Genomic DNA, 88,418 nt, shown 5'->3' on the forward strand with positions numbered 1-88,418 from the left:
TATGACTCTTGACGTTCAGTCTTACGGTATTGTTACACCAAAATATGAAACTGAAATGGTGGCACAAGTGAGTGGTCAAATCGTTGAGTTGTCTCCATTATTTGTTCCCGGTGGTTTTGTTAAAAAAGGTCAACTACTTGCGCGAATTGATCCTAGTGATTATGAGGCTAACTTGATCGATGCTGAAGCAAATATGGCATCAGCCCGAGCCTCTCTAGAACAAGAAGAAGCTCAAGGAAAGGTAGCGCAAAGTGAATGGGAAACAATTACTAATGCTTCGCCATCAGAGCTAAGTTTACGTAAACCACAATTGGCACAAGAACTTGCTAAGGTAAAGGCTGCACAAGCTTCAGTGCTTAGAGCAAAGCGCAACTTAGAAAGAACAGAGATCAGAGCGCCTTTTGACGCGATGGTTGAAAGCAGGAATATAGGCTTAGGTTCATTTGTCAGCGTCACCTTTAATGTGGGTAAGTTACTAGGTACATCTGTTGCTGAAATTCGTTTACCTGTTGCTGACAATCAGTTTCAATTCTTAGACAAAGGACTGGTTAACGCAGATGTTGTTCTTAAAGGAACCTATGCAGGAGAGAATACGCAGTGGAATGCAAAAATAGCACGTAGTGAAGGTGTTATAGATAGTAATAGCCGTATGAGTTATCTTGTGGCAGAAATCACTGATCCTTATGTTTTAGAGGCTAAAAATAATAAAACTCCAATCCGTTTTGGTTCATATGTAAATGCAAGTATTCTAGGAGTGAGTCTTGCTGAAGCTGCTACTGTTCCTCGCCATTTAGTACAAAATAATCAGGTACCTATTTTAGATGAAGAATCAAAACTTCATTATGCAACGGTAACTATTGTTCGACAAAATGGTAACGACGTTATTATTTCTCAAGGATTAAATAGTGGGGATCGTCTTATCGTATCAGCGTTAGATTATCCTATCGACGGAATGAAACTTGCTCTTGCTACCGATGAATCAGGATTAAATTCTGATGATACCAAAATTGCAGGAAAAGTTGTCTTAGATGATAGCGATGTAAGGGAAGATTAATGTCGACTACAAAACCTGAAGAAACTGTTGAGATTGACCATAGTATTGACACCAATACAGGGTTAATTGCATGGTTTGCTCGAAACAGTGTTGCAGCAAATTTATTAATGATATTTATATTAGTAGGTGGTTTATTTACTATTCAAACCATTAATAAACAAATGTTTCCGCAAGTAAAAATTAACTGGATTTCTTATTCTGCGCCATATCCTGGAGCTGCCCCTCAAGAAGTTGAAGAAGGCATAACCATTAAAATCGAAGAGGCTTTGGAAACTGTTCAAGGCTTAAAACGTGTCATTACGTATTCAAATAGAAATTTTTCGAATGGCTGGTTTGAAGTTGAATTAGATTATGATCCGCAAATTGTTCTTGAAGAAGTTAAATCAGCTATTGATTCTGTTTCTAGTTTCCCCGAAGGAATGGAACGTATAACTGTTGAACGGGAAAAGTTCAGGCAAGAAGTTATGTACATTAGCTTATACGGCGACCTTACAAATGGCGAACTTAAAGAGCTTGGTCGTAGTATTCATAATGAAGTTCAAGAGTTGCCTTATATTAATATTTCAGAATTATATTCGGGTCTTAATTATGAAATATCTATTGAGGTTAGTAAGGATAAGCTTAGAGAGTATGGATTAAGTTTTGCCAGTATAGCCAACGCTGTTCGTAATTATTCTCGTAATATGTCTGCTGGGCAAATTAGAGCTGAGAATGGTTATATTAATCTTCGCGTAGAAAACCAAGCTTACAGAGGATATGAGTTTGAGCAAATTCCTGTAATCACTTTAGAAGATGGTACAAAAGTTGTTTTAGGAGAGATAGCAACGATTATTGATGGTTTTGAAGAGGGCCTACAATATTCAAAATTTAATGGTGAAAATTCGGTAACCTTATTTATCGGAGCAGCAGACAACCAAAGCATTACAGATATTGCAGAAGTTGTTAAGCAATACGTAGAGGATAAATCCAAGGTATTACCAAAAGGTGTCAAACTTGAAACATGGGTTGATATGACCTATTACCTTGATGGCCGCTTGAATATGATGATAGACAATATGAAAAGTGGTGCGGTATTAGTGTTTCTTATGTTGGCATTATTCCTTCGTGTTCGTTTGGCTTTCTGGGTAATGATGGGGCTACCTGTATGTTTTTTAGGTACTTTATTAGTTATGCCAATGGAGTTTGTTGGGGTAACCATTAATGTTATTAGCTTATTCGCTTTTATTTTGGTGTTAGGTATTGTTGTTGATGATGCGATTGTGATGGGTGAAAGTGCTCATGACGAAATAGAAGCGCATGGTCATAGTACTGATAATGTCATTAGAGGTGTTAAACGGGTTGCTATGCCTGCAACTTTTGGGGTGTTAACAACAATGGCCGTGTTCTTGCCTTTTCTTTTTGGTGAAGGACCATCGTCAGCTTTTGGAAAGGCTATAGGTTCAGTTGTTATACTTTGTCTTATTTTCTCTTTAATTGAGTCAAAACTTATTTTACCTGCTCATTTAGTAAAGATGAAAATAAAGGCTTTTAACCCTAGAAATCCAATAGATAGGCTTCGTTTATCTATAGATACTGCATTACAACGTTTTATTAAAAATGTTTATAGCCCGTATTTAGCTATATTTATTGAGTATCGTTACACCGTATTTATGTTTTTTATCAGTCTAATGCTCATTAGTGCAGGCTTATTTTTAGGTGGTTTTGTTAAGTTTATTGGGCAACCTAAAATTCCACATGACTTCCCTCGAATAGATATTGAAATGAATGTTGATGCTTCTGAGAAAGCAACATTACAAACACTGTTAAATATACAAAGTGTTATTAATCAGGTTGATAGAGATATTGAGGACGAATACGGTTCTTCAATGATTTCAGATATGCAAGTTGATTTACAAACTAGAACTAATGGTCAACTTATGGTTAAGTTGGTAATACCTGAGTTACGTCCAATGAATACATTTGAGCTCGCTGATTTATGGCGTAAAGCTATTCCAAACTATCCAGGTGTTAAGTCGTTAACCATAGGTGATAATCTATTTGGTGGCGGTAGAGACGATGGTGATATAGCTTTCAGGTTAGAAAGTGATAATGACACCCAACTACTTGCTGCTGCAAAAGAGCTAAAAGCGAAACTTAATTCACTTAAAGGTCTTGGTGATGTTAACGATAGTCGTCAAACAAGTGCAAAAGAAGTTCAGTTTGAGTTAAAGCCTTTGGCTAATAGTTTAGGATTAACATTAGCGGATATTGCATCTCAAGTTAACTATAGTTTTTATGGTTTAGAAGCACAGCGTATTTTACGAGATAGTGAAGAAGTTAAGGTAATGGTTCGCTATCCTTTAGAGCAACGAAGTTCTGTTGGTCATGTTGATGATGTTTTAATTCAAGCGCCTAATGGAGCAGAGTTACCTTTATCTGAACTTGCTGTTATTACATTAAAAGAAGGTGTTACGAGTATTCGTCGTGAAAATGGTAATCGAACGATTAATGTATGGGCCAGTGTTGATGCTGAGCAGGTAGAGCCTTTTGAAGTGACTAAAGATATTCGTGATAACTTTATTCCACAACTATTACGTAAATATCCTGAACTTCAAAGTGAGGTTACAGGTAGTATTCAAGAAGAAATAGAGAGTGCGGATAACCAAAAACGTGATTTTATTATTTCAACATTGCTTATTTTCTCACTGCTTGCGATTCCTTTAAGATCTTATTCGCAAGCACTAATGATTATAGTGGTTATACCTTTTGGTATTATTGGGGCTGTAGCTGGGCATTTTATTTTAGGTATGAACTTAAGTGCTTTATCTGTAATGGGGATACTAGCCGCTGCCGGAGTTGTAGTGAATGACTCTTTAGTTATGGTGGACTATGTTAATAATGCTAGGAAACGAGGTGAGCATTTAAAGAGTGCTGTAATGCATGCTGGTGCAAAGCGTTTTAGAGCGATTATGTTAACCTCAATTACAACTTTTATTGGTTTGGTGCCCATCATCTTTTTTGAAGTAAGTGCTCAAGCACAGATTGTAATACCTATGGCTATTTCACTCGCTTTCGGAGTTCTGTTTGCTACGATTGTTACGTTGATTTTTATTCCTTGCCTTTATGTGATTATTGAAGATATAGGAATGCTATTTCGTCGATTAATTCAAAATATAAAAATATTTTTTAGTAGTGCTGAGGCAAAATAGAAAATCAATAAAATACACAACCATAAAGCCTCTATTTTATGGTTGTGTAAAAACCTAAAAGCTTCATATTTCCTCTGCCATTTTCCATAATAGCTATGCTTATTTTACTGCTTGTTATTTATGTCATTATTAAATAAATAGATTAATTTTTTGGTCATTATGACAACGAAAAAATTTAGAAAGCATGATGAGGCAGTTAAAATTAACTGATCTTAACTTTAGTTAGCAAGATAATAACAAGCGATTAACAACACGTCTTTTTATTATTATGGATATATTCACTGGTAAGCCAGTTAAACTATGGGTGTTCTATTTTTTACTTAATATTTAAGTATTTCGAGCGAACAAACTGGATATTTTGACGATTAAGCGTCAAAATAAACTTATGAAAATTATTACTTTATTAATTCTTTAATGGATCTATCACCTCAAAATTTTAATAACTTAACGGGTTCAGAAAAAGAACTTGCAAAAGAAGTTATTGATCTTCGTGATAAATACCTAAAACTGGAAAGTCGTCATACGATTTTATGCCAGCTCGATAAACTCGCCGATAATATAGATAATACTCACGACTTCTTAAAAGGGATTTATCAAATCCTTTGTGGTGTTATTAGGGCAGAGAAGTTTCATGTTGCTTTTTTTAACCCAACTTTTGATACTTTAACATTTCCTTATTTTGTTGATGACACGCAGCCCATTTCGAACATCCCTGTAGCTATTGATGATTATAAAGGTTCACTCTTAAAATATGTTATAGATACGAAGAAACCACTTTTAGCGAATAAAGCTTCAATTAACAAACTAGTGGCGACTTCTAAAATTAATCCTGTTGATGACAATATCTTCCAATGGCTGGGTGCTCCATTAATCAAAGATGGCTATATTATGGGCTGCATATCAGTTCAAAATAGCCACATTGAAAAAGCGTACAATGAGCATGATCTAGATTTGCTGACCTTTATTTCTAAACATTTAGTCATAGGGTTAAATCGTTTACAAGAATTAGAAATATTGCAAACAGCGATAGATAACCGCACATCTGAGTTAATGCAGCAAATTAGAGATCGAGAAAAGTCAGATTTACTTAAAGATTCATTATATAAAATATCAGAACTCGCGAATGACGCAGATCTTGAAATATCTGAGTTCTATTCTAATGTGCATAAAATTGTTGGACGTTTAATTAATGCGCCTAATTTTTATATTGCCAAATATTCTGAAAAGTCTGACTTATTAACATTTGTTTATTATGTCGATCACAACGGAAAAAATATTAATACCAGTCTTGCACCTAGAAAAGCAGGTAAACATCTTACTGAACTCGTTATAAGTAGAGGTAAGGCTTTATTATTAAATACCGATGATATAGAAAAACTTTATCAGGAAGGTGAAATTGGAACTTACGATAAAAATACAGCAGCTTGGTTAGGTGTACCTCTAATACATACTAATCACTTATTAGGTGTAATGGTTATTCAAAGTTATCAGAAGAAGGTTTCGTATACTTCCCAAGATAGAGAATTACTTAACTATGTGTCTGATCATATTTCTTCTGCGATAAGACGCAGAGAACTGGCTGCAATTGAGCGTCAAAGTCATGGGGTTTTAGAGCAAAAAGTGAAGATAAGAACACTTGCTTTAGAAGAAGAAATTTCGCAACGTAAATTAGTTGAAAAACAATTAACCCATACTGCATCTCATGATGGCTTAACAGGGCTTGCCAACAGAGATATTTTCATAGACTTACTTAACCATACTATTTTATCGACTAAACATTTTCCTGAGCACTTGTTCGCTATTCTATTTTTAGATTTAGATCGTTTTAAAATTGTTAATGATAGTTTAGGGCATCATGCAGGTGACTCTTTATTAAAAACTGTTGCTAAAGAACTGGTTTCCATGGTGCGAAGTAAAGACACGGTTGCACGTTTTGGTGGCGATGAATTTGTTATTTTGATTGAGAATTTAGATTCAAAACAAGAGGCTTATGATGTTGCTGAAAGAATAACTAAATTTTTGTCTGCCCCTTTTGTTATAGAAGATCACCCTGTATATATAGGTACTAGCATAGGTATCTTATTTAATAACGAACGTTACGATAACGCTGATTTTATGTTACGTGATGCTGATACGGCTATGTATCACGCAAAAGAGAATGGTCGTGGGCGTTACGAAGTTTTTGATTCGAGTATGCATAGTAATATTCAAAATGCTTTGAGTTTAGAGCTAGATATTCGTAATGCGATTAAAGCCAAAGAATTTACTCCTTATTTTCAACCTATTGTTGATTTAGAAACAGGCGCAATAAAAGGCTTTGAAGCCTTAGCTCGATGGGAAAGTAAAAAAAGAGGCTTTGTTTTTCCTAACGATTTTATCCCATTGGCAGAAGAGCGTAACTTAGTTATGCCGATAGATTTACAAATATTAGAAAAATCTTGTCGACAGTTAAAAAAATGGCAAACAAAATTTGGCTGTGACGATATTTACATAAGTTGTAACTTATATGGCGATCACTTTTTTAGTTTATCTTTAGCTGAAGATATCAGTAAGATTTTGGAAAAAGTAGGGGTTGAAGCTTCTCGATTACGCATTGAATTAACAGAGCGTGCACTACTTAATAATAGTGATGTTGTACTGGGTAATATGAAAGCATTGAAAAAGCTAGGTGTAAGGATTTTATTAGATGATTTTGGTACCGGTTATTCAAGTTTAAGTTATCTGCATTTATTCCCTATCGATGTATTAAAAATAGACCGTTCTTTCATTACCAATGTTCATGACCATGAAAGCCATCAAGCGATTATTAAAACCATTATTGATTTAGCCACTAATTTAAACATGGCAACAGTAGGCGAGGGGATAGAAAGCCTTGAGGATGCTGAAATATTAAATAAGATGGAATGTCGATATGGTCAAGGCTATTACTTTTCAAAACCGATGAAAGCTTCAGAAGCTGAAAAACTATTATTTAGTACTTTTGATGTGAAGCAATTTTAAATAAATATTTGTTACGAAAATACCCTTTGTTATAAATCTGTAAGCACTCATTTCTAGTCAAATAATTAACACTTTTTAATTGCAATATATTAGCCTTAACTAGAGAGATTTAGTGTAAAGCTCTTTTTATATTATCTATTCAAAGTCTAAAAATTAATTAGAATGGTCTCTTAATAACGGCGTAATTTACTTATTTAGGTGGAAAACCTCTACTTTATTGCTGTTTTAGGCACCGATTACAATTTTTATCTTTATCTTTAAAAACTTCGAGTTACACTGTGAATAAGATAAATACTACAGAAAAACTCTCTATGAATGCTAATGACTATGCCAAACAAGCAAACGGTTCTTTTGCTTTGCCTGATGCTTGCTTCAAAATAAAATCATTAATGGAAGATGAAAGTTCAACTATTGAAGATTTTGCTAATGTGATCAGTGTTGATCCTTCTTTAACATCACGTTTATTACAAATTGCTAATAGTGCCATTTATAGCTTTTCTGGAGAAATTAGTACTATTTCTCGTGCTATAACAATCATTGGTACTCAAGCTATTTACAACATGATGCTAGTTGATGTTGCTGCAAGTGCTTTTAAACACTTTGCAAATCAAGCTATCGACTTAAAACGATTTTGGCGTATGAGTGTGTTTTGTGGATTAGCTACTAAAAATTTAGCAATTAAAGCAGGCATAAGAGATATTGAACGCTTATTTGTAGCAGGCTTACTACAAAACTTTGGTGAGCTTATTGTTGCTAAGGTGTCTCCTGAAGTTGCACAGCAATGTGAAAAGTATTCACCAGAGAAGTTACCTTGGACTTTACAGAAAGAATTATTAGATTTTACTTATACTGATGTTTCTGCTGAATTACTGAAAATATGGCAAATACCTGAAAAAATCATACTTCCTATTAGACATTACAACGAAGCTAGTTCTAATCAAATCAACAAAGATGTTAAAATACTTTATTTAGCGTCAAGACTAGCACTTGTTGATAGCCATCCTGAAGAATTTACTTACGACGAGACAGTTGATGAGAGTCTTTGTAAGTCGTTAAATATTTCCGCTGAAGACTTAGTTGATGCAGCATCTTTTGCTAGTAAAGAAGCTGAAAATATTCTTAATATTATGAATGTAAGTTTATTCACGCGTAAATAAGAATAAAGATTAAAAAGGTATACGTTTTATTTATTAATAAGCATTATCTATACATGAACGCTTATTATGAATAATTCATGCCTTATAAAAATTATAATGAAGGACATCCATGACAACACAAAAAGAACACTTTAGTTCCCGCATTGGGTTTATATTAGCTGCAGCGGGTTCTGCCGTAGGTATTGGTAATTTAGTAGGTTTTCCTGTAAATGCTGCAAAAAATGGTGGTGGTGCATTCTTACTCGTTTACGCTTTGTTTATATTTATTATTTGTTTACCTGTCATGATTGCTGAAATGGCTGTAGGTCGTAAAACAGGAAAACAACCTGTAGGTGCCTATAAGTCGTTAACTGACAATAATAGAATATGGGGAGCTGCAGGTTTTATCGGTGTATTAACACCTTTTATGATTGCTGTTTTTTATATGGTGATAACCGTATGGTTATTTGGATACTTAGGTTTAACTTTAACAGGTAATTTAGATTATTTAGCAAGTGAGCAAGGCTTTGGAGAGTTTATAAATAGCCCTTATTTATTTGGTGTTATGGCTGCTGTAGCCGCTATTCTTTATTATATTTTAGTTGCTGGCGTTAAAGAAGGTATTGAAAAAGCAGCTAAAATATTAATGCCTGCCTTATTTGTGATGCTGTTATTAATGGTGATTTTCGTATTAACTTTAGATAATGCGTTAGCGGGTGTTAAGTTTTTTATTATTCCCGACTTTACTAAAATTACACCGAGTGTGATTAATGGCGCATTGTCGCAAGCTTTCTTCTCGCTTTCTTTAGGTATGGGTATTTTAATTACTTATGGCTCATATATTAATCGTGAGACCAATATTGCTAATTCAGCTAAGTTAGTGGCTATTACAGATACCGCTGTAGCTTTTACTGCAGGCTTAATGATATTACCAGCGATATTCTCATTCGACCCAGCGATTAACCCTGAGGATTTAAGCGAAAGCTCTGTTTCTCTTATTTTTACTTTTTTACCTAAGATATTTTTGGCGTTACAAGTTTCTATCGGTTATATAGGCGCAAGTGCTGTAGCTGCATTTTTCTTCTTGTTAGTATTTTTTGCGGCAATAACTTCATTAGTTTCTATTATTGAAGTGCCTGTTTCTTATCTTATAACAGAGAAAAAACAATCACGTAGAAAGGCTTTATTTACATTACTTTTTAGTGCAGGTGTACTAACTATTTTTGCAACTCTTTCCTTCGGTATGGTGAGTTTCTTTACTGATTTTGTTGATTACGCAGGTAAGAGTAAATCATTCTTTGACGTAATATATGACATTTTCTACGATACAATATTGCCGTTAAATGGCTTTTTATTATGTATTTTTGTTAGTTATCGTTGGAAAAAGCATAATTTGTCTGCTGAGCTAGCAATAGGTAATCCAAACTATGTTGGATCTTGGGTTGAAAAATACGTTAACTTTTCATTAGGAACTTTTATTCCGGCAATCGTTTTGTGTATTTTTATTAATACCGTAGCTCAAAAATTCTTTAACTATAATCTTTTTGGTTTCTAGTTAATCTGAGGTTAATTAGTTATCCTCAAACCGAACAAAAGGCCGTATCATACGGCTTTTTTATTACCAAATTTTTGATAACGCTTTTATAAATTAGCGGTAACCTTGAGAAATATATGATCGAATACATTACAGCAACCAACTTTAATGAATGCCAACGACTATTTCACGGTCGTGGCCACGCCTATCCTGAATTAGCGCATGTAAATGTTGATTGGTTGTCACCTGTTGTATTAATTACTTTATATCAAGCTGTTGAGTCTGATTGGCTTGATGTGCAGGTTGCAGCACTTAGTCAATTAATTCCTGAGTGTGAATCAGTACAAGTACAGCATAGATATCAGAAATTTGCGCCAACTGAAGTTTTATGGGGAAAAGAAGTATCTCATACCGTAGTGATGGAATCTGAGCTTAAATACAATATTGAGTTTGGTAAATCTCAAAACACTGGGCTCTTCCTAGATATGAAAAATGGTCGAGATTGGGTAACAAGTCGTTGTGAGAATAAGAATGTCCTGAATTTGTTTTCTTATACTTGTGCCTTTTCTGTTGCAGCTATTGCAGGTAATGCTAAACAAGTTGTTAATGTGGATGTAAGTAAGGCATCACTATCTAAAGGTAGAGATAATCACAGATTAAATAAACAAGATACGACTAAGGTAAAGTTTGAAGGCGTCGATATTTTTAAATCTTATGGGCGTTTAAAAAAATATGGACCTTATGAATTATTAATATGTGATCCACCATCTTTTCAAAAAGGCAGTGTTGATATTGAAAGGGATTACAGCAAAATTATAAGAAGGTTACCACAGTTAATGTCACCTGAAAGTGATGTGTTCTTATGTTTGAACTCTCCTGATTTAGATGAAGATTTCTTGCTGGCAGAAGTTGAACGAGAATGTCCTGACTGTCAATTTATAAGTAAAATAGAATCACCAGAAGTATTTAAAGAAGCTCACAAGGGCAAAGGTTTAAAAGTACTATTATTTAAATATTCACCTAGAGCCTGAACTTAATTTTATATTGATGTGAACTATAAATATTAAAACTTGTGTTGTTTAACTCACACCACAAGTTTTAATTCTATTTGTTATTTAGTTAACTACAACTTTAACGGCTAAAGCAATCAAGAAACAGCCGGTTACTTTGTCCACAATATAACTATTTTCTTTAAGCTTATTGATGATATTTCCTTTAGAAATAAGAAAAGTAACAAAGCAATACCATAAAGCATCCAAGGTTCCCACTGTCATTGTCATTATTACTTTTTGTTCGACACCAGAATCACTATTTAAAAATTGGCTAAACAAAGCAATAAAAAATATAGCTAATTTAGGGTTTAAAAAAGCAAGTAAAAAACCATCTCTCCACCCATTTATATTGTTTGTTTTTATTATGGTTTCTTCTTGGGGAATCAATTTAGATTTTTTACTAAGTAATGACTTCACTCCTAAATATAACAGAAATGCAGCACCAGCATATTGAATAAGTGAGAATAAAAAAGGCGTATTAACAATAATTACAGCAACACCTGTAGCGGTTATTGCGGCATATAAAGCTACGCCTAAACCATGACTTATTGCTGTTGCATAACCTTTAGCAACACCACCATTAACGGCATTTCTTATTACTAAGGCTAAACTTGGCCCCGGCGATAAAGCACCTAATATACAAATAACGACAAACGATAACCACAGGTGGAGTTCCATTATTATTCTTTTCCCCTAATACGTAAAAAGCTCGCGAATTTTGGCACACCCTTTTGGGTTTTACCAATATATTTGAATGTGATAATTGAACCTATTGGTGGTGGATTTTTTCTTTCTTTATCGCTAAACCCTGAGCCTATTTTAAATGTAATGCCATCCATTGTTCTTACTTGTATTGACCCTAACATATTTGAATATTTGCCTTTTCCTTCTATATGCTTAATAACAGTAGCCTCAGCATCTTGGTAAGGTTTTAACTTCATTATGTTTCGTGTTCTCCCTTTACTGTAAAAAGCATTCTCATAGTGGAGCATTAATCCTTCACCTTGCTGTTTTACAATCTCAGTCAGTTTTTGATTCAAAGCATCGATGGTAGGTAATCTGAATTGTTGTACAGCTTGAAAATAGGGAGATTTAATGTGCTTAACATGAGTATTTATTTGTTCGATTCTCTGACTAAAGTTAAGCTTACTTTTGGGCAAGTCAAAAACCATGAATGTAATATGTTTCCAACAAGGTGTTGCTTCATTTTGCCTAACGCAAGAAACCACTTGCTCAAATGTATGTCTTGCTATCCATAACTCTCCGTCAACAGGAGTATCAGGCCAATTAGCAGTAAACCACTCTGGTGGGTTTAATGGATTGCCATTTTTAGTGAGTAATGTTTTACCGTCCCAATAACCTCTAACTCCATCGAGTTTTTCGCTGATCCAATAATGGTTAATTGAGTGTTCTAGTTTATAGGTCATCGCTAGTTGAATTTCTGGTGGTTTATTAGCAACAGCACTTGAACTTACAATAAGCCAAAGAAAAGTAAGGAAAGCTTTTAAACGATTGGTCATAAAGAACATCCTGTTCGGTAAATTATTATTGTACTGTACATCAAGCTTTAATATGATTGAAGAAAAAATGTACGAAATTTAAACAGACTTCAGGGAGAGATTTTAATGTTTATGCGACTAATAATACTAGTAATGATGGTTATTTCGTTTGAGTCTTTTGCCGCAAAGAAAGAATGTGTTGAGTTATTAGAAAAATTCAAAAATATTCAATCACAACTTAAACAAGGTCAGTCGATTAAAACGAGTGCATCTTTGCGTAAGCGAGAAGATGAAGCACGAGAGAAATGGTGGAATTGTGAAAATAATAAAACCGAATCACCAAGTAAAAGTGTAAAAACAACTAAAAAGAAAACCATAGAAAAGTCTGCAACCTTCGATAATGCTTCCCTTCAAGATGCACCACAAGTTTTCTCTTCAAATAAAGATATTGTAATTAAAGGGCGTTATTCAGGAGAAAAGCAATTCCGTTGGCTTGAATATTATCAACGTCCTAAAAAATGCTCTAGACCTAAGACCACACAAGTATTTGCTTTTTGTATGGAAGATAAAACAGAACAACAAAGAAAATTTGAAGAAACATATCAGAAAGACAAATAATGTGTCAGATACACTAAATAATCATTATATTTATCATTTTATATATTCTTTAAGGCTGTAAGTGATTAACTATTAAGGAGTTATTTTATGGCCTTAAGTTTGCTAGCACCCCTTAGAATAAGTTAACTGAGATAAATAAATATGAGAAAACAATTTAGGTTTTTAATGATTAATATTATTGGCGGGATTTTAACGTTAATAGGTACTATTTTTATTGTATTGCCTGGTCCCGCTTTCTTATTTTTGCCCATTGGTTTAGCAATTCTAAGTTTAGAGCATGCTTGGGCGAAAGTATGGCTGAGACGTTGCCAACGGATGATGCGAAAAGGAGCCGTTAAAATCGATACTCTAATGACAAGGCTTGTTAAACGAAAAAACGCTAATAATACATGATCATTAGCGTTTTCTTGAATCAGTTTGTTTGAGGTTGTGTAACTAAGCCTCGAACATCAACTTACTTAATATAAGCCGCTTTAGTTTTGTTATAGTTTTCTACGATCACGTTTATTGTTTCTTGGCAGTATTCACGTAATCCACTGAGTAACATATGCTTTTCACCATGGCCAACTTTTACCTCGTTTGATATTAAATCAAAGGCTAAACAAGCGCTGCCACGTTTACCATCAATAGTAAGAGTTGAGTTCGACTCAATTAGTTTCACTTCAGTAAAGTCTATGTTATCAAGTTGGATAGACATACTCTCATACATCACCATTGGACGAGAAGGGTTGATCATGATGTTATTTTCTGCCATTAACTTAACCAGTATATGTGGGAAAGTGTGGCCTGAAAATTCAACATAAGCTCTGATTAACGATTCAATAGTAGCTTCATTTTTAGTTGAGCTACCAGAAGCGTTAACATGCATATAATCTTTGCCATTATCATCAGTGACACTTACTTTTCCATCGATATCACTTGGAAAGTTTAAATGAATATCGTTTGTTACCATTCCTGAGAAGGTAAAATCCATTTTTTGAAATAAACCCGACTTAGCGAGTATGAGTGAGAATAATAAATCACCTGGTACACAAAATCTTTTAGCATCAACATTATGTAACGGATTAAAGTCATCAGCAATTTGCTTAGCAAAATTACTTGCCTGTTGACGTGTGAAGTTTATTTTGTTGTTTGAGGTGGTATAGAAATCATCAAGAAACATAGTTTATTATTTTCACTTATGTGTATTTAATTGATCAGTCATGAGAGTGTGGTTTAAAGCGCGGCTATTCTACCACCATCAATTGGAAAAATCGAAAGTTATAATAGGGGGAGAATAACGAATAGGGCAGGTAAATGTTGTTACTGAATGTTTAGCTTGTAAATACAAAGCCTACTGAGGTTTATTGAGGCTAAGCTGTTTTGTTACAAGAGATTCTTTAGCTGTTTTTTTTAGTTGCTTAAGCTCATATTCTCGTTTACTAGCTGCTTGTCTGTTTATCTGCTTTTCAGAATAAACTAATTTTACAGGACGACGCACCCGAGTGTACTTTGCCCCTAATTTATTGGAATTATTATGTTCGAATACACGACGATCAAGATCTGTCGTTATACCGGCGTAAAGACTATTGTCAGAACATCTTAAAAAATATACGTACCAGGTAGAAGGCATATTAAGTTTATGATTAAGTAGCAGTTTGCATTAAGTTTTCATAGTATACTTGCCATTAACGAGAGATAAACGCATTTCTTTTATTAAAAGCATTAATTAGCTTTATACATTATTTACTACTTTAGGTTCTATTCATGTTCTTATCAGATACAGCTCCACTCAGAAAACTCACCGCTCAACTTGATCCACAAGGTAATATTGAATATCAATTACCTATTGGTGAGCAAAGTATTGGTTTAAATGAACTTATTGGTAAAGAGATAACACTTGAGCATATTGGCGTTATTAACTGTAGTCATTGCGGTAAAAAAACCAAAAAAAGTTATTCTCAAGGGCATTGTTATCCGTGTATGCAAAAGTTAGCTCAATGCGATATGTGTATTATGAAGCCTGAAACTTGTCATCATCATTTAGGTACTTGCCGTGAGCCAGAGTGGGGCACAAAGAACTGTTTCGTGCCTCATTATGTTTATCTAGCTAATAGTTCTGGTTTAAAAGTGGGGATTACCCGCCATACACAAATTCCTACACGTTGGATTGATCAAGGCGCAATACAAGCATTACCTATTTTTAAAGTAGCTTCTAGAATTCAATCTGGATTAGTTGAAATTGCACTTTCTGAATTTGTTGCTGATAAAACTAATTGGCGCGCTATGTTAAAAGGTTCGCCTGAAAAAATAGATTTAATTGCTAGAGCAAAAGAATTAAAACCTAAAATTTCTCAAAAACTTGCCGATATTGCACTACAATATGGTAATGATGCTGTTGAATCACTTGATAGTGAAGTGGTTGAGTTAAATTACCCAGTACAGCAATACTTAGAGAAGATCAGTTCTTTTAATTTTGACAAAACTCCAATAGTTTCAGGCGTTTTGTTAGGGATTAAAGGGCAATATCTTATTTTTGATAAAGGGGTTATTAATATGCGTAAATTTACTTCCTACCATATTAACCTTAAATGGGCCTAAGCCAATAACGTTTATAGATGCAATAAGTCGTTATAGGTCTACATTTTTATTACTTTTAGGAATTATGTTATGAATGCGTTTGAATGTGCAGAAAATGCTGAAGAAGTTTTTATTCTTTCTGATTCTTTTTCTCGTATAAAAGAATTAATTGATAATGATTCATCCACCATTGATGACATAGCTGAGATTATAATTTTAGATCCTACTTTATCAGTAACGATCCTTAAATTAGCAAACAGCTCGTTTTTTAATTATCCAGGCAAAATAGAAACCATTTCAAAAGCTGTTTTAGTATTAGGTATTACTGAAGTTTATAACTTAATTATTGCTTACTTTATTACTGATGCTTTTAAATCTATTGAAGGTAAACCTGAATATTTAGAAAGCTTTTGGGAGCAAGCTGTTGACTGTGCATTAATTATTAAGTTTTTAGGTACAGAGCTAAACATACCTAATGCAGAGCGTTTATTTATACTTGGTTTATTACATAACATTGGCGAGTTAGCTGTACATCAAAGTATGCCTGCGAAAATTGAAGCATGTAATACTTACACTCCAGATGAACTACCTTGGGATAAGCAAAAAAGTGAAATTGGGTTTACTTATGGTGAATGTAGTGGTGATTTACTAAAGCAATGGCAATTACCTTATACCTTAATTGAACCTATTCGAGAACAAGACCAATATGATTTTGAATTTGCGACAATTGAAACCAAGTTATTGTACTTGTCTAAGCGTGTAATGTTATTGAATTACGGCTGCAATAAACATAAGCCTTCTTCCTTAATTACTGCTGAATTGTTAATTGATTTGAAAGTGAACCCTAAAATGATACTCGCAGCAAACCACTTTTGTAATGTAGATCGATTAGGTATCTTATCTATCTTATCTCCTGGTTCTTCAGTTATTTTCTAACGATAAAGTACATAAATGTTATAGGTGTTAACTGTTATTTCAGTATGTACCTATAATATCTCTGCAATAATTCCTCATAAATTCAATTCATTAATTAAATATCAAATCTTCCTTTCTTTTTTGCACCAATTACTACCAACCCAAACTTTTACTGGTTTGTTTTGGTGCAATTAAAATAATTAAAACATATTTTAATGCTCTAACTTGTTGATTTTTATTTGTATAATTCTTTGGCATGCCATTTGTATATTAGATGTTAATACAAAACATAGGGGTCAACTAAATGAAAATAATAAATGCAATAATAAAGCCTTTTAAACTCGATGATGTTCGTGAAGCGATATCAGAAATTGGTGTTGAAGGTCTTACTGTGAGTGAAGTGAAAGGCTTCGGTCGTCAGAAAGGTCACACAGAACTATATCGTGGTGCTGAATATCAAGTAGATTTTTTACCTAAAGTAAAATTAGAAATTGCTGTAAACGACGATATTGTTGAGCGTTTAGTTGAAGTAATCGCTAAAGCAGCTTACACGGGTAAAATTGGCGATGGTAAAATCTTCGTATACAACTTAGAACAAGCTGTACGTATTCGTACTGGCGAAAACGATGCTGAAGCACTTTAAGGAGTAGTTATTATGGAACAAAATATTTTTCAACTTCAATATGCAATGGACACATTTTATTTCTTAATTTGTGGTGCATTAGTTATGTGGATGGCTGCTGGTTTCTCAATGTTAGAAGCTGGTTTAGTAAGAGCAAAAAATACAACTGAAATATTAACTAAGAACGTAGCTCTATATGCTATATCTTCGATTATGTATTTAGTGATTGGTTACGACATCATGTATGGTGGTGGCGTATTCTTAAATGGTATTGCACTTGATGGTGCTGCTGATGCTGATGCATTAGTTGCTACTGTTTTAGCTGAGTCTGCTGAAGCTGGTTTTGATGGTGGTTCAGTTTACTCAAACGCTTCTGACTTCTTCTTCCAAGTAGTATTCGTTGCTACAGCAATGTCTATTGTTTCTGGTGCAGTTGCTGAGCGTATGAAGCTTTGGGCTTTCTTAGCATTTACTGTTGTTTTAACTGGTTTCATCTATCCTATGGAAGGTAGCTGGACTTGGGGTGGAAACGCTGTATTTGGTTTATATACTTTAGGTGACCTTGGATTTTCTGATTTTGCTGGTTCAGGTATCGTTCATATGGCTGGTGCTGCTGCTGCTTTAGCTGGTGTTATTTTACTAGGTGCTCGTAAAGGTAAATACACTGCAGACGGTAAAGTAAACGCTATTCCTGGTGCTAACTTACCAATGGCTACATTAGGTACATTCATTTTATGGATGGGTTGGTTTGGTTTTAACGGTGGTTCTGTATTAAAGCTTGGCGATATCAGCAGTGCAAACTCTGTTGCTATGGTATTTTTAAATACTAACGCTGCTGCTGCTGCAGGTGCTATTGCTGCATTATTATTTGCTAAAATCTTATTTAAGAAAGCAGATTTAACTATGTGTTTAAATGGTGCATTAGCAGGTCTTGTTGCTATTACCGCTGAACCTTCAACTCCTACTCCATTACAAGCAACTATCTTTGGTGCAATCGCTGGTATAATTGTTGTAATGTCTATCATTGCTTTAGATAAAATTAAGATTGATGATCCAGTTGGTGCTATCTCTGTTCATGGTGTAGTTGGTTTATTTGGTTTATTATTAGTACCAGTAACTAACTCAGGCTCTTCATTTAGTGGTCAGTTAATTGGTGCTGCAACTATATTTACTTGGGTATTCGTAACAAGTTTCATCGTTTGGTTTGTGTTGAAACTAGTAATGGGTATTCGTGTATCAGAAGAAGAAGAATATGAAGGTGTTGATAAAGCTGATTGTGGTATGGAAGCATACCCAGAATTTACACGCGGCTAATCACGTGTAAACAACTTTGTTAATCATTTAAGCAGCCTACGGGCTGCTTTTTTAATATGTATTGGTTTATATTTCTTCACCGGATTAATTTTCTAGCTGCTTACCTATATAAAAACTTGTAGTAAACATTTATCAGGAATATGAATATATTTTCTATTGTTATTTGTTTGTGGTTAGTTAAGGAAAATTCCTGTTAGCCAAACAAATTTAGAAATATTTCATTAAGAGTTTAAATTGATAACTTAGAATAGATGATTGTTTCATCAATAGGTTAAAAGTAGTTTATAATATTGATGATTAAAAAAGATAAGGCTATCGCTTTTCTGAAATAGAATGATGATCACCTCCTTAAATAATAAAATTATTAAAACAAAGTCGTAATAGACAAATAGGATTTTTATGGCCAGAGAGCAATTTGGTGTTTGTGCGGAACCCAACTTACATGGCAGTTATTTACTGTTTAATGTTTTAGATGATAAAAAAGATTACTTACGCCAAGCATTATCAAGACTTCCTGCTTTACTCGACAAATATGCTGATAGATTTTCTGAAGCCAATCTCATTGGTGTTTTTGCTATTGGTGCAGGATATTGGGATGAATTCTATCCTGATGCTCGCCCTAAAGAGTTAACAAACTTTCCGTTGATGGCGTGTGAAGATCGTATTGCCCCAGCCAATAATTATGATCTCTATATTGAGATTAGAAGTGATAGAGCTGACGTAAACCATATTGTTACTACTAAAGTTTGTGCCTTATTAGGGGATAGTGTTGAACTAGCTGAACAAGTAAGGGCTTTCCGTTTTCTTGATGGTAGAGATTTAACTGGTTTTGTTGACGGTACTGAAAACCCTAAAGGGATGCATAGAAGGGAAGTAGCTTTAGTCAGTGAAGATGAAGATAGTGAATTTGCAAAAGGCAGTTACTTACATATTCAACGCTACCGTCATAATTTAAACCTATGGAATACGTTAGAAGTAAAAGCACAAGAAGATGTTTTTGCGCGTACAAAAATTGATAACGAAGAATATAGTACGGAAAATAAATTACCAACTTCTCATATTAAACGCACTGGTTTGAAAGACGAAGATGGGAATAGTTTGGAGATATTAAGGCAAAGTATGCCTTATGGTGATATGAAGCAGCAAGGCTTGTTCTTTGTATCTTATTGTCAATCGCCTAAACCTTTTGAAATTATGCTTAAAAGTATGATTTTTGGTGATGAGAACGGACACTTCGACCATATGCTTAAGTATACACAAGCAGAAACCGGTGCTGCTTTTTTTGCACCAAGCCTGACCTTTTTAGAAAAGTTAGCTGATGATACCGATAGCTAACTTCTGAAAAACAGTAAGAGCAGTATAAATAACCTCAACTCGAGATAAGCAAAGTTACTCAATAAGCTATTTTTAAGCCTAACATCGTTGCCTACATGGATGTAGGTACTTAGTTTTTATCGGGAATAAAAAACGGTGTATTCGTTACCAATAGCCAGCTATTGGGTACACAAATCCGCCTTGCTAGGCATAAAACTATCAATATTGAGTCATCATATTACATGTAAAGCACCTCTGATGGTTCTTTAACTTATTGATAAGTAATTCTTTTTATTGAATTTCATGACATTCATTATCCTGAGTTCAGGTTAAATACTCAGATTAACATCTAGTTTTACTGCTCTTTTTTTTGCCAAAAATATAAAGTCAGTTATTCATATTTATGAGCAGGAAGCGTTAACGTTTAATATATTTTGATGTTCATATATTAAAAATTTTTTTTAAAAACTAAGAAGAAATGTTTAATTAAGACTTAAGGTAAGCATCAAGCAAGGTAAGCAAAGAAGTATTAATAGCTACCAACTTCTTTGATTACCAAAAGAGATAAAGCTAAAAGTTTTTAGAGAAAAGCACTTCTAATCTTTCAATTGTTTTTTGTATTTTTGTAACATCAGTAGGTGCTATAAATATAGTATCGTCACCTGCAATTGTCCCCAATACACCATCACTCTTACTTAAACTATCTAACAAGCGTGCAATTAATTGAGCTGCACCAGGGCTAGTGCGTATAATAATCATTACATCATTATGTTCAATATCTAATACTAACTGTTTAAGTGGGCTTTTAGCTGTGGGCACACTGAGTTCTGCGGGTAAACAGTAGACCATTTCTTGGCGAGCATTGCGTGTTCGTACCGCACCAAACTTACTAAGCATTCTTGAAACTTTAGACTGACTTATGTTATCAAAATTTTGTGCTTTTAAAGCATCCACAATTTCCCCTTGAGAGGCAAATTGTTCTTGTTTTAAGAGTTCTTTAAAGGCTTGTACTAATGCTTCTTGTTTCAATGGAACCGCCAAATTGTAGTGTTTTTACTGTGAAAAAGTGTTCTGGAAAGTTTTCAGGCTATTAAGCCCTAGTCTACTAAAATCAACAGATGATTATATGGGTTTTTAATAAAAACGTCATTAAACTCTAAACTATATCGTATATTTATTAATAAAATTTGTTTTTTATTGGTCAATACTATATCTTTCGTGCATCATTATTTACGTATTTACTCAAATAACGGAGACATCACATGAAAGTTGCTGTTTTAGGCGCTGCTGGCGGAATTGGTCAAGCACTATCTTTATTATTAAAAACTCAATTACCTGCGGGTTCTGAATTATCATTATATGATGTTGCACCAGTTGTACCAGGTGTAGCGGTAGATTTAAGCCACATACCAACAGCAGTTAAAGTTGAAGGTTTTGGTGCTGATGCTTTAGGTGATGCATTAACTGGCGCAGACATCGTGTTAATTCCAGCAGGTATGCCACGTAAGCCAGGTATGGACCGTTCTGATTTATTTGCTGTGAATGCGGGCATTATTAAAACATTAGCTGAAGGCATTGTTGCTAATTGTCCTAAAGCATTAGTTGGTATTATTACTAACCCAGTAAACGGAACTGTTCCAATTGTTGCTGAAGTATTTAAAGCTGCTGGTACATACGATAAAAACCGTGTATTCGGTATCACAACTTTAGATGTTATTCGTAGTGAAGCTTTTGTAGCTGAACTTAAAGGCTTAAACGTTGCTGATGTTAAAGTTCCAGTAATTGGTGGTCATTCAGGTACAACTATTTTACCTCTACTTTCACAAGTTGAAGGTGCTACTTTTACTGATGAAGAAGTAGCTGCATTAACTCCACGTATCCAAAATGCTGGTACTGAAGTTGTAAATGCTAAAGCTGGTGGTGGTTCTGCTACATTATCAATGGGTGCTGCTGCTGCACGTTTTTGTATGTCTTTAGTTAAAGGTATTCAAGGCGAAGACGTTGTAGATTATGCATACGTTGAAGGTAATGGCGAAGATGCACAATACTTTGCTCAACCTGTTCGTTTAGGTCCTAACGGCGTTGTTGAATTATTACCATACGGCGAGTTAAGTGCATTTGAGCAAAAAGCTAAAGAAGATATGCTTGATACACTTAAAAGTGATATCAAAGAAGGTATTGATTTTATCAATGGCTAATTGATGGCTTAACCACTATCAAACTAAAAAAACCGCTCATTGAGCGGTTTTTTATTTTGTCAGCTAAGTGAAACTGTAATCACTTAATCTATAATATTATGCCGTTCTATTAGCTGCTATATGAGCGAGTTCAACTAATGCTTGTTTATATTCTGAATCAGGAAGTTTGTTTAATGACATTATTGCTTTATCAGCTTCTTCTTCAGCTTTTTGCTGAGTATATTTTAAAGCGCCAGTTTCTTTCATAGCCTCAAGAATAATGGTTAGGTTATCCATTCCATTACCATGTTCAATAGCATCTCTAATAAGCTGTTTCTGAGTCTGTGAACCATGCTGCATAGCATAAAGTAAAGGTAATGTTGGTTTTCCTTCCGCTAAATCATCACCAACATTCTTGCCCATTTCTTTTGCATCGGCAGTGTAATCCATAATATCGTCTACTAATTGAAACGCAGTACCTAAATGTTTACCGTAGTTAAGCATGGCAAGTTCGATATCTTTAGGTTGGTCTGATATTACCGCTGCTAGACGAGTTGCTGCTTCAAATAACTTAGCTGTTTTACAGTAAATAACTTCTAAATAGCTTTCTTCAGTTGTATCAGGATCGTTACAATTCATTAGTTGTAACACTTCACCTTCAGCAACTATGTTCGTAGCGTCTGACAAAATATCCATAATATTCATATTATTTAATTTCGTCATCATTTGAAAAGAGCGTGTGTATAGGAAATCACCAACAAGTACACTGGCGCTATTACCAAATAATGCGTTAGCAGTTTCTCTGCCTCTTCGCATATTTGACTCATCAACAACATCGTCATGTAGTAACGTTGCGGTATGAATAAACTCTATAATTGCGGCAATAGATATATGCTCTTTACCTTTATATCCCAGTGCTTTAGCAGCTAAAACAGTTAACATTGGACGCATGCGTTTACCGCCAGCGTTTACAATATAAATGCCTAATTGGTTAATTAAAGCAACGTCTGATTGAAGCTGAGAGTAGATAAGATCGTTTACTAATGACATATCGTCATGAGAAAGTTGTTGTATGTTTTTAAGATCCATAAAGCGTAGAGGATGACCTGTTTTCGTGATAAAATTTTTATATGTTAAAGCATGAGTTTACACGATCTCGCGGCTAAATGAAGCGTACAATAACGACTCTTTTTAGTGCAAGTAAAAATAATGATAAATGATCACTTTTATACTTGCCCTCGTTGATTTCTTAGCGTAGAATTCGCGCCCTATATTTTAAAAATCAAAGCGTCATACAAAAATGATGGCGCAGTACGGAGTAGCTATGTACGCGGTATTCCAGAGCGGTGGTAAGCAGCATCGTGTAACTGAAGGTCAAACCCTTCGTCTAGAGAAACTTGAACTTGAAGTTGGTTCTTCAGTTGAGTTTGATAATGTTTTAATGATCGCTGATGGCGAAGCTATCAATGTAGGCGCGCCTTACATTGCTGGTGGTAAAGTTGTGGCTGAGATTGTATCTCAAGGTCGCGCTGACAAAATCAAAATTGTTAAATTTAAACGTCGTAAGCATTCACGTAAGCAAGCGGGCCATCGTCAATGGTTCACTGAAGTGAAAATTACTGGTATTAACGGCTAATTAGGAGCGCTATAAAATGGCACATAAAAAGGCTGCAGGTAGTACACGTAACGGTCGCGATTCAGAAGCTAAACGCCTAGGTGTTAAACGCTTCGGTGGTGAATCAATTTTGGCTGGTAACATTATTGTTCGTCAACGTGGAACTAAATTTCACCCAGGTACTAACATGGGTATCGGTAAAGACCATACATTATTTGCTTTAACTGACGGTAAAGTTCAGTTTGAAGTTAAAGGTCCTAAGAACCGTAAATTTGTAAGTATTGTTGCTGAGTAGTTTTATTTAATAACAATCAAAATTGTTTTAAAACCCGCGACTAGCGGGTTTTTTTTTGTAAAAATATTGTTAGCTGTAAAAATAGCTTATAATACTTATATAGATCCAAACTAAGCATCACTTGGAGTGCTGAACTGAAATGAAATTCGTTGATGAAGTTGAAATTAGAGTTGAAGCTGGAGACGGCGGAAATGGCTGCGTTAGCTTTCGAAAAGAAAAATATATCGAATTCGGTGGCCCTAATGGAGGTGACGGCGGAGATGGTGGCGATGTCTACTTAATGGCAGATGAGAGTTTAAATACTCTTATTGATTACCGTTTTGAGCGCTTTCATAGAGCAAAACGTGGTGAAAATGGCCGTAGTCGTGACTGTACAGGTAAAGGTTCTGACGATCTTATATTAAAAGTTCCTGTTGGCACGCGTACTGTAGATGTTGATACTGGCGAACAGTTAGGTGATTTAACACAACATGAGCAAAAGCTTTTAGTGGCTAAAGGCGGTTGGCATGGTTTAGGTAATAGCCGATTCAAAAGTAGTACAAACAGAGCACCTCGTCAGAAAACAGATGGTACTCCAGGCGAAATCAGAAACTTAAAACTTGAATTACTTTTATTAGCAGACGTGGGACTCTTAGGGTTGCCTAATGCTGGTAAATCTACACTTATTCGAAGTGTTTCTGCAGCAAAACCAAAAGTTGCTGATTATCCATTTACTACTTTAGTACCAAACTTAGGTGTTGTTAGATTAGACAGCCAACGTAGTTTTGTTATTGCTGATATACCCGGTCTTATAGAAGGTGCTGCTGACGGTGCAGGCTTAGGTACTCAGTTTTTAAAACATCTTGAACGTTGTCGTATATTACTTCATATCATTGATGTATTACCTGCTGACGGTTCAGATCCACTTGAAAATGCCAAAACTATCATTAGTGAGTTAGAGCAACATTCTCCAGAATTAGCGGGCAAGCCGAGATGGATTGTTTTCAATAAACTTGATTTATTACTTGAAGATGAAGCTCAAGAAGTTATGGATAGAGTACTTGAAGGTTTAGCTTGGGAAGGCAATGTACAAAGTATTTCTGCCTTTACTAAAGCGGGTACTGAAAAGCTATGTTATAACGTAATGGACTTTATTGAAGCTTTACCTAAAGTTACTGAAGAAGAAATTATTGACGGGAAATCTGTTGAATTTAAATGGGACACGTATCATGAAGATGCAATGTCTGATTTAACAGACGACTTAGATGATGAAGAATGGGATGAAGATGATTACGATGTAGAAGTTGAATACCGTAAATAATCTCAAATTCAAGTAAGGTAAACTTATTGAATGTATAAAAGGTGTAGAGATAATGATCTCACACCTTTTTTAATATATACCTGTCTAAAATAGGTATACACACTAAACTATTTAATAGAATCATAATATGACTATACTCTCTATGGTGGTTGCAACAGCTAACAACCGTGTTATTGGTAAAGATAATGACATGCCTTGGCATTTACCTGCTGATCTCGCTTACTTTAAGAAAACCACTTTAGGTAAGCCTGTTATTATGGGGCGAAAAACATATGAGTCGATAGGTAGACCTTTACCCGGTAGGCAAAATATTGTTATCTCGCGTGATATAAATTATAAAGCTGAAGGTGTTGAAACTGTTACCTCTGTAGATGCTGCCTTAGCTTTGGTAAGTGAAGTAGAAGAAGTCATGGTGATAGGCGGGGGAGCTATTTATCAGCATTGCTTGCCTGCCGCCGACCGTTTATACATTACCCATATAGAGGCTGAGATTGAAGGTGATACGCAATTTCCATTTTATGATACAAATATATGGAAAAAAGTGAGTAGCTCTAAATATTTAGCTGATGATAAAAATGCGTTTAATTTAGACTTTTGTGTCTATGAGAAGTGAGCTTATTTTAATAGCTTTAGGTTAACTTAAATAATTCCCTAATAAAAAAACCGCTAATCAGCGGTTTTTTTATTAGGGAATAATAACTATGTGCTAATTACAGTTTAAATTCTTGTACTGATTGCTGTAACTCTTCTGCTAATCTGGCCACTTCATCTGTTGATTCAGAAGTTTGTTTAGATCCTTCAGTCGTTTGCTCAGCAATAGCAACTATAGACTCTAAATTACTACTGATTTCATGTGCAACCATACTTTGTTCTTCTGCTGCTGTAGCAATTTGAGATGAACGGTCGTAAGCTTCATGAACAGCATGAGTTATAGTATCTAATGCTTTTTCTGCTTCTTGACTTTGTTCTACACAGTTTGCTGCTTGTTCTTTACCTGTATCCATTACAGATACTGCTTTTTCTGCGCCCGTTTGTAGTGCGCTGATCATGGTTTGTATTTCTTGAGTGGATTCTTGTGTTCTGCTGGCAAGAGTACGAACTTCATCAGCAACAACGGCAAAGCCGCGCCCATGTTCACCGGCACGTGCAGCTTCAATAGCTGCATTTAGTGCTAATAAGTTAGTTTGGTCAGCAATACCTCTTATAACGTCAAGGATACCGCCAATAGAAGCACTGTCTTGTTGAAGGCGATTAATAACTTGAGATGCATCTTCCACTTCGTTAGCCAGTAGTTGAATCGTACTACGATTACGTTCAGATATAATACGTACACGCTCTGCTTCATTGTCAGCTTGTTTGATTTCATTTAATGCATCGTTAGCACTTGTTAGCACTGATTGAGCTGTACTACTCATTTCTGTAGTAGCAGATGCTGCTTGTTCTACTTGAGCTCTTTGCTCTTCGATTGCGGTACTACCTTGAGAAGTAATTGCTGAGGTTTGTTCCGCTGCTGTTGCTAGCTGGATAGAGCGACTAACAATACTTTGTATCAAGCTACGTAAACTATCGATGAGTAAATTACAGTTTTTAGATAATTGGGCAAATTCATCATGACCTGACTCATCGAGTTTTCTTGATAAGTCACCTGAAGCCACCACATTGAGCATTTCATTTACTCGGCCAAGTGGGCGAGTAATACTAATAAGTGTTGCCCAAGCAATACCAATAGCAAATATAAGTGAAATAATCATTATTACTACCGTTTGAGTTGTACCACTTGATACCGCATCATCAACTAATTGACCTGCTTTACTTGTTGTTTCATTGGCAAGATTAACCTGTGTGACTAAAAACTCTTTAACAACCTCTATATCATTTTCAGCGGTAGCTAATTTGGATGTAGACAGTGCTAATGCGTTTAGTTGTAAAGATTTATTGTTGAAGATACCGTCGTTTACAGCAAGTAACTCATGTAAGCTAGAGAGTGAATTTGATAATTCATCTGAGACATCTGTTAGTCCATTATTATTAAGGTCGTTAATAACATCTTTTATTGAAACATCTATTTGGTAAAGAAGGTTTGTCATTTCGCTGGCAACAAGGTCTACGGAAATATTATCTTTTAAACCTTTATATTCAAATGCAGAACTTACAATCGCATTAAATTGTGTCTCTATAGTTTCAGACAATCCAATGGCTCTTTGTAATTTTGTGTCAGCTAACTCATGATCTGCTAAATCTAATAATAAGGTTACCGCATCATCAGATTTTTCTTCTAATTCATCGACTTTATCTGATAGAAGCATCGTTTGTTCAATAGATACTTTCCGGTTTGTATAAACACCGTCTACATCTTCAAGTAGAGATTGGTATAGCTCTTCAACCTTTTGAAGATTATTTAATAGCTGCTGCTTAGAAGTAACAATTCTTTTTAAATCTGTTAACTCTGTCGAAAATGCTGCTTCTGTGCTTTTTAGTAGGGTTAATTGTTCGGCCAGTGGCTCTAAGTCTGAAAGGTAATAACCCTTTAAGGTTAGGTTGCCAATCAAAGAAAGCTTGTTTGCAAGTGTGTTACTGGCTTTTAAAGTAGGAATGGCTACTGTATTTTGCTCATTTATGGAAATTTGAATAGTATTTAAATTACTTAAAGAGAAGAGGCTGGTAGCTATTAAAAAAATAGAAATAATGGTGAAGCCACCAATTATTTTTATCGCGACTGTTAAATTCATATATTTCACCCAGTAAAGTTACATCTGACAATATTGTTATTGTTATCGACTTCATTTGTTAAAAGTTAAGTCATTTTATTAATTCTTCCCTGAACAGATATTTACTCTACCTGAACCAGTTTTGAATTCAACTCATAACTTGAGAAACTTTAATGAAATTAAGAGCTTTTGTGAACATGATGTAAATATTCTTGTGTAAATAGTTTTTTATCATGCCAGCGGAGTAAAGTTAAATGATTTCCCCACACACAACCTGTATCCAAAGCGTAAGCATTTGGATTTGAGCAGTTTCCTAAAAGTGCAGCCCAATGGCCAAATACCCAATGTGTGTTTTGTAAATGTTCAGGGAAATTAAACCAAGGTTTTAAGTTCTTTGGGGAGTTTTTAGGTGCGTTTTTATGATCAAAATCTAAGGAGCCATCTTTGTAGCAAAAGCGCATTCGGGTCAGAGAATTTATAGTAAAACGAAATTTTTCTATATCTGTTTTAGCGTTTTCCCAGTTATTCGGTGTTTCTCCATACATAGACTCTAACCATTTGACTCTATTTTTAGAGTTAAGGTGTTTTTGAGCTTTTTTGGCTTGTTTTAAAGCAATAGCGGGTGTCCATTGTGGAGATAAGCCTGCATGAGACATGTAAACTTCTTCGTTGGGTATTTTTTGTATCAGTGGTTGATTTGCTAACCATTCCATAATGCTCTCAACGTCCGGAGCATTAAGAATATCGGTAAGATAGTCTTTAGCTTTAACTTTTTTTAGTTTGTAGTATGTCGCTAGAAGGTGGAGATCATGATTACCTAAAACAACTTTCGCTGCAGAGCCTAACGAGATGATAAAGCGAAGAGTTTCAAGTGATTGTGTGCCACGAGCAACCATGTCACCAGCAACCCATAATTCATCTTTTTTTTTGTTAAATTTAACTTGTTCAAGTAAAAGAGATAATTCAGAAAAGCAACCTTGAATATCTCCAACAAAATAAATCGCCATGATTAATGAATGATATTAGGTAGTGCTAATTGAAATACAGGAATATCAATAATGCTTGTTTCTTGATTATCATCAATAACTTGATAGTAGCCTTGCATAGTGCCTAATGGCGTTTTTAATAAACAGCCACTGGTGTAGGTATAACTAGTGCCTGGAATAATATGAGGTTGTTCTCCAACAATTCCACTACCTTCAACTATTGTTGTTTCACCATCTGCATCGGTAATTAACCAATAACGACTCATTACCTGAAAAGCTTTATCGGTGTTGTTCGTTATAGTGATGGTATAACTAAATACAAACTGAGAATCACTCGAACTTGATTGCTCAGGAATAAATTGGGTTTGTACTGATACAGTTTCTAAGGCAGTATTTTCTTGGGTCATAGGTTATTTATTTTCTACAGGGTTATCGGAAAGGTAATTCGCTATTCTAATAAAATCATCTACCGCTAAATTTTCAGGACGTAAGGTTGGATCAACATTTAAGTCTTGTAAAATTTCATGAGATATCAATTTTTTAAAGCTATTTCTGATGGTTTTTCTGCGCTGATTAAATGCACTTAAACAAACAGTGTTAAGCATTTTAATATCTTTAACTGGATTTTTAATATTTGTATGAGGAATTAATCTGACGATAGCTGAATCAACTTTAGGTGCAGGTGTGAAATGCTCTGGACCTATTTCCATTACTGGAATAACTTGACATTGGTATTGTGTCATTATTGATAATCGGCCAAAAGATTTACTGTTCTCGCCAGATGCCATGCGCTCTACCACTTCTTTTTGAAGCATAAAGTGCATGTCTTTTACATTTTCTTTAAAGCTTAATAAATGAAAAATAAGCGGTGTAGAAATGTTATACGGTAAATTACCGAATATTCTCAAAGGTTGATCATCTTTAACCAAGCTAGCAAAGTCAAATTTAAGGGCGTCAGCTTCATAAATAGTTAATTTAGGAGCTAAGAAAGGGTGATGTCTTAAACGATGAGCTAAGTCTCTATCTAATTCAACTACTGATAAGTTACCAGCACGCTCAACTACAGGTTCTGTTAGTGCGCCTAAACCTGGTCCTATTTCTACTAAGTTTTCATTAGGTTCTGGGTTAATAGCATCAACAATTTTTTCAATAACCATTTCGTTATTAAGAAAGTTTTGACCGAACCTTTTTTTTGCTTGATGGCCTAAATGTGTACTTGAATTCATTATTGATTATTCACTAATTCGATGGCTGTTTTTAATGCTTCTATCATACTGCCGGCATCAGCAATATTCTTACCTGCTAAATCGGTAGCAGTTCCATGATCAACTGATGTTCTAATAAAAGGTAAGCCTAAAGTAATATTTACTGAAGAGCCAAAGCCTTTGTACTTTAGAACAGGCAAGCCTTGATCGTGATACATAGTTAATATTGCATCAGCTTCTTTGAGATACTTTTCTTGGAAAATAGTATCAGCAGGTAAAGGACCTATTAAATTCATACCTTCGGCTCTCAGAGCATCTAAGGTTGGGTTCATTACTTCAATTTCTTCACGACCTAAATGCCCACCTTCACCTGCATGAGGATTAATACCACACACATAAATCGTAGGGTTTTCAATGCCAAACTTATTCACTAAATCTTTGTGTAAAATAGAGGTAACATGATGAAGTCTGTCTGGTGTTATCGCTTTTGATACATAAGCTAACGGAATATGCGTAGTAACAAGAGCTACACGTAAACCTTCCGTCGCTAACATCATTACAACATCAGAACAGTTTGCTTGATGCGCAAAGTATTCTGTATGGCCACTGAAGGCAATACCAGATTGATTTATTAGACCTTTGTGAACGGGACCTGTAACAACAGCATCAAATTCACCTTGCATATTTTTTTCACAAGCGACTCTTAATGTTTCAACAACATAAGCGCCATTAGCAGGATTTAATTCACCAGGAACACATGACTCTGCAAGTTCTACAGGTAAAATTGATAACGTACCTGGTTGTGAAAGTTGTGCTGGTAACTCAGGGTTATAAGGTATCAGAGTTAGAGGTAGATTTAACAACTTAGCTCTTTCTTTTAGTAGCTCTGGCGAGGCAACAACAATGAGTTGTGCTGGCCAAGACTTTTGAGCCATAGCTATGACTAAATCTGGGCCAATACCTGCTGGTTCACCTGGAGTTATCGCAATCCGACTTATCATTAACGCGTTCCACCATCAATCACTTCGATGTAAGCTTCTTCACGTGTTTCTTTTATCCAACGAGCGCTTTCCATACCAAATTTTCTGTTATAAATAATGTTTTGTGCTTTAATCGCATTCATTTGGTCTGTTGTATCTTGCATTCTTCTACCTGTTAATTGCGTAATGTGCCAACCGAATGAAGAACGGAAAGGTTTGCTGTATTCATCTATTTTTAATCCAGCTAATGCTGCACTAAAAGCAGGGTCATAGTTTTTAGGATCTGACCAGCCTAGATCGCCGCCACGAACAGATGTTGGACCTTCTGAAAATTCTTTTGCTAGTTCTGCAAAGTCAGCTTCACCTGCAGCTATTTGATCTAAGAAGCCTTGTAATGTTGCTTCTGCTTTTGCTTCACTCATGATAACTGATGGCTTGATTAAAATGTGTCTTGATTTAACTTCTTCAATTTCAACGGTTTCTCTACCACGAATATCGAGTATTTTTACAATACTAAAACCTAAACCAGTACGAATTGGACCAACAACTGTACCTTTTTCTTTACCGTCAACTAATTCAGAAAACAGTGTTGGCATCTCGTTAATACTTTTCCAGCCCATGTCACCACCATCTAGCGCTGTTTCGTCACCTGATGATGCAATCGCAATCTTAGTAAAGTCGCTGCCGTCATTAAGTAATTCGATAACTTTTTGCGCTCGTTCTTTTTCTGCAACAATTTGCTCCTGATTTGGTTCGCCAGGGAAAGCAATGAGTATATGACCAAGGTGATATTCAATATTATCGTTAGTTTGCTCTTTCATTAGCTCAAGAAGGTTATTTACTTCTTGCGGAGAAACATAAATACGTCTACCTACACTAGCGCGTTTAACTTCGTTGGTGATGATTTCGTTTCTTACATTCTCACGATAAGTATCATAGTCTGTGCCGCTAGCGATAATTGTTTGGCGGAACTGCTCTAAACTTAGTTGGTTTTCTCTGGCGATGTTTGAGATGGTTTGATCAAGTTGAGCATCGCTGATTTGAACACCCATACGTTCGCCAATTTGAAGAAGCAGTTCAGTTGTTATTAGTTTGTCTATAACTTGGGTACGTAAAGCTTTATCTGAAGGTAAACTTTGATTATTTAATTCAGATTGTTGTTTGATATCCTTAATTAAAGCCGTTACTTCAGACTTTAAAACAACGCCTGTATTTACGATAGCTGCAACACGGTCAAGTTCAACTTCTTTAGCGTTAGCTTGGAATGTTGTTAATAGGCATGTTGTTATAAAGGTTAATGCTGATAAAGTATTTTTCATATTCAGTTAAATTCTTTTAATTATTGAGAAAGTAAGGGCGCTTATAGCCAAATATACTTGAGTTAAACATGTCTGATATAGAATCTGATGTTTGTGAACTATTCACACCATTATATACAAATTTAAGTTTAAATCCGCTATCAAATTCATCGCGACTATCAATGTCAGTTAAATTGCTTTGCGTTTCATCAATCGTTGAATTGATGGCTCGGTGAAAAGATAATCGAATCCCCCAACAACAACTACTGTACTGTACACCCAAATAACTTTCTAAACTTCTTTTGTTTTGAAGGTCTTGTGTTACTTGGCCAACAATCTGCCAATTTGGGTCTATATTTACATTACTTAATAGTGATAATTGCTCAAGTCTGTTACCTGAGACATTACGAGTATAACGATGGTTCAATTGAATTGTTTGATTTTTACTAAATTGATAATCAATTTTGCTTTGGCTCTTGTTGGTTTTATTACTTTTGGTGTTGTATTGAATGTCACCAGTAAACTCCCAGTTATCATTTATTTTTGCGTAAACCTCTGTAGCTAAGGCCGATTCACTCACTTCAATGTTAGCGTCTGGATCATTACTTAGTAATGTATCATCCGTATTTATGAAAACAATTCGTCCTAAACTCAACCTTAGTCGTTCTTGACTTTGAGGATCTAAAATACGAGTCGTTAACCCCCAAGAATATTGGTTTGCTTCAGCTATTCTGTCTAAACCACTAAATCGTCTGTCTCTAAATAAGCCGTCGAAGTCGTCTTGTAATGAGGTGGTATCATATAAACCTATCGCATTTTGATCTTTGTTTGGAATATATAAATATTGTAATTGCGGTTCTAAAGTTTGAGTATAATTTTTATCGTCAAAAGTAAGCGTTTTATCAAAGTTCATTCCACCGTGGATCCTTACCTTAGGTAATGTACGGCTTACTTTCTCTTCGAGTAAACTTGTGGCAGCAATATTATCTTGTCGATAGGTCGTTTGTAGTATTTTAACTTCAGAATTAAGGAACCAAGCAGGACGCGTTATAGGTAAAGTAATACCGGCTTCAACGTGATAGCGTTCGGCTGTAGGTAAATCAGTTTCTTCTGTAATAAAACGTGTCATTTCAGAATAAATGTTAAATACCGCATTAGCAAAAGGTAATGCCTGACTTTTACTCAGTTCTATATGAGGCTCTGTTTGATAACTTGGCGTATGATTACCTAAGATCTCAAAATCTTGTAGTTTAACTGTCGCACTCCATGAATCGCCGAAATAAGATAATTCTCCTATTTGGTAAAGGTATGCGTCGTTAGAATTATATTGCTCGCTGTCTAAATCGATTAAATAGTTATCATCACTAATGGTTGTATAGTCTATATAAGCGCGGAAACGATCCGAAAATGTCCCTACATGCTGTAAACGAGCTAAATAACGCGGATCTTCATTTTGAGTTAATTTAATATCTCTATTAAGATATTCAACATCGATAACCCCTGATTGGTGACCCATTAAGTATCTGAATTCAGTATTTAATTGAGTACCACGCTCAGACATATAACGTGGGGTGATAGTGGCATCAAAATTCTCGGCTATATTCCAGTAATAAGGAACACTCACTTCAAAACCAGAATTACTCGAGGTTTTTATATTTGGATATAAAATACCAGAATGACGTTCGTCACCAATCGGCATTGTAAAGTAAGGGATATAGAAAACAGGAATATCAAATACTTCAAACTTTGCGTTGTAAGCCTCAAGTTGTTTATCTGCTGTATTTATCGTTATTTCACTAGCATTAATTCGCCAATCGGGCGTTTCACCAAAACAGGTGGTAAAAGATGAGTCAACTAAGGTTAAAACACCTTCTTGATTAACTGAAATTGTTTTAGCCGAACCGTGTCCAGCATTTGTAGTTAATTGATATGATGTATCGCTTAATGTCGTTCCACCTGCAGCTTTACTCGCATTAAGTTGTGAAGCAAAAACATCTATACCTGTATTTTGAAAGTGAATATTACCTTCAGCATTAATTAGTAAATTTTGTCTGTTTAGCTCAATCTGATCCGCAATTATAGCTTCGGTCGGAGTAACTAAAGTTACACCACCAGTAAATTTGGCAAATTGATTTTTTTCGATTTGAGTGTATTTAGATGTAATAGTTATTGCTTGGCTATCAGTGTTGATATCTTGATACGATAACTTGTCAAAGCTAGGAATAGGACATTGGATAACTGGATTGTAATCATCACTAGCAAAAGCAGAGTAAGTGCTAAATAAACCTAAAAAAAGCAATGTAGTAGTTTGGGGGAAAGACATTTATATTCCGAAAATTAGCTTTTAATTATAATTTATAGAGGAGAAATTTAATTTTCGCGTATTTTAACGTTAAATTTCACAATAATATAGTTATTATGATTTTCATATTAAAAAGATATGAAAATCATGTGATTTTTAAGCCTAACTGTCAAACTCCTGAAGGTATATTTAAAAGAGAAAGTAGATAATTTAACCCTTAAATAATTAAAGCATAATATTAGAGAAATAATTTATAAGAAGTTAATGATATTAATATTATTTTACTCTTTATCGAGAATAAAAGGCTTTGTATTGCTTATGTTATGGCTGAAATTTACATATAATGATTAAAACATTATTTAAAGGGTTAACTATTGAATCAGTCTCGTTTATCAATACTTGAAGAATGGCTATGTAACTATTTTAAGCTCGATTCAATCTCCCTTAATCCTTTAACTGGTGATGCTGGCTTTAGAAAATATTATCGTTTCAGTATAACTGAACAATCTTATATTGCCGTTGATGCCATTCCTGACAAGTCTAACAATTTAGCTTTTGTTGAAATTCAACAAGTGTTACAGCTGCAAAATATTAATGTACCTAATATTATTACCTATGACTTATCACAAGGCTTTTTGTGTTTAAGTGACTTTGGAGACGCGCTGTTTAGCGATTTATTAACGTTAGATAACTTTCAAGCTTCATATAAAGAAGCAATAAAGTTATTACCATTAATTGCAGAAACTCCTTTACCTGAAAACTTCAAACTACCAAGCTATGATGCTGATTTTGTAAACTTAGAATGTAATATTTTTACGGAGTGGTTATTAGGTGCTCATTTAAATATTAAACTTAGTGAACAAGAAAAATCTCAGTTACAAGGTTGTTTTGCTGTGCTTGTCGATAATGCTTTAGACCAACCACAAGTCGTTATGCATCGAGATTATCATAGCCGAAATCTTATGATACTTAAGTCAGATGAAATCACTGAAAGGTCAGAGACTATTCAATTAGGTGTTATCGATTTTCAAGATGCTGTTATCGGGCCTATAACTTACGATATTGTCTCATTGTTAAGAGACTGCTATGTAAAATGGCCTAATGATAGGGTTATTGAACTATTTCAGTATTTTTGTGAGTTAGTTGATGCTCAAAATAAATATCCGGATATAAGCCAAGCTCAATGGCAACGTTGGTTTGATTTAATGGGGATGCAACGTCACGTCAAAGCCAGTGGTATTTTTGCTCGTTTATATCATCGTGATGATAAAACAGGTTACTTAAAAGATATCCCTTTAACCTTATCGTATCTTGTTGATATTGGTGCCAAGTACCCTGAGTTAAGATTTTTACACGATCTTGTATTACATCAAGTTATCCCTGCACTTGCTGCTAAAGAAGCAAACCAAGTTATTCTTGAAGGGAGTAAATAATGAAAGCTATGATATTAGCAGCTGGTCGTGGTGAAAGAATGCGTCCATTAACTGATAGTTTGCCAAAACCTATGTTAAAAGTGGCAGGCATTCCATTAATTGAACACCATATTATTAAGTTAGCTAAAGCTGGTATTACAGATATTGTTATTAATCATGCTTGGTTAGGCGATAAAATTGAGAGTTATTTAAAAGATGGCAGCCAATGGGGCGTTTCAATTCAATATAGCCGAGAAACTGAAGGTGGTTTAGAAACCGCTGGCGGTATTATTAAAGCTTTACCTTTGTTGATGGAAAATACTGATGATACAGCACCCTTTTTAGTTGTGAATGGCGATGTATACACGGACTTTGACTTTGCCGATATAACACCACTTGCTTCTGGTTACTTAGCTAATATTTGGCTTGTGAAAAACCCTGAGCATAATACTAAAGGTGACTTTTTATTAGCAGATGAAAAGCATATAAGTACAAATGATACCAAGGTTAGCAAAAGTCATTGCCAGCAAAATGTCCAAAATTTAACTTCGGTAAGTACCTGTGGGGCAGCTATTTCATCTTTTACCTTTAGCGGTATTGGCTTATATAAGCCTGAATTTTTTATTCCTCATAAAAATGAAAATATCTTGCCATTAGGTCCTTTACTTAGATCTGCAGCTGATAATGAACAACTTTCTGGTAAACTACTTACATGTAAATGGACTGATGTAGGCACACCAGAGCGTTTAAATGAGCTTAATCAAATGGTTTCATTGTAATTAGCTGATGATCAATCAAACAAGTTATTAAATATAAGAGTGTAAATATCAAATGAGAATTTGGGGAAAAGTTTTAGGTGGTTTATTTGGCTTTATGCTGAGTAAAAATATTTTTGGTGCGTTACTTGGCATTTGGTTAGGTCATCGTTTTGATAAAGGTTTAGGTCTTAACTTTAATAACTTATCAGGTGGTGGTTTTACAGAAGAAGACAGGCAACAAGCTTTTTTTGATACGACTTTTTCCGTAATGGGTTATGTCGCTAAAGCCAACGGTGTTGTTAGCTCACAAGAAATTGCTTTCGCCACTGCTTATATGGATAAACTTTCTTTAAAAGGAGCGTTAAGACAGCAAGCGCAAGATGCTTTTAGAGAAGGAAAAAGTGCAGGCTTCCCATTAGAGGATCGTTTAAAAGACTTCACTAATAAGTGTGGCAGACGCCATGACTTGTTATTGATGTTCTTAGAAATTCAGATCCAAGTCGCTTTTGCTGATGGTACTTTGGATAAAGAAGAAAGAGCAGCACTTCATCAAATTGCTAAATTGTTAGGTTTCTCAGTGAGAGATTTAGATCGTTTACTTGAAATGATTATTGCCGGAGATCGTTTTAATGGCCAAGGAGGTCAACGAACTCAGTCAACTAAATCGCAACTTAGCAACGCTTATAAAGTATTAGGTTGTTCGGCTGATATGACAGACCAAGAAATCAAAAAAGCTTACCGTAAACTGATGTCTCAACATCATCCTGATAAACTTGTTGCTAAAGGTTTGCCACCAGAGATGATGGAAACAGCTAAGGAAAAAGCTCAAGATATTCAATCGGCGTACGAAACAGTCACAAAAGCAAGAGCTTAATAAAAGGCTTTCGACATTTCCTTACTCGTTCGATAATAATCCACCTGTTATTAATTGAATTTTGTTAAAGCATTTAATAACAGGAAAAGGTTAATGGTTATTTGAATTAATGTGCTTTTTAGCAAGTTTGAGGCTTTGAAATGGGCTACCAACCTATGGTTTTCAACCAGCCATTAATCTCTGTAATTAGGGTTTGTTCTGGGTAATAACCAGGCATTATATTCGATAACGTTTTTTGTCGATAAAACACTTTCAATTCTTTAGTCGTATATTTTTTTCTTAAGCGCGCATTTTCCAAAACTAAACGACTGTCTCTTTTTAAAACTAAATCTAAAATCGGTAGTTGTGAAACCGCAATATTATAGGCAAACGTATCGTTTTCCATTGGGGAATACATACCTGCACTTAAAATAACAAAAGCTGTTGGTTGCAAGTCTTCGTTATCTTTATATAAATCAATTAGCATAGCTGCTTGACTACCTTGAGTTACTACAAGAAAGATCCCCGGATAACCCTTAGCTTTTTTCATTACCTCCATCATTAAACTTTTTAATTCGTTTTTATAAGACATTAATGCTGCTTTATTTTGTTCTGCAAGTTCAGATTGAGTTGATGCTGAGGATGGATAATTTTTAGGTTTATTAGGAGGCTGTATACTAAGGGTTGCCCAACCATGGTTAGGTAACTCTTCTCTTAAAAAATTAAGAGCTTTAGGGTTAGTTAACCCTTGTTGCCAATCGGGTATCAGAATGGCGACACCTTTATCGTTTTTAGTTGAGCTGGTGCCTTTAATTAATGTGTATTCACTATCACCCGCTTTGAGTAGTTCAATTTCATCACTGGGTAAATAATGCTTTAAATCTTGTTTTTGTTGCTCAAAAGTACTGAGAGGTTGAGCTATCTTGATATCACTACGTTGTAATGTTGCAGAAGCGTTTTGATTATCTTGTTCGTCATTCTCAGCTTCTTCTTGAAAGTAAAAAAAAGCATATGCTTGTGAAATACCTATAACATTTGGTATTAAAGCGAAAAGGGCAGTAATGAGGAAAATTCGAAACAATGTAAATCCTTAAAGAAATTTAACCAACTATAATTATAGTATCGACCTAGATTGTTGTTTACTTAATAAAATAAGCGAATAAGTAAGTGTAGATGTTTTGAAAGGAAGTGAGAAACCTAAACTTCAGATAAATCATTTTATTAAAAGTTTAGGTTAATAAGATTTTATTTGGGCATCTTTATTAACGGTATCATTCATTTATTCAATTTGGTCATTCATTATTTGAATGGACAATCAGCTAAAAAGGTCATCTCTTTGTTACTTACTGGGTGATGAATACTTAACATTTGCGCATGTAGGTTTAAGCGTGTTGCCATAGCTAAGGCTTCGTCATGAGCATAAAGCCTATCACCTAAAATAGGGTGGCCTATTGAAAGCATGTGAACTCTTAATTGATGAGAGCGTCCTGTAATAGGTGTAAGTTCAACTAAAGTTGAGTTATCCCCATAGCTGATAACTTTATAATGAGTTAAAGAGGGTTTACCCCTTTCATGGTCTATCATTTGCTTTGGTCTGTTTGGCCAATCACAAATTAAGGGCTGATCTACAGAGCCTTCTTGTTCATTAACATGTCCAAATACTCTGGCAATATATGTTTTCTTAGTTTTTCGCTTTTCAAATTGTTGGCTAATCGCTACATGTGTTGGCTTATTTAAAGCCATAATAATAATGCCTGATGTTGCCATATCTAATCTATGAACAATCGTAGCGCTAGGTAACACCCGCGCCACTCTATTCTCCAAACAGTCTTTGTGTTCAGGTAGCCGCCCAGGAACGGTTAATAGGCCACTGGGCTTATTTAAAACAACTAGGTCGTTATCCCTATAAACAATATGTAAATAGGGATCTAATGGCGGTTGATAAACAAAATCAGGATTTGCACTCATTAGTGAGTTACAACAATTAAGCGAATTGCTTCAAATTTTAACTGAGCTTTATTGATGTAGCTTTCAAGTTCAGTTTTTTGTAGCTGAATGAAGTCGACTTCTTCTTGTCGCACACTTGGATTTATTTTAGCTAATGCCGCTAAACGAGCATGCTCTTCATCTAATTTCTGATGCATTGAATCAAGTGCGCTTTGTTGAATACTTGCTACATTTACTTCAGCATGCGCTTCAGCTTTAGTCACTAACGGACTAATTTGTAGTTTTAATGCTTTAACTAACTGAAGTGCCACTTGCTTTTTAGTAGGGCTTAACTGTTGATCTAATACTTCTTCACCGACCTTATCTGCTAAATCGTTACCGTTTTTATCAACTAAAACGCGTATTGGTGTCGTAGGTAAGTAACGGCCTAGCTGTAAGTGACTAGGTGCAGTCGCTTCAACGGTAAAAATACACTCAACAAAGAAAGTACCAACAGGAAGAGCAGGGTTCTTTAATAAACCTATACACGAATTACCCAGTTCATCAGAAAGCACTAAATCCATAGCGCCACGCACCATAGGGTGATCCCAAGTTAGTAACTGGTAGTTTTCAGAAACTAATGCTGTATCACGATTAAAAGTAATCGTAGTCCCATCTTCTGGTAAACATGGGAAGTTACTATTTAACATGTGCTCAGACGGTTGCAGGGCAATAGAATTATCTGCTTTATCATCTTGTTGAATACCAAATACATCAAGTACTTGAAACATAAATTGTGGTAATTCAATTTGCTGATCAAGCTTCTCTATTTTCTTCACTAATTCAAGAGCTCTGCCTTGACCAGAAGAGTGTAGCTCAAGTAATTTATCTCTTCCGCTTTCTAATTCTTTTTTGATAATGAGATGTTTTTCATGACTTGCTTCTATTAGCTGAGTTGATTCATCTGATTGCCATTGTGCTGTTAAGGCTAAGTTTTGTAATGCCTCGCCAAATTCTTTGAAAACAGCATGTCCAGTAATACAAGTATGTTCAAAGGCGTTAAGACCTTGGTTATACCAATTAAATAATAAACTTTGCGGAGAATCTTCAAAGTAAGGCACATGAATACGTATAGTTTGATTTTGACCAATACGATCTAAACGACCAATACGTTGCTCTAATAAATCTGGATTTTTTGGTAAGTCGAAAAGTACCATGTGATGAGCAAATTGGAAGTTTCGACCTTCACTACCTATTTCAGAACAAAGTAATACTTGTGCGCTATCTTCATCTTGGGCAAAGTAGGCTGCAGCTTTATCACGTTCAAAAATACTTAAACCTTCATGGAATACTGCCGCGCGTATACCTTCTTTAACACGAAGTGCTGTTTCTAAGTCAATCGCTGTTTGCGCATGAGCACAAATCACTAGTAGCTTTTCTTTACCTAAGTTTTCTAACAAATCAATTAAGTAATCAATTCTTGGGTCAATGTCGTACCAATTGTCGTGTTGCTCTAAACTAAATAAAATTTCAGGGGTAAATAACAGTTTGCTTTGAGAAAGCTCAGCTATGTTTTCAGCACTGTCACTTAACAATAAATCGTTAATAATAGTTTGATATTGCTCAGGCATAGCTAAAGGCGTTGGTAATAATTTACGCTCAGGGAAGCCTTCAATAGTGTTACGGGAGTTTCTAAATAAAATACGACCTGTGCCATGGCGATCTAATAATTGTTCAAGCACTTGCTGGCGCGCTTCATTTTGCTCAGACACTTTAACGCTATCGTCATTAATGATGCTAAGTTGTGAACTAATATCTGCTTCTTTTAATAATTCAGTTAGAGTATTTAGCTGAGGCTGAGACAGTTCTTTACCTTCTACCAATGAATTTGCTGCATCAGCAACTTCAATATAATTTTCTTCTTCAGCAATAAATTTTTGATAATCAAAGAAACGATCAGGATCAAGTAATCTTAAACGAGCGAAATGACTTTCATGACCTAATTGATCAGGTGTTGCTGTAAGTAATAATACGCCAGGTATTACTTGTGCTAATTGCTCAATACATTGGTATTCAATACTTGGGTTGTCTTGCGACCAGTTTAAGTGATGGGCTTCATCAACAACCATTAGATCCCAATCTTCGGCAATAAGTGCTTCGTACCATTTAGGGTTATTGGTTATAAAGCCCAAGTTAACTAATACTAACTGTTCAGAGCTAAAAGGGTTTGCACCATCTTCTGCGTTTGAGCCTTCAACACAACGTTCATTATCAAAAATACTAAAAGGTAAATTGAATCTGCGAAGCATTTCTACAAGCCATTGATGAGTTAATGACTCAGGTACAATAATCAAAATACGTTGCGCACGACCACTTACAAGTTGCTGATGAATAATTAAGCCTGCTTCAATAGTTTTACCTAAACCAACTTCATCGGCTAATAAAACACGAGGAGCAAAACGACTACCTACTTCTTCCGCTATATACAACTGATGTGGAATTAAGCTAACACGACCACCACTTAACCCCATTAGCTCTGATTGTTGCTGAATATGTTGATGTTTAAGGCTGTCTTTACGTAGTTGAAACCAGTCTAAACGATCCGTTTGACCATTCAATAAACGGTCATGAGGTTTATTAAATTTTAAGAAATGATCGATCATTACTTCTTTAATCGAAGCTTGTTCGCCAGTATCTTGTCGAATGCCGTGATAGGTAATTAAATTGCTGATTTCTTCAGATGATTCAACAAGTAACGTCCAACCTTCATGGCTAGGAATAGTATCGCCTTCATTAAAAATAACACGAGTAAGTGGGGCATTCGCTATTGCGTACTGTCTTGACTCTCCGGTAGCAGTAAAAACAATACTTACAAATCTGTGTTCAACAGAAGTAACGGTACCAAGTCCTTGATTCGACTCTCCGTCACTTATCCAACGTTGACCAGGGTGAAACGACATAACAACTCCAACTTATAAAATTTAATGATAGGGCATGTAAAACGGGCGCTATGGTAACGTTTTTCACTAAAGGGTTCATTAAAAAAGTGTTAAAAATAGTAAAGAAATCAGTCTGGTTTTTATAAATACATAAAATACTTAAGAATAAAACTTAAACCTTTTATTTAGATCCTTTATAAAAGTGAGTAAGACTGAACAAAGAGTAGGATGAAAGCTTTATGTTATTGCTGTTTTTATCAATATAAATAGATAAAAACCTTTGTATTCATTTATTTTAGCTCATTTATTTTATCGTTCATTTAGTGTGACTAAGTTATGAAATGAGCTTGAATCTTCTTCTAGGAAATTGGTCTATTTAAGTTTAGAGGTATTGCCTTAGGTGATTAATTTTCAGTTATAAACTTATCAATAATAGTCTATATTTATTTATATGAGATGAAGGTATGTACAAAGTCTTCATTCTTAAGTCGCGTCATAATATGGTAATAAAGGCTAGATACTCTTTAGTCAACTGTCGTTGAATTAATACGCTATCTCAATGGTATAAAGGATATTTAAACACTGTAACCTATAAGCAAAAGGAGCATTCTTATTAAAAATAATCTATGTAATGTGTGGCAGGCCATTTGAGCGAAATCATTTTATGTTTTCCTCCTCATTTAAATACTGACAAAAACTGATGATTGTATTTATGATTATACGTAGGTCATGGTTTTTGCGTCTAAGCTAAGGATGCCTATATGAATGATAATAAAATTATTTATATTTTAGATACTAATATTTTACTTCACGAACCTTTCGCCTTTCTCTCCTTCAAAGAACATGATGTCGTTGTCCCCATGACAGTTTTAGAAGAACTTGACTCCATTAAAGATCGCAACAAAGATGTTAGCCGAGATGCGCGTGTTGCTATAAGAGCGCTAGAAGATTCTTTAGCTGATGCAACACCTGAAGAAGTGCTTTCGGGGGTGAAATTACCAGAAGCTGATCTTAATAACCCTAGTGGTTGCTTGTCTATATTTAACGATTACACCTTAGAGCAAATTGCAGGTACTTTGTCATTTAATGAAAATGATAACCGTATTATTAATGCGGCTTTGCATATTCAGAAACAGAAGCCAGATAATAAAGTTGTTTTAGTGACTAAAGACATCAATATGCGTCTTAAAGCTAAAGGTGCTGGTTTAGCACATGTTGAAGATTACAGAACCGATCAACTCATTGATGATATTCAATTCTTAGCAACGGGCTTTTACAAATTTGAAGGTGATTTTTGGCAGCAAGTTGAAGAATGTGAAAGTGAAACTGAAGGTCGCAATACAACTCATTATGTAAAACGTGATCTCGTTCCTAATAGCTACATGAATGAATACATACTTGATGAAACTGGACATTTTGCGGGTAAAGTAACGGGTTGGGATGATGAGAGGTTAGCTATTGCTGATTTGTCTTGCGAGCGTTTGATGGCTAAACAAGCTTGGGGAATTAATCCTAAAAATATTTATCAAGGTATGGCGATGGATGCCTTACTAGATCCTACCATTGATTTAGTCATATTAACGGGGGCGGCAGGTAGTGGTAAAACATTATTAGCCTTGGCTTCAGCCTTAGAGCAAGTCGTTGAACGTGGTTTATACGACAAAATTATTGTTACTCGCAGTACCCCTGAAATTGCCGAGTCTATTGGTTTTTTACCTGGGACGGAAGAGGAAAAAATGGCGCCGTGGTTATCTGCAATTACTGATTCATTAGAAGTACTTCATAAAAGTGATGAAAATATGAATGGCAGCCTAAACTACATTATGGAAAAAGCTAATATACAGTTTAAATCAGTTAACTTTATGCGAGGACGCAGTATTCAAAATGCATTTGTGATTTTAGATGAATGCCAGAACTTAACTGCGTCACAGCTTAAAACAATTATTACCCGTTGCGGTGAAGGTACTAAATTAGTGTGTTCTGGTAACTTAGCGCAAATAGACAGTAATTACTTAAGTGCAGTCACTTCAGGGCTTACTTATATTGTTGAAAGGTTTAAGAATTTCCCGGGAAGTACTACTGTTCACCTTAATGGTGTTGTACGTAGTAGGTTAGCGTCTTTCGCGGAAGAAAACTTATAATTTAAAAGTTAAGTTTACATAGTATCAAGAACTCAGTATTAATCATAAGTACTGAGTTTTTAGTTTTTAGTTTTTATATCGGGTTAAATATTTTTAATCGTAAACTGATTACGACCATTGTTTTTCGAGATATATAAGCTTTTATCACTGGCTTCTAACATCTCTTCACAACTTGACTTGCTTGTCTTTTTCTTTATAGCGCAGCCTATTGATAAAGTAACGGGTACTTCTTCACACTTTGCTTCTGTGTTGCTTGAATTAGGATGCTGAGTTTTTATATTTTCTAAAGCGCTTAATTTGTTGCATATACTTTCAACTTTATCTTGAGAAGTATCAAATAGAATTACAGCCATTTCATCTCCTCCAATTCTAAAGCAATAATCACAAGGACGATGAGTTTCTTGTTTAATAAAAGTTGCTATGTTTTGTAAAACCAAATCGCCAGCTGTATGTCCAAATTTATCATTAATTGATTTGAAATGATCAACATCTATAAGCAGCAAAGCTAAATTACAGTCGTTTCGTTCTGATAATTGTAGAAGTCTTTTAAATTGCTCTTTAAAGAAGCGTCGATTAAATAGAGTAGTGAGCGCGTCTGTAATTGAGTCTTCATGTAACTTTTTAATTAAGTAAAAGTTCTCAATTAATATTTTTTGAGAGGAGTTACTTATAAGTAAGAAAAGTAAGGTAATCGAAAAGAAGATAATGATCGAGAAATATAATACAGGGTTATTTAATCCCATAAAATAATGGGAGATACCGTACAAAACAATAATGATGGCGGAAGCCATACCGGCTTTAAATACAGGGATAACTAATAATAAACAACCAAGCATGATAATTAATAAAAGACCTATTTCGGTATAATTAATATCGTGTAATAGAGCGAAATAATGGATCACATTATGATTAATTCCCGCACCAATAAAAACCGTTAAGAGAAGAGGAACGTGAGTTAATATGGATTTTGGCGGAGAAAACCAAAATAAGTAGTTTAAAATGAGCAAAGGTATCATTACTAAACTGGTGCGCGATAACATAATTAAGTAACAAGCTTCAGGCGGAAATCTATAAAAATCTAAAGCGGTAACGGTTAAACATATAAACAGCGATATTAATAAAGACCATTGTCTTAATCTGAGGCAATGCTTCATTAAAAATGATTCTAATGAAGATGAATGTTCATATGTTTGTATAACTTGCTCTGCATTCATTTGCTAGCCTGTAGATTTTTTATTTTTTGAAACAGCCTAACCTTTGCACAATACAACAAAGCAATATATTTAAGTCGCCTTTGTTGAGGTTGTGAGTATGAGCTTTGTATAGTAATCCTTATTCAGTATAAGGTTTATTTAAGTAAGAAGGGAGGATTTTTGTTAATAATTAATCATAACTGAGTTGGTTTTAATGAGGCTATTCGAGCTGAGGTTGTCCTTGAGTCTTTTCTTATGTATTGATTTTGATTAAGGAAGGGTATTGAAGCCTATAATACTAATTGTAGGCTTCAATATCTTTTTATAAAGACTACTTGGCTTTAGTCCAAGCAAAATCTTTAAATGGTGCATCTACGGGGGTATTAGCAATGTGATTGCTGTAGTTACTAATAACTTTTTGAGATAAAGCTAAAATGATTTCTAACACTTGTTGCTCGCCATATCCAGCAGCATAAAAAGCAGCTAACTCTTCTTCAGATACATGACCACGGTTACGAACAATAATGAGTGTCATATCAAGTAATGCTTGTAATTTAGCTGTTGGCATCGCTTCTTGGTTACGTAAGGCTTCAGTTAGTGCAGGATCTACCTTCATAGAATGAGCAATACCAGTATGAGCTGGAACACAGTAGTTACAGCCATGCTCTACATTGATTGCCTGCCAAACAACAGTTAATTCTTCTGCATCAAATGATGATTCAGTAAATAGCTTATGCAAAACTTGATACGCTTCAAGTATTTGTGGAGAGCTTGCTAAAACGCCATGTAAGTTTGGAAGCATGCCAAAAGCTTTAACTGAACCTTCTAAAAGTGGCTTGCTGCCTTCAGGTGCTGATTCAATAGTGTGTATTGTTAATGTAGTCATTTTTGTTCCTTAATTCATCGTGAATTTAATATTCGATAGATAATCAATTCTATAAACTGATATGTTTTTTGTACCAGTTGGTATATTTTGTTGTGTTTATTGTACCGATGGGTATTTTAAAGTCAACACTCATTGAATTAAAATAACTAGGTATTTAGATTTACATATCAAATATGTTTTTTAGTTGTTTATAATCAGTTGGTTATGTTTTTATGTAAAAGTAGGTTTGATGCAGGGACAAGATGTTAAACAAAGGTAGTTGATAAGTTATAGAGGAAAGGGCGTTTAAGCTTAGGGGATTATGAAAGAGCCAAAGCGGGTTTTAGCAAGACTCAACTAACGTCTGATCTAACTTAAGTTAAATCAAATATGTTTAGGCTCAGTATATGATCTTTAAACTTAAAGGATTAATAGTTTTCAGTATTATTTGCAAAGGGCATTAATGAATTTTAATACCCTCAATAATTGCATTTAAACCATATTCCAGTTGAGACTTATCAATGCCAGAACGTGCCATAGAAGCGGTTCCTTTTAAAAAGGTATATAGACTTAAGGCATTAGCTTGGGAGTTTTTATTCAGCTCTAAAGTAATCGATTCTTCATCATCTTCAAATAATTTACAGTACATTTGAAGTGGAATTAAATCTGCTTCTTTAAGCAGTTGCTCGGCTTTTTCAGGTATATCACCGCTAACCAACTCCGATTGACAAAAAGTTAAAAAGCACCCTTTAGCTTGCTCCGGATCACATTGCATAGTCACAATCGACATCATGTGATTTTTCAAGCGTTGCTTTAATGGAATACCTTCTTGAAAAAGAAGTTCAACATGAGGGGTTAATTTGGTTTCAATATAACATTGAGTTGCTTTAATAAATAACGCTTCTTTATTACCAAAAGCGCTATACATACTTGGTTTATTAATACCCATACGTGTGGTTAAGTCAGTTAGAGAAGCTCCAACATAACCTTTTTGCCAGAAGACATTCATCGCAGCGTTTAACGCAGTTTTTTCATCAAATAACTTTTTTCTACCGCTAGCCACAACTATTCCTATTTCACGTATAAATAATTGACATATTGTACCTAGCGGTATAGTTTTGGTCAAATCTTACTTATGAGCATAAAAATAAATAACTCGAATAAAGAGTTAACTAAATAAGAGGTTTACATGATTGAACTTTACACAGCAGCCACGCCTAATGGTTTCAAAATTTCTATTGCGCTTGAAGAAATGGGACTTAAATATAAAGTCCATTCACTTGATCTTGCCGCACTAGACCAGAAGAAACCTGAATTTTTAGCGATTAATCCTAATGGACGTATTCCGGCCATTATTGATCGTGATAATGATGATTTTGTGGTTTTTGAAACAGGTGCCATTTTAATGTACCTTGCTGAAAAAACAGGTAAATTTATCCCTGAAGATCCCAAAGGGTATTACCAAGTCATTCAATGGCTTATGTTTCAGATGAGTGGTGTTGGTCCTATGATGGGTCAAGCTAATGTATTTTACCGTTATTTCCCCGAGAAAGTACCAGCAGCGATAGAACGTTATCAAAAAGAAGGGCGTAGATTATTAGAAGTTATGAATACTCAACTTGGTAATAATCGCTATTTAGCTGGAGACGAATACAGCATTGCCGATATATCCGCTTGGCCTTGGGTACGTAAATATGACTGGAGTGGTATTAGTATTGAAGGTTTAGATCATTTGAAGCGGTGGATTGATGAATTAGCTGAACGACCTGCGTGCCAACGAGGAGTTTTAGTTCCCCCTCCTTCACATTTAACAGATGAAGAACGTGCCATTCAAGTAAGAACTATGATCACAAAATAAATAAACTAGTTAACCTCAGCCCAAGATAACGAATGTAACAGTACTCAATAAAATAGCTTATTGAGTAACTTTGTTTATGCTGAGCTGAGGTTGTTTATTTTTAAGAGAGCTAGTTTAAAAATAATAACTTTATGGCTAAATTAACCTGCGAAGATTTATCCACCAGTCACTCTCCAACCCCTGTATTTATTAAGTATTAATACTAAGCTCAATATCTATTGAGCAAATATAAAAATATATTTAGAAATTTATAGCGGAGTTTATTGATCCCTATTACTTTATAATGGGTATATATGTCTGTTGAATAGAATCATAAACTTTCTCATGATTCTTGTTGTTATATCTATGATTTAAAAACTGTTTATTATTTCATTCAATATAAAAATTTAATTAGCAATAGAGCAAAAATCTTTATGAGAATTCATCATGTTAACGGTTGATAACGTTGCAATACAAGCTATCAAACTACTACAAGTTTATATTGAACATTTAGGGTTTAAGCCATTAATCCATTTTGAATTAGAAGGTTGTTTTCAGCGCGCCTCAGAAAAAAACTCTCAACTTTTAGACTATTCAATTATTAATAAGCAGTTGATCGCTTTAAATATTGATGGGCAAGTGATACCTGAATACTGGTCTAATCAATGGGAATACATTTCATTATTCAATGGTCAGTCTCCTTTAAAAGAAGCACATAACTTGACTAAAGCAATAGAAAAGCTGCCGACGCTTTTTGCTTTACAAGGATTTAATAAAACGTTAATCAAACCTGTTGTTTGGTCTGGAGATACCGGAAAGCTAGTGCAAGGCAGTAAAGACATTTTCACAACCGATCAGCGCGCGGTGCATATTCCTAATGCTATACAGATGAACATAAGTGCAATTGATCAAAAACGTACTAATATTATTCCTCATCACTACTTTGGTGAATATTTACAACAATGTTTTCTTCGCTCAAGTTTAGCCTGCTCTTTATTATATCTACCTGAAGAAGAGGCGTTTGAACGATTAAAGCTCAGAGATCAATATGGCTTGTATGAAGAATTATGTTCTCCTAATGATATCTCAGGTGGTCATCAAGGCAGTATCGCACTCTATAAAAAAGTAGGAAAACACAATCAGCCTATGGGAGAAGAGCCTTTATTATATGATCACAATAATAATGTCATGCTTTCAACTTATGATTGGGAGAAAACAGCACGAGTAGAACATCGCTTAGGTGCTTCGAGTGTCTACTATAATGCTTATGCTAATGTAGTTTTTGGTTTGTTAAATCTAGCTGACGCGCTAGAAGCTTATACTCAAAATAATTGTCAGCAGATGACTTTAGAAAATATGGATTTTGGCTTACTCCCTGAGTCTTTATATGATCGAGACCATAAAAAAGGTGCCCTTAGTTTATTCATTGAAAACGATTGGTTTAGTAACTCTTTGAATAAATTTGAAATAAAAGTGAACAAAATATTGTCTACTACGTATAGGGTTAATGAAGGGATAGGCGATAAGCTAAAATCTGAGATAGTAAAAACTTATCAACAAGCCATCATCATTAAAAAATAGCATCAAAAAATAGTACCAATAAATTTATATACAAATTATATAAAAAATTAAAATAATCCAAGAACATAATTTATGAATACAATGTTGCAACAACTTAAAACGCCGCTACTTGATGGTACAAGCATAGAAAGTAAGCGCGAAGAAATTAAACTATATTTCCAAAATACATGGCAAACGTATGAGTCGTTGTTCTCTCAAATAAATAAAGACGAAGCGTACTTTTTGAAGCCTGAAAGACTTAGACATCCTCTAATTTTTTATTATGGGCACACAGCTACTTTTTTTATTAATAAACTAATTTTGGGTAAATATCTTCATCAAAGACTCGATCAGCGTATTGAATCTGTATGTGCGGTTGGCGTAGATGAAATGAGTTGGGATGATTTAAATACCGAAAATTACAATTGGCCAACGGTTACAGAGGTAAATGAATACAGAGATTCTGTGTATTCACTTATGATTAATCTGATTGATACTATGGAGCTAACATTACCTATTTCACAAGACTCACTTGCTTGGATTGTATTAATGGGTTGTGAGCATGAACGTATTCATTTAGAAACCTCTTCAGTTATTATGAGAATGTTACCTCTTGAGTTTTTAACACCAATAGAAGAATGGCAGCCTTGTAAGCAACACGGTCAAGCACCGGTAAATCAATTAATTCCGTTATCAAAAAAACAGCTTGTTTTAGGTAAGAAAGATGAAGATAAAACATATGGCTGGGATAATGAATACGGTGAGTTATCAGTTGCAGTTGATGATTTTAATGCATCTAAATTCTTAGTTACCAACGAAGAGTTTTTAGGTTTTATTAAAGCCGGAGGTTATCAAAAATTAACATATTGGACTGAAGAAGGTCAGAAATGGTTGTCATTCAAAAAAGCAACTATGCCTGTTTTCTGGTTTGAAAAAGAAGGTGAATATTATCAACGTAATTTGGCGTCAGTTATGCCATTACCTCTTAATTGGCCTGCAGAAGTAAATTATTTAGAAGCCAAAGCTTTTTGTCATTGGAAAAGTGAACAAACAGGTAAGTTTATTCGCTTACCTACTGAAGCTGAATGGTACCGACTGCGTGAAGAGTTAAGTGGCGATATTGTACAATGGGAGAAATCTCCAGGTAATATCAATTTAGAATCTTTTGCATCATCTTCTCCTGTTGATCTTTTTCAAAATGAAGAAACTGAATTTAAAGACATTATTGGAAATGTATGGCAATGGACAGAATCAGCGATTGATGGTTTCAATGGTTTTAATGTTCATCCTCTTTACGATGACTTTTCAACACCAACTTTTGATGGAAAACATAATCTGATTAAAGGTGGTTCTTGGATCTCAACAGGCAACGAAGCGATTAAATCTTCACGTTATGCTTTCAGACGACACTTTACCCAACATGCTGGTTTTCGTTATATCGAAAGTCAAAATGAAGATATACCAACAACAAGTGTTAACCTTTATGAAACTGATAGTGTTGTTTGTCAACAACTTGAGAGCCATTATGGTGAAGAGTATTTAAACTTTACTAATTATCCCAAAAAGGTAGCTTATGCTGTTATTGACTCAGTATCTCACTACCAAGAAAAATCAACAGACAGTATTAAATGTTTAGATTTAGGTTGTAGTGTTGGGCGAACATCTTTCGAACTCTCTACTGCTTTTAAACATGTTGATGGTGTAGATTTTTCTGCACGTTATATTCAACATGGCGTTCAATTACAAAATAATGAAAACGTAAGATACACAGTGAAGAATGAAGGCGAAATAGTTGAATTTAAAGAAGTCTCTTTAGCCAAGTTATCATTAGCACCTAAAGAAACTGATGGCACTATTCATTTTAGCCAAGGTGATGCAGCTAACTTAAAAGCTAAGTATGCACATTACGATGTTATTTTAGCTCAACATGTATTAGAGCAAAGTTATGATCCTGCCCTGTTCTTAGCGTCAGTGCATGAACGTTTAAATGAAAATGGACTGTTAATTGTAGCGTCTGATTATCATTTTGATGAAAGCATAACAGCTAAAAATAAATGGATTGGTGGGATCAAAGTGAACGGTGAAAATGTTACCGGTTTTGATGGCTTAACTGAGCAATTAAGCCATCATTTTATTTTACTTGAAGAGCAAACTATTCCTCGAGTATTGTTAAATAATCAACGTGAATTTATTGTATCTAACATCCACTATACGGTTTGGAAGAAAAAATAGTTATCGCTAGTTTGTATTAGGATACTATCGATTATATATCGATAGTATCTGCTCTTATTTTTATGGTTAATAAATCATTACCTACCTGATTTTCTAAAGATCCCTCAGCTCAGCTCACTTTAATTATCTATCACATCTTATCGAATTAAAGAGGCGAGTAAGCTACACTGCTCTACTATAGGTTTTTCGCTGATTGTTATTTACTGATTCATAGTATTAATGGAGTGTTATTTAGATGGTTACTTTATATAGTTTTGGTCCTGGTTTTGGTGTGATGGATGCAAGCCCATTCGTGGTTAAAGTCGATTTATATTTACGTATTGCTAAATTAGAATACGATGTAAAGGCAGGAACTAAGTATTTAAAAGCCTCTCCAAAAGGTAAACTTCCCTTCATTAAAGATGACAATCAAAATATTGGAGATTCGTCTTTTATTATCGAATACTTAGATAAAAAATATGATGTAAATATGGATGCTTTCTTAACTGCAGAGCAAAAGGCAATGGCCCACCTCTTTACCAAGTCAGTAGAAGAAAGTTTATATTGGTGCTTAGTTTATTCGAGATGGGCTGATGACACTGTATGGGAAATATCTAAAGCAAAATTCTTTGCTGGCGTACCGTTTCTTGTTAAAGGTTTAGCATCAAGTTTGATCCGCAAAAAAGTGGTTAAAAATTTATACGGTCAAGGTATTAGTCGTCATAGCCACCAAGAAGTTTTATCTATCGCAGATCAAACCCTTAATGCTTTATCAAACGTGTTAGGTGATAAAGACTACTTTTTTGGCGATAAAATATCGAGTTTTGATGCAACGGCTTATTCGGTATTGTGTCAGTTTTTAGTGGTAGATTACGACAGTGACTTTAACCAACTAGCCAAAAAATATGATAATTTAGATGCTTTCTGTCAGCGTATTAAAGCACTTTATTATTCTTAAAAAGTAGCAAACAAAAGCAAACCATTATTAGCTAAAATAAAAGATTAACGTGTTGAGCATTTTATCCTAAATTTTAGCTTTTTATTATCAAGGATATTCTTTGCAATTATTATCTAGTTTAAAACAAGTTTTTGGTTTTGATTCTTTCCGAGAAGGGCAAGAACAAACTGTAAGACAATTGATTGCAGGGCAATCCTCTCTTGCTATATTTCCCACGGGTTCAGGCAAGTCACTTTGTTATCAGTTAAGTGCATTACATTTACCTCATTTAACTTTGGTTGTATCGCCTTTGCTGGCGTTAATTAAAGATCAATTATCATTTTTAGCAAGTAAAGGCATACCTGCTGCTAGCATTGATTCATCGTTAAGTGCAGAGCAACACCAACAAGTTATTCAAGATGTAAAGGCCGGAAAGATAAAGATTTTAATGGTGTCGGTTGAGCGTTTTAAAAACGAACGTTTTAGGCAGTTTATTTCTTCGGTTGCTATTTCACAGTTAGTGGTAGACGAAGCTCATTGTATTTCTGAGTGGGGACATAACTTTCGACCAGATTACTTGAAATTGCCGGCTTATAAAAATGAGCTGAATATCCCACAAGTGTTATTACTTACAGCGACAGCGACAGCTAAAGTAAAACGAGATATGGCAGCTAAATTTAATATTCAGCCAGATCATATAGTACAAACAGGTTTTTATCGCCCCAATTTAAACTTGTCTGTAGTACCCGTTGAACAGCAAAATAAAAATGCTGAATTACTTAATACAATAAACCAACAAAGTGGTAGCGGTATTGTATATGTAACATTGCAACATACTGCAGAAATAGTGGCTCAGTTTTTACAGCAGCAAGGTGTTAATGCTCAGGCTTATCATGCGGGGTTTGCCGACGATAAAAAACAAGATATTCAGCAGCGCTTTATGAATGGCAATATTCCTGTAATGGTTGCCACTATCGCTTTTGGTATGGGGATTGATAAGTCAGATATTCGCTTTGTTGTACATTACGATTTACCTAAATCAATCGAGAATTACAGTCAAGAAATAGGCAGAGCAGGGCGGGACAAACAAGCGTCTAATTGTATTACGCTAGCAAATTTAGATAGTTTACATACCCTTGAAAACTTTGTTTATGGCGATACCCCAACATTAAATAGTATTGAATTACTACTCGAAAATATAAAAAAAGAAAGTCAGTTCAATCAGTGGGAAGTACAAATATCAGGATTGTCTAACGAAACCAATATTCGTCAGTTACCTTTAAAAACTCTTTTGGTTCAACTCGAACTGATGGGATTATTAACGTCTAAACATGCTTACTTTGCTGAGTTTAAATATAAATTCTTAGCTGAAGAAAATGCTATTTTGGCTATGTTTGAAGGCGAACGAAAAACCTTCGTTCAAGCTATTTTCGGTAATACAAAGTTTAAGAAAATTTGGGGTGAACCTGATTTTCTTTCTTTGCAGCAACAATATCAATGTGAGCGCTCTCGAGTAGTTACCGCTTTAGATTATCTCAATGAAAAGCAATTAATCGAACTACAAACAAAGCGCATGACCGAGGTTTACCAAGTTTCACTAGAACAACTCAACTCGGCTGATTTAGCCCAACAAATATTTAACTACTTTACTGATAAAGAACAAAGTGAGATTAATCGGATTGCGGCTTTAATTCGTTTCTTCGAGCTAGATCGATGTTTAAGCCGAAACCTGTCTTTATATTTTGATGACAAGAACAGCCCTGAGCATTGCCAACACTGCTCAGTATGCTTAGGTCATATTGCTAAGTTAAGTTATTCGTCAGAAGCTATTTGGCCTGATGACGACGATATAAGCGCAGCTTGTAAGGGCTTAACTCAACATTTACAGTCAGCGGGTATTTCAGGACTACCTATTAGTATTTATTGTCAGTTTCTAGTGGGATTAACAGTGCCTATGTTTACTAAACATAAAGTGAAGAAATTACAGGGCTTCGCCTTGTGTGAGGCATTAAAATACGGAGATGTGAAACGTAAAGTTCAAGCCTTGAATGTGATTTAGCTCTGGAAGTTTAATATATATAAAATAATATGTTGCTAGCAAAGCAATAGATGAGAAAAAAGCCCTGTTATTAAATAACAGGGCTTTATAAATTAAATCTAGTTTTAGCTCGTTAGCAAAAACTGATTAGTGAGAATGGCCACAACCGCCTTCACCATGAACATGTCCATGCTCAAGTTCATCTGCTGTAGCATCACGTATTTCTAATACTTCAACGTCAAATTTTAAATCCATACCTGAAAGAGGGTGGTTACCATCAACAGTAATTGTATCTTCTGTCATATCTACAACGATAACTGTTTGCTCACCTTCATCAGTTGTTGCTCTAAGTTGAGCACCAACAGCTAGATCTTCAATATCGGCAAACATTTCTTTAGGTACTGTTTGAACGTAGTCGTCAAAACGTTCGCCATAACCTTTTTCAGGAGGTACAGTTACTTCAAACTTATCACCTACTTCATGTCCATCTAATGCTTCTTCTAACCCAGGGATTAAATAGCCTGTGCCAAAGATAATTGATAATGGTTCGTGATCGTAAGAGCTATCAATTAATGTATCGTCTGAAGTAGATACTGAATAATGGATAACGGCGACTTTGTTTGCAGTAATTTTCATAATAATGTCTGAGTGATCAGTCCTGAGTAGTTAAAGAATAAGGTAACGTTTGTAAATGTAATTCGCCATCGGCAGCGTCTTTGATACGAAGATTTGTATTTTCGTCTGTATCGCTTGCTAATACCGCTTGTAGATAATATTCGCCATTATCAGCAGTGTAGCTTGCTAATAAATCACCAGCTTTACGCCAGTTCTCACCAAGTTGTTTTTCTATAATGCTTTGGTCATCAATAAGTGAAGCCTTTTGACCTTTTAAACAGTATAAAGCACGTTTGTTTTTGCCTAAATACTGCATTCTTGCGACAGTTTCTTGGCCTAAATAACAGCCTTTGGTGAAGCTAATGGCATCAACTGCTTGCAAGTTTAGCATCTGTGGTACGTAATCTGAAATAGCAGAGTCACTTAAAGTTGGAAAGCCTTCAGTTATTTCTAATAGATCCCAAACTTTATAAGTATAGGTAGCTATATTAAGTTTACTTGCAAAATCACTAACCTTATCTTCATTATCAATAATTAAATAGCGAGGTGTTTTTCCGGCTATATAAACAATAGTCGTTGTACCATCAGTTTCAACAGGGGATGATTCAGATGGTAAAGCTGATAAATGTTTTGTTAACATTGCTCCAGCTTCAGCACCACATACCGCTAAATAAGTTAAATCTTCAACTGCTTCAATCGTTACTTTAGCAAATACACCAAACTTTTTAAGCTCAGCTAAAGAGGCTTGAACGGTAGTTTTTGGTTGTATTAGTAAGTTGGCAGAATCTCTTAGTATTAAACGGAACACTGAAAATACTTTACCTTTAGCATCGCAATGAGAGCCATTAAGTAAACTATGTTCGTTTACAGCATTTACATCACAAGTTACTTGCCCTTGTAGATATTTATTTTGCTCTTCACCAGAAAGTGAAATAGCAGCTAGGTTATCAAGCTTAATAGCAAAAACGTTAGGTAGTTGCTCAAAGGTAGGTAAGGATTGATCTAATGTTATTGTCATTTTATAAGGCATATTTTGCATAGAATATTAGTTTAATTAATGAGGTCATTTGAAAAAAATACAAGCTTATATTGCCGAAATTGTTAGAATAGCGACATATCGTTACTTTTACTTTTAATTTTACTGGTGCTGTATGACCCTTATAGATAATAAACCGAGATTAAGATGGGCGTGTCGTCGAGGTATGTTAGAACTTGATCTTTTATTCTTACCATTTGTAGACCAAGCTTATGATGATCTTTCTGAAGACGAAAAAGCTATTTTTGAACGTTTACTAGTTTGCCAAGATCCTGAGTTGTTTGCTTGGTTTATGGGACATGAACAATGTGAAGACAAAGAACTTAACTCAATGGTCCAACTTATACTCAAACGAATTAAGCTTTAAGTTAAAAATATACTCGTCAATATTACCGCGAATTATTGTTATTGCTGTTATCTATTTATTAACAGTTACTGTGGCGAGTATATTAATATTTGAATTTAACTCTTTTTTTGCGCAATTCCTTTTTGTAGCAGCAATTATGTTAATTATTGTTGTTATTAGTTTATATCGCTCTCAATTTTCTAAAAGACGAGAACAACCTTGTTATTTTCTTAAAGAGGTTACATTACTTCCAAAGGGGGTTGTTGAAATAGATGATAATCAGTATCAAATGCATCTTAATAGTCGAATTGGCTTACTAGGTTGTTGGTTATGCTTAGCGCAAAAAGATGGCAGTAAAGTAAAAATTAAAACACTCTTTATTTTTAGGTCGAGTGTTTCTCAGTATCATTATTCTCAATTATGTAGAGTGATCAAAAGAAATACTTCTGACCACTCTATAACTCAGTAATGATTAAATTAATGTTTGGTAGGTGTTAAAATTGTAGTTTTAATTTCACTACTTAGTTCTGGATAATCTAAGGTGTAATGAAGTCCACGACTTTCTTTACGCTCCATCGCACTCTTAATAATTAACTCCGCAACCTGTACTAAATTACGTAATTCTAATAAATTATTGCTCACTCTAAAGTTCTGATAGTATTCATCAATTTCACGTTGTAGTAACTCAACTCTATGTAGAGCACGCTCTAAACGTTTAGTTGTTCTAACAATACCAACATAATCCCACATAAATAAACGTAGCTCGTGCCAATTATGTTGTATGACTACTTCTTCGTCAGAATCCGTTACTCGGCTGTCATCCCAAGCGGGGAGTGCTAAATATTTAACTTCTCGTTTTAAGGTTTTTTCTATGTCTTGAGCTGCGCCACGTGCAAACACTAAGCATTCAAGTAAAGAGTTACTCGCTAATCTATTGGCTCCATGCAATCCGGTGTATGCAACTTCACCAATAGCGTATAAATTTTCTAAGTCAGTTTTTCCTTGTTTATTTATCATGACACCACCACAAGTGTAATGAGCGGCAGGAACAATAGGGATAGGTTGTTTAGTTATATCTATACCAAGGGCTAATGTTTTTTTATAAATAGTAGGGAAATGTTGTTTAATAAAATCGTCTGGTCTGTGACTAATATCTAAATACATACAGTCAGCCCCTAAACGCTTCATCTCATAATCTATCGCTCGGGCAACAATGTCACGTGGAGCTAATTCTGCACGTTCATCAAAGCTAGGCATAAAACGACTACCGTCTGGGCGTCTTAATAGTGCACCTTCGCCTCTTAGAGCTTCAGTTAATAAAAATGTGCCAGCTTCAGCGTGAAATAAACAAGTAGGATGGAATTGATTAAATTCCATATTTGCCACACGACAACCAGCTCGCCAAGCCATAGCAATACCATCACCACTAGCAACATCTGGGTTAGAGGTATATTGGTACACCTTGCTTGCTCCACCCGTCGCTAAAATAATTTTCTGAGCAGAAATACTTTCAACCTTTTCAGTATTTCTGTTCCAAATATAAGCACCGATACACTCTTGCTTATTGTTGTTATCGGTTTTTGTAATTAAGTCGATAGCATTGTAGCGTTCAAATAAACGTATTCTATTATTGTTTTTAATTTGATCTACTAGTGTGGTTTGAATGGCTTTGCCAGTAGCATCTGTTGCGTGCAAAATTCTACGGTGGCTGTGACCACCTTCACGAGTTAAATGATATTTTACTTCGCTTCCGGTAGATTCTTCTTTGTCAAAGTTTACACCTTGGCCAATTAACCACTCCATGCATTCTTTCGCATTTTCCGCGGTATAACGAACAGCGTCTTCGTCGCATAAGCCAGCACCTGCGATTAGAGTATCTGCTACATGAGATTCAATATTATCATTCTCGTCAAATACTGCAGCAACTCCACCTTGCGCATAATAGGTGGAACCTTCATTCACTCGTGACTTACTGAGAACAACAACATCAGCATTTTTAGATAAATGTAATGCAAGTGATAAGCCTGCTGCTCCACTTCCAATAATTAATACGTCACAGTTGTGTTGTTTGTTCATAAAATTCTAATATTGCTGTATTATATATACAAAGATATTAACTTTTATTCATTGTCTAGAACAGTAAAAATAAAGGCTTATAGCGCAATTCTTTAATTTATTGTTAATTTATTTATTTTTATTTCGAACTTTTTCATATTAGGGCAGTCCTAATTTATACGTTTGCCATGAGCCAGATGTTAAAGAAGTTAAGTATTATTTAGGAGATAGGGCTCGAATGGGTGAACAAAACGTTGACCAACAGTTGGTTGTACGAGTACAAAGTGGTGATAAACATGCCTTTAATTTGCTGGTAACTAAATACCAACATAAAGTAGCAAGTTTAGTTTCACGCTATGTTAGAAACCAAAGTGATGTGCCCGATATAGTACAAGAAGCTTTTATTAAAGCGTATCGAGCATTACCTAACTTTAGAGGCGATAGTGCCTTTTATACTTGGCTTTATCGTATTGCTGTAAACTGTGCAAAAAACCATCTTGTAGCAACTGGACGTAAACCACCAAGTTCAGATGTTGAAATTGAAGATGCAGAGATTTATGATAGTGGAGATGCATTAAGAGAAAACGCGTCTCCTGAAAAATTACTATTAACAAACGAAATTAAGAAAGTAGTATTTAATACAATTGAGCAGTTACCTGAAGATTTACGCACAGCGATAAATTTAAGGGAGCTTGAAGGTTTAAGTTACGAAGAAATAGCCGTTATTATGGAATGTCCTGTTGGTACAGTTCGTTCAAGAATATTTAGAGCACGAGATGCTGTAGATAAAAAAATACGACCATTACTTCAGAGTTAAGTAACTATTTTAGTTACAACGCTAATTTTAAGGTGTATGTATGAGTGAAAGTAAGTTTGAGACAGTGTCATCTTTAGTTGATAATTATAGTCATGAAGATGAATCTTTTGATGAAATAATCAAAGATAGTGAATTGTCTGATACTTGGGGTCGTTATCAATTGATGGGTGACATCATGAGAGACGATGTTCCTGAAACATTACAGTTAGACCTTGCAGACAAAATTTCTGCGGCAATTGAAAATGAGCCAACTGTATTAGCTCCAAAAAATACAGCGAAAAAAGAAACTGGATTTAAAGCTCGTGTTGTGAGTTTTGTTAAGCCATTTGGGCAATTAGCTATTGCAGCTTCTGCTGCTGGTTTAATGGTGTTAGGTGTTCAACAAAATAATGTTGCTCAAACCGATGATGCCGCGCCAATTCAAAATATTCAAACAAGTGCATTTGTTGGTATAGCTGAACCTGTTAGCTTTAACTATCAACAGCCATCTCAAAAATCTCAAAAAGAAGCTTACATTGAACAACAACGTCGTTTACAAGCTTTACTTGTTGATCATAAACAACAAATTAAATTAACAGCTGTAACCGCAGCTAAAGATGAAGTTGCAACTGAGCTAGAAAACACTCCAAACAATAAGGTTGAAAACCTGCCTAAATGAGAATATTAGCATGCGTACTATTGCTGAGTACTAGTTTTACAGCAATCGCCGCAGAGGTAGAGCAAGCATCAACTTGGCTTAGCTCTTTATCTCAATCTTTAAAAACGCGTAATTTTAGTACCTCATTTGTGGTTATTAAAAACAACCACGCTGAACCTTATCATTGGTTTCATGGGGTTGATGAAGAAGGTAATGAGCTAGAAATTTTATCCTTACTTAATGGACCTCGAAGAGACGTATTAAGAAGAAATGAAATTGTAAGTTATATTGAACCTGAACTGCCTCCTTATTCTGTTAAAACATACCAAATTAGTGGACCAATTCCAGCTATCCTTAGTGGTGATATCTCTACTTTACAAGAAAACTACGATTTTATTTCATTAGGAAAAAGTCGTGTATTAGGTCGTTCATCGCAAGTAATTCGTATTGTTTCTAAAGATCCTAATCGTTATGGCTATCGATTATGGATAGATCAAGAGTCAGGCATGCTTCTTAAAATGTCTTTAATTACTCATCAAGGTATCGTGCTAGAACAAGTACAGTTTACCCATTTAGAATTTTCTCAGGGTTTGCCTGAATCTTTAAAAATCTTAAAAACTTCTGAATTACCTGCTGTTGTTGAAGTTCCTGAAGCTGCACCTGAAAGTGAGTTACGTTGGAACATTAACTGGTTACCGAGCGGATTTGAAAAAATCAGAGCGAACCATCATCAATTAACCATTACTAAACAAGCAACAGAATTTATGCTTTTCTCTGATGGTTTAGTGGATATTTCGGTTTATATTAATAAAGCTCCCGTTAATAACCGAGAAGCTGAATTTGTAATGAATGGTGCAACAGGTGTTTTCAACCAGGTATCAAATGGTGTTGAAGTGAGTGTTGTAGGTAAAATTCCATTAATTACAGCGCAAAGTATTGCTGATTCAGTTAGTTTTATACCGAATAAGAACATACCATAATGGAAGAGTTGGCAACGGTTGTTCATGTTGATAACAATACCGTATCTATAATGAGTGAGGTTAAGTCTGCTTGCTCGGGTTGTCAGCAAGTTGATAACTGTGGAAGCGGACAAGTTGCCAAAGCTTTTCCTACTAAAAAATTATCGTTAACCTTAGAAAGTGATTTACCTCTTAAAGTTGGGGATACTGTTGTGCTTGGACTTTCAGATGCTTGTTTACTGCAAAGTGCTTGGCAAGTATATTTATTTCCACTTATCGGTTTAATTTCTTTTGCTGGTGTAGGGCAGTATTTTATCAGTAATGGTATGCTACCTCATGAATTGTTTGGCGTGGTGTTATCAGCGTTAGGCGGTTATTTAGGTTATTCTTTAGCAAAAAACAAACAATCTTCTTCTAAAAATAAAGCCAGATTAACACCGAAAATTTTACGTATTCTTACAGAAAGAATTACTGTAATTGAAAGTTAATTGAGTATAAAGATAGCCCCCGTACGCTAAATTCGTTAAAATCCCGCTATTGTTAATTTTATAATTGTTGTACTTGAACCTCCATCTATGAAAAATATCCGAAATTTCTCGATAATAGCCCATATCGACCATGGTAAATCTACGCTTTCTGATCGTCTAATCCAGCACTGTGGTGGATTGCAAGATCGTGAAATGTCTGCACAGGTTCTTGACTCAATGGACATTGAACGTGAACGCGGTATTACTATCAAAGCACAAAGTGTAACTTTAGACTATAAAGCTAAAGACGGTGAAACTTACCAACTTAACTTTATCGACACGCCTGGTCATGTTGATTTCTCTTATGAAGTATCTCGCTCTCTAGCTTCTTGTGAAGGTGCTTTATTGGTTGTAGATGCTGGTCAAGGTGTTGAAGCTCAAACCGTTGCTAACTGTTATACAGCGATAGAAATGGAACTCGAAGTTATTCCAATTCTAAATAAAATTGATTTACCTCAAGCAGATCCAGACCGTGTTTCTGAAGAAATTGAAGATATTATCGGTATTGATGCAACAGGTGCTGTGCAATGTTCAGCTAAAACAGGTATTGGTATTGAAGATGTTTTAGAAACCATTGTTGCTAATATTCCACCGCCAGTAGGCGAAAGAGACGCACCATTACAAGCGCTTATTATCGACTCATGGTTTGATAATTACCAAGGTGTTGTATCTTTAGTTCGTGTGATGAATGGTGAAGTTAAAAAAGGCGATAAAATGGTGGTTATGTCTACAGGACAAGTTCACCTTATCGACAAAGTTGGTATATTCACGCCGAAGCAAACAGATACTGGAATTCTTAGAACCGGTGAAGTTGGTTTTATTATTGCTGGTATTAAAGAAATTCATGGTGCACCAGTAGGTGATACCATCACAATTTCTAAAAAAGAAGCGGCTTCACAACTTCCTGGCTTCAAGAAAGTACAACCACAAGTTTATGCAGGTATTTTTCCTGTTAGTTCAGAAGACTATGAGAACTTCCGTGATGCGCTAAATAAATTAAGCTTAAACGATGCCTCGTTACTTTTTGAACCTGAGAATTCATCCGCATTAGGTTTTGGTTTCCGTATAGGTTTCCTTGGCATGCTCCATATGGAGATTGTTCAAGAGCGTTTAGAGCGTGAATACAACCTAGACCTAATAACGACAGCGCCTACCGTAAATTATGAAATTGCGTGTACCAATGGTGATGTATTATCGATTGATAATCCAAGTGATTTACCAGCAATCAATAATATTGAAGAAATTCGTGAGCCTATCGTTCAAGCAAATATCTTAGTACCACAAGAGCATTTAGGTAATGTTATTACTTTATGTATTGAAAAGCGTGGTGTGCAAAAAGACATTATATATCATGGTAATCAAGTAGCCGTAACTTACGAGTTGCCTATGGCTGAAGTGGTAATGGATTTCTTTGATAAACTGAAATCTACCAGCCGTGGTTATGCTTCTTTAGATTATAACTTTGTACGTTTTGAGCCTGCAGATATGGTAAGGGTTGATGTAATGATCAACGGTGATCGCGTTGATGCGTTAGCTATGATCACTCATAGATCTCATTCAATATCACGTGGTCGTATGTTAGTTGAAAAGCTTAAAGAGCTGATCCACAGACAAATGTTCGACATCGCGATTCAAGCTGCTATCGGTAACAACGTTATCGCACGAACAACCGTAAAACAATTACGCAAAAACGTAACAGCAAAATGTTACGGTGGTGATATTTCACGTAAGAAGAAATTATTACAGAAACAAAAAGACGGTAAAAAACGTATGAAACAGGTTGGTAATGTTGAAATACCGCAAGAAGCATTTTTATCAGTATTGAAATTAGAAAATTAGTTTCAGTTAAACAAGACAAAACGGAATCTATATGGCAGTTTATTTTTCTATATTTTTAGTAGCGATAACGTTACTAACAGGGATTGTTTGGTTAGCAAATAAATTCTATTTAGCACCAAAACGTGTATTAAAATTAGAGAATGCACAAGCACAATGTGAAGGTGAACTAGATGCAGCGACTAAAGCTTCATTACTAGAGCCTTCAGCAACAGTTGATACAGCAGTGCAAATTTTCCCTGTTATTGCTTTTGTGTTGATACTACGCTCTTTTTTATACGAACCATTTCAGATCCCTTCAGGATCTATGATGCCGACATTACTTGATGGCGATTTCATCTTAGTAAATAAATTCAATTATGGTTTACGCGATCCTGTGGTTCGTCATAAATTTGTTGAAATAAATTTACCTGAGCGTGGCGATGTTGTGGTGTTCAAATACCCAGTAGAGCCAGAGATTGACTACATTAAGCGTGTTATTGGTTTGCCTGGTGATCGTATTATTTATCGTAATAAATCGCTATACATTAAACCTGTATGTAAGCCAGCAGATAAAGCCTGTTCTGATTTTGAACAAGTGGTACAAACCTTTAGACCTGAAGATTCTACACCTGACGGCTCATATGGTTTAAGTCGTTACACCTCTGAAATGCCTAATAAGACGCATGATATTTTAATTAATAACAATATTATTGCGCGTACGCCTCATTATTATAAACAAGCAAGTACACAGCGTGATGAGTTTGTGGTACCTGAAGGTCAATATTTTGTAATGGGTGACAACCGAGATAATAGTTTAGATAGTCGTTTTTGGGGCTTTGTTCCTGAAGAAAACTTGGTTGGTGAAGCTGTTGCTATTTGGATGAGTTTTACCTTTGGTAGAGAGCAAGACAGTATTTTACCTCATTGGATCCCTACAGGGGTTAGATTTGAACGTTTAGGTGGAATAAATTAATTGATCAAAAATACACCTATTACACTTGCAGCTTTATCTAAGCGCATTGGATACAAGTTCAATGATCAAGATATATTATTGCAAGCATTAACCCATAGAAGCGCTAAAGGTTTACACAACGAACGTTTAGAGTTTTTAGGTGATTCCATTTTAGGTTTTGTTATCGCTGAAGTGTTATTTAATAAATTTCCTAAGCATGACGAAGGTGATTTAACTCGCATGCGATCGAGCTTAGTTAAAGGCGTTACTCTAGCTAAACTTGGTCGACATTTTAAGTTAGGCGAACACCTAATATTAGGTGCTGGCGAGCTAAAGAGTGGTGGACATAAACGAGATTCAATTCTTGAAGACGCTGTTGAAGCTATTATTGGCGCAGTGTATTTAGATTCAGACCAAGAAACTTGTAAAGCTTTAATACTTAGTTGGTTTGATCATCACTTAGATATAATAAAACCTGGTAATGAGCAAAAAGATCCCAAAACACGTTTGCAAGAATATCTACAAGGTAAAAAAATACCACTTCCTGAATATGAAGTGATAGAAGTTACAGGGCAATCACATAACCAACAATTTACAGTGAAGTGTATAACCAGTGTAATAGACACAGAAGTTATCGCTAAAGGCACTAGCCGACGCAAGGCTGAACAATCAGCTGCTCAACAAGTATTGGACTTAATTTAAAAATGACAACAGAAATGAAACATTGTGGACTAATTGCTATTGTCGGTCGTCCAAACGTTGGTAAATCAACCTTATTAAATAGTTTGTTGGGCCAGAAGATTAGTATTACTTCTAAAAAACCTCAAACAACACGTCATCGTATTTTAGGTATTCTTACTGAAGAGACTAAACAAGCGGTATTGGTAGATACTCCTGGTTTACATACTGACGAAAAACGTGCCATTAACCGTTTGATGAACCGAGCTGCAAGTAGTTCAATAGCTGAAGTTGAGCTTATTGTATTCTTAGTAGAAGGTACACATTGGACAACTGATGACGAGCTTGTATTAAGTAAAATTAAGAAAAGTGGCGCACCTTGCGTATTAGTTGTTAACAAAATTGATAACGTTCAAAACAAAGAAGAATTACTTCCACATTTGCAAAAGTTAGGCGCTAAGCATGACTTTCAAAATATTATCCCTATTTCAGCAAGTAAAGGCGATAACGTAGATAAAATCCATGACTTATGTATGAGTTCATTACCTGAAGGTGACTTTTGGTTTCCTGAAGATTACATAACAGATCGCTCAAGTCGTTTTATGGCGTCTGAAATTATCAGAGAGAAGTTAATTCGTTTTACTGGTGATGAACTGCCTTATTCTACGACTGTTGAAATAGAGCAGTTTAAGATGGATGAGAAAGGCGTATATCACATTAATGCTCTGATTCTAGTTGAGCGCGAAACGCAAAAAAGAATGGTTATTGGTAATAAAGGCGCAAGACTTAAAACCATAGGGCAAGAAGCTCGTCGTGATATGGAAGCTTTATTTGGCCAACAAGTATTTTTAGAAACTTGGGTAAAAGTTAAATCTGGCTGGGCTGATGATGAAAGAGCCTTACGTAGTTTAGGTTACGGCGATGATTACTCGGGCTAGAAACCTAAAGTAAAATCAAAGCTAAACAATTATAAGTGTATCGATGGAAGCAACTGAACAAGAAGCCTTTATTCTTCATAGCAAGCCTTTTAAAGATAACCAATTAATTGTCGACCTACTCACTGAGCAAAGTGGTAAAGTTTCAGCTGTTGTTTACACAGGTAAAACACAAAAATCTAATAAAAAAGGGCTGCTACAGCCTTTTTTGCCCTTACAAGTTGTACTAAAGGGTAAAGGGCAGCTTAAGAATTTAAGTCGAATAGAAACCAGCCAACGCTCCTATCCTTTATCGGGTAATTATGTATTTTGTGGTTTTTACCTTAATGAGTTGTTAATTAAATTACTGGGCGAGCATATAGAATGTCCTGAGCTTTTTTATCAATATAAAATGAGTTTACAAAGCTTAGCGGAACAACAACCTGTTGAACAAAACTTACGTTCGTTTGAAATGACTTTGTTAGATGAATTAGGACAAAGTTTTGACTTTAGTGACGTATTCGAATCGCAAGAAAACTATTTTTACTACATACTAGAAGAAGGTTTTGTTCCTGTTCTTAGTAAATTAAATATACCAAAATACAGCCGTGAACATTTGCTCGCTATTGCTGAAGAACGTCTTGAAGATGAAAGGGTATTAAGAACATTTAAATTACTTATGCGGCAAGTTATTAATAATTTACTGGGCGGTAAGCCCCTTAATAGCAGGAAGCTTTTTACGCGATAAGTTGTTAGCTGTTATAAAAGAATTTAAAAAGAATTTTCAAATATAAGAAAGTATAAAAGAAGAGCCAATTATGAATGATATTTTACTAGGCGTTAACGTTGACCATATTGCCACTTTAAGACAAGCCCGAGGCACAAACTTTCCAGATCCTGTATACGCAGCAACTGTTGCTGAACATGCCGGTGCTGATGGTATTACAGTACATTTGCGTGAAGATAGACGTCATATTCAAGACCGAGACATTCATGTACTTAAGCAAACCTTAAATACACGTATGAATTTAGAAATGGCTGTTACTGATGAAATGTTAGATATTGCTTGTGATGTAAAACCTGTTTTTTGTTGTTTAGTACCAGAGAAACGTGAAGAATTAACAACAGAAGGTGGCTTAGATGTTGTGGGCCAGCTTGATAAAATTACAAAGGCTGTTAGCCGCTTATCAGCTGTTGGTACTCAAACGAGTTTATTTATTGATGCTGACATAAAACAAATTGATGCAGCTATTGCAACTAAAGCTCCTTATATTGAAATTCATACCGGGCATTACGCTGATGCAACTAATGAAGAAGAACAATTAGCTGAGCTAGCAAGGCTGACTAAAGGTATTCAATATGCTCATAGTAAAGGCTTAAAAGTAAATGCGGGCCATGGTTTAAACTATTTTAATGTTAAACCTATCGCAGCTATTCCTGAAATAATAGAACTTAATATTGGTCATAGTATTATTGCTCGTGCAGTTATAGACGGCTTAGATAAAGCGATCAGAGATATGAAACGCCTTATGTTAGAAGCTCGTGGGCTTAAGTAAAATATAACTACCGTAAAACGTAGAACCGCTGTTGAAGGTAGAAGATGTCAGTTATTGGTATTGGAACAGATATTGTAGAAATTAATAGAATTACTAGCATGTCAGAGCAAGTGCTTAATCGCCTTGCTTTACGTGTTTTAACTGACACTGAATACAAACATTATAAAACAATAAAACAACCAGAACGTTATCTAGCAAAAAGGTGGGCTGGTAAAGAAGCTTTATCTAAAGCTTTAGGAACAGGTATCGCGCAAGGTGTGTCTTTTAAACATATCGAAATTCAAACTTTAGCATCAGGTCAACCGACTTTAAGTTTAACCAACAAAGCATTAGAAGTAGCCCAGTCATTAGGCGCAACTAAGTGGCACATTACTTTATCTGATGAAGTAAATTACGCGACAGCTTTCGTTGTATTGTCAATTTAACCGCTTCTTATTTCTTTTCAAATCCTACTCTATCTATAAGTTCCACTGCAAATTCCATTGTTGTTACCTAATTTTACATATAAAGTACTATTTTCTTAACTGTTCTTATTTTTTGGGTCTATACTTTATGTACTGTATTTTTTTATGGATAGTGGAGTGTACTTATGGAACTCCTAAAACCACCTATGGTTGATAGACGTGGGGATAACCCAGAAACATCTGTTTGGTGGGATAAGTTAACATTAGCTCAAAAGTTTTCGGCGAGTAGCCTAGGTAAATTTGGCTATGAGTTAGTATGCATTCGAAATATCGAAGGCGAAGGTGTTGCTATTCTTGAATGTAATGGTGGCGTTGCCACTATATCTGCAGAAGGTGAAATAAATGCAGGTGCTCAAATAAAGTTGAGAGAGGATTAGACAAACTTACTCATAAATTTTCATAAATTATTCATGAGTATTAAGTTTAACTGCAGAAGCAGTAAATGAATTTAGTACTTGTGGCGCTACCTTGATTACATTATCTAAATGCTCAAATAATTCAAAAAACTCCGGTTCTAACTCTTCTATACTTACTTCTTGTTTTAATGATGTTTCTATTTGTTGCGTTATTTTATTTAAATTAGGCACCCCAGAATAACAACAAGCACCGTTTAATTTATGTATATGAGTTTTTAGTTGCTCTGTATCTAATGCGGTAATAGCATCAGATATTTGCAGCTTAGCCTCAGGTAAACTTTTTGCTAATCCCTCTAACATTTCAATGGCTAAGCCTTCTTTATTGGCGGCTCTTTTTAAAGCTAAAGGCCAATCAATAATTGTTGTGGAATATGCATCTATTACAGGCTCTGGAGTGGTGTTTTTTACTTGCGTATGGATACTTTCTAATGAATGGTCATTAAACTTAGTTATATCACTGTATTCATATATTGTGTGACCTAACATAGCTTCATCAATTGGTTTCGACATATAGAAATCAAAACCTTTATCAATCAATTTATCTTTCTCACCATGTAAAGCATGTGCGGTTACAGCAATAATAGGGGTTGATTCATTAAAGGTTTTTGTTTTTATTTCAGCTAAAGCCGTTATTCCATCCATAACAGGCATTTGTACATCCATAAAAATTAGAGCATATTTCTCTGTTTTACAAAGCTCAACAGCTTCCAACCCATTGCTAGCAGTTACTACTTCAGCTACTTGTTCTAATAATAATGTTTTGATTAGCTTCAAGTTGGCTTCGTTGTCATCTACAGCTAATACTTTAATAGGGATAATGTTTTTAATTTGATTATCCACTATTGAAGTATTTGAGGTTTTGTCTTGATGCGTTAGTGCCTTATTTAATTTACTCGGCGTAATTGGCTTACTTATGCAATTTGAGGCTCCACTAGCAAAAAGTGTTTCGTATATGTTTGGCGAATTACTATTAACAGCAATGTGAATGGATACATGACTTTGATTGAACTCCTTGATTGACGTTTTAAGCTCATCCAATGCTGTGGTGCTAATGTCGTGGCCTATTAATACATGTTCGTAGTCATGATCTTGCGATAAAGCATCTTTAATTTGTTCGATACTCGTTACATGAGAAACATCCATCATCCAATCTGTCATGATTTGTGTTGTTGCCATTCTGCTGTGCATATGTGGCTCAAGGTAGAGTATTTTTTTGTTAACTAATGATGAGGTGTGTAGCTGAGATATCAATGGTATAGGTGTTAGCTCTGATTCAAAAGTAAACCAAAATGTAGAGCCTTTAGCTTCTTCACTTGAAAATCCAATATCTCCGTTCATTTCAGTAACTAAACGTTTAGAGATAACTAAACCTAAACCTGTTCCACCATACAAACGCGTAATACTTGTATCGGCTTGGCTAAAGGCTTCAAACAAAGCTTCTTGTTGTTTACTATTTATACCGACGCCCGTATCAACGACATCAACCTTTAACATCGCTTTTTCTTGATCATTTTGCTGACATTTAATATCTATATTTACAGAGCCTTTATCAGTAAATTTAATCGCATTACTGGCTAGATTTATGATGATTTGCTTAACTCGCATAGCATCACCAATAAGTGAATCGGGTACTGAAGAGGTAATATTAAAAGACAGTTCAATGTTTTTCTGATGTGCGCTAGGTGCCAATAACGTGATGGCTTCTTCGGTTGCTTCTCTTAATGAATAAGGGATTTTTTCTAATACCATTTTACCCGCATCTAACTTAGAGAAATCAAGAATATCGTTAATGATAGACAGCAAATTAGCTGCAGATCGCTCTATAGTATATAGATAATCACGTTGCGTATCGGTAAGCGGGGTTTTTAGTACTTGTCGAGTAAACCCAATAACGCCATTAAGAGGAGTTCTTAGCTCATGACTCATATTAGCTAAGAATTCAGACTTCACCTGGTTTGCGTCTTGTGCTTTTCGTTTGGAAATATTGAGTTCAACGTTCTGTATTTCGAATTGCTCTAAACTTTCGCGTAGATCAATAGTAGCTTGGTCAACATGACGTTGCATTTCGTCATTAAAGTCTCCCAAAGACTGTGCCATAGAATTTACACCTTTCTTTAGAAAATTGAGTTCACCAATGAGCTGACCACTAATACGACTTTCTAGCTTGCCTTCTCTAATTCTATCAACCACTTGTACCATAGATGATATAGGGCTAGTGACATTTTTAATGAGTTGAGATGCAAAAATGAAATTAATCAAAATACCAAATAAAACAATAGTAAAAGCGATAAGTACTTCGCTTTGTTGAATAAATTGTATTTTGCTTTTATCTATTTGAATCGAGATATATCCCAAAGGTGTAAGCTTGTTATTTATCGAGTTATATTCATCAATAATGGGAGCTCTAAACACAATGTAATCGTCATACTCTATTTTAGAGGTTTTATTTGGGATTGCTTCACCAGGCGGGAGACGCATTATGTCGATATCACCATGGTAAGAGCTAGTTACATATATTTGATTATCTCTTGTAAAAAGGGCTATGTTTTTGACAATTGAGGACTGGCTACGGTGTGCAAAACTAATAAGATGTCGTAGTTTTTGTTGTTCTTGGTTAATTAAGTTATCAGTGCTTGCAATGGCTAAAGGCTCAATAATACTTTGAGCTTGAGCATCTAAAAATTTATCCAATTCAACATATCGACTATACGAAAAATAAGTGGCGATACTTAAACCAATTAGAATTGTTGGAATAATAGTAAGGAGAATGACCCAATCTTTAAGGCTAATTTTATGCATGTATCGGTTAACTTAGTGTAGAATTATATGTGTGTAATTAGTTCGTATTTTTGGGTGTTAATTCAAACAATACAAAGATTATTTTCTTATCATGTCATATACACGTTTGAATTTGTAGCGTTGGATCGACGGTAACTCAATTAAGATAAAAACATGGCCAATTTTTTCAAACCTAGTAATAAAAAACAACCTACAGGACAAGTGATATCAGTTTCAATTGATCGACTTGATCACAATGGAACAGGTGTAGGTAAATATCAAAAAAAACCTGTTTTTATTGAGAATACTTTACCTCAAGAAAAAGTAACCGCTAAGATAACAGATGCTAAAGGTAAATTTTTTAAAGCAAGTTTAGTTGATATTCAACAACCAAGTGAACAACGTATTAAACCTCTGTGTAAACACTTTAAAACTTGTGGTGGGTGTGACTTACAACACTTATCGTTTGAGCAGCACTTAAGCTTTAAACAGCAAAAAGTGATTGATTTATTCTCTCGTAATAAAATAACGGCACAACTTCCTTGGCAAGATAGCATTAGTAGTGAACCTTATCATTATAGAAGAAAAGCCCGTATTGGCGTTCAGTATAATAAAAATGGCGAACCTATTGTTGGCTTTAGACAAAAAGGTAGTAATAACTTAGCACAATTAAAAGAATGTCCGGTGCTAGCTGAACCCATTAAACAAATCTTTACAACTCTCAAAAATTTTATACAAACGTTAAGCTTAGCTAAATCCATTGGTCATATTGAAGTTATTACTACCGATCAGGTAAGCTTAGTTGTAAGGCAGTTAGTGCCGCTCAACACGCAAGACAGTGATTTATGGAAAGTTATCGCAGAACAGCAAAACTGGCAGGTTTTTATTGATGATGGCGAAAAAATTAAGCCACTTAATGCTATTACTGACTTATTTTATTCAATAGATAACACTAATATAAAAGCTAGTGATAAAGCTCTTAATATTTATTTTGAACCTAAAGACTTTATTCAAGTTAATCATAACGTAAATAGTAAGATGATCACTCAAGCGATAGAATGGTTATCGTTAGAAGCTGATGATCGGGTACTGGATTTATTCTGTGGTTTAGGTAATTTTAGTTTACCGATTGCTAAACAAGTCGATAGCGTTGTTGGTGTTGAAGGTCTTCAATCTATGGTGAGCAAAGCAGCTTACAATGCTAAAGTTAATAATATTAATAATGCTGAATTTTACCAGGCTGATTTAAATAGTACTTGGACGGGTTCTCCATGGCTAAGCACTACTTATAATAAGGTTCTTCTAGATCCTGCAAGAGCTGGTGCTTATGAAGCAATTAGTGAACTTTTACACTTAAACATCCCTCATATAGTTTATGTAAGTTGTGACCCTGCTAGCTTAGCTAGAGATAGTGAACTATTGATTAACAAGGGATATGTTATAGAAAAAATTGCCATAATGGATATGTTTGCTCAAACTAAGCATATAGAGACTATGGTATTGTATAAAAAGAAATAGCTCAGGGTCTGTTGAACTTGAATGTATAGGTTTTATATTTTAAATAAACGTAAAACTTATACATTATTCAGACAAGGCAAATGTTTTGTAATCTAGTTATCGCATTTCAAAAAAAGTAGGATTTTATGGTTTCAGTTCGTCGTTCACATCAAACATCATCATTAAACTTTGAACAATGGTTAAAAACATTAGAGCTTATTGATGTAAAAAAAGATGCGATAAAAGTGTTATGGGAAAAGGTATCCCCATTTTTTGAAGGCGAAGATGAATGCCTTACAAAATCACAAGAAATGGTTGAAATTCTTTCCGCGCTTAATCTCGATAAAGATTCGTTATGTGCCGCTTTTCTGTGCCCTTTACTTGAATATAAATGTATTCAATTGAGCTACGTACAAGAAAACTTTAACGTATCAATTTATGGCTTGTGTGATGGCGTTAGCCAGATGGATGCCATTAAAATTCTACAGAAAAGACATAGCGGACAAGTTTCGGGAACACACATAGACAACATTCGTAAAATGTTACTCGCTATGGTTGATGATGTACGTGCCGTAGTTATCAAATTATCTGAACGTTTATGCCATTTACGTATGGTAAAAAATGAAGATGAAGAAACCAAAGTTATTAGTGCAAAAGAAACCGTTAATATTTATGCGCCACTAGCTAATCGTTTAGGTATTGGTCAATTAAAATGGGAGCTTGAAGATCTGGCTTTCAGGTACTTACACCCAAATACTTACAAAAAAATTGCCAAGTTACTTGATGAAAAGAGACTCGACCGTGAACAATACATGGCTGATTTTGTAAGTAATTTATCTGCACAACTGAAAGCACTAGAAGTACGAGGTGAAGTATTTGGTCGGCCTAAACATATTTTTAGTATTTGCAAAAAGATGCAACAAAAGTCATTAGATTTTGACCAGTTATTTGATGTACGTGCGGTTCGCATCATTGTTGATCGCCTTCAAGACTGTTATAGCGCTTTGGGTGTTGTGCATACCAACTGGAAACACTTATCTAGTGAATTTGATGATTACGTAGCAACTCCAAAACCTAATGGTTACCAATCTATTCATACTGTTGTACTTGGTCCAGAAGGTAAAGCCGTTGAAGTACAAATTAGAACTCAACAAATGGATGATGATGCCGAACTTGGTGTTGCAGCTCATTGGCGCTACAAAGAAGGTACCGCTTCAGGAAAAACTACAGGTTTTGATGACAAAATTAGTTGGTTAAGAAAAATCTTGCAGTGGCAGGAAGATGTTACTGAAAGCGGCGAGTTAATTGACGAATTCAGAAGCCAAGTCTTTGAAGATCGTATTTATGTATTTACCCCAAGTGGTGAAGTTATCGATTTACCTGTTAATTCCACACCATTAGATTTTGCTTATTACATTCATTCAAACGTAGGTAATACCTGTGTTGGCGCAAAAGTTTTTGGGCGTATAGTACCTTTTACTCATAAATTGAAAACTGGCGACCAAGTTGAAATTTTACGTAGTAAAAAAGCAACACCAAGTCGAGACTGGTTGAATCCTAATTTACATTACTTGCATACATCACGTGCGCGTTCTAAGGTTCAATACTTTTTTAAGCATGCAGATAAAGACAAAAATATTGCTTCGGGTAAAGAATTATTAGATGCAGAGCTTAATAAGTTACATCTTTCACAAGTCGACTTAACACAAACCTTTAAACGCTTTAATGTTAGTAGTGTTGATGAGCTATACGCAGCTATTGGCTCAGGTGGAGCACGTTTACAACAGATTGTTAACTACCTAAACCAACAAGAAGATGAACATAAAGCTTTTGAAGATATAGATCCTCAATCTCTTGTCAAAGAGCCTAATCCAGCACAAAAACAGAAAGCTGATGCTAATGGTGTAACAGTTTCAGGTGTTGGTAATTTAATGACGCATATGGCGAAGTGTTGTCACCCTGTACCAGGTGACAATATTCTAGGTTTTATAACGCAAGGTCGAGGAATATCAGTGCATCGTATTGATTGTGATCAGCTTTCCAATGCGCTTCATTCACAACCAGAGAGAGAAATAGAAGTTCAGTGGGGCGATGAACAAAAATCTAGCTATCAAGTTACCGTGCAACTAATTGCGAGTGATAGGCAAGGTTTAGTTCGAGATATATCTACAATTATCGCAAATGAACGGGTAAGTATTGTTGGTATGGACACCCATTCAGATCGATCACAACATACTACTTCAATGTTTTTGAAACTTGAGTTAACCAACCATGAAGTGTTAAAGAGGTTGATAGGTAAATTACTTCAGCTAGACGATATTATTGAAGCTAAGCGTGTTTAGACTTTAAGTCTTAGTTTCCCTAAAAAAATATAAGTTACTCTGAAAATAGTACGGTAAAAATAAAATGTTAAACGAAAAAGCTTCAATAGAAAAACTACGTTGGATAATGACTTGCCTGCGCGACCCTCAAACTGGTTGTCCTTGGGATATTAAGCAAACTTTTGCCTCTGTTGTATCTCACACACTTGAAGAAGCTTATGAAGTTGCTGATGCTATAGAACAACAAGACTACGCAGAATTAAAAAAAGAACTGGGTGATTTACTCTTTCAAGTCATTTTCTATAGTCAGTTAGGCGAAGAAGAAAAGCTCTTTGGTTTTGACGACGTTGTTGAAGCTATTTGTGAAAAGTTGATCAGACGACATCCTCATGTGTTTTCAGATACTGATTTATCAACAGATGCTGATATTAAAGCCAATTGGGAAAACGAAAAAGCAAAAGAGCGTGAGCAAAAAAATGCGCAAGAAAATAATAATGTCAATCAGCAAACATTAAGTATTCTTGCTGATATTCCTAAAAACTTACCGGCTTTATCGCAAGCAGCTAAAATACAAAAACGCTGCTCTCATGTTGGATTTGATTGGGATAATCTTGATGATGTTTTCGATAAAATTGAAGAAGAAGTTCAAGAAGTAAAAGCTGAGTTACATCGCGACCCAGATGCATTATCAGAAGAGCTAGGTGATTTATTATTTGCTGTTGTTAATTTATGCCGACATGCTAAACAAGACCCTGAAGCAATTCTACGTAAAGCCAATAGCAAGTTTACAAAACGTTTTCAGTCAGTTGAGGCTAAAGTAAATAGTTCATCTAAAACTTTCACCGAGCATAAATTGGAAGAGTTAGAAGATTTTTGGCAAGAAGTAAAACAAGAAGAGAGCAAGTAACCAAGACTCAGCATCAGTCATCATATTCAATATAATGATTTAATACTTACTCTCAGTATTTTCACGAATAACAGATATAAAAAAAGCATCTAAACTGAAAAGTTAGATGCTTTCTTATTAAATACTCTTAATGCTTTTTATTACTCGGTTTCAGCAACTTCTGCATTATGGTAAACGTTTTGCACATCATCACAGTCATCTAACATTGCAATAAACTTCTCAAAGTTAGCAATATCTTCTTCATCGGTAATTTCAGTGTAACTTTGCGGAACAAAAGTAATTTCTTCAACTTCTAAGTCGTATTCAGGCATGCTTTCAGCAAAAGCTGTTTTAATTTTGAAGAACTCAGTATGTGGAGCAAACACGGTAATAATACCATCTTCAAGTTCAACATCAGTTACATCAATCTCAGCCATTAACAAGTTTTCAAATACTGACTCATCGTCTTCACCTTTAAATGCAAATACAGCTTGGTGAGAAAACATGTGAGAAACAGTACCTGAAGAGCCTATTTTCGAATTTGTTTTAGTAAAGCATTGGCGTACGTCTTTAATGGTTCTGTTGCCGTTATCAGTAAGACAATCAATAATAACCATACAACCGCCTGGGCCGTAACCTTCGTAACGAGATTCACTGTAATCTTCGCCGCCTGCACCTTTAGCTTTTTCAATAGCTTTATCAATTACATGAGTAGGTACTTGGTCTTTTTTAGCTTTTTCAATTAAGCGACGAAGAGATAAGTTACTGTCAGGATCTGTACTACCATTCTTAGCACATACGTATATTTCTTTACCGTATTTTGAATAAACTTTAGTTTTGGCACCTTGAGTTTTGGCCATCGATAATTTACGGTTTTGGTAAGCTCTTCCCATCTTAAATCGGTCTCTTTATTTTTTTACAATAAATTTACCTATAATTCTACCAGTGAATGGCTGGTTTTGACTAGTGTATAGCTAAAAATTGATTAAATTTTACTGACCGCTTGTATCCAAAAATGTTGTTTTTACCCACTTTGCGAATATTTCAAGTTCACTTTGGTTTTCTAAATTCTCATGTTGAATTAAGTAATAACGATCATTCGTTACCAACTCATCTTCAAATAACTTAACTAACGAGCCTTCTTTAAACCATGCATCACTCATAGGTAAAGGTATTAACGCTATCCCCATTCCCTGTTGTGCAGCACGAGCAACACCAAACATGCTATCGAATTGTATAATTTGTTTAGGATCAAAATCCGTTAGGCCTTTTTTCTCAGCCCATTGATGCCAAGACCAAGGACGAGAGCGATGTAAAAGTAATGGAATAGATTTAAGTGCATCTACACCGCTTTCTTTCCACTTTTCATAAAGCGCCTTATTACAAGCAGGTGCGTATCTAATAGGGAATAGATCGTGAACTATGCTGGCATTCGGTTTACCGTTAGCTAATACAATTGATAGGTCAGCAACTTGAGATGGTTTTGAACCAGACTTCACAGTTTCAAGCTGTAAGTTAATGGTCGGGTTTTCTTCTGCCCATTGACTTAATTTAGGTATGAATAGCTCACTAGCAAAAAATTCAGGCATGCTAATAATAATATTGGTATTTTGTTGGCTGTTAGTAAACTCTGAAATCGTTGATTCCAGCTGGTTTATCAGGGGGTTAACAGACTGATAAAATAATTTTCCTGCACTGGTTAATTCAATAGCGCGAGTTTGACGTTTAAATAAGCAAATGCCAAGTTGCTCTTCTAACTGTTTGATTTGATGACTAACAGCTGAAGGCGTTAAAAAAAGTTGTGAAGCTGCATGTTTAAAACTTAAACATTTAGCGGCTATACAAAAAGACCTTAGGCCTCTGATCGGAGTTTGAATTGGCATATCATTTACAACAAGGTAGTTATTTATATTCTATTAAAGCAATAATTAGACCCGTAATATAGCATTTAAATTAAACATAAAAAACAATCAGTTAAATACATAGTTGTAGGTAATTTTGTACTTTAAACTTTTATGACTTATTTTGGTGCGGCACAACGCACCAAAGTAGTTCTAACTATAGTAAATAATCAAAAATAGTCAAAACTTAGTTTAGTCATAAAGGCGTAAAAGGGCGCCTAAAATAATTATCTTGTATTTCGAATCGGAGGATGAGACTCAAAAACAATTTTATATTATTAATAAGCTGAGTTAATCACAAATGTTAAAAAGTCATTTGTTGAATGAGTAATATTCACTCGTTGGGCTTATTTTTAAAGGCCAAAGTAGGTATTAACGTGAAGTTTGTGTTTATTAATTGAACTAGGTGTTGTCGCAAAGACAGGGGAATGATCTTTTTACATAAGAATAAAAAAGTAAAAAAAAAGGACGCTTAAATGGCGTCCATAAATATAAAATGCTTTTTAATCGGGGAGATTTAAAAACAAGTTAATAATATATTTAAGCAAGAATAGTGACAAACGTTAAAAAATCATTCGACAGATGAATTAAATTCACTTGTTGTTGGTGTTATTTACCAACTATAAAGAAATTATCAAGGTTAGCAAAATACGAAGTAAGACTTCTGAATACTTATATTAAGTATAAGTAAACTTCTAATGTACTTAATTTACTGATGTTCAATCTCCTCACTGTTTCCACATTATTTGCACAATTGTAATGCACTATTACATAAATTTATAAATAGAGAGTTGTTATGAATAAAATGTTAACGATAGGCGTACCTGTATTAAGCCTTTTATTTTTTACTGGTTGTGGCAGCAGTGATTCAGAAAATACGACTTCAGAAAATAGTGTTGAAGAAGTCATTGAAACAGAAACCGACAGCGGATCAACAGATGAAGTAAGTGGTTATGCTGTTGATACCACTAAATTTGATTCGTCTGCTTCTATAACTGAAGTGTCTTGTACATTATCTAATGGTGAATCTTCTACTTGTTACTCTATTACTGTTAGTGGATTTCCATCAGACCGAAGTGAATTAGGTCCATTTTGTCCAGAAAGCACATCAACTGAAGCCGTTGATGCGGGTAAATGGTTTGATGATGGTGTGTTATATGATCTTACTGGTGAGTTTGTAAGTAATTTAGATAGTTTTTATGGCGACAGTAATTGGCAGTTATTCGATGAAGCAACGGGAGCTATTAATATCACTGATACGCAAACATCATGTGAAGCTGCCGCTAGACCTGATGTAGCAGCCGAATATAATAACTTTTGTGTACAGTGTGATATTGAATATTACAGCGATGCTGAAGGTGAAGGTATTGAATCTACCTTTTTAATCCCGGTTACTCCTGTTGCACGATCTAGTGCGGGGTCAGTAGAGAGAAGCAGTATTGGCGTATCATTTAATGGTGTAACTTTAGATGCTGCTGCACCTACTGAAGCTATTTTGAGCGCATACACAATTGCAGCATTTGATGACTGTGTTGGACATGTAAATCCATTTGCTGGATATCATTATCATGGTGCTAATCATGGCGAAGGTAGTTGTCCTGCTGTTGCCTTTGAAGCTGACGGGCATGGTGGTGCTTTTGGTTATGCACTTGATGGATATGCAATATACAGCATGTTAGATGAGAATAACGAAGAAGAAACTGATTTAGATTCATGTCGTGGACATACCGATGATGTTCGTGGGTACCATTATCATTCAGCTGGCCCAGGGGAAAATCTTTTCATTGGCTGCTTCACAGGAGAGACTGCGCAATAATGACTATTTATTCTAGATTTTTATTCTGTTTTTTGACAGTACTAGTATGTATTTCAAGTGCTAGTGCACACGACTCTCACACTCATAAGGCTCCTTGGCAAGCATGTGCCGAAAAGCAGATAAAAGATACGTGTTCTTACACTAATGGAGATAAAGATCTGTTTAAAGGTTCTTGCCAGCTATTTAACGAGGCATTAATGTGTGTGAGAAACGAACCTATTATTCATTTTGAAGATCTTTCGAAAGAAGCTCAAAAGAAAGTAGTTAGTGAAGCTAGTAAGATATCACTTAGCCATCATTAATAGATATTCTTAATTTGAAATAAAAGTAAGCCTCAACATTATCGTTGGGGCTTTTTTATGTATTATTCTGGTTCTCTTCTAGATAAGCAGGAATATTATTAATCTCTAAAGGTCTAGAGTAATGGTAGCCTTGAAAATAGTGTACACCCAGATCTAATAGGGCTTGAGACTGTTCTTGAGTTTCAACACCTTCAGCAATCACTGTAAAATTAAGTGCTTCCGACATGTGCATCACAGCCGATATAATTGCTTTGCCATTACTATCTATTTTATTGACAAATGAACGGTCTATTTTAACCATGTTTACCGCTAAGTCTTGCATAGCAGAAAGAGAAGAATACCCAGTACCAAAATCATCAATAGATACTTGAATACCCATCGCTTGAAGCGATTTGATTTGATCGGTAATAACAACCAAATCAGAAGCAAATACTGATTCGGTAATTTCTATATGTAAAAGTTCTGGAGGTATTAAATTCTCAGACAGTGCGTTTTCAACAATACTGATAAAGTTATCATCTTGTAATTGAATAACAGACACATTGACACAAACAATAACTTCTTGCTCTGCATTCCAATTTTTCACTTCTAAGCATGCCTGATTAAGAACCCAAGCACCTATTTCATGAATAAGTCCATATTGTTCAGAAATTGAAATAAACTCATCTGGAGGAATGTCTTTACCTTTAAGTTGCCATCTTAGTAGTGCTTCAAAGGCTGCTACTTTTAGAGTTTGCGAAGATATAATAGGTTGAAATACTAACCTTAATTCTTTATTTTCAATAGCCTTAGTTAGGCCATTTTTTAAATGTAAATCGTAAGCAAAAAGTTCTTCCATTTCTTCATTAAATACACATACTGCGGAACGCATTTGTTTTTTCTGATAATACATTGCCATATCAGCCAACTGTATCAAACGATCTTCTGTTTTTGCGTTATTTGGGTAAAGCGCTATACCTATAGTTGCACCAACTGATAATATGCTATTTTCGGTAGTGTGAGGTTCGGAAAGTAAGCTGATAAGTTTATTCGATTTTTCAACTGCTCTTTTTTCGTCTGTATCTGCAAATACAACGAGAAATTCGTCACCGCCCCATCGACATACTAATTGAGTATTTGAAGTAAATTGATTAAGCCTATTTGCGGTTTCTCTTAAAATATCATCCCCCGCTTTATGACCTATAGAATCATTAATTTTTTTAAAACCGTCTAAATCTATAAATAAAAGAGCAAATTGTTTTTCAGATTTTGTGGTAACTCGTTTTAATTGTTCTAAAAAAGCAGTTCTGTTGTAAAGTCGAGTAAGTGGATCTAGGTTTGATAACTCATAAATCCTTTGCGTACGTTGTTTTACTTTTTCTTCCATACTATCAATTAAAACAGAGTTTTCATTTTTCAGAAAAAGTGTATGTACTGTAAAATTGGCTGATTTTCTTGAAATAACTAGCATCACAAAAGCAAAGGATAATCCGAGTATACCTAATAGATGAAGTGACTTTTCTTCTGATAAAAGTAAACCTATCGAGCCTGGCACAAGCAGTATGCATGGATAAAACATAGCTGTATATTTATGCGCCGCTAACACTGTTGCAGAACCCCCAGCTGTAGCTGCAATTGCGATAATCGTTGTTGTTAATTCAACATCGTTAACTTGATTTGTACAATAAACAAGATAGATAGACCACATGATTGCTGTGATATTAGCACCAATAACAAAATGAGTTATTGACTTCTTACCATCAAATTCTGTGTTTTGTAGTTTTATTTTCCACCATATTACATCAATAAACCTAAATAAAAGTAAGATGAACATTCCAAACCACCACATCTTTTTGAGAGGATCAACTCTTGGGTAGCTAAAGGCAAAAACTAGGAAGCTTGAGGTTAGTAGACTTATCATAATTCCTGCAACTGCATTTCCGTAAAGTAATCGGGCTGCATCACGTTGCATGAATTTATTTAATTTTGAATTAGTCTTTGTCAAATAAGGATTTACTATGAATTATTGTATTTATATAAGAATAGACCAAATACTTAGAATATGCTCTATCCTTTAATAAGATTAGACCAGTAGAAATAGACCTTTGTATGTATTTTCTGATCAAGCACGCTAAAAGAAAATTTCGAATTGAGAAATCATTAACTACATCGTATGTATTTAGTATTTACCCTCTTATAGGTTTATATCGTCATAAACCTGTTGTATCGGCTTTCTATAGTAGGTGGCGATTAACAATATACGTTGTAACTCTTTATTAATGAGTACTGCCTGACTTTTACATATATCATTAAGGGCTTTAATAAATAAAGAGTAGTTATCTTGTAATACATCTTGTTGCTTATGTTCTATTTCTATTAAAGCGATTAGGGCACTGAGTTCATGATTAGCCAGTGGCGTGACGTTTTTGTTTGTAAATAAATAAGCTTCTATTGGGGTGAGGTTGTCTTTGTCTCGCTGGCAAAGTCCATCGCATAAAGTGATATTACTACCAAATAACATCAGAGAACGTAAATAGTTGAATGGTGGCTGACCTGCAACTGTAAGTATTTTATTGTTGGTGAACAAATAATGAAGCACATTACGTTGTTGTTCATCGGTTTTCTTAAAGTTATTAGCTAATTTTAGTGCTGGCGTGAAGAAGTTTAAGGTATTACTTGTTTGTATTTTAGCAATTAGAGAATTCGATAAGCCTTTTGCTTCAATGAAGCTTGTAGCTAACTGCTGAAAATAATCAAAATGAGATGACTTTATTTCACCCTGTTGAAACATAAAACCTAGTTGAGCTGTATTTTGAATTTCAGTTGAATCTAAATAATGTTGAAGCATAGCCTTGAGATCGTTCTTTTGTAATAGGCTGATCAGGGTTTGTAAATGTTGCTGCATGGTTTAGCCTTTTAAAGTACAGTGAATGCTTAGCGCTACAATTATAATAAAAATTAGACTTCTTATATAAGTTACTGACTTACTTAATATCTTCAAGCCATTGCTGTTCAAATATTTGCATCTGCTGATGCCTTTTACTGCCGATATGATTTAATTTATCTTGTTCGCTATGCAATGGGCCTACCCGACACGCACCACAATAATGTGCCTTTAAATACTCAGGTTTTAATAGTAGTGCATCCAATTCAGTTGTTATTTTGCGACTGAAAGCATAGGTAATACCTTGGGTGTCTTTGACATGTTTGTCTCTATCAACATTTCTAATTTTATAACCTGGAAACTTCTCAATCTCAAAAGGCATACTGCCAATATAATTAATATTAGTCTTTAGCGTTAATGCTTGCTCTATATTCCATTGACGATAGGGTTTTACATCTTTGGATGTGATCAATGCGAGCTGTGCGCCTTTTTGATCTAAGAATTCATTAAAACAGTTAAGTAGGTAATCACGTAGTAAGCGTCTGTGTAAAGTATTTAAACTTACTGACTTTAACTTATTACCACATTGTTGATTAAATTCTTCAACCGAATTGAAAGCTGGCAAAAGTGGAAACTGAAAAATAACCACATCAAATTGGTGTTTATTTAATCCTTCCCATGTTTGACTATTTGTTACATCAAAACTGGTTAATACGTCACAACCTTGAGCAAGAAGCTGCTGGTAATGATCCTCACTGTATTTATCTGCTAGAGATGCGTAATCATCAAAAATTGTCGCCGTTAATGCTGCTGGTTGGTAATGTTTCAATAAAGAATAAGAGAAGGATAAGTCACCGTCACCTATTGTTAATATGCGCCACGCGGGATTAATGTACATAAAAAAATTAAGTTTTGAAAAAGCTTATTGTAAGTGATGCTAGAGTGAATTGCAGGGAAATGAGGAAAAACTTTTAGGTGCTAGCTTTATTGTAAATAAGTAGTTAGTGCGAACTCTGGTGTAATATATTTATAGCTTTTCTATAAGTTTAAAGTAAAAAAACCTCAACATTTCTGTTGAGGTTTTATTAGTTAGATTCTTGAAACAGAAAGATTCAATTAGTTAAATTTAGTTATTAACCAATCTTTGTTATCGCTAAAATACAACGTACGAACTTCATCTTTACCTTCAATATTAACCATATTGATCTGTGTAGGCCAAAGGTCGCGTAATGTACCATTAAATAACTTCAATCCATCCAATCCTGTTGGTATAGCTGTTTCTTGATACACCCAGAAAAACTTACCTTCTACTTCATAACCCACAGCAGTTAAAGGTAGTTCTTCATCAGCTAAAGTGCGAACTAAAAATTGCTTAGCAACATAGTCAGCAAATTGCTGTTGTGTTTTCTTTAGGTTAATAATGTCAGCATTCTTATCAAATAATGACTGAACTGCATGCTCAGTGTCATGCATATAAAACCTGTGCGATACCTCTAATTGACCAGAGCGCTTATTAAACGTAACGGTTGTTTCGGCAGCTTTCTGTTGGTGAGCAAACGCTATGTTTGTTGAAACAATGCTTGATAAAACCATCAAAAAAGCTGCCATAAAAATGAAAAAACTTTTAGACATTAGTTGTCCTTCTTATCTTCTTTTTCATCGTCGTCAGTTTTAAGCTCTGTTTTTATATCTTTCATGATATCGCGACTAACTTTAGCTGTACTCTTCTTCGCTTTATAAGCTTCAACACGTGTAGGAATGATTTGACGTGGGTAGTGGTTATTTTCTACGTCAACATCAGCAGTTTCCCAACCTGGATCAACAGCAACACTAACTAACTCTTTATCGCTATCAGTTACTACAAGTTTACTTACATGTTTTGGAGTTCTACGCCAAATTTCAGCAGGAATGTACTGACTTTCTTTTGAACCATCTTTATACGTTAGTTCTAAAATAATTGGCATAACTAAACCACCAAGATTTGAGAATTCTAATACGTAATAATTTTTATCTTCTTTAACTGCACGCTCAAGTGCTTTAACTTCCCACGGCTTTAAACCTTTTAAGAATTTGTTGTACTTGTTACGTTCTTTATTGGTTACGGTGAAACGGTCGTTTTCGTCATAAAAATCTGTTACGTCAGGATTACGATCAACCCATAACTCTTTACCTTCAGCTTTGTTACGCTCAACAAATAATGAAGAAGGTTTATCGAGTTCGATTTGGCGTAAACGGCCATAATCAATATCTGGGTTATGAGTATCTAAACGCATTTTATATACTTTATCTATTGAGATATCTACATGATCTGTAGAGTAAAACCAGCCACGCCAGAACCAATCTAAATCAACACCAGATGCTTCTTCCATTGTACGGAAAAAATCAGATGGGGTAGGGCGTTTAAACTTCCAACGAGTAGCATATTCTTTGAAAGCAAAATCAAATAATTCACGACCTAAAATAACTTCTCGTAAAATGTTAAGTGCAGCAGCTGGTTTTGTATAAGCATTAGGACCTAAACGTAAAACGCTATCAGATTGCGTCATAATTGGTACCTGGTTTTGAGACTTCATATAACCAGTAATATCACGAGGCTCAACACCCCATGGAATTGTAGGATCCCATTCACGCCCAGCTACGCCATCTAAAAAGCTGTTTAAACCTTCATCCATCCAAGTCCATTGACGCTCATCAGAGTTAACTACCATTGGGAAATAAATGTGACCTACTTCATGAATTACAACACCAATTAAGAAACGTTTTTCAGCTTGTGAATAAGTGCGTGAACCATCGTCTTGTAATTCAGTACGAGGACCATTAAAAGTGATCATCGGATATTCCATACCGCCTACAGGACCATTAACTGATTGTGCTGTTGGGTATGGGTAGTCAAACGAGTAACGAGAGTAAACTTCCATTGTATGAACAATAGATTCCGTAGAGTACTTCTTCCAAAGATCTCCACCTTCTTTAGGGTAGAAAGACATTGCCATAACAAATGGCATATCGTCGCCACCTTGTTTATAACCTTTAGCATCCCACATAAACTTACGCGAAGAAGCCCAAGCAAAGTCACGAACATTATCAGCTTTAAACTTCCACGTTTTGCGCTTGTTTGTACCTTCTTTCTCGTTCTCTAAAGCTTCTTCTTCAGTAACAATAAATACTGGACGTTTAGCTGTTTTAGCGTCTTCTAAACGATTACGCTGTGTTCTAGTTAAAACATCTTTAGGGTTAGTTAATTTACCTGTTGAGCTAACGATATGATCAGCAGGAACTTCAATCTCTACTTCATAATCACCAAACTCTAGCGTGAACTCACCACGACCTAAAAATTCTTTGTTATTCCAACCTTCGTAATCTGTATAAGCATGAAGGCGAGGGAACCACTGTGCAAGTAAGAAAATGTCATTACCACCTTCGCGTTCGTCTTTTTCAAAATGCTCGTAGCCTGAACGTGCCGATACCGCATCTTCTTCAACAATGTTGAAAGCGAAATTTATAGAAAATTCAACATTATCGCCAGGTTTTAAAGGCTTAGGTAAGTCGATACGCATTTGTGTACCAACAACAGTAAAGTCTAGCTTTTTGCCTCTACTATCTTTAATTGCACTGATCTCATAACCTAATTCGTTATCAGCCATAAATTGCTGGCGACGTAACTCACCTAAGCTAATTTTTGCCGGTGTTTGTGCATCACCTGTTTTTGTATAAGGACCACGACGACCAATACCACCAAAGTTGTTTGCCATATTGGCGATAGAGTCTTCTTTGAAGATATTTTGATCTAATTGTACCCATAAATATTTTAACTGATACGGGGAGTTATTTTGGTATGTAATTTTTTCACTGGCTGTTAAACGACGCTTTTCTTCATCAAGTGACACTTTGATTTTGTAGTCAACTTTTTGTTGCCAATAATTCTCACCTGGTTCCCCTGCAGCATTTCGGTAAACATTAGGGGTAGGAAGAACTTCCTCTAATTGACGAAATTTGTCTTCAAAATCGCCTTTGGTTTGTTTAATCGCTGATGCATTAACTGATGACGCAATTGAAAGCGGCAAAAATATTACAGCAAACGCTTTAATAATTTTAAATTTCATGTTTATTTTCTTATCTTGTTGTTCTAGTTAATTAAAACTCTGAAATGATTCAGGGTTTTAATGCTCGGAATCACATAGTATGAATAAATGTATTACCACTATGGCTAAGGACCAGTTTTAGATGCTGAGAACGTTCTTATTAAGGTAGATTCGCATAAGAAATTCATCATTCTTGTTTTGAATAGTCACTAATAGCAGTTATTGAATTAAAACCGTGACAATATAACAATATATTAGCCATTTAAAAACTGCTTTTATTACACTATAACTAAAGGTTCTATAAATGCTACTTGATTAGATGGTCAGGTATTAAGGGAGCTTGATATCTAAAGCTAATTTATAAACAGTTAATCTGCTTTAATGATAATAAGCACTCTAATTAATATTGATGAAGTTTCTTTTAGATCTAACAATCGATAAATAAAAAACTTCATCAATAGTAAAAACTGATCGCCTTCTTAGAAAGATACTGCCTACTGCCTTTGGTCTAACACTAATTGGTGACTTAACATATCTCTATAAATTTTAAATACAAAAATGCCCGATAGGGGAGGCGTTATAAATGCTACAGTCTGTCTGTGGTTTAAACTGAACTGGCAACCTGCTTATTTTTTGGGGGGGCATATAACCTGAGAAATAAAAAAGCATTAACAAATATTAGGGTTTTCTTATAAATGCTGCCGATTGCTTTTGGTTTAAACCGAACTGGCGACCTGCTTATTTTTCGGGTTAGCATATTAATCTGAGAAATAAAAAAGCCCTAACAAATGTTAGGGCTTCGTTATGAATGGTGCTGACTGCCTCTGGTTTAAACCGAACT

76 protein-coding genes (1 of these 76 cut by a window edge) are annotated in these 88,418 nt (G+C 35.0%); 46 read left to right on the forward strand and 30 right to left on the reverse strand.

Annotated elements, in window-relative coordinates; all coding sequences use genetic code 11:
• From Q5N69_RS05490 to Q5N69_RS05515, 6 genes are all read left to right on the forward strand, one after another.
• A protein-coding gene (locus tag Q5N69_RS05490; protein ID WP_304367857.1) for an efflux RND transporter periplasmic adaptor subunit crosses the window boundary here: on the forward strand, nt 1–1,054 show its 3' portion. Its footprint begins 155 nt before the window's first position; 1,054 of the gene's 1,209 nt are visible here — the last part of the coding sequence; its start codon lies off the left edge, out of view; the stop codon is at nt 1,052–1,054.
• Nucleotides 1,054–4,242 (forward strand): efflux RND transporter permease subunit, encoded by a 3,189-nt coding sequence (locus Q5N69_RS05495; protein ID WP_304367858.1) that lies wholly within the window; start codon nt 1,054–1,056, stop codon nt 4,240–4,242. Before Q5N69_RS05490 ends, Q5N69_RS05495 begins: the two co-directional genes overlap by 1 nt.
• A 414-nt stretch (nt 4,243–4,656) precedes the next feature.
• Entirely contained in the window at nt 4,657–7,242 is a 2,586-nt protein-coding gene (locus tag Q5N69_RS05500; protein WP_304367859.1) for an EAL domain-containing protein, read from the forward strand.
• 278 nt (nt 7,243–7,520) lie between these two features.
• The gene (locus Q5N69_RS05505; protein WP_304367860.1) at nt 7,521–8,399 is read left to right on the forward strand and encodes an HDOD domain-containing protein; all 879 of its coding nucleotides are present in this window, start codon (nt 7,521–7,523) and stop codon (nt 8,397–8,399) included.
• A 109-nt stretch (nt 8,400–8,508) separates the two neighbouring features.
• Nucleotides 8,509–9,933 (forward strand): sodium-dependent transporter, encoded by a 1,425-nt coding sequence (locus tag Q5N69_RS05510; protein ID WP_304367861.1) that lies wholly within the window; start codon nt 8,509–8,511, stop codon nt 9,931–9,933.
• 116 nt (nt 9,934–10,049) lie between these two features.
• Entirely contained in the window at nt 10,050–10,943 is an 894-nt protein-coding gene (locus tag Q5N69_RS05515; protein ID WP_304367862.1) for a class I SAM-dependent methyltransferase, read from the forward strand.
• An 84-nt stretch (nt 10,944–11,027) separates the two neighbouring features.
• Here Q5N69_RS05515 and Q5N69_RS05520 read toward each other — a convergent pair whose 3' ends face one another.
• Both Q5N69_RS05520 and Q5N69_RS05525 read right to left on the reverse strand, forming a co-directional pair.
• The gene (locus Q5N69_RS05520; RefSeq protein WP_304367863.1) at nt 11,028–11,642 is read right to left on the reverse strand and encodes a LysE family translocator; all 615 of its coding nucleotides are present in this window, start codon (nt 11,640–11,642) and stop codon (nt 11,028–11,030) included.
• 2 nt (nt 11,643–11,644) lie between these two features.
• Nucleotides 11,645–12,484, reverse strand: a complete 840-nt coding sequence (locus tag Q5N69_RS05525; RefSeq protein ID WP_304367864.1) for a DNA ligase — start codon at nt 12,482–12,484, stop codon at nt 11,645–11,647.
• Nucleotides 12,485–12,589: 105 nt separating this feature from the next.
• Between Q5N69_RS05525 and Q5N69_RS05530 the strand changes: the two genes are divergently transcribed.
• Entirely contained in the window at nt 12,590–13,081 is a 492-nt protein-coding gene (locus Q5N69_RS05530; RefSeq protein WP_304367865.1) for a hypothetical protein, read from the forward strand.
• A 141-nt stretch (nt 13,082–13,222) separates the two neighbouring features.
• The gene (locus Q5N69_RS05535; protein ID WP_304367866.1) at nt 13,223–13,474 is read left to right on the forward strand and encodes a PGPGW domain-containing protein; all 252 of its coding nucleotides are present in this window, start codon (nt 13,223–13,225) and stop codon (nt 13,472–13,474) included.
• Nucleotides 13,475–13,535: 61 nt separating this feature from the next.
• On the opposite strand, the gene Q5N69_RS05540 is transcribed toward Q5N69_RS05535, so the two are convergent.
• Complete coding sequence (locus tag Q5N69_RS05540; protein ID WP_304367867.1) at nt 13,536–14,243, reverse strand: DUF3581 family protein; 708 nt, start codon at nt 14,241–14,243, stop codon at nt 13,536–13,538.
• Between the two features lie 171 nt (nt 14,244–14,414).
• Nucleotides 14,415–14,693 carry a GIY-YIG nuclease family protein gene (locus Q5N69_RS05545; RefSeq protein ID WP_304367868.1) on the reverse strand — a complete coding sequence of 93 codons (279 nt, stop codon included), beginning with the start codon at nt 14,691–14,693 and terminating at the stop codon, nt 14,415–14,417.
• 134 nt (nt 14,694–14,827) lie between these two features.
• Here Q5N69_RS05545 and Q5N69_RS05550 point away from each other — a divergent pair, with 134 nt between their 5' ends.
• From Q5N69_RS05550 to Q5N69_RS05570, 5 genes are all read left to right on the forward strand, one after another.
• Nucleotides 14,828–15,661 (forward strand): DUF2797 domain-containing protein, encoded by an 834-nt coding sequence (locus Q5N69_RS05550; protein WP_304367869.1) that lies wholly within the window; start codon nt 14,828–14,830, stop codon nt 15,659–15,661.
• A gap of 69 nt (nt 15,662–15,730) precedes the next feature.
• Nucleotides 15,731–16,576 (forward strand): HDOD domain-containing protein, encoded by an 846-nt coding sequence (locus Q5N69_RS05555; protein WP_304367870.1) that lies wholly within the window; start codon nt 15,731–15,733, stop codon nt 16,574–16,576.
• A gap of 283 nt (nt 16,577–16,859) precedes the next feature.
• Nucleotides 16,860–17,198 carry a P-II family nitrogen regulator gene (gene glnK, locus Q5N69_RS05560; RefSeq protein ID WP_304367871.1) on the forward strand — a complete coding sequence of 113 codons (339 nt, stop codon included), beginning with the start codon at nt 16,860–16,862 and terminating at the stop codon, nt 17,196–17,198.
• A 12-nt stretch (nt 17,199–17,210) separates the two neighbouring features.
• A complete protein-coding gene (locus Q5N69_RS05565) occupies nt 17,211–18,491 on the forward strand; it encodes an ammonium transporter (RefSeq protein WP_304367872.1) in 1,281 nt (426 codons plus the stop codon).
• Nucleotides 18,492–18,890: 399 nt separating this feature from the next.
• Nucleotides 18,891–19,826: a Dyp-type peroxidase gene (locus tag Q5N69_RS05570; protein WP_304367873.1), complete on the forward strand. Its 936-nt coding sequence runs from the start codon at nt 18,891–18,893 to the stop codon at nt 19,824–19,826.
• A 549-nt stretch (nt 19,827–20,375) separates the two neighbouring features.
• Here the strand turns inward: Q5N69_RS05570 and argR are convergent.
• Nucleotides 20,376–20,846 carry a transcriptional regulator ArgR gene (argR, locus tag Q5N69_RS05575; RefSeq protein WP_304367874.1) on the reverse strand — a complete coding sequence of 157 codons (471 nt, stop codon included), beginning with the start codon at nt 20,844–20,846 and terminating at the stop codon, nt 20,376–20,378.
• Nucleotides 20,847–21,067: 221 nt separating this feature from the next.
• On the opposite strand from argR, the gene mdh reads away from it, so the two are divergent.
• The gene (mdh, locus tag Q5N69_RS05580; protein ID WP_077340939.1) at nt 21,068–22,003 is read left to right on the forward strand and encodes a malate dehydrogenase; all 936 of its coding nucleotides are present in this window, start codon (nt 21,068–21,070) and stop codon (nt 22,001–22,003) included.
• Nucleotides 22,004–22,099: 96 nt separating this feature from the next.
• On the opposite strand, the gene ispB is transcribed toward mdh, so the two are convergent.
• Nucleotides 22,100–23,071, reverse strand: coding sequence for an octaprenyl diphosphate synthase (ispB, locus tag Q5N69_RS05585; RefSeq protein WP_304367875.1), 972 nt, complete (start codon nt 23,069–23,071; stop codon nt 22,100–22,102).
• Between the two features lie 235 nt (nt 23,072–23,306).
• On the opposite strand from ispB, the gene rplU reads away from it, so the two are divergent.
• From rplU to folA, 4 genes are all read left to right on the forward strand, one after another.
• Entirely contained in the window at nt 23,307–23,618 is a 312-nt protein-coding gene (gene rplU / locus Q5N69_RS05590; protein WP_304367876.1) for a 50S ribosomal protein L21, read from the forward strand.
• A gap of 16 nt (nt 23,619–23,634) precedes the next feature.
• On the forward strand, nt 23,635–23,892 hold the full coding sequence (gene rpmA / locus Q5N69_RS05595) for a 50S ribosomal protein L27 (RefSeq protein ID WP_304367877.1): 258 nt from the start codon (nt 23,635–23,637) through the stop codon (nt 23,890–23,892).
• Nucleotides 23,893–24,031: 139 nt separating this feature from the next.
• Nucleotides 24,032–25,192: an Obg family GTPase CgtA gene (gene cgtA / locus Q5N69_RS05600; RefSeq protein ID WP_304367878.1), complete on the forward strand. Its 1,161-nt coding sequence runs from the start codon at nt 24,032–24,034 to the stop codon at nt 25,190–25,192.
• A gap of 127 nt (nt 25,193–25,319) precedes the next feature.
• Nucleotides 25,320–25,805 (forward strand): type 3 dihydrofolate reductase, encoded by a 486-nt coding sequence (gene folA / locus Q5N69_RS05605; protein WP_304367879.1) that lies wholly within the window; start codon nt 25,320–25,322, stop codon nt 25,803–25,805.
• A 97-nt stretch (nt 25,806–25,902) separates the two neighbouring features.
• Here the strand turns inward: folA and Q5N69_RS05610 are convergent, their stop codons facing one another.
• The 7 genes from Q5N69_RS05610 to lptD form a co-directional block, all read right to left on the reverse strand.
• A complete protein-coding gene (locus Q5N69_RS05610) occupies nt 25,903–27,921 on the reverse strand; it encodes a methyl-accepting chemotaxis protein (RefSeq protein ID WP_304367880.1) in 2,019 nt (672 codons plus the stop codon).
• A gap of 158 nt (nt 27,922–28,079) precedes the next feature.
• On the reverse strand, nt 28,080–28,907 hold the full coding sequence (locus tag Q5N69_RS05615; RefSeq protein WP_304367881.1) for a symmetrical bis(5'-nucleosyl)-tetraphosphatase: 828 nt from the start codon (nt 28,905–28,907) through the stop codon (nt 28,080–28,082).
• Nucleotides 28,908–28,909: 2 nt separating this feature from the next.
• Nucleotides 28,910–29,293: a Co2+/Mg2+ efflux protein ApaG gene (apaG, locus tag Q5N69_RS05620; protein WP_304367882.1), complete on the reverse strand. Its 384-nt coding sequence runs from the start codon at nt 29,291–29,293 to the stop codon at nt 28,910–28,912.
• Between the two features lie 3 nt (nt 29,294–29,296).
• A complete protein-coding gene (gene rsmA, locus Q5N69_RS05625) occupies nt 29,297–30,112 on the reverse strand; it encodes a 16S rRNA (adenine(1518)-N(6)/adenine(1519)-N(6))-dimethyltransferase RsmA (RefSeq protein ID WP_304367883.1) in 816 nt (271 codons plus the stop codon).
• The gene (pdxA, locus tag Q5N69_RS05630) at nt 30,112–31,092 is read right to left on the reverse strand and encodes a 4-hydroxythreonine-4-phosphate dehydrogenase PdxA (RefSeq protein ID WP_304367884.1); all 981 of its coding nucleotides are present in this window, start codon (nt 31,090–31,092) and stop codon (nt 30,112–30,114) included. Before pdxA ends, rsmA begins: the two co-directional genes overlap by 1 nt.
• Nucleotides 31,092–32,390, reverse strand: coding sequence for a peptidylprolyl isomerase SurA (gene surA / locus Q5N69_RS05635; protein WP_304367885.1), 1,299 nt, complete (start codon nt 32,388–32,390; stop codon nt 31,092–31,094). Before surA ends, pdxA begins: the two co-directional genes overlap by 1 nt.
• A 16-nt stretch (nt 32,391–32,406) precedes the next feature.
• Nucleotides 32,407–34,692: an LPS assembly protein LptD gene (gene lptD, locus Q5N69_RS05640; RefSeq protein ID WP_304367886.1), complete on the reverse strand. Its 2,286-nt coding sequence runs from the start codon at nt 34,690–34,692 to the stop codon at nt 32,407–32,409.
• A 353-nt stretch (nt 34,693–35,045) separates the two neighbouring features.
• On the opposite strand from lptD, the gene Q5N69_RS05645 reads away from it, so the two are divergent.
• From Q5N69_RS05645 to djlA, 3 genes are read left to right on the forward strand one after another with little or no spacing between them, the layout of a single operon-like run.
• Nucleotides 35,046–36,104, forward strand: coding sequence for an aminoglycoside phosphotransferase family protein (locus tag Q5N69_RS05645; RefSeq protein ID WP_304367887.1), 1,059 nt, complete (start codon nt 35,046–35,048; stop codon nt 36,102–36,104).
• A complete protein-coding gene (locus Q5N69_RS05650; RefSeq protein ID WP_304367888.1) occupies nt 36,104–36,862 on the forward strand; it encodes a nucleotidyltransferase family protein in 759 nt (252 codons plus the stop codon). The genes Q5N69_RS05645 and Q5N69_RS05650 overlap by 1 nt, the downstream gene beginning before the upstream one ends.
• A 52-nt stretch (nt 36,863–36,914) precedes the next feature.
• A complete protein-coding gene (djlA, locus tag Q5N69_RS05655; RefSeq protein ID WP_304367889.1) occupies nt 36,915–37,715 on the forward strand; it encodes a co-chaperone DjlA in 801 nt (266 codons plus the stop codon).
• 145 nt (nt 37,716–37,860) lie between these two features.
• Here the strand turns inward: djlA and Q5N69_RS05660 are convergent, their stop codons facing one another.
• The 3 genes from Q5N69_RS05660 to rapA form a co-directional block, all read right to left on the reverse strand.
• A complete protein-coding gene (locus tag Q5N69_RS05660) occupies nt 37,861–38,775 on the reverse strand; it encodes a DUF3530 family protein (RefSeq protein WP_304367890.1) in 915 nt (304 codons plus the stop codon).
• Nucleotides 38,776–38,993: 218 nt separating this feature from the next.
• Nucleotides 38,994–39,662, reverse strand: coding sequence for a bifunctional tRNA pseudouridine(32) synthase/23S rRNA pseudouridine(746) synthase RluA (rluA, locus tag Q5N69_RS05665; protein WP_304367891.1), 669 nt, complete (start codon nt 39,660–39,662; stop codon nt 38,994–38,996).
• A complete protein-coding gene (gene rapA / locus Q5N69_RS05670) occupies nt 39,662–42,580 on the reverse strand; it encodes an RNA polymerase-associated protein RapA (protein ID WP_304367892.1) in 2,919 nt (972 codons plus the stop codon). Before rapA ends, rluA begins: the two co-directional genes overlap by 1 nt.
• A gap of 740 nt (nt 42,581–43,320) precedes the next feature.
• Here rapA and Q5N69_RS05675 point away from each other — a divergent pair.
• Nucleotides 43,321–44,700, forward strand: a complete 1,380-nt coding sequence (locus tag Q5N69_RS05675) for a PhoH family protein (RefSeq protein WP_304367893.1) — start codon at nt 43,321–43,323, stop codon at nt 44,698–44,700.
• Nucleotides 44,701–44,783: 83 nt separating this feature from the next.
• Here Q5N69_RS05675 and Q5N69_RS05680 read toward each other — a convergent pair whose 3' ends face one another.
• The 3 genes from Q5N69_RS05680 to Q5N69_RS05690 all read right to left on the reverse strand — a co-directional run bounded on the left by Q5N69_RS05680 (nt 44,784) and on the right by Q5N69_RS05690 (nt 47,821).
• Complete coding sequence (locus Q5N69_RS05680; RefSeq protein ID WP_304367894.1) at nt 44,784–45,914, reverse strand: GGDEF domain-containing protein; 1,131 nt, start codon at nt 45,912–45,914, stop codon at nt 44,784–44,786.
• Between the two features lie 310 nt (nt 45,915–46,224).
• Complete coding sequence (locus Q5N69_RS05685; RefSeq protein WP_304367895.1) at nt 46,225–46,779, reverse strand: carboxymuconolactone decarboxylase family protein; 555 nt, start codon at nt 46,777–46,779, stop codon at nt 46,225–46,227.
• 439 nt (nt 46,780–47,218) lie between these two features.
• Nucleotides 47,219–47,821, reverse strand: coding sequence for a TetR/AcrR family transcriptional regulator (locus tag Q5N69_RS05690; RefSeq protein WP_304367896.1), 603 nt, complete (start codon nt 47,819–47,821; stop codon nt 47,219–47,221).
• A 126-nt stretch (nt 47,822–47,947) separates the two neighbouring features.
• Between Q5N69_RS05690 and Q5N69_RS05695 the strand changes: the two genes are divergently transcribed.
• From Q5N69_RS05695 to Q5N69_RS05715, 5 genes are all read left to right on the forward strand, one after another.
• Entirely contained in the window at nt 47,948–48,616 is a 669-nt protein-coding gene (locus tag Q5N69_RS05695; protein ID WP_304367897.1) for a glutathione S-transferase family protein, read from the forward strand.
• A gap of 426 nt (nt 48,617–49,042) precedes the next feature.
• Nucleotides 49,043–50,176 (forward strand): hypothetical protein, encoded by a 1,134-nt coding sequence (locus tag Q5N69_RS05700; protein WP_304367898.1) that lies wholly within the window; start codon nt 49,043–49,045, stop codon nt 50,174–50,176.
• A gap of 72 nt (nt 50,177–50,248) precedes the next feature.
• Nucleotides 50,249–52,387, forward strand: a complete 2,139-nt coding sequence (gene ovoA / locus Q5N69_RS05705) for a 5-histidylcysteine sulfoxide synthase (RefSeq protein WP_304367899.1) — start codon at nt 50,249–50,251, stop codon at nt 52,385–52,387.
• Between the two features lie 235 nt (nt 52,388–52,622).
• Nucleotides 52,623–53,324, forward strand: coding sequence for a glutathione S-transferase family protein (locus tag Q5N69_RS05710; RefSeq protein WP_304367900.1), 702 nt, complete (start codon nt 52,623–52,625; stop codon nt 53,322–53,324).
• 100 nt (nt 53,325–53,424) lie between these two features.
• The gene (locus Q5N69_RS05715; protein ID WP_304367901.1) at nt 53,425–55,362 is read left to right on the forward strand and encodes an ATP-dependent DNA helicase RecQ; all 1,938 of its coding nucleotides are present in this window, start codon (nt 53,425–53,427) and stop codon (nt 55,360–55,362) included.
• A 126-nt stretch (nt 55,363–55,488) separates the two neighbouring features.
• Here the strand turns inward: Q5N69_RS05715 and Q5N69_RS05720 are convergent, their stop codons facing one another.
• Together Q5N69_RS05720 and ygfZ are read right to left on the reverse strand one after the other, a co-directional pair.
• The gene (locus Q5N69_RS05720; RefSeq protein WP_304367902.1) at nt 55,489–55,977 is read right to left on the reverse strand and encodes a peptidylprolyl isomerase; all 489 of its coding nucleotides are present in this window, start codon (nt 55,975–55,977) and stop codon (nt 55,489–55,491) included.
• 16 nt (nt 55,978–55,993) lie between these two features.
• Entirely contained in the window at nt 55,994–56,974 is a 981-nt protein-coding gene (ygfZ, locus tag Q5N69_RS05725; protein WP_304367903.1) for a tRNA-modifying protein YgfZ, read from the reverse strand.
• A gap of 133 nt (nt 56,975–57,107) precedes the next feature.
• Between ygfZ and Q5N69_RS05730 the strand changes: the two genes are divergently transcribed.
• Together Q5N69_RS05730 and Q5N69_RS18355 are read left to right on the forward strand one after the other, a co-directional pair.
• A complete protein-coding gene (locus tag Q5N69_RS05730) occupies nt 57,108–57,359 on the forward strand; it encodes a succinate dehydrogenase assembly factor 2 (protein WP_304367904.1) in 252 nt (83 codons plus the stop codon).
• The gene (locus tag Q5N69_RS18355; protein ID WP_342866513.1) at nt 57,292–57,807 is read left to right on the forward strand and encodes a protein YgfX; all 516 of its coding nucleotides are present in this window, start codon (nt 57,292–57,294) and stop codon (nt 57,805–57,807) included. The genes Q5N69_RS05730 and Q5N69_RS18355 overlap by 68 nt, the downstream gene beginning before the upstream one ends.
• An 8-nt stretch (nt 57,808–57,815) precedes the next feature.
• On the opposite strand, the gene nadB is transcribed toward Q5N69_RS18355, so the two are convergent.
• The gene (gene nadB, locus Q5N69_RS05740) at nt 57,816–59,414 is read right to left on the reverse strand and encodes an L-aspartate oxidase (protein WP_304367906.1); all 1,599 of its coding nucleotides are present in this window, start codon (nt 59,412–59,414) and stop codon (nt 57,816–57,818) included.
• 217 nt (nt 59,415–59,631) lie between these two features.
• Here nadB and rpoE point away from each other — a divergent pair, with 217 nt between their 5' ends.
• From rpoE to Q5N69_RS05800, 12 genes are all read left to right on the forward strand, one after another.
• Nucleotides 59,632–60,210: an RNA polymerase sigma factor RpoE gene (gene rpoE, locus Q5N69_RS05745; RefSeq protein ID WP_304367907.1), complete on the forward strand. Its 579-nt coding sequence runs from the start codon at nt 59,632–59,634 to the stop codon at nt 60,208–60,210.
• Nucleotides 60,211–60,250: 40 nt separating this feature from the next.
• Nucleotides 60,251–60,868, forward strand: coding sequence for a sigma-E factor negative regulatory protein (locus tag Q5N69_RS05750; RefSeq protein ID WP_304367908.1), 618 nt, complete (start codon nt 60,251–60,253; stop codon nt 60,866–60,868).
• The gene (locus Q5N69_RS05755; protein ID WP_304367909.1) at nt 60,865–61,827 is read left to right on the forward strand and encodes a MucB/RseB C-terminal domain-containing protein; all 963 of its coding nucleotides are present in this window, start codon (nt 60,865–60,867) and stop codon (nt 61,825–61,827) included. The genes Q5N69_RS05750 and Q5N69_RS05755 overlap by 4 nt, the downstream gene beginning before the upstream one ends.
• Complete coding sequence (locus Q5N69_RS05760) at nt 61,827–62,294, forward strand: SoxR reducing system RseC family protein (protein WP_304367910.1); 468 nt, start codon at nt 61,827–61,829, stop codon at nt 62,292–62,294. The genes Q5N69_RS05755 and Q5N69_RS05760 overlap by 1 nt, the downstream gene beginning before the upstream one ends.
• 87 nt (nt 62,295–62,381) lie before the next feature.
• Nucleotides 62,382–64,172: a translation elongation factor 4 gene (gene lepA / locus Q5N69_RS05765; RefSeq protein WP_304367911.1), complete on the forward strand. Its 1,791-nt coding sequence runs from the start codon at nt 62,382–62,384 to the stop codon at nt 64,170–64,172.
• Nucleotides 64,173–64,203: 31 nt separating this feature from the next.
• Nucleotides 64,204–65,124, forward strand: coding sequence for a signal peptidase I (lepB, locus tag Q5N69_RS05770; protein ID WP_304367912.1), 921 nt, complete (start codon nt 64,204–64,206; stop codon nt 65,122–65,124).
• A 3-nt stretch (nt 65,125–65,127) separates the two neighbouring features.
• Nucleotides 65,128–65,805: a ribonuclease III gene (gene rnc / locus Q5N69_RS05775; protein WP_304367931.1), complete on the forward strand. Its 678-nt coding sequence runs from the start codon at nt 65,128–65,130 to the stop codon at nt 65,803–65,805.
• A gap of 2 nt (nt 65,806–65,807) precedes the next feature.
• Nucleotides 65,808–66,719 (forward strand): GTPase Era, encoded by a 912-nt coding sequence (gene era / locus Q5N69_RS05780; protein ID WP_304367913.1) that lies wholly within the window; start codon nt 65,808–65,810, stop codon nt 66,717–66,719.
• A gap of 43 nt (nt 66,720–66,762) precedes the next feature.
• A complete protein-coding gene (gene recO, locus Q5N69_RS05785) occupies nt 66,763–67,443 on the forward strand; it encodes a DNA repair protein RecO (protein WP_304367914.1) in 681 nt (226 codons plus the stop codon).
• Between the two features lie 70 nt (nt 67,444–67,513).
• Entirely contained in the window at nt 67,514–68,251 is a 738-nt protein-coding gene (gene pdxJ / locus Q5N69_RS05790; RefSeq protein ID WP_304367915.1) for a pyridoxine 5'-phosphate synthase, read from the forward strand.
• A gap of 44 nt (nt 68,252–68,295) precedes the next feature.
• The gene (gene acpS, locus Q5N69_RS05795) at nt 68,296–68,676 is read left to right on the forward strand and encodes a holo-ACP synthase (RefSeq protein WP_304367916.1); all 381 of its coding nucleotides are present in this window, start codon (nt 68,296–68,298) and stop codon (nt 68,674–68,676) included.
• A 164-nt stretch (nt 68,677–68,840) separates the two neighbouring features.
• Complete coding sequence (locus Q5N69_RS05800) at nt 68,841–69,092, forward strand: hypothetical protein (RefSeq protein WP_304367917.1); 252 nt, start codon at nt 68,841–68,843, stop codon at nt 69,090–69,092.
• A 27-nt stretch (nt 69,093–69,119) separates the two neighbouring features.
• Here Q5N69_RS05800 and barA read toward each other — a convergent pair whose 3' ends face one another.
• Complete coding sequence (gene barA / locus Q5N69_RS05805) at nt 69,120–71,930, reverse strand: two-component sensor histidine kinase BarA (protein ID WP_304367918.1); 2,811 nt, start codon at nt 71,928–71,930, stop codon at nt 69,120–69,122.
• Nucleotides 71,931–72,083: 153 nt separating this feature from the next.
• Between barA and rlmD the strand changes: the two genes are divergently transcribed.
• From rlmD to mazG, 3 genes are all read left to right on the forward strand, one after another.
• The gene (gene rlmD / locus Q5N69_RS05810; protein WP_304367919.1) at nt 72,084–73,427 is read left to right on the forward strand and encodes a 23S rRNA (uracil(1939)-C(5))-methyltransferase RlmD; all 1,344 of its coding nucleotides are present in this window, start codon (nt 72,084–72,086) and stop codon (nt 73,425–73,427) included.
• Nucleotides 73,428–73,552: 125 nt separating this feature from the next.
• Nucleotides 73,553–75,748: a GTP diphosphokinase gene (gene relA / locus Q5N69_RS05815; protein ID WP_304367920.1), complete on the forward strand. Its 2,196-nt coding sequence runs from the start codon at nt 73,553–73,555 to the stop codon at nt 75,746–75,748.
• Nucleotides 75,749–75,812: 64 nt separating this feature from the next.
• Complete coding sequence (gene mazG, locus Q5N69_RS05820; protein ID WP_304367921.1) at nt 75,813–76,634, forward strand: nucleoside triphosphate pyrophosphohydrolase; 822 nt, start codon at nt 75,813–75,815, stop codon at nt 76,632–76,634.
• A gap of 140 nt (nt 76,635–76,774) precedes the next feature.
• On the opposite strand, the gene Q5N69_RS05825 is transcribed toward mazG, so the two are convergent.
• Both Q5N69_RS05825 and Q5N69_RS05830 read right to left on the reverse strand, forming a co-directional pair.
• Entirely contained in the window at nt 76,775–77,506 is a 732-nt protein-coding gene (locus Q5N69_RS05825; RefSeq protein ID WP_304367922.1) for a YebC/PmpR family DNA-binding transcriptional regulator, read from the reverse strand.
• A 99-nt stretch (nt 77,507–77,605) separates the two neighbouring features.
• On the reverse strand, nt 77,606–78,490 hold the full coding sequence (locus Q5N69_RS05830; protein ID WP_304367932.1) for a LysR family transcriptional regulator: 885 nt from the start codon (nt 78,488–78,490) through the stop codon (nt 77,606–77,608).
• An 820-nt stretch (nt 78,491–79,310) separates the two neighbouring features.
• On the opposite strand from Q5N69_RS05830, the gene Q5N69_RS05835 reads away from it, so the two are divergent.
• Nucleotides 79,311–80,330 (forward strand): YHYH protein, encoded by a 1,020-nt coding sequence (locus tag Q5N69_RS05835; RefSeq protein WP_304367923.1) that lies wholly within the window; start codon nt 79,311–79,313, stop codon nt 80,328–80,330.
• Complete coding sequence (locus Q5N69_RS05840; protein ID WP_304367924.1) at nt 80,330–80,632, forward strand: hypothetical protein; 303 nt, start codon at nt 80,330–80,332, stop codon at nt 80,630–80,632. The genes Q5N69_RS05835 and Q5N69_RS05840 overlap by 1 nt, the downstream gene beginning before the upstream one ends.
• 55 nt (nt 80,633–80,687) lie before the next feature.
• Here Q5N69_RS05840 and Q5N69_RS05845 read toward each other — a convergent pair whose 3' ends face one another.
• The 5 genes from Q5N69_RS05845 to Q5N69_RS05865 all read right to left on the reverse strand — a co-directional run bounded on the left by Q5N69_RS05845 (nt 80,688) and on the right by Q5N69_RS05865 (nt 87,598).
• Complete coding sequence (locus Q5N69_RS05845; RefSeq protein ID WP_304367925.1) at nt 80,688–82,583, reverse strand: bifunctional diguanylate cyclase/phosphodiesterase; 1,896 nt, start codon at nt 82,581–82,583, stop codon at nt 80,688–80,690.
• A 222-nt stretch (nt 82,584–82,805) separates the two neighbouring features.
• A complete protein-coding gene (locus Q5N69_RS05850) occupies nt 82,806–83,516 on the reverse strand; it encodes a hypothetical protein (protein ID WP_304367926.1) in 711 nt (236 codons plus the stop codon).
• A gap of 79 nt (nt 83,517–83,595) precedes the next feature.
• Entirely contained in the window at nt 83,596–84,393 is a 798-nt protein-coding gene (locus Q5N69_RS05855) for a class I SAM-dependent methyltransferase (protein ID WP_304367927.1), read from the reverse strand.
• Nucleotides 84,394–84,611: 218 nt separating this feature from the next.
• Nucleotides 84,612–85,127, reverse strand: a complete 516-nt coding sequence (locus Q5N69_RS05860; RefSeq protein WP_304367928.1) for a DUF6702 family protein — start codon at nt 85,125–85,127, stop codon at nt 84,612–84,614.
• On the reverse strand, nt 85,127–87,598 hold the full coding sequence (locus tag Q5N69_RS05865) for a M1 family metallopeptidase (protein WP_304367929.1): 2,472 nt from the start codon (nt 87,596–87,598) through the stop codon (nt 85,127–85,129). Before Q5N69_RS05865 ends, Q5N69_RS05860 begins: the two co-directional genes overlap by 1 nt.
• Between the last annotated feature and the right edge of the window lie 820 nt (nt 87,599–88,418).

The organism is Pseudocolwellia sp. AS88, from assembly GCF_030551755.1.
Taxonomy (GTDB): domain Bacteria; phylum Pseudomonadota; class Gammaproteobacteria; order Enterobacterales; family Alteromonadaceae; genus Pseudocolwellia.

Bases quoted from the DNA above. Each gene is read 5' to 3' on its own strand.
- Q5N69_RS05545 (WP_304367868.1), bottom strand. From the start codon at position 14,693: ATGCCTTCTACCTGGTACGTATATTTTTTAAGATGTTCTGACAATAGT.
- acpS (WP_304367916.1), top strand. From the start codon at position 68,296: ATGTCAGTTATTGGTATTGGAACAGATATTGTAGAAATTAATAGAATT.
- mdh (WP_077340939.1), top strand. From the start codon at position 21,068: ATGAAAGTTGCTGTTTTAGGCGCTGCTGGCGGAATTGGTCAAGCACTA.
- ovoA (WP_304367899.1), top strand. From the start codon at position 50,249: ATGAATACAATGTTGCAACAACTTAAAACGCCGCTACTTGATGGTACA.
- Q5N69_RS05510 (WP_304367861.1), top strand. From the start codon at position 8,509: ATGACAACACAAAAAGAACACTTTAGTTCCCGCATTGGGTTTATATTA.
- ispB (WP_304367875.1), bottom strand. From the start codon at position 23,071: ATGGATCTTAAAAACATACAACAACTTTCTCATGACGATATGTCATTA.
- Q5N69_RS05720 (WP_304367902.1), bottom strand. From the start codon at position 55,977: ATGAAAATTACTGCAAACAAAGTCGCCGTTATCCATTATTCAGTATCT.
- Q5N69_RS05615 (WP_304367881.1), bottom strand. From the start codon at position 28,907: ATGGCGATTTATTTTGTTGGAGATATTCAAGGTTGCTTTTCTGAATTA.
- rlmD (WP_304367919.1), top strand. From the start codon at position 72,084: ATGGCCAATTTTTTCAAACCTAGTAATAAAAAACAACCTACAGGACAA.
- rapA (WP_304367892.1), bottom strand. From the start codon at position 42,580: ATGTCGTTTCACCCTGGTCAACGTTGGATAAGTGACGGAGAGTCGAAT.
- Q5N69_RS05760 (WP_304367910.1), top strand. From the start codon at position 61,827: ATGGAAGAGTTGGCAACGGTTGTTCATGTTGATAACAATACCGTATCT.
- recO (WP_304367914.1), top strand. From the start codon at position 66,763: ATGGAAGCAACTGAACAAGAAGCCTTTATTCTTCATAGCAAGCCTTTT.
- mazG (WP_304367921.1), top strand. From the start codon at position 75,813: ATGTTAAACGAAAAAGCTTCAATAGAAAAACTACGTTGGATAATGACT.
- rpmA (WP_304367877.1), top strand. From the start codon at position 23,635: ATGGCACATAAAAAGGCTGCAGGTAGTACACGTAACGGTCGCGATTCA.
- Q5N69_RS05530 (WP_304367865.1), top strand. From the start codon at position 12,590: ATGTTTATGCGACTAATAATACTAGTAATGATGGTTATTTCGTTTGAG.
- Q5N69_RS05710 (WP_304367900.1), top strand. From the start codon at position 52,623: ATGGTTACTTTATATAGTTTTGGTCCTGGTTTTGGTGTGATGGATGCA.
- Q5N69_RS05695 (WP_304367897.1), top strand. From the start codon at position 47,948: ATGATTGAACTTTACACAGCAGCCACGCCTAATGGTTTCAAAATTTCT.
- ygfZ (WP_304367903.1), bottom strand. From the start codon at position 56,974: ATGACAATAACATTAGATCAATCCTTACCTACCTTTGAGCAACTACCT.
- pdxA (WP_304367884.1), bottom strand. From the start codon at position 31,092: ATGATAAGTCGGATTGCGATAACTCCAGGTGAACCAGCAGGTATTGGC.
- rsmA (WP_304367883.1), bottom strand. From the start codon at position 30,112: ATGAATTCAAGTACACATTTAGGCCATCAAGCAAAAAAAAGGTTCGGT.
- nadB (WP_304367906.1), bottom strand. From the start codon at position 59,414: ATGAACAAACAACACAACTGTGACGTATTAATTATTGGAAGTGGAGCA.
- Q5N69_RS05835 (WP_304367923.1), top strand. From the start codon at position 79,311: ATGAATAAAATGTTAACGATAGGCGTACCTGTATTAAGCCTTTTATTT.
- Q5N69_RS18355 (WP_342866513.1), top strand. From the start codon at position 57,292: ATGAACAATGTGAAGACAAAGAACTTAACTCAATGGTCCAACTTATAC.
- Q5N69_RS05500 (WP_304367859.1), top strand. From the start codon at position 4,657: ATGGATCTATCACCTCAAAATTTTAATAACTTAACGGGTTCAGAAAAA.
- Q5N69_RS05865 (WP_304367929.1), bottom strand. From the start codon at position 87,598: ATGAAATTTAAAATTATTAAAGCGTTTGCTGTAATATTTTTGCCGCTT.
- Q5N69_RS05675 (WP_304367893.1), top strand. From the start codon at position 43,321: ATGAATGATAATAAAATTATTTATATTTTAGATACTAATATTTTACTT.
- Q5N69_RS05850 (WP_304367926.1), bottom strand. From the start codon at position 83,516: ATGCAGCAACATTTACAAACCCTGATCAGCCTATTACAAAAGAACGAT.
- rplU (WP_304367876.1), top strand. From the start codon at position 23,307: ATGTACGCGGTATTCCAGAGCGGTGGTAAGCAGCATCGTGTAACTGAA.
- Q5N69_RS05515 (WP_304367862.1), top strand. From the start codon at position 10,050: ATGATCGAATACATTACAGCAACCAACTTTAATGAATGCCAACGACTA.
- Q5N69_RS05755 (WP_304367909.1), top strand. From the start codon at position 60,865: ATGAGAATATTAGCATGCGTACTATTGCTGAGTACTAGTTTTACAGCA.
- Q5N69_RS05495 (WP_304367858.1), top strand. From the start codon at position 1,054: ATGTCGACTACAAAACCTGAAGAAACTGTTGAGATTGACCATAGTATT.
- Q5N69_RS05540 (WP_304367867.1), bottom strand. From the start codon at position 14,243: ATGTTTCTTGATGATTTCTATACCACCTCAAACAACAAAATAAACTTC.
- pdxJ (WP_304367915.1), top strand. From the start codon at position 67,514: ATGAATGATATTTTACTAGGCGTTAACGTTGACCATATTGCCACTTTA.
- Q5N69_RS05860 (WP_304367928.1), bottom strand. From the start codon at position 85,127: ATGTCTAAAAGTTTTTTCATTTTTATGGCAGCTTTTTTGATGGTTTTA.
- Q5N69_RS05525 (WP_304367864.1), bottom strand. From the start codon at position 12,484: ATGACCAATCGTTTAAAAGCTTTCCTTACTTTTCTTTGGCTTATTGTA.
- cgtA (WP_304367878.1), top strand. From the start codon at position 24,032: ATGAAATTCGTTGATGAAGTTGAAATTAGAGTTGAAGCTGGAGACGGC.
- Q5N69_RS05550 (WP_304367869.1), top strand. From the start codon at position 14,828: ATGTTCTTATCAGATACAGCTCCACTCAGAAAACTCACCGCTCAACTT.
- Q5N69_RS05680 (WP_304367894.1), bottom strand. From the start codon at position 45,914: ATGAATGCAGAGCAAGTTATACAAACATATGAACATTCATCTTCATTA.
- Q5N69_RS05535 (WP_304367866.1), top strand. From the start codon at position 13,223: ATGAGAAAACAATTTAGGTTTTTAATGATTAATATTATTGGCGGGATT.
- lptD (WP_304367886.1), bottom strand. From the start codon at position 34,692: ATGTCTTTCCCCCAAACTACTACATTGCTTTTTTTAGGTTTATTTAGC.
- Q5N69_RS05800 (WP_304367917.1), top strand. From the start codon at position 68,841: ATGGAACTCCTAAAACCACCTATGGTTGATAGACGTGGGGATAACCCA.
- Q5N69_RS05685 (WP_304367895.1), bottom strand. From the start codon at position 46,779: ATGACTACATTAACAATACACACTATTGAATCAGCACCTGAAGGCAGC.
- rpoE (WP_304367907.1), top strand. From the start codon at position 59,632: ATGGGTGAACAAAACGTTGACCAACAGTTGGTTGTACGAGTACAAAGT.
- apaG (WP_304367882.1), bottom strand. From the start codon at position 29,293: ATGACCCAAGAAAATACTGCCTTAGAAACTGTATCAGTACAAACCCAA.
- Q5N69_RS05570 (WP_304367873.1), top strand. From the start codon at position 18,891: ATGGCCAGAGAGCAATTTGGTGTTTGTGCGGAACCCAACTTACATGGC.
- folA (WP_304367879.1), top strand. From the start codon at position 25,320: ATGACTATACTCTCTATGGTGGTTGCAACAGCTAACAACCGTGTTATT.
- era (WP_304367913.1), top strand. From the start codon at position 65,808: ATGACAACAGAAATGAAACATTGTGGACTAATTGCTATTGTCGGTCGT.
- Q5N69_RS05855 (WP_304367927.1), bottom strand. From the start codon at position 84,393: ATGTACATTAATCCCGCGTGGCGCATATTAACAATAGGTGACGGTGAC.
- relA (WP_304367920.1), top strand. From the start codon at position 73,553: ATGGTTTCAGTTCGTCGTTCACATCAAACATCATCATTAAACTTTGAA.
- Q5N69_RS05730 (WP_304367904.1), top strand. From the start codon at position 57,108: ATGACCCTTATAGATAATAAACCGAGATTAAGATGGGCGTGTCGTCGA.
- lepB (WP_304367912.1), top strand. From the start codon at position 64,204: ATGGCAGTTTATTTTTCTATATTTTTAGTAGCGATAACGTTACTAACA.
- barA (WP_304367918.1), bottom strand. From the start codon at position 71,930: ATGCATAAAATTAGCCTTAAAGATTGGGTCATTCTCCTTACTATTATT.
- Q5N69_RS05650 (WP_304367888.1), top strand. From the start codon at position 36,104: ATGAAAGCTATGATATTAGCAGCTGGTCGTGGTGAAAGAATGCGTCCA.
- surA (WP_304367885.1), bottom strand. From the start codon at position 32,390: ATGAAAAATACTTTATCAGCATTAACCTTTATAACAACATGCCTATTA.
- Q5N69_RS05825 (WP_304367922.1), bottom strand. From the start codon at position 77,506: ATGGGAAGAGCTTACCAAAACCGTAAATTATCGATGGCCAAAACTCAA.
- rluA (WP_304367891.1), bottom strand. From the start codon at position 39,662: ATGAGTGCAAATCCTGATTTTGTTTATCAACCGCCATTAGATCCCTAT.
- Q5N69_RS05700 (WP_304367898.1), top strand. From the start codon at position 49,043: ATGTTAACGGTTGATAACGTTGCAATACAAGCTATCAAACTACTACAA.
- Q5N69_RS05555 (WP_304367870.1), top strand. From the start codon at position 15,731: ATGAATGCGTTTGAATGTGCAGAAAATGCTGAAGAAGTTTTTATTCTT.
- Q5N69_RS05610 (WP_304367880.1), bottom strand. From the start codon at position 27,921: ATGAATTTAACAGTCGCGATAAAAATAATTGGTGGCTTCACCATTATT.
- Q5N69_RS05750 (WP_304367908.1), top strand. From the start codon at position 60,251: ATGAGTGAAAGTAAGTTTGAGACAGTGTCATCTTTAGTTGATAATTAT.
- Q5N69_RS05520 (WP_304367863.1), bottom strand. From the start codon at position 11,642: ATGGAACTCCACCTGTGGTTATCGTTTGTCGTTATTTGTATATTAGGT.
- djlA (WP_304367889.1), top strand. From the start codon at position 36,915: ATGAGAATTTGGGGAAAAGTTTTAGGTGGTTTATTTGGCTTTATGCTG.
- lepA (WP_304367911.1), top strand. From the start codon at position 62,382: ATGAAAAATATCCGAAATTTCTCGATAATAGCCCATATCGACCATGGT.
- Q5N69_RS05840 (WP_304367924.1), top strand. From the start codon at position 80,330: ATGACTATTTATTCTAGATTTTTATTCTGTTTTTTGACAGTACTAGTA.
- Q5N69_RS05845 (WP_304367925.1), bottom strand. From the start codon at position 82,583: ATGCAACGTGATGCAGCCCGATTACTTTACGGAAATGCAGTTGCAGGA.
- Q5N69_RS05565 (WP_304367872.1), top strand. From the start codon at position 17,211: ATGGAACAAAATATTTTTCAACTTCAATATGCAATGGACACATTTTAT.
- glnK (WP_304367871.1), top strand. From the start codon at position 16,860: ATGAAAATAATAAATGCAATAATAAAGCCTTTTAAACTCGATGATGTT.